At 72.3% G+C, this 113,239-nt stretch carries 100 protein-coding genes, 5 tRNA genes, 2 pseudogenes and 1 riboswitch (2 of these 108 cut by a window edge); of the genes and pseudogenes, 37 read left to right on the top strand and 70 right to left on the bottom strand.

Translation table 11 applies throughout. From position 1 onward, the window contains the following. Positions 1–82 carry the 5' end (the start) of a heme o synthase gene (locus tag ACQ3I4_RS02320; protein WP_430632719.1) on the bottom strand. Its footprint begins 902 nt before the window's first position, so the window shows 82 of its 984 coding nt (coding positions 1–82); the start codon lies at positions 80–82; the stop codon falls past the left edge of the window. A 316-nt stretch (positions 83–398) separates the two neighbouring features. On the opposite strand from ACQ3I4_RS02320, the gene tkt reads away from it, so the two are divergent. The 5 genes from tkt to ACQ3I4_RS02295 all read left to right on the top strand — a co-directional run bounded on the left by tkt (position 399) and on the right by ACQ3I4_RS02295 (position 7,897). After that, a complete protein-coding gene (gene tkt / locus ACQ3I4_RS02315) occupies positions 399–2,513 on the top strand; it encodes a transketolase (RefSeq protein ID WP_329860117.1) in 2,115 nt (704 codons plus the stop codon). 86 nt (positions 2,514–2,599) lie between these two features. After that, positions 2,600–3,727 (top strand): transaldolase, encoded by a 1,128-nt coding sequence (tal, locus tag ACQ3I4_RS02310; RefSeq protein WP_329860108.1) that lies wholly within the window; start codon positions 2,600–2,602, stop codon positions 3,725–3,727. Then, positions 3,724–5,349 (top strand): glucose-6-phosphate isomerase, encoded by a 1,626-nt coding sequence (locus ACQ3I4_RS02305; protein WP_329860106.1) that lies wholly within the window; start codon positions 3,724–3,726, stop codon positions 5,347–5,349. Before tal ends, ACQ3I4_RS02305 begins: the two co-directional genes overlap by 4 nt. A gap of 59 nt (positions 5,350–5,408) precedes the next feature. Next, positions 5,409–6,959 (top strand): glucose-6-phosphate dehydrogenase, encoded by a 1,551-nt coding sequence (zwf, locus tag ACQ3I4_RS02300; protein ID WP_329860105.1) that lies wholly within the window; start codon positions 5,409–5,411, stop codon positions 6,957–6,959. Beyond that, positions 6,956–7,897 carry a glucose-6-phosphate dehydrogenase assembly protein OpcA gene (locus tag ACQ3I4_RS02295; protein WP_329860103.1) on the top strand — a complete coding sequence of 314 codons (942 nt, stop codon included), beginning with the start codon at positions 6,956–6,958 and terminating at the stop codon, positions 7,895–7,897. The genes zwf and ACQ3I4_RS02295 overlap by 4 nt, the downstream gene beginning before the upstream one ends. 160 nt (positions 7,898–8,057) lie before the next feature. Here the strand turns inward: ACQ3I4_RS02295 and secG are convergent, their stop codons facing one another. From secG to ACQ3I4_RS02230, 13 genes are all read right to left on the bottom strand, one after another. After that, the gene (gene secG / locus ACQ3I4_RS02290) at positions 8,058–8,309 is read right to left on the bottom strand and encodes a preprotein translocase subunit SecG (RefSeq protein WP_329860102.1); all 252 of its coding nucleotides are present in this window, start codon (positions 8,307–8,309) and stop codon (positions 8,058–8,060) included. 32 nt (positions 8,310–8,341) lie between these two features. Further along, positions 8,342–9,157, bottom strand: a complete 816-nt coding sequence (tpiA, locus tag ACQ3I4_RS02285; RefSeq protein WP_329860101.1) for a triose-phosphate isomerase — start codon at positions 9,155–9,157, stop codon at positions 8,342–8,344. A gap of 2 nt (positions 9,158–9,159) precedes the next feature. Beyond that, positions 9,160–10,389, bottom strand: a complete 1,230-nt coding sequence (locus ACQ3I4_RS02280) for a phosphoglycerate kinase (protein WP_329860099.1) — start codon at positions 10,387–10,389, stop codon at positions 9,160–9,162. Between the two features lie 27 nt (positions 10,390–10,416). Further along, complete coding sequence (gap, locus tag ACQ3I4_RS02275; protein WP_329860097.1) at positions 10,417–11,427, bottom strand: type I glyceraldehyde-3-phosphate dehydrogenase; 1,011 nt, start codon at positions 11,425–11,427, stop codon at positions 10,417–10,419. Positions 11,428–11,678: 251 nt separating this feature from the next. Then, positions 11,679–12,308 carry a superoxide dismutase gene (locus ACQ3I4_RS02270; RefSeq protein ID WP_329860096.1) on the bottom strand — a complete coding sequence of 210 codons (630 nt, stop codon included), beginning with the start codon at positions 12,306–12,308 and terminating at the stop codon, positions 11,679–11,681. Between the two features lie 178 nt (positions 12,309–12,486). Continuing rightward, on the bottom strand, positions 12,487–13,467 hold the full coding sequence (gene whiA, locus ACQ3I4_RS02265) for a DNA-binding protein WhiA (protein WP_329860095.1): 981 nt from the start codon (positions 13,465–13,467) through the stop codon (positions 12,487–12,489). Further along, positions 13,458–14,519, bottom strand: coding sequence for a gluconeogenesis factor YvcK family protein (locus ACQ3I4_RS02260; RefSeq protein ID WP_329860094.1), 1,062 nt, complete (start codon positions 14,517–14,519; stop codon positions 13,458–13,460). The genes whiA and ACQ3I4_RS02260 overlap by 10 nt, the downstream gene beginning before the upstream one ends. A 2-nt stretch (positions 14,520–14,521) precedes the next feature. After that, the gene (rapZ, locus tag ACQ3I4_RS02255) at positions 14,522–15,415 is read right to left on the bottom strand and encodes an RNase adapter RapZ (protein ID WP_329860093.1); all 894 of its coding nucleotides are present in this window, start codon (positions 15,413–15,415) and stop codon (positions 14,522–14,524) included. 48 nt (positions 15,416–15,463) lie between these two features. Continuing rightward, positions 15,464–17,455: an excinuclease ABC subunit UvrC gene (gene uvrC / locus ACQ3I4_RS02250; RefSeq protein ID WP_329860091.1), complete on the bottom strand. Its 1,992-nt coding sequence runs from the start codon at positions 17,453–17,455 to the stop codon at positions 15,464–15,466. A 9-nt stretch (positions 17,456–17,464) separates the two neighbouring features. Continuing rightward, complete coding sequence (locus tag ACQ3I4_RS02245) at positions 17,465–18,133, bottom strand: lysophospholipid acyltransferase family protein (protein ID WP_329860090.1); 669 nt, start codon at positions 18,131–18,133, stop codon at positions 17,465–17,467. Then, the gene (locus ACQ3I4_RS02240) at positions 18,134–18,859 is read right to left on the bottom strand and encodes an HAD hydrolase-like protein (RefSeq protein WP_329860115.1); all 726 of its coding nucleotides are present in this window, start codon (positions 18,857–18,859) and stop codon (positions 18,134–18,136) included. A 76-nt stretch (positions 18,860–18,935) separates the two neighbouring features. After that, a complete protein-coding gene (gene uvrA / locus ACQ3I4_RS02235; RefSeq protein ID WP_329860114.1) occupies positions 18,936–21,809 on the bottom strand; it encodes an excinuclease ABC subunit UvrA in 2,874 nt (957 codons plus the stop codon). A gap of 94 nt (positions 21,810–21,903) precedes the next feature. Next, entirely contained in the window at positions 21,904–22,278 is a 375-nt protein-coding gene (locus ACQ3I4_RS02230) for a GntR family transcriptional regulator (RefSeq protein ID WP_329860089.1), read from the bottom strand. A gap of 86 nt (positions 22,279–22,364) precedes the next feature. Between ACQ3I4_RS02230 and ACQ3I4_RS02225 the strand changes: the two genes are divergently transcribed. Next, positions 22,365–23,045, top strand: a complete 681-nt coding sequence (locus ACQ3I4_RS02225; RefSeq protein ID WP_329860087.1) for an MBL fold metallo-hydrolase — start codon at positions 22,365–22,367, stop codon at positions 23,043–23,045. Between the two features lie 6 nt (positions 23,046–23,051). Here ACQ3I4_RS02225 and ACQ3I4_RS02220 read toward each other — a convergent pair whose 3' ends face one another. Further along, positions 23,052–23,855: a trans-aconitate 2-methyltransferase gene (locus ACQ3I4_RS02220; protein WP_329860086.1), complete on the bottom strand. Its 804-nt coding sequence runs from the start codon at positions 23,853–23,855 to the stop codon at positions 23,052–23,054. A 50-nt stretch (positions 23,856–23,905) separates the two neighbouring features. On the opposite strand from ACQ3I4_RS02220, the gene ACQ3I4_RS02215 reads away from it, so the two are divergent. Then, a complete protein-coding gene (locus tag ACQ3I4_RS02215) occupies positions 23,906–26,440 on the top strand; it encodes a DEAD/DEAH box helicase (protein WP_430632718.1) in 2,535 nt (844 codons plus the stop codon). Between the two features lie 6 nt (positions 26,441–26,446). On the opposite strand, the gene ACQ3I4_RS02210 is transcribed toward ACQ3I4_RS02215, so the two are convergent. Continuing rightward, entirely contained in the window at positions 26,447–28,033 is a 1,587-nt protein-coding gene (locus ACQ3I4_RS02210) for an AAA family ATPase (RefSeq protein ID WP_430632717.1), read from the bottom strand. Between the two features lie 54 nt (positions 28,034–28,087). Continuing rightward, entirely contained in the window at positions 28,088–28,987 is a 900-nt protein-coding gene (locus ACQ3I4_RS02205) for a metal-dependent hydrolase (protein ID WP_329860081.1), read from the bottom strand. A gap of 75 nt (positions 28,988–29,062) precedes the next feature. Between ACQ3I4_RS02205 and ACQ3I4_RS02200 the strand changes: the two genes are divergently transcribed. Continuing rightward, positions 29,063–30,394 carry an alpha/beta fold hydrolase gene (locus ACQ3I4_RS02200; protein ID WP_329860079.1) on the top strand — a complete coding sequence of 444 codons (1,332 nt, stop codon included), beginning with the start codon at positions 29,063–29,065 and terminating at the stop codon, positions 30,392–30,394. Here ACQ3I4_RS02200 and ACQ3I4_RS02195 read toward each other — a convergent pair. From ACQ3I4_RS02195 to uvrB, 3 genes are all read right to left on the bottom strand, one after another. Beyond that, positions 30,357–31,718, bottom strand: a complete 1,362-nt coding sequence (locus tag ACQ3I4_RS02195) for an MFS transporter (RefSeq protein ID WP_329860078.1) — start codon at positions 31,716–31,718, stop codon at positions 30,357–30,359. The two genes, ACQ3I4_RS02200 and ACQ3I4_RS02195, sit on opposite strands and share 38 nt — an antisense overlap. A 74-nt stretch (positions 31,719–31,792) precedes the next feature. After that, a complete protein-coding gene (locus tag ACQ3I4_RS02190; protein ID WP_329860077.1) occupies positions 31,793–32,827 on the bottom strand; it encodes a TerC family protein in 1,035 nt (344 codons plus the stop codon). 216 nt (positions 32,828–33,043) lie between these two features. Further along, entirely contained in the window at positions 33,044–35,149 is a 2,106-nt protein-coding gene (uvrB, locus tag ACQ3I4_RS02185) for an excinuclease ABC subunit UvrB (RefSeq protein ID WP_329860075.1), read from the bottom strand. 188 nt (positions 35,150–35,337) lie between these two features. On the opposite strand from uvrB, the gene ACQ3I4_RS02180 reads away from it, so the two are divergent. Both ACQ3I4_RS02180 and cls read left to right on the top strand, forming a co-directional pair. Then, positions 35,338–36,396, top strand: a complete 1,059-nt coding sequence (locus ACQ3I4_RS02180) for an AI-2E family transporter (protein ID WP_329860074.1) — start codon at positions 35,338–35,340, stop codon at positions 36,394–36,396. A 4-nt stretch (positions 36,397–36,400) separates the two neighbouring features. After that, on the top strand, positions 36,401–37,870 hold the full coding sequence (gene cls / locus ACQ3I4_RS02175; protein ID WP_430632716.1) for a cardiolipin synthase: 1,470 nt from the start codon (positions 36,401–36,403) through the stop codon (positions 37,868–37,870). Positions 37,871–37,874: 4 nt separating this feature from the next. Here the strand turns inward: cls and ACQ3I4_RS02170 are convergent, their stop codons facing one another. Beyond that, the gene (locus ACQ3I4_RS02170; RefSeq protein WP_329860071.1) at positions 37,875–38,198 is read right to left on the bottom strand and encodes a hypothetical protein; all 324 of its coding nucleotides are present in this window, start codon (positions 38,196–38,198) and stop codon (positions 37,875–37,877) included. Then, a complete protein-coding gene (gene coaE / locus ACQ3I4_RS02165) occupies positions 38,195–38,812 on the bottom strand; it encodes a dephospho-CoA kinase (RefSeq protein WP_329860070.1) in 618 nt (205 codons plus the stop codon). The genes ACQ3I4_RS02170 and coaE overlap by 4 nt, the downstream gene beginning before the upstream one ends. A 35-nt stretch (positions 38,813–38,847) precedes the next feature. On the opposite strand from coaE, the gene ACQ3I4_RS02160 reads away from it, so the two are divergent. The 3 genes and pseudogenes from ACQ3I4_RS02160 to ACQ3I4_RS02150 form a co-directional block, all read left to right on the top strand. Continuing rightward, the gene (locus ACQ3I4_RS02160) at positions 38,848–39,525 is read left to right on the top strand and encodes an IMPACT family protein (RefSeq protein ID WP_329860069.1); all 678 of its coding nucleotides are present in this window, start codon (positions 38,848–38,850) and stop codon (positions 39,523–39,525) included. Then, positions 39,522–40,676: a class I SAM-dependent methyltransferase gene (locus ACQ3I4_RS02155; RefSeq protein ID WP_329860067.1), complete on the top strand. Its 1,155-nt coding sequence runs from the start codon at positions 39,522–39,524 to the stop codon at positions 40,674–40,676. Before ACQ3I4_RS02160 ends, ACQ3I4_RS02155 begins: the two co-directional genes overlap by 4 nt. Next, positions 40,673–41,068, top strand: a pseudogene (locus ACQ3I4_RS02150) (ABC transporter permease); the annotation flags it as partial. The gene ACQ3I4_RS02155 and the pseudogene ACQ3I4_RS02150, both read left to right, overlap by 4 nt. Before the next feature lie 49 nt (positions 41,069–41,117). On the opposite strand, the gene ACQ3I4_RS02145 reads toward ACQ3I4_RS02150, so the two are convergent. The 4 genes from ACQ3I4_RS02145 to polA all read right to left on the bottom strand — a co-directional run bounded on the left by ACQ3I4_RS02145 (position 41,118) and on the right by polA (position 47,270). Then, the gene (locus tag ACQ3I4_RS02145; protein ID WP_329860066.1) at positions 41,118–41,480 is read right to left on the bottom strand and encodes a hypothetical protein; all 363 of its coding nucleotides are present in this window, start codon (positions 41,478–41,480) and stop codon (positions 41,118–41,120) included. A gap of 121 nt (positions 41,481–41,601) precedes the next feature. After that, complete coding sequence (gene rpsA, locus ACQ3I4_RS02140; RefSeq protein WP_329860064.1) at positions 41,602–43,068, bottom strand: 30S ribosomal protein S1; 1,467 nt, start codon at positions 43,066–43,068, stop codon at positions 41,602–41,604. A 202-nt stretch (positions 43,069–43,270) separates the two neighbouring features. Next, positions 43,271–44,593 (bottom strand): GNAT family N-acetyltransferase, encoded by a 1,323-nt coding sequence (locus tag ACQ3I4_RS02135; RefSeq protein WP_329860062.1) that lies wholly within the window; start codon positions 44,591–44,593, stop codon positions 43,271–43,273. 46 nt (positions 44,594–44,639) lie between these two features. Continuing rightward, positions 44,640–47,270: a DNA polymerase I gene (gene polA / locus ACQ3I4_RS02130; protein WP_329860112.1), complete on the bottom strand. Its 2,631-nt coding sequence runs from the start codon at positions 47,268–47,270 to the stop codon at positions 44,640–44,642. An 82-nt stretch (positions 47,271–47,352) separates the two neighbouring features. Between polA and ACQ3I4_RS02125 the strand changes: the two genes are divergently transcribed. Next, the gene (locus ACQ3I4_RS02125; protein ID WP_329860061.1) at positions 47,353–47,868 is read left to right on the top strand and encodes a hotdog fold thioesterase; all 516 of its coding nucleotides are present in this window, start codon (positions 47,353–47,355) and stop codon (positions 47,866–47,868) included. After that, a complete protein-coding gene (locus tag ACQ3I4_RS02120; protein WP_329860060.1) occupies positions 47,865–48,188 on the top strand; it encodes a hypothetical protein in 324 nt (107 codons plus the stop codon). The genes ACQ3I4_RS02125 and ACQ3I4_RS02120 overlap by 4 nt, the downstream gene beginning before the upstream one ends. Before the next feature lie 19 nt (positions 48,189–48,207). Here ACQ3I4_RS02120 and ACQ3I4_RS02115 read toward each other — a convergent pair whose 3' ends face one another. From ACQ3I4_RS02115 to ACQ3I4_RS02105, 3 genes are read right to left on the bottom strand one after another with little or no spacing between them, the layout of a single operon-like run. After that, a complete protein-coding gene (locus ACQ3I4_RS02115; RefSeq protein WP_329860059.1) occupies positions 48,208–48,762 on the bottom strand; it encodes a dihydrofolate reductase family protein in 555 nt (184 codons plus the stop codon). A gap of 39 nt (positions 48,763–48,801) precedes the next feature. Then, positions 48,802–49,029 (bottom strand): hypothetical protein, encoded by a 228-nt coding sequence (locus ACQ3I4_RS02110; protein WP_329860057.1) that lies wholly within the window; start codon positions 49,027–49,029, stop codon positions 48,802–48,804. Next, a complete protein-coding gene (locus ACQ3I4_RS02105) occupies positions 49,026–50,225 on the bottom strand; it encodes an inorganic phosphate transporter (RefSeq protein WP_329860111.1) in 1,200 nt (399 codons plus the stop codon). The genes ACQ3I4_RS02110 and ACQ3I4_RS02105 overlap by 4 nt, the downstream gene beginning before the upstream one ends. Before the next feature lie 147 nt (positions 50,226–50,372). Here ACQ3I4_RS02105 and ACQ3I4_RS02100 point away from each other — a divergent pair, with 147 nt between their 5' ends. Then, positions 50,373–50,996, top strand: a complete 624-nt coding sequence (locus ACQ3I4_RS02100; RefSeq protein ID WP_329860056.1) for an L-threonylcarbamoyladenylate synthase — start codon at positions 50,373–50,375, stop codon at positions 50,994–50,996. Positions 50,997–51,172: 176 nt separating this feature from the next. On the opposite strand, the gene ACQ3I4_RS02095 is transcribed toward ACQ3I4_RS02100, so the two are convergent. Further along, positions 51,173–51,257 (bottom strand) — tRNA-Leu (locus ACQ3I4_RS02095). A 163-nt stretch (positions 51,258–51,420) separates the two neighbouring features. On the opposite strand from ACQ3I4_RS02095, the gene ACQ3I4_RS02090 reads away from it, so the two are divergent. Next, positions 51,421–52,050: an ANTAR domain-containing response regulator gene (locus ACQ3I4_RS02090; RefSeq protein ID WP_430632715.1), complete on the top strand. Its 630-nt coding sequence runs from the start codon at positions 51,421–51,423 to the stop codon at positions 52,048–52,050. A gap of 87 nt (positions 52,051–52,137) precedes the next feature. Here the strand turns inward: ACQ3I4_RS02090 and pyk are convergent, their stop codons facing one another. The 10 genes from pyk to hisI all read right to left on the bottom strand — a co-directional run bounded on the left by pyk (position 52,138) and on the right by hisI (position 66,233). Then, the gene (gene pyk, locus ACQ3I4_RS02085) at positions 52,138–53,667 is read right to left on the bottom strand and encodes a pyruvate kinase (protein WP_329860053.1); all 1,530 of its coding nucleotides are present in this window, start codon (positions 53,665–53,667) and stop codon (positions 52,138–52,140) included. A gap of 59 nt (positions 53,668–53,726) precedes the next feature. Continuing rightward, a complete protein-coding gene (locus tag ACQ3I4_RS02080; RefSeq protein ID WP_329860051.1) occupies positions 53,727–55,184 on the bottom strand; it encodes a glutamate synthase subunit beta in 1,458 nt (485 codons plus the stop codon). Further along, positions 55,177–59,781: a glutamate synthase large subunit gene (gltB, locus tag ACQ3I4_RS02075; RefSeq protein WP_329860049.1), complete on the bottom strand. Its 4,605-nt coding sequence runs from the start codon at positions 59,779–59,781 to the stop codon at positions 55,177–55,179. Before gltB ends, ACQ3I4_RS02080 begins: the two co-directional genes overlap by 8 nt. A gap of 395 nt (positions 59,782–60,176) precedes the next feature. After that, on the bottom strand, positions 60,177–60,995 hold the full coding sequence (gene trpA, locus ACQ3I4_RS02070; RefSeq protein WP_329860048.1) for a tryptophan synthase subunit alpha: 819 nt from the start codon (positions 60,993–60,995) through the stop codon (positions 60,177–60,179). Positions 60,996–60,997: 2 nt separating this feature from the next. Beyond that, complete coding sequence (gene trpB / locus ACQ3I4_RS02065; protein WP_329860047.1) at positions 60,998–62,296, bottom strand: tryptophan synthase subunit beta; 1,299 nt, start codon at positions 62,294–62,296, stop codon at positions 60,998–61,000. A gap of 66 nt (positions 62,297–62,362) precedes the next feature. After that, positions 62,363–63,190 (bottom strand): indole-3-glycerol phosphate synthase TrpC, encoded by an 828-nt coding sequence (gene trpC, locus ACQ3I4_RS02060; RefSeq protein WP_329860046.1) that lies wholly within the window; start codon positions 63,188–63,190, stop codon positions 62,363–62,365. 2 nt (positions 63,191–63,192) lie between these two features. Then, positions 63,193–63,462, bottom strand: coding sequence for a DUF6704 family protein (locus ACQ3I4_RS02055; protein ID WP_329860045.1), 270 nt, complete (start codon positions 63,460–63,462; stop codon positions 63,193–63,195). A gap of 116 nt (positions 63,463–63,578) precedes the next feature. After that, positions 63,579–64,226: a Trp biosynthesis-associated membrane protein gene (locus ACQ3I4_RS02050; protein WP_329860043.1), complete on the bottom strand. Its 648-nt coding sequence runs from the start codon at positions 64,224–64,226 to the stop codon at positions 63,579–63,581. Next, positions 64,226–65,776: an anthranilate synthase component I gene (locus tag ACQ3I4_RS02045; protein ID WP_329860041.1), complete on the bottom strand. Its 1,551-nt coding sequence runs from the start codon at positions 65,774–65,776 to the stop codon at positions 64,226–64,228. Before ACQ3I4_RS02045 ends, ACQ3I4_RS02050 begins: the two co-directional genes overlap by 1 nt. 40 nt (positions 65,777–65,816) lie before the next feature. Then, a complete protein-coding gene (hisI, locus tag ACQ3I4_RS02040) occupies positions 65,817–66,233 on the bottom strand; it encodes a phosphoribosyl-AMP cyclohydrolase (RefSeq protein ID WP_329860039.1) in 417 nt (138 codons plus the stop codon). A gap of 95 nt (positions 66,234–66,328) precedes the next feature. Here hisI and ACQ3I4_RS02035 point away from each other — a divergent pair, with 95 nt between their 5' ends. Then, positions 66,329–66,970: a TIGR03085 family metal-binding protein gene (locus ACQ3I4_RS02035; protein WP_329860038.1), complete on the top strand. Its 642-nt coding sequence runs from the start codon at positions 66,329–66,331 to the stop codon at positions 66,968–66,970. A gap of 18 nt (positions 66,971–66,988) precedes the next feature. Here the strand turns inward: ACQ3I4_RS02035 and ACQ3I4_RS02030 are convergent, their stop codons facing one another. The 15 genes and pseudogenes from ACQ3I4_RS02030 to ACQ3I4_RS01960 all read right to left on the bottom strand — a co-directional run bounded on the left by ACQ3I4_RS02030 (position 66,989) and on the right by ACQ3I4_RS01960 (position 79,224). Beyond that, positions 66,989–67,192 carry a hypothetical protein gene (locus ACQ3I4_RS02030; protein WP_329860037.1) on the bottom strand — a complete coding sequence of 68 codons (204 nt, stop codon included), beginning with the start codon at positions 67,190–67,192 and terminating at the stop codon, positions 66,989–66,991. A 17-nt stretch (positions 67,193–67,209) separates the two neighbouring features. After that, positions 67,210–67,710, bottom strand: a pseudogene (locus ACQ3I4_RS02025) (GNAT family N-acetyltransferase, cg3035/Rv0428c family); the annotation flags it as partial. A gap of 22 nt (positions 67,711–67,732) precedes the next feature. Further along, positions 67,733–68,503 carry an imidazole glycerol phosphate synthase subunit HisF gene (gene hisF, locus ACQ3I4_RS02020; RefSeq protein ID WP_430632714.1) on the bottom strand — a complete coding sequence of 257 codons (771 nt, stop codon included), beginning with the start codon at positions 68,501–68,503 and terminating at the stop codon, positions 67,733–67,735. 7 nt (positions 68,504–68,510) lie between these two features. After that, entirely contained in the window at positions 68,511–69,359 is an 849-nt protein-coding gene (hisG, locus tag ACQ3I4_RS02015; RefSeq protein ID WP_329860034.1) for an ATP phosphoribosyltransferase, read from the bottom strand. A 58-nt stretch (positions 69,360–69,417) separates the two neighbouring features. After that, positions 69,418–69,681, bottom strand: a complete 264-nt coding sequence (locus ACQ3I4_RS02010) for a phosphoribosyl-ATP diphosphatase (protein WP_329860033.1) — start codon at positions 69,679–69,681, stop codon at positions 69,418–69,420. 63 nt (positions 69,682–69,744) lie between these two features. Further along, positions 69,745–70,227, bottom strand: a complete 483-nt coding sequence (gene ribH, locus ACQ3I4_RS02005) for a 6,7-dimethyl-8-ribityllumazine synthase (RefSeq protein ID WP_329860031.1) — start codon at positions 70,225–70,227, stop codon at positions 69,745–69,747. After that, complete coding sequence (ribB, locus tag ACQ3I4_RS02000) at positions 70,224–71,645, bottom strand: 3,4-dihydroxy-2-butanone-4-phosphate synthase (protein ID WP_430632713.1); 1,422 nt, start codon at positions 71,643–71,645, stop codon at positions 70,224–70,226. Before ribB ends, ribH begins: the two co-directional genes overlap by 4 nt. After that, positions 71,642–72,265, bottom strand: a complete 624-nt coding sequence (locus ACQ3I4_RS01995) for a riboflavin synthase (protein WP_329860029.1) — start codon at positions 72,263–72,265, stop codon at positions 71,642–71,644. Before ACQ3I4_RS01995 ends, ribB begins: the two co-directional genes overlap by 4 nt. Positions 72,266–72,275: 10 nt before the next feature. After that, positions 72,276–73,400 (bottom strand): bifunctional diaminohydroxyphosphoribosylaminopyrimidine deaminase/5-amino-6-(5-phosphoribosylamino)uracil reductase RibD, encoded by a 1,125-nt coding sequence (gene ribD, locus ACQ3I4_RS01990; protein WP_430632712.1) that lies wholly within the window; start codon positions 73,398–73,400, stop codon positions 72,276–72,278. Continuing rightward, positions 73,397–74,098, bottom strand: a complete 702-nt coding sequence (pnuC, locus tag ACQ3I4_RS01985; protein ID WP_430632711.1) for a nicotinamide riboside transporter PnuC — start codon at positions 74,096–74,098, stop codon at positions 73,397–73,399. The genes ribD and pnuC overlap by 4 nt, the downstream gene beginning before the upstream one ends. 88 nt (positions 74,099–74,186) lie before the next feature. Then, a riboswitch (FMN riboswitch) is annotated at positions 74,187–74,316 on the bottom strand. Positions 74,317–74,343: 27 nt separating this feature from the next. Then, entirely contained in the window at positions 74,344–75,009 is a 666-nt protein-coding gene (rpe, locus tag ACQ3I4_RS01980; RefSeq protein WP_329860025.1) for a ribulose-phosphate 3-epimerase, read from the bottom strand. Between the two features lie 10 nt (positions 75,010–75,019). Then, positions 75,020–76,552 carry an RsmB/NOP family class I SAM-dependent RNA methyltransferase gene (locus ACQ3I4_RS01975; protein ID WP_430632710.1) on the bottom strand — a complete coding sequence of 511 codons (1,533 nt, stop codon included), beginning with the start codon at positions 76,550–76,552 and terminating at the stop codon, positions 75,020–75,022. Continuing rightward, positions 76,549–77,517: a methionyl-tRNA formyltransferase gene (fmt, locus tag ACQ3I4_RS01970; RefSeq protein ID WP_430632709.1), complete on the bottom strand. Its 969-nt coding sequence runs from the start codon at positions 77,515–77,517 to the stop codon at positions 76,549–76,551. The genes ACQ3I4_RS01975 and fmt overlap by 4 nt, the downstream gene beginning before the upstream one ends. Next, the gene (gene def, locus ACQ3I4_RS01965; protein ID WP_430632708.1) at positions 77,514–78,083 is read right to left on the bottom strand and encodes a peptide deformylase; all 570 of its coding nucleotides are present in this window, start codon (positions 78,081–78,083) and stop codon (positions 77,514–77,516) included. Before def ends, fmt begins: the two co-directional genes overlap by 4 nt. A gap of 271 nt (positions 78,084–78,354) precedes the next feature. Beyond that, entirely contained in the window at positions 78,355–79,224 is an 870-nt protein-coding gene (locus ACQ3I4_RS01960) for a cytochrome (RefSeq protein ID WP_329860021.1), read from the bottom strand. A 199-nt stretch (positions 79,225–79,423) separates the two neighbouring features. Between ACQ3I4_RS01960 and ACQ3I4_RS01955 the strand changes: the two genes are divergently transcribed. From ACQ3I4_RS01955 to ACQ3I4_RS01935, 5 genes are all read left to right on the top strand, one after another. Further along, positions 79,424–79,497: transfer RNA gene (locus ACQ3I4_RS01955), tRNA-Gly, on the top strand. A 62-nt stretch (positions 79,498–79,559) separates the two neighbouring features. Further along, positions 79,560–79,630 (top strand) — tRNA-Cys (locus tag ACQ3I4_RS01950). A gap of 25 nt (positions 79,631–79,655) precedes the next feature. Further along, positions 79,656–79,727 (top strand) — tRNA-Val (locus ACQ3I4_RS01945). A gap of 77 nt (positions 79,728–79,804) precedes the next feature. Further along, positions 79,805–79,881, top strand: a tRNA-Gly gene (locus ACQ3I4_RS01940). 129 nt (positions 79,882–80,010) lie between these two features. After that, complete coding sequence (locus ACQ3I4_RS01935) at positions 80,011–80,241, top strand: antitoxin (protein WP_329860019.1); 231 nt, start codon at positions 80,011–80,013, stop codon at positions 80,239–80,241. Between the two features lie 113 nt (positions 80,242–80,354). On the opposite strand, the gene ACQ3I4_RS01930 is transcribed toward ACQ3I4_RS01935, so the two are convergent. After that, positions 80,355–80,918 (bottom strand): helix-turn-helix domain-containing protein, encoded by a 564-nt coding sequence (locus tag ACQ3I4_RS01930; protein WP_430632707.1) that lies wholly within the window; start codon positions 80,916–80,918, stop codon positions 80,355–80,357. A gap of 63 nt (positions 80,919–80,981) precedes the next feature. Here ACQ3I4_RS01930 and ACQ3I4_RS01925 point away from each other — a divergent pair, with 63 nt between their 5' ends. Then, positions 80,982–82,193: a benzoate/H(+) symporter BenE family transporter gene (locus ACQ3I4_RS01925; RefSeq protein ID WP_430632706.1), complete on the top strand. Its 1,212-nt coding sequence runs from the start codon at positions 80,982–80,984 to the stop codon at positions 82,191–82,193. On the opposite strand, the gene zapE is transcribed toward ACQ3I4_RS01925, so the two are convergent. Beyond that, the gene (gene zapE, locus ACQ3I4_RS01920) at positions 82,190–83,233 is read right to left on the bottom strand and encodes a cell division protein ZapE (RefSeq protein ID WP_329860015.1); all 1,044 of its coding nucleotides are present in this window, start codon (positions 83,231–83,233) and stop codon (positions 82,190–82,192) included. The genes ACQ3I4_RS01925 and zapE overlap by 4 nt on opposite strands. A gap of 161 nt (positions 83,234–83,394) precedes the next feature. Between zapE and ACQ3I4_RS01915 the strand changes: the two genes are divergently transcribed. Genes ACQ3I4_RS01915 through ybaK form a run of 3 tightly spaced genes read left to right on the top strand, consistent with a single transcriptional unit; the run spans position 83,395 to position 85,271 of the window. Beyond that, the gene (locus ACQ3I4_RS01915; RefSeq protein WP_329860014.1) at positions 83,395–84,303 is read left to right on the top strand and encodes a sulfurtransferase; all 909 of its coding nucleotides are present in this window, start codon (positions 83,395–83,397) and stop codon (positions 84,301–84,303) included. A 1-nt stretch (position 84,304) separates the two neighbouring features. Beyond that, positions 84,305–84,751, top strand: a complete 447-nt coding sequence (locus ACQ3I4_RS01910; protein WP_329860013.1) for a SufE family protein — start codon at positions 84,305–84,307, stop codon at positions 84,749–84,751. A gap of 7 nt (positions 84,752–84,758) precedes the next feature. Next, complete coding sequence (gene ybaK / locus ACQ3I4_RS01905) at positions 84,759–85,271, top strand: Cys-tRNA(Pro) deacylase (protein WP_329860012.1); 513 nt, start codon at positions 84,759–84,761, stop codon at positions 85,269–85,271. On the opposite strand, the gene ACQ3I4_RS01900 is transcribed toward ybaK, so the two are convergent. After that, positions 85,268–86,524, bottom strand: coding sequence for an alpha/beta hydrolase family protein (locus ACQ3I4_RS01900; protein ID WP_430632705.1), 1,257 nt, complete (start codon positions 86,522–86,524; stop codon positions 85,268–85,270). The two genes, ybaK and ACQ3I4_RS01900, sit on opposite strands and share 4 nt — an antisense overlap. 88 nt (positions 86,525–86,612) lie before the next feature. On the opposite strand from ACQ3I4_RS01900, the gene msrB reads away from it, so the two are divergent. The 9 genes from msrB to ACQ3I4_RS01855 all read left to right on the top strand — a co-directional run bounded on the left by msrB (position 86,613) and on the right by ACQ3I4_RS01855 (position 96,673). After that, a complete protein-coding gene (gene msrB, locus ACQ3I4_RS01895) occupies positions 86,613–87,053 on the top strand; it encodes a peptide-methionine (R)-S-oxide reductase MsrB (protein ID WP_329860010.1) in 441 nt (146 codons plus the stop codon). 263 nt (positions 87,054–87,316) lie between these two features. Further along, complete coding sequence (locus ACQ3I4_RS01890) at positions 87,317–88,708, top strand: DUF6421 family protein (RefSeq protein WP_329860009.1); 1,392 nt, start codon at positions 87,317–87,319, stop codon at positions 88,706–88,708. Positions 88,709–88,747: 39 nt separating this feature from the next. Continuing rightward, positions 88,748–89,500 carry an SDR family NAD(P)-dependent oxidoreductase gene (locus tag ACQ3I4_RS01885; protein ID WP_329860007.1) on the top strand — a complete coding sequence of 251 codons (753 nt, stop codon included), beginning with the start codon at positions 88,748–88,750 and terminating at the stop codon, positions 89,498–89,500. Between the two features lie 99 nt (positions 89,501–89,599). Beyond that, positions 89,600–90,655: a threonine aldolase family protein gene (locus ACQ3I4_RS01880; RefSeq protein WP_430632704.1), complete on the top strand. Its 1,056-nt coding sequence runs from the start codon at positions 89,600–89,602 to the stop codon at positions 90,653–90,655. Positions 90,656–90,719: 64 nt separating this feature from the next. Continuing rightward, positions 90,720–91,361: a DUF3000 domain-containing protein gene (locus ACQ3I4_RS01875; RefSeq protein ID WP_329860005.1), complete on the top strand. Its 642-nt coding sequence runs from the start codon at positions 90,720–90,722 to the stop codon at positions 91,359–91,361. A 22-nt stretch (positions 91,362–91,383) separates the two neighbouring features. Continuing rightward, positions 91,384–92,664 (top strand): HRDC domain-containing protein, encoded by a 1,281-nt coding sequence (locus tag ACQ3I4_RS01870; RefSeq protein WP_430632703.1) that lies wholly within the window; start codon positions 91,384–91,386, stop codon positions 92,662–92,664. A gap of 106 nt (positions 92,665–92,770) precedes the next feature. Continuing rightward, positions 92,771–94,012 carry a thiolase family protein gene (locus ACQ3I4_RS01865; RefSeq protein WP_329860002.1) on the top strand — a complete coding sequence of 414 codons (1,242 nt, stop codon included), beginning with the start codon at positions 92,771–92,773 and terminating at the stop codon, positions 94,010–94,012. Positions 94,013–94,016: 4 nt separating this feature from the next. Then, positions 94,017–96,143: a 3-hydroxyacyl-CoA dehydrogenase NAD-binding domain-containing protein gene (locus tag ACQ3I4_RS01860; protein ID WP_329860001.1), complete on the top strand. Its 2,127-nt coding sequence runs from the start codon at positions 94,017–94,019 to the stop codon at positions 96,141–96,143. Between the two features lie 92 nt (positions 96,144–96,235). Beyond that, a complete protein-coding gene (locus tag ACQ3I4_RS01855; RefSeq protein ID WP_329860000.1) occupies positions 96,236–96,673 on the top strand; it encodes a ubiquinol-cytochrome c reductase iron-sulfur subunit in 438 nt (145 codons plus the stop codon). On the opposite strand, the gene ACQ3I4_RS01850 is transcribed toward ACQ3I4_RS01855, so the two are convergent. The 6 genes from ACQ3I4_RS01850 to ACQ3I4_RS01825 form a co-directional block, all read right to left on the bottom strand. Next, positions 96,664–98,199 (bottom strand): ATP-binding cassette domain-containing protein, encoded by a 1,536-nt coding sequence (locus tag ACQ3I4_RS01850; RefSeq protein WP_430632702.1) that lies wholly within the window; start codon positions 98,197–98,199, stop codon positions 96,664–96,666. The genes ACQ3I4_RS01855 and ACQ3I4_RS01850 overlap by 10 nt on opposite strands. Then, on the bottom strand, positions 98,196–98,939 hold the full coding sequence (locus tag ACQ3I4_RS01845) for an energy-coupling factor transporter transmembrane component T family protein (RefSeq protein ID WP_430632701.1): 744 nt from the start codon (positions 98,937–98,939) through the stop codon (positions 98,196–98,198). Before ACQ3I4_RS01845 ends, ACQ3I4_RS01850 begins: the two co-directional genes overlap by 4 nt. An 11-nt stretch (positions 98,940–98,950) precedes the next feature. Continuing rightward, positions 98,951–99,757, bottom strand: a complete 807-nt coding sequence (locus ACQ3I4_RS01840) for an ECF transporter S component (RefSeq protein ID WP_329859997.1) — start codon at positions 99,755–99,757, stop codon at positions 98,951–98,953. Between the two features lie 98 nt (positions 99,758–99,855). Continuing rightward, the gene (locus tag ACQ3I4_RS01835) at positions 99,856–100,980 is read right to left on the bottom strand and encodes a nucleoside hydrolase (RefSeq protein WP_430632700.1); all 1,125 of its coding nucleotides are present in this window, start codon (positions 100,978–100,980) and stop codon (positions 99,856–99,858) included. Then, a complete protein-coding gene (locus ACQ3I4_RS01830) occupies positions 100,967–101,605 on the bottom strand; it encodes a hypothetical protein (protein ID WP_430632699.1) in 639 nt (212 codons plus the stop codon). The genes ACQ3I4_RS01835 and ACQ3I4_RS01830 overlap by 14 nt, the downstream gene beginning before the upstream one ends. A gap of 10 nt (positions 101,606–101,615) precedes the next feature. After that, the gene (locus ACQ3I4_RS01825; protein WP_329860110.1) at positions 101,616–102,590 is read right to left on the bottom strand and encodes an aldo/keto reductase; all 975 of its coding nucleotides are present in this window, start codon (positions 102,588–102,590) and stop codon (positions 101,616–101,618) included. 150 nt (positions 102,591–102,740) lie between these two features. Between ACQ3I4_RS01825 and argG the strand changes: the two genes are divergently transcribed. After that, positions 102,741–104,168: an argininosuccinate synthase gene (argG, locus tag ACQ3I4_RS01820; protein ID WP_430632698.1), complete on the top strand. Its 1,428-nt coding sequence runs from the start codon at positions 102,741–102,743 to the stop codon at positions 104,166–104,168. A 137-nt stretch (positions 104,169–104,305) separates the two neighbouring features. On the opposite strand, the gene ACQ3I4_RS01815 is transcribed toward argG, so the two are convergent. The 6 genes from ACQ3I4_RS01815 to ACQ3I4_RS01790 all read right to left on the bottom strand — a co-directional run. Then, the gene (locus ACQ3I4_RS01815) at positions 104,306–104,878 is read right to left on the bottom strand and encodes a hypothetical protein (protein ID WP_430632697.1); all 573 of its coding nucleotides are present in this window, start codon (positions 104,876–104,878) and stop codon (positions 104,306–104,308) included. 76 nt (positions 104,879–104,954) lie between these two features. Further along, entirely contained in the window at positions 104,955–105,551 is a 597-nt protein-coding gene (locus ACQ3I4_RS01810) for a DUF402 domain-containing protein (protein ID WP_430632696.1), read from the bottom strand. After that, on the bottom strand, positions 105,548–107,512 hold the full coding sequence (gene dxs, locus ACQ3I4_RS01805; protein ID WP_430632695.1) for a 1-deoxy-D-xylulose-5-phosphate synthase: 1,965 nt from the start codon (positions 107,510–107,512) through the stop codon (positions 105,548–105,550). The genes ACQ3I4_RS01810 and dxs overlap by 4 nt, the downstream gene beginning before the upstream one ends. A gap of 200 nt (positions 107,513–107,712) precedes the next feature. Continuing rightward, positions 107,713–110,418 (bottom strand): aconitate hydratase AcnA, encoded by a 2,706-nt coding sequence (gene acnA, locus ACQ3I4_RS01800; RefSeq protein WP_329859989.1) that lies wholly within the window; start codon positions 110,416–110,418, stop codon positions 107,713–107,715. 113 nt (positions 110,419–110,531) lie between these two features. Beyond that, entirely contained in the window at positions 110,532–111,965 is a 1,434-nt protein-coding gene (locus tag ACQ3I4_RS01795) for a class I SAM-dependent RNA methyltransferase (protein WP_430632694.1), read from the bottom strand. Then, positions 111,962–113,239, bottom strand: the 3' portion of a protein-coding gene (locus tag ACQ3I4_RS01790; protein WP_430632693.1) for an APC family permease. 798 nt of this gene lie beyond the right edge of the window; the window shows 1,278 of its 2,076 coding nt (coding positions 799–2,076); its start codon lies off the right edge, out of view; its stop codon occupies positions 111,962–111,964. Before ACQ3I4_RS01790 ends, ACQ3I4_RS01795 begins: the two co-directional genes overlap by 4 nt.

Genomic DNA, 113,239 nt, shown 5'->3' with positions numbered 1-113,239 from the left:
CAAAGGCACCGAGTGCCTCACCGGGTTGGCGGGATGCGCGCCCCACGGGCGCGGCATCGGTGGGGAGGGTGTTCACGGACATGCCACTCAGTTCTACGCGGGAAATGGACAGACACAGCCATCATACCCTTTTACAGGACGTAGAAATGGGCGTGTCCGCCCCGGGTGGGCGCATCGGGACCACCCTCCGCCCCGCCTGCCGGAGCGGGACCGCGCCGCGCCGCTCCGGCAGGCGGCGAAATATGGCGCCCCAAGCAGGACGACTGCGTCACAGTGGCGGTAGGGTGGAGAGGACGCGTCGGAGCCGAAGAAGCCGCCAGCACGGTACGAGGGCTGCCACAGTGCGCCCTGGGTCGGCCCGGCGCTTTCCCACGCCAGACCACAGAGAGGGACCCATCGTGGCGCCACAGTCAGAAGTTCTCGAATTGTCATGGACGAAGCTCGACGCGCGGGCGGTGGACACCATCCGCGTCCTCGCCGCCGATGCGGTCGAGAAGGTCGGCAGCGGACATCCGGGAACGGCGATGAGCCTGGCGCCCGCGGCGTACCTGATCTTCCAGAACCACCTGCGCCACGACCCGTCCGATCCCGAGTGGGTCGGCCGCGACCGGTTCGTCCTCTCCCCCGGGCACACCTCCCTGACCCTGTACCTGCAGCTGTTCCTCTCCGGCTACGGCCTCGAGATGGAGGACATCGCCGCGCTGCGCACATGGGGCGCGAAGACCCCGGGCCACCCGGAGTACGGCCACACGGCCGGCGTGGAGATCACCACGGGCCCGCTCGGCCAGGGCCTCGCCTCGGCCGTCGGCTTCGCCTACTCCCAGCGGCGCATGCGCGGCCTCCTGGATCCGGAGGCGGCGCCCGGTACGAGCCCGTTCGACCACACCGTGTGGGTCATCGCCTCCGACGGCGACCTCCAGGAAGGCGTCACCTCGGAGGCCTCGTCCCTCGCGGGCCACCAGCAGCTGGGCAACCTCGTGGTGGTCTACGACGAGAACCACATCTCCATCGAGGACGACACCGACGTGGCCTTCACCGAGGACGTGCTCAAGCGCTACGAGGCCTACGGCTGGCACACCCAGCGCGTGGACTGGACCGCAAGCGGCGAGTACGTGGAGGACGTCCACGCCCTCGACGCGGCCCTGCGGGCCGCCAAGGCCGAGACCGGCCGCCCGTCGATCATCTCCCTGCGCACGATCATCGGCTATCCCTCGCCGAAGAAGCAGAACACCGGCGGCATCCACGGCTCCAAGCTCGGCGCCGAGGAGCTCGCGGGACTCAAGTCCGTCCTGGGCTTCGATCCCGAACAGAGCTTCGCCATCGAGGACGACGTCCTGGCCCACGCACGCCAGGTCGTCGACCGCGGCCGTGCGACGCGCGCCGAGTGGGAAGAGGGCTTCGCCTCCTGGTCGGCCGCCAACCCCGAGGGCGCCGCCCTCCTGGAGCGCATCGAGGACCGCCGCCTCCCGGAGGGCTGGGAGTCCACGCTGCCCGTCTTCGAACCGGGCAAGGACGTTGCGACGCGGTCCGCCTCCGGCAAGGTCATCAACGCCATCGAGTCCGTGCTGCCCGAGCTCTGGGGCGGCTCCGCCGACCTCGCCGGCTCGAACAACACGACGATCGAATCCGCCGCGTCCTTCATCCCCGCCGAGCACTCGACGGACTCCTGGAGCGGCAACCCGTACGGGCGCGTCCTGCACTTCGGCATCCGCGAGCACGCCGCCGCGTCGATCGTGAACGGGATCGTGCTGTCCTCGAAGACCCGCGCGTTCTCCGGGACGTTCCTGATCTTCTCCGACTACCAGCGCCCCGCGATCCGACTCTCGGCGCTCATGGGCATCCCGTCGATCTACGTCTGGACCCACGACTCGATCGGCCTCGGCGAGGACGGCCCGACCCACCAGCCGGTCGAGCAGCTCGCCTCGCTGCGCGCGATCCCGAACCTCGACGTCGTCCGCCCGGCCGACGCCAACGAGACCGCATGGGCCTGGAAGACGGTCCTGGAGAACACGGCCAACCCGGCCGGCCTGGTCCTGACGCGGCAGAACCTGCCCGTGTTCGACCGCACCGCCCCGGGCTTCAAGGACGTCTCCGGAACCGCCCGCGGCGCCTACGTCCTGGCCGAGGCCCTGGACGCCGAGGGCCGGGAGACGACCCCCGACGTGCTCCTGCTCGGCACCGGCTCCGAGGTCCAGCTCGCCGTGGCCGCCCGCGAGGCGCTGGCCGCCGAGGGCGTCGCCGCCCGCGTTGTGTCCATCCCGTGCCTCGAGTGGTTCCACGCGCAGGACGCCGCCTACCAGGAGGAGGTCCTGCCGGCCTCCGTCAAGGCCCGCGTCTCCGTCGAGGCGGGCGTCGCCCAGGGCTGGCGCGAACTGGTCGGCGACGCCGGCCGGATCGTCTCCCTGGACCACTTCGGAGCCTCCGCGGACTACCAGCGCCTCTACACCGAGTTCGGCATCACCGCCGAGGCCGTCGCGGCCGCGGCCCGCGACTCGCTCGCCGCCGCACGCTGACCACGGGCCGGCCGGCCACCCGGCCCCGGGTGGCCGGCCGGCATCGTCTCACACACCACGTTCCCCTTTCTGGAAGGATCCACTCCATGAGCAACCCGAACACCCAGGCGCTGTCCGACGCGGGCGTCTCCATCTGGCTCGACGACCTCTCGCGCGAGCGCCTCGAGTCCGGCTCGCTGCGCACCCTGATCGAGTCCAAGAACGTCGTCGGCGTGACCACCAACCCGTCGATCTTCGCCGCGGCCCTCGCCGGTGGCGACGCCGCGTACGCCGAGCAGGTCTCCGAGCTCGCGGCCGCCGGTGCCGACGTGGAGACGGCCGTCTTCGAGATCACCACGACCGACGTCGCCCGTGCGTGCGACCTCTTCGCCCCCGTCGCCACCGCGAGCCACGGCGTCGACGGCCGCGTCTCGCTCGAGGTCGACCCGCGGCTGGCCGCCGACACCGCCGCCACCGCCGCCGAGGCCAAGAAGCTCCACGCCAAGGTGGGCCGGGACAACCTGCACATCAAGATCCCGGCGACCCTCGAGGGCCTCGAGGCCATCACGGCGACCCTCGCTGAGGGCATCAGCGTGAACGTGACGCTGATCTTCTCGCTTGAGCGCTACCGCGCCGTGATCAACGCGTTCATGTCCGGCCTCGAGCAGGCCCGCGAGAACGGTCACGACCTGGCCCGCATCCACTCCGTCGCCTCCTTCTTCGTCTCCCGCGTCGACGCGGAGATCGACAAGCGCCTCGACGCCCTCGGCACCGCGACCGCCCTGGAGCTCAAGGGCAAGGCCGGACTGGCCAACGCCCGCCTGGCCTACCAGGTCTACGAGGAGCTCTTCAGCTCCGAGCGCTGGAACGTCCTGGCGGCCGCGGGAGCTCGCCCCCAGCGCCCGCTCTGGGCCTCGACCGGCGTCAAGGACCCGGCCTACCCGGACACCCTCTACGTCACCGGTCTCGTCGCCCCGGGCGTCGTGAACACGATGCCGGAGAAGACCCTCGAGGCGACGGCCGACCACGGCCAGGTCTCGGGAGACACGGTCACCGGCACGTACTCCGAGGCCAACGCCGTGCTCGATGCCCTCGCCGCCCAGGGCATCGACTACAACGACGTCGTAGGCCTCCTCGAGGCCGAGGGCGTGCAGAAGTTCGAGGCCGCCTGGGCCGAGCTGCTCCAGGACGTGCAGTCGGCGCTCGACGCGGCGACCGCGAAGGCCCAGGCATGAGCACCCTCGGCTTCCAGGCCTCCGGCGCCGCCCTCGAGGCCATCGAACGCCACGTCCCGGCGCTCGTCGCCGACCGCGTCGCCTCCCGGATCGCGGCCAAGGACGCGACCCTGTGGGGCCCCGAGGCCGAGGCCGAGGCCTCGATCCGGCTCGGCTGGGTCGAGCTCGCCGAGACCTCGCGGCCGCTCGTGGAGCAGATCACCGCGCTGCGGGACGAGCTGCGCGCCGAGGGCGTGGACCGCGTCGTGCTCGCCGGCATGGGCGGCTCCTCGCTCGCGCCGGAGGTCATCGCGGCGACCGCGGGCGTCGAGCTGACGGTCCTGGACAGCACCGATCCGGAAATGGTCGGCCGTGCCCTCGCCGAGCGGATCGCGCAGACCGTCCTCGTGGTCTCCTCGAAGTCCGGCTCCACCGTGGAGACGGACTCGCAGCGCCGCGTGTTCGAGCAGGCGTTCACCGACGCCGGCCTCGACGCGGCGCGCCGCATCGTCGTCGTCACCGATCCTGGCTCGCCCCTCGACGGGACCTCCCGGGCGGCCGGCTACCGCGCCGTCTTCAACGCCGATCCGAACGTCGGCGGGCGCTACTCGGCGCTCACCGCCTTCGGGCTCGTGCCGACCGGCCTCGCCGGCGTGGACATCGCGGCGCTCCTGGACGAGGCCGAGGAGGCGGCGGAGTTCCTCGCGGACGACGACGAGGACAACATCGGCCTGGCGCTCGGTGCCGCCCTCGGCGGCACCACGCCGCTGCGGGACAAGATCGTCTTCACCGACGAGGGCTCCGGGATCCCCGGCTTCGCCGATTGGGCGGAGCAGCTGATCGCCGAGTCCACCGGCAAGCTCGGCACCGGGGTGCTCCCGGTCGTCGTCGAGTCGGGTGCGCCCGAGCTCGTGGAGCAGGCGGCGGACGTGCTCGTGGTCCGGTTGACGGCGGATTCCGACGACGACGCCGCGCCCCTGGGCGACGAGGTCCGGCTCTCGGGCTCCCTCGGAAGCCAGCTGCTCCTGTGGGAGTACGCGACGGTGGTCGCCGGCCGGCTGCTGGGGATCAACCCCTTCGACCAGCCGGACGTCGAGGCGGCCAAAACGGCCGCCCGCGGCCTGCTCGACGCGACGCCGGAGGCGGCTCCGGCCGCCCTCGTCGACGCCGCCATCGAGCTGCGGGCCACGGACGGGCTGCTCGACGGCGTGTCCGGGCTGGCCGGCGCGCTGGAGCGGCTCCTGGCGGCGCTGCCCGCCGACGGCTACCTCTCGGTCCAGGCCTACCTGGACCGGATCGGCCTGTCCGGCCTCGCCGCCGCGCGCCACGGCCTCGCCGCCGCCTCGGGGCGCCCGACGACGTTCGGCTGGGGACCGCGCTTCCTGCACTCGACGGGCCAGTACCACAAGGGCGGTCCGCGCCAGGGCGCCTACCTGCAGATCACGGCGGACTCCGACGTCGACCTGTCCATCCCGGAACGCCCGTTCACCTTCGGGGAGCTCATCGCGGCGCAGGCCGCCGGTGACGCCCAGGTCCTCGCCGACCTCGGCCGGCCGGTTCTGCGGCTGCACCTCACCGACCGCGAGGCCGGGACGGCGCAGCTGCTCGCGGCCGTCGCCGCCCTCGCCCCCTCGTCCCGCTAGCCGGGCCCGTCCGACGCCCAGGCGCCTCCGCGCCCGGGCGTCCCCATGGAAAGCAGCACATGAACGACTCCGCACGCAATCCCCTGCGTGACCGGCGCGACCGCCGGCTCAGCCGGATCGCCGGGCCCTCCGCGCTCGTGTTCTTCGGCGTCACGGGCGACCTCGCCCGCAAGAAGCTCATGCCCGCCGTCTACGACCTCGCCAACCGCGGCCTGCTCCCGCCGAGCTTCGCCGTCGTCGGCTTCGGCCGCCGCGGATGGTCGGCCGACGAGTTCGTCGCCGAGGTCAGGGAGTGGGTGCGCGCGAGCGCGCGCACGCCCTTCAACGAGACGGTGTGGGAGCAGCTCGCCGGCGGATTCCGCTTCATCACGGGCGGCTTCGACGACGACGAGGCGTTCATCCGGCTGCGCGAGACCCTCGACGAGCTCGAGCGCTCCCGGGGCACGCGCGGCAACCACGCCTTCTACCTCTCCATCCCCCCGAACTCGTTCGAGCAGGTGTGCGAGCAGCTCTCGCGCCACGGGCTCGCCGAGCGCGGCCAGGAGGGCGCGGGTGACGGCGCACCGTGGCGGCGCGTCGTCATCGAGAAGCCGTTCGGCCACGACCTGGCCTCCGCGCGCGAGCTCAACGCGATCGTCGAATCGGTCTTCCCGCCGGACGCCGTGTTCCGGATCGACCACTACCTCGGCAAGGAGACAGTGCAGAACCTCCTGGCGCTGCGCTTCGCGAACCAGTTGTTCGAGCCGCTGTGGAACGCCAACTACGTGGACCACGTGCAGATCACCATGGCCGAGGACATCGGCATCGGCGGCCGGGCCGGGTACTACGACGGCGTCGGCGCGGCCCGCGACGTGATCCAGAACCACCTGCTCCAGCTCCTGGCCCTCACGGCCATGGAGGAGCCCATTTCCTTCGACGCCGACCACCTGCGCGCCGAGAAGGAGAAGGTGCTCGCCGCGGTGCGCCTGCCGGAGGACCTCTCCACGCACTCGGCCCGCGGACAGTACACGGGCGGCTGGCAGGGCGGGGAGCAGGTCACGGGCTTCCTCGACGAGGAGGGCTTCAATCCCGCCTCCCGGACGGAGACCTACGCTGCGATCCGGCTCGACATCAACACGCGCCGCTGGGCCGGCGTGCCGTTCTACCTGCGCGCGGGCAAACGCCTGGGACGCCGGGTCACCGAGATCGCCGTGGTCTTCAAGCGCGCGCCGAACCTGCTCTTCCGGGACCACTCCGACGACGACTTCGGCCAGAACGCCGTCGTCATCCGCGTCCAGCCGGACGAGGGCGCGACCATCCGCTTCGGTTCCAAGGTGCCGGGGACGCAGATGGAGATCCGCGACGTCACGATGGACTTCGGCTACGGCCACTCCTTCACCGAGTCGAGCCCCGAGGCCTACGAGCGGCTGATCCTGGACGTCCTGCTCGGCGAGCCGCCGCTCTTCCCCCGCCACGAGGAGGTCGAGCTCTCCTGGAAGATCCTCGACCCCTTCGAGGAGCACTGGGCGGCGCTCGACGAGCAACCCGAACCGTACGCCCCGGGAAGCTGGGGCCCGCCGTCGGCGGATGAACTACTCGCGCGTGATGGAAGGACGTGGCGGCGCCCATGATCGTCGACCTGCCGGACACCACCACCTCCAAGGTGGCCAAGAAGCTCGTCAACCTGCGCGAGGCCGAGGGGGTCGTGGCGCTCAGCCGGGTGCTCACGCTCGTCGTCGTCACCCGCGCCGGATTCGAGGAGGAGGCCATCGAGGCGGCCAACCTCGCGAGCCGCGAACACCCCTGCCGCATCATCGTCGCCGTCGAGGGCGATCCCGGGGCCCCGACCGTCCTGAACGCCCAGCTGCGCGTCGGCGGGGACGCGGGCGCTTCGGAGGTCGTCGTCCTCTACGGCGAGGGCGAGATCGCCACCGCCGACGAGTCGCTCGTCGCCGGGCTCCTGCTCCCGGACGCCCCGATCGTGGCCTGGTGGCCGCACGGCGTGCCCGCCAAGGCCTCGGGCACGGACATCGGCCGGATCGCCCACCGCCGCATCACCGACTCCGGGAGCGAGGCCGATCCACGGCAGGCGCTCTTCACGATCTCGGAGGGCTACGTGGCCGGGGACACCGACCTCGCGTGGACGCGCCTGACGCTGTGGCGCGCGCAGCTCGCCGCGGTCCTGGACCAGCTCGATCCCGCGGAGCTGACCTCGATCACGGTCAAGGGCGCGGCCGACTCCCCCAGCACGGTCCTCCTCGCGGCGTGGCTCACCCTGGCCCTCGGGATCCCGGTGACCATCGCCTCCGCGCCGGAGGCCACGGGGCTGCGCAGCGTGCGCTTCACGCGCCTCGACGGCGACGTGGTGCTGACGCGCCCGCACGACCACGTGGCCGAGCTCTACCAGCCGGGCCAGCAGGTGCAGCGGATCTCGCTGCCGCGCCGGCCACTGTCCGAGTGCCTCGCCGAGGAGCTGCGCCGGCTGGACCCCGACGAGGTCTTCGGCGAGGTCGTCCGCGAGGGGCTCTTCAAGACGAACCTGCGCAGCGTCACGGCCAGCGACCGCTGAGCGCGCCCGGGCACCCCGGCCCCACCGGCCGGGGTCCCCGGCCCGTTCCCGGCGACTCCCGTCCCGGCCGGCGCGCCAGGCAGGACAAGGGCCGCACGCCAGAAGGGCCGCGCTCCCCCTGCGGGGTGCGCGGCCCTTCCTCGTGGTCGGCCGGGTCCTGTCAGGACTCCAGCGAGAAGCGCATGATGAGTCCGAGCGCGATGATCACGGCGCCCCAGACGAGCCCCATGACGACGGTGAGCCGGTTCAGGTTGCGCTCGGCCACCCCGGAGGACCCCAGGTTCGTGGTGACGCCGCCGCCGAACATGTCGGACATGCCGCCGCCGCGACCCTTGTGCAGGAGGATCAGGAGGGCAAGCAGGAGGCTGGTGATGCCAAGCAGCACCTGCAGGACGATCTTGAGTGCTTCCACTACGGCCTTTCGGTCAAGTCCGGCACCGCCGGCTAGTCGGTCACCAGGTGGTGCTCGAACCTGACAATGTTAGCAAATTCCGCCGGGTCCAGGCTGGCACCGCCGACGAGCAGCCCGTCGACGTCGCGTCCACGCAGGATGGCCGCGGCGTTGGCGGCCTTGACCGATCCCCCGTAGAGCAGGCGCGTGGCCCCGGCCGTCTCCTCGCCGAACAGTCCGGCGAGTTCCGCGCGCAGGGCGGCGCACATCTCCTGGGCGTCCTCCGGGCCCGCGACCTCGCCCGTGCCGATGGCCCAGACGGGCTCGTAGGCGATGACGAGGTCCTTGAGCTGGGCGGCGTCGAAGCCCTCCAGCGCGGCGCGCACCTGGGCGAGCGTGTGCTCGACGTGCGTTCCGGCGCGGCGGACCTCGAGGCCCTCGCCGACGCACAGCACGGGCGCGAGGCCGTGCCGCAGCGCGGCCCCGACCTTGCTGCGCAGCAGCTCGTCGGACTCGCCGTGGATCGTGCGCCGCTCGCTGTGGCCGACGAGGACGTACCGGCAGCCCAGCTTGGCCAGGAACTGGCCGGAGACGTCGCCCGTGTACGCGCCGGAGTCGTGCGGCGAGAGGTCCTGGCCACCGTAGACGACCGGCAGGTCGTCGCCCGCGACAAGGGTCTGTACGCCGCGCAGGTCGGTGAACGGCGGGAAGACGGAGACCTCGACGCGGTCGAAGTCGTGCTTGGCGTCGTCCAGCGTCCAGGCCAGCTTCTGCAGGAGGGTGATGCCCTGGACGTGGTCCATGTTCATCTTCCAGTTGCCGGCGATCAGCGGGCGCCGGTCGAAGGCGCCGTTGGTGCTCGAGGTCATGTCTACTTGCCTTCCAAAGCGGTCAGTCCGGGCAGTTCCTTGCCTTCGAGGTACTCGAGGCTCGCGCCGCCGCCCGTGGAGATGTGGCCGAAGTCGTCCTCGTGGAAACCCAGCGTGCGCACGGCGGCCGCGGAGTCGCCGCCGCCAACGACGCTGAACGCCTCGGAGTCGGCGAGGGCCTGGGCGACGCCCCGCGTGCCTCCCGCGAACGCCTCGATCTCGAACACGCCCATGGGGCCGTTCCAGAAGACCGTGTTGGCGGAGCGGATGTAGCTGCCGAACTGCTCGGCGGAGGCCGGCCCGATGTCGAGGCCGAGCCCGCCGGCGCCGAAGCGTCCGGACTCGAGGGCGGTGGCCGGAAGGACCTCGTGCTCGGCGTCCGCGCCGAACCTGTCCGCCACGACGATGTCGGTGGGCAGGATGATGTCGCAACCGAGCTCCTGCGCTCGCGAGAGGTAGCCGCGCACGGTGTCGAGCTGGTCCTCCTCGAGCAGGCTCTTGCCGACCTCGTGGCCCTGGGCCTTGAGGAAGGTGAAGGCCATGCCCCCGCCGATGAGCAGGTGGTCGGCGCGGCCCAGGAGGTTGTCGATGACCGCGAGCTTGTCGGAGACCTTGGATCCGCCGAGGACGACGACGTAGGGCCGCTTGGGCGCCTCGGTGAGGGTCTTCAGGACCTCGACCTCGGTGCGGACCAGCTCGCCCTGGTAGGCGGGCAGCACGGCGGCGATGTCGTAGACGGACGCGTGCTTGCGGTGCACGGCGCCGAACGCGTCGTCGACGTACGCCCCGCCCTCGCCCGTCAGCGACTTGAGCTCGGCCGCGAAGGCGGCGCGCTCTGCGTCGTCCTTGCTCGTCTCGCGGGGATCGAAGCGGACGTTCTCGAGGACCAGGACGGAGCCGTCCTCCAGGGCGGCGGCACGGGCACGGGCGTCCTCGCCGACGACGTCGGCCGCCGTCTGGACCGGGAAGTCCGCGAGCTCGCGGAGCCGGTCCGCGGCCGGTGCGATCGAGTAGGCCGGATCCGGGGCGCCCTTCGGGCGTCCGAGGTGGGCCATGACGACGACGCGGGCACCCGCGTCGACGAGGGTGGACAGGACGGGAAGCGACGCGCGGACGCGGCCGTCGTCGGTGACGGTGGAACCGTCGAGCGGCACGTTCAGGTCGCTCCGGACCAGAACGTGCCGCCCGCGGACACCATCGGCGATGAGCTCGTCGAGAGTGTGGGAAGTCATGGCTTCAGGCTAACCGAATCCCCGGTGCTAGCCGAGCTTCCCGCCGACATACTGCGCCAGGTCGACGAGGCGGGAGCTGTAGCCCCACTCGTTGTCGTACCAGGCCAGGACCTTGACGGTGCTGCCGATGACCTTGGTCAGCGGCGCATCGAAGATCGCCGAGGCCGGATCGGTCGTGATGTCGGTGGAGACGAGCGGGTCCTCCGAGTACTTCAGCAGTCCCTTGAGCGGGCCCTCCTCGGAGGCCTTCTTGAAGGCGGCGTTGATCTCCTCGACCGTGGCCTCGCGGGCCAGGGTGACCGTCAGGTCGGTCGCGGAGCCGGTGGGAACCGGGACGCGCATGGCGTAGCCGTCGAGCTTGCCCTTGAGCTCCGGCAGGACGAGGCCGATCGCCTTGGCGGCGCCGGTGGAGGTCGGCACCATGTTCAGGGCCGCGGCGCGGGCACGGCGCGGGTCGCTGTGCGGGGCGTCCTGGAGGTTCTGGTCCGCCGTGTAGGCGTGGATGGTGGTCATCAGGCCGTCGACGATCCCGAACTGGTCGTTGAGGACCTTCGCCACGGGGCCGAGGCAATTGGTGGTGCACGAGGCGTTGGAGATGATGTGGTGCGTCGCCGGATCGTACTTCTCGTGGTTCACGCCCATGACGATCGTGATGTCCTCGTGCTTCGCCGGGGCGGAGATGACGACCTTCTTGGCACCCGCCTGCAGGTGCTTCTCGGCGTCCTCGGCCTTCGTGAAGAAGCCGGTCGACTCGATCACGACGTCGACGCCGAGCTCGCCCCAGCCGAGGTTGGCCGGGTCCTTCTGGGACAGGACCTTGATGCGGCGTTCGCCGACGACGAGGTAGGCGCCGTCCACGGAGACCTCTTCGGGGAAGCGGCCCAGGACGGAGTCGAACTTGAGCAGGTTGGCGAGGTCGTTGATCTTGCCGAGGTCGTTGACGGCGACGATCTCCAGGGTGGTGTCCTGGGCGAGGGCGGCCCGCAGGAAGTTGCGTCCGATACGTCCGAAGCCGTTGATGCCTACACGGGTAGTCACTTGATGATTCTCCTTGCCGGAATGGTGCCCACCGCGGACCCCGGAAAGGGAGGTGCACCGCGGAGTGGCCTGTTCAAAAAAGAGGACACTCCGTTGTGCCGCCAGCGTGCTGCTGGCCGGAATCCACGGGCTCCCGGTCCGGGGATGGCCGGGCGCGGGGCCCGTGGATTCCGTTGCCAACATCCTACGTCATGTGACGCGTTGATGTGACATGAGTTACTGCCTGATGGCCGTCTTGTGACGGCCGACGGCTACTTGCCGGGAACGATCAGGGCCGAGGCGCCGGCGCGGGCGGCCTCGAAGCGGCGGGCGACATCCGCCCAGTTCACGATGTTCCAGAACGCCTTGACGTAGTCGGCCTTGACGTTGACGTAGTCGAGGTAGAAGGCGTGCTCCCACATGTCGAGCATGAGCAGCGGGGTCGTGCCGACCGGGACGTTGCCCTGCTGGTCGTAGAGCTGCTCGATGACGAGGTTGCCGCCGAGGCCCTCGAAGGACAGGAGCGCCCAGCCCGAGCCCTGCAGGCTCAGCGCCGCGTTGGTGAAGTGCGCACGGAAGGCGTCGAAGGAGCCGAACGCGTCGTCGATCGCCGCGGCCAGCTCGCCTTCCGGCTTGTCGCCGCCCTCGGGAGAGAGGTTCTCCCAGAAGATCGAGTGGTTGGTGTGGCCACCGAGGTGGAAGGCCAGGTCCTTGGACAGCTTCGGGATGTTGCCGAACTCGCCCTTCTCGCGGGCCTCGGCCAGCTGCTCGAGGGCGGTGTTGGCGCCGGCGACGTAGGTGGCGTGGTGCTTGCTGTGGTGCAGCTCCATGATCCGTGCGGAAATGTGCGGCTCCAGCGCTGCGTAGTCGTACGACAGCTCCGGGAGGGTGTACTTGGACATGTGTTCCTCCATTCGTCGTGCACTCCGCTCGGAGTGCCTTCCTGGTCGTGCTTCCCGCGCCTCTCGGCGGCGGAAACTCTTCCTGGACGCGGCGGCGCGGGGCGCCGGGCGGTCCAGGGTCAACACTAGTGCTTTGCCGGTTTCCGTGCCCGGGCGCCCGTCATCCAGCGCCGCGCGCCTAGTTGTCCAGCATGTCAGCCGTAACGCTGTCCTCGGTGCCGGGTATTCCCAGCTCGGCGGCCCGCTTGTCCGCCATGGCCAGGAGCCGGCGGATCCGGCCGGCGATCGCGTCCTTGGTCATCGGCGGATCGGCGAGCCGGCCGAGCTCGTCGAGGCTCGCCTGCTTGTGCGCCACGCGGAGCGCTCCGGCGTACTGGAGGTGGTCGGGGACGTCGTCGCCCAGGATCTCCAGGGCGCGCTCGACCCGGGCGCCGGCGGCGACGGCGGCCTGCGCGGAGCGGCGGAGGTTGGCGTCGTCGAAGTTCGCCAATCGGTTGGCGGTCGCGCGGACCTCCTTGCGCATCCTGCGCTCCTCCCACACCATGAGGGCGTCGTGCGCCCCCATGCGGGTCAGGAGGACGGCGATGCTGTCGCCATCGCGGATCACGACGCGGTCGACGCCGCGCACCTCGCGCGCCTTGGCCGTGATGCCGAGACGGCGGGCCGCGCCGACGAGCGCGAGCGCTGCCTCCGGCCCCGGACACGTGACCTCGAGGGCGGAGGAGCGGCCCGGCTCGGTGAGCGAGCCGTGCGCGAGGAAGGCGCCGCGCCAGACGGCCTCGGCGTCCGCCGTCGAACCGTTGACGATGACCGAGGGCAGCCCGCGGACCGGGCGGCCGCGGCCGTCGAGCAGGCCGGTCTGCCGGGCGAGGGACTCGCCCTCGCGGACCACGCGGACGACGTAGCGGTTGCCGCGCCGGAGGGCGCCCCCGGAGACGACGATGATCTCCGAGGAATGGCCGTAGACCTCGGCGATCGCCTGCCGCAGCCGCCGCGCTGTCGCGGCGAGGTCGACCTCGGCCTCGATCACGATCCGGCCGGAAATGATGTGGAGCCCGCCCGCGAAGCGCAAGGTCGCGGAGACCTCCGCCTTCCGCTCCGAGGACTTCTTGACCTCCAGACGGGACAGCTCCTCCTTGACCGAGGCTGTCAGTGCCATCTCTCGTTTTCCTCACTGCCGTTGTGGTGGGGCCCGAAGGACGTGAAGACGTCCTGGTAGGCGGTCGCGAGCCGCAGAGGCTCGTGGACGGAGCTGCCCGGCCCCTGGGCCACTCTACCGAAGAAGCACCGCGCCCCGAGCCGCCGGGCCGCCTCCTCGAAGGCCCCGACGTCCTCGATCGACGACGGGTCGGCGACCACTGCGTCGATGCGCAGCTCCGGGGCGTAGCGGGAGACGACCCGCAAGTGGTCGGCCGCCGACATGCCCGCGGTCTCCTGCGTGCGTGTGGCGAGGTTCATGGTCAGCAGGCGCCGTGCCGGAGTCGATTCGAGGGCCTGGCGCATCTGGGGCAGGAGGAGGTGCGGCAGGACCGAGGTGTACCAGGATCCCGGCCCGAGCACGACCCAGTCCGCCAGCTCGATGGCCTCGAGGGCCTCGGGGCAGGCGGGGGCGTCCTCGGGGGCGAGCTCGACGTTGGAGACCATGCTCGAGTGCCCGGCGGCGGCCAGCTTGGCCTGGCCGACGATCCGCCGGCGGACGAGCGAGTCCCCGTCGCCCGTCGAGAGGACCTCGCCCGAGATGGTCAACGGCACGGTGCTCATGGGAAGCACCTGTCCGCGGGCCCCCAGCAGGGCGCCGGCCCAGCGCAGGCCGGCCACCGTGTCCCCGAGCAGTTCCCACAGCGTGACGATCAGGAGGTTGCCGAGCGCGTGCCCGTCGAGGGACGCGGCCGAGCCCTCCCGGGACGTGAAGCGGTGCTGCATGACGTCGCGCCAGGTCCTGCCCCAGTCGGTGTCGTCGCACAGCGCGGCGAGGGCCATCCGCAGGTCCCCCGGCGGCAGCACGTCCAACTCGCCGCGCAGGCGGCCGGAGGATCCGCCGTCGTCCGCGACCGTGACGATCGCGGTCAGCTCGGTCGCGAGGCGGCGCAGCGCGGCGAGGGAGGCCGAGAGGCCGTGGCCGCCGCCGAGCGCCGCGACGCGCACGGCGGCCTCCGCCCCCTGCTGGTTGCGGGGCGGGACGAGGGGCAGCTGCCCCGTGAGGAACGTCATCGCTACTCCCGGCCCAGGTCGCGGTGGTTGACGGTCACGGTGATGCCGGGCAGCTGTCCCAGGCGCCGGGCGATCTCCTCGCTGACGGCGACGGAGCGGTGCTTGCCCCCCGTGCATCCGATCGCGATGGTGCCATAGTGCTTGTTCTCGCGGCGGTACCCCTCGAGCACCGGCTCGAGCGCGGAGAGGTAGCGCTCGATGAACTCCGAGGCGCCCTGGGCCGCGAGCACGTAGTCGCGGACCACGGCTTCCTGGCCCGTGTGGGGCCGCAGTTCCGGGACCCAATGCGGGTTGGGGATGAAGCGCACGTCGGCGACGTAGTTGGCGTCGGAGGGCAGCCCGTACTTGAAGCCGAAGCTCATGACGTTGAGCCGCAGCACCACGGGTCCGGACTCCGAGAACAGCTCGGTGATCGCGGTCGCGAGGGCGTGGACGTTCATCGGCGTCGTGTCGACGACGAGCTCGGCGCGGTCCTTGAGCTCGCGGAGGACCTCGCGCTCCGCGGCGATGCCGTCGAGGATCCGGCCGTCGCCCTGGAGGGGGTGGGGACGGCGGCCCTGCTCGAAGCGGCGGACGAGGAGGTCGTCGCTCGCGTCGAGGAAGAGCACGCGGTACTGGATCCCGGCAGCGCGCAACTGCGCCAGGTTGTCCCGGAGCTCCGGGAAGAGGGACTTGCTGCGCACGTCCATGACGACGGCGAGCTTCGGGATCGAACCGGGCATCCGCGCCACGAGCTCGGTCAGGGTGCCGAGCAGCTGCGGCGGCAGGTTCTCGACGACGTACCACCCGTGGTCCTCGAGCGCGTGCGCCGCCGTGGTCCGCCCCGCCCCCGACATGCCGGTGACGATGAGGAGTTCCGATTCCGCGGGCTTCACTGGTGCCAACTCGCTGCTCATGCGTCCTAGTCTGTCACGCCCGGGGCCGCGCCGCCCGCCGTGGGCGGTTCAGTCGAGCAGCTCCCCCGTGGCCGTGTTGACCCGCTGCGCGCCGTCCCCCGCGTCCGTCTCCTCCGGACCGGAGTCCTGGGACGGAACGGCGAGGGCGGTGGCAAGGTTCCGGGCGAGTGCGGGCCCGATCCCGGGCACCGCGAGGAAGTCCTCCTCCGCCGCGGCGCGCATCTTCTTGAGCGAGCCGAAGTGCTTCAGGAGGGCCTGACGCTTCGCCGGTCCGAGGCCGGGGACCTGGTCCAGGAGCGAGGCCGTCATCGAGGCGGAGCGCTTCTGGCGGTGGAAGGTGATCGCGAAGCGGTGGGCCTCGTCGCGGATCCGCTGGAGCAGGTACAGCCCGTCCGAGGCGCGCGGCAGCACGACGGGGAACTCGTCGTCGGGGAGCCACAGCTCCTCCAGGCGCTTGGCGAGCCCGACGACGGGGATGTCGTCGATTCCCAGGGCTTCGAGCGCCCGCACGGCCGCGTCGACCTGGGGCGGTCCGCCGTCGACCACCACGAGCGAGGGCGGGTACGCGAAGCGGCGCGGCGTCCGCCGGCCCTCCGCGGCGGCGTCGATCTCCCCGCTGACGGCCGGGACGAGCGACTGCTGGTCCTCGAGGTAGTGGCGGAAGCGGCGGGTGATGACGTCGAACATCGATGCGGTGTCGTCCCGGGCCGCGTCGCCCGTGATGGCGAACTTGCGGTAGTCCGACTTCTTCGGCAGCCCGTCCTCCACGACGACCATCGAGGCCACGACGTTGGTTCCCTGGACGTGCGAGATGTCGTAGCACTCGATCCGCAGGAGCGGGACCGCCAGGCCCAGGGCCTCCTGCAGCTCCTGGAGGGCGGCGCTGCGGGTGCTGATGTCACCGGCCCGCCGTGACTTGTGCAGGCGCAGCGCCTGCTCGGCGTTCTCCCGGACCGTGTCCAGGAGCGCGGCCTTCTCGCCGCGGCGCGGCACCCGCAGGCCGACGACCGCGCCGCGCAGGCCGCGCAGCCAGGCCGCGACCCGCTCCGGGTCCTCGGGCAGGACGGGGACGAGGACCTCCCGCGGCAGCCGGTCGCCGCCCCGGTCCTCTCCGTAGACCTGCTGCAGCAGGTGCTCGACGAAGTCCTCCGGCGTCGTGTCCTCCACCTTCTCCACGACCCAGCCGCGCTGGCCCCGGATGCGCCCGTTCCGGACGTGGAAGACCTGGACCGCCGCCTCGAGCTCGTCCTCGGCGACGGCGAAGACGTCGGCGTCGGTGTCCTCGGACAAGACGACGGCGTTGCGCTCGAAGACGCGCTTGAGCGCGGCGATGTCGTCCCGCAGCATCGCGGCGCGCTCGTACTCGAGGGCCCCGACCGCCGCGGCCATGTCCCGCTCCAGGTCGCGGATGAAACGCGTGCCCTCGCCGCCCATGAACCGGCACAGGTCCTCCGCCAGGGCCCGGTGGTCCTCGGGGCTGATGCGGCCCACGCACGGTGCGGCGCACTTGTCGATGTAGCCGAGCAGGCACGGCCGGCCCGACTGCTGGGCCCGCTTGAGGACCCCGGGGCTGCACGTCCGGACGGGGAAGACCCGCAGCAGCGTATCGAGCGTCTCGCGGATCGCCTTGGCGGGATAGAAGGGCCCGAAGTACTTGACGTCCTTGCGGCGGTCTCCGCGCATGACCTGCGCCCGGGGGAACTTCTCCCCCAGCGTCACCGCGAGGTACGGGTAGGACTTGTCGTCCCGGAACATGATGTTGAACCGGGGCGAGAACTCCTTGATCCAGGTGTACTCGAGCTGCAGCGCCTCGAGCTCGCTGCCGACCACGGTCCACTCCACGCTTGAGGCGGTGTGCACCATGGCGTGGGTCTTCGGAGTGAGTCCCGCGGGATGGGCGAAGTAGGAGACGAGCCGCTGGCGCAGGCTCTTGGCCTTGCCGACGTAGACCACGCGGCCGCGGGGGTCGCGGAAGCGGTACACGCCCGGCGCCGTGGGGATGTCCCCCGTGCGCGGCCGGTAGCTGCTGGGATCGGCCATGCCCCTACGCTACTCCGCCGCGGGAGCCTGGTTGTAGCCGTCGCAGCGCTCCTGGCCGGTCAGCGCGGCGATGGCGTCCACGATCCGGTCCGTGGCCTGGCGGCGCGCGGGCAGGGGGTGCTTGGGCCCGGTGTGTTCGAAGCGCAGCGGCTCGCCGACGCTCAGGGTGAAGTGGCGCGGGACGATCCGGTTCTTGTCCGGCGGCTGTAGCCGCTCGGTGCCGATCAGGCCCACGGGGACGACGGGGGCCCCCGTCGACAGGGCCAGCCAGCCGACGCCGGTCCGCCCGCGGTAGAGCCGCCCGTCGCGCGAGCGCGTGCCCTCGGGGTAGATGCCGACCCCGCCGTCGGCGGAGAGGATCTCCACGAGCGAGTCCAGTGCGGCGACGGACGCCGCCTGTTCGCCGCGCTGGACAGGGATGGACCCGACGGACTCGAAGAACGCCTTCATGGCCCGGCCCTTGAGCCCCGGGGTCGTGAAGTACTCGGCCTTGGCGAAGAACGCGACCGGCCGGGGCATGAGCGCCTGGATGATGATGCTGTCGAGGAAGGACAAGTGGTTGGCCGCCACGATGAACGGCCCCTCGGCGGGGATGTGCTCGAGTCCCGTCACGGTCGGGCGGCAGGTGGCGTTGATGACCCCGCGGAAGCCCGCGCGGACGCCGTCGTACACGGCCATCTAGGAGGCACCGCCGTCCGTGCCGGTGGCGCTCCCGGGCGCGCTGCCCGCCCCGGCCCACGGCCCCAGGTCCGCGAGGAGCCCGGCGAGCCCGTCGGTGTCGTCGGCGACGGCGTCGGCTCCGGCCTCCGCGAGCTCGCCGTCCAGGGCGAAGCCCCACGAGACGCCGATGCAGGGGATGCCGTTGGCATGGGCGCCCTCGACGTCGAAGCTCCGGTCCCCCACCATGACGGCGTGCGCGGGATCGGCCCCGAGCGTCTGCAGGGCCGCGGCCACGAGGGGCGCCTTGCCGTGCCCGGCGTGGGATGTCTCCTCGAGGTCCGTCCCGTGGACGGAGTCGACGGCGTCGAGCAGGCCCTGGACCTCGAGCAGGCGCAGGGCGATCGGCTCGGGCTTGGACGTGGCCACGGCCAGCGCCGTCCCCTCGGCGCGGAGACGGGACAGGAGTCCGCGCAGTCCCGGGTAGACGCGGCTCGCCGCCATGCCCCGGGCGGCGTACTCGGCGCGGTAGTCCGCGATGACCTCGGGGAGCAGGGCGTCAGTCATGCCGGGCAGGGCCAGCAGGCTCTCGGCCAGCGGCGGGCCGACCATCGCGTCGAGTCGCTCGCGCCCCGGGTCGGCGATCCCGTTGCGCCTCAGGGCGTGGAGGATGCCGCCGGTGATGGCACCGGCCGGGTCGACGAGCGTGCCGTCGAGGTCGAAGAGCACGGCGCGGGCGGGAATCATCACCGGGTCATTCTGCCATGGATGGGCCCGCGGTCCGGTGGTCCATGCCGGACACGGCATACGACGCCGGTCCCGGCTAGCGTCCGGCGGGGGCCAGGAGCTCGGCCAGGAAGCGCCCCGTGTGGCTGTCCGTGGACCGGGCGACCTTTTCCGGCGTCCCCTCCGCGATGACCATGCCGCCGCCGGAGCCCCCCTCCGGCCCGAGGTCGATGACCCAGTCCGCGCTTTTGATCACGTCGAGGTTGTGCTCGATCGTGATGACCGTGTTCCCCTTCTCCACGAGGCTCTGCAGCACGAGCAGGAGCTTGCGGATGTCCTCGAAGTGCAATCCCGTGGTCGGCTCGTCCAGGACGTAGATGCTCCTTCCATTGGAGCGCTTCTGCAGCTCGGCGGCGAGCTTGACGCGCTGCGCCTCGCCGCCGGAAAGGGTCGTCGCCGGCTGGCCGAGCCGGACGTAGCCCAGGCCGACGTCGACGAGCGTGTTCAGGTGCCGGGCGATCGGAGTGAAGGCGGCGAAGAACTCCGCGGCCTCTTCAATGGGCATGTCGAGGACGTCGGCGATGGTCTTGCCCTTGTAGTGGACCTCGAGCGTCTCGCGGTTGTAGCGGGCGCCGTGGCAGACCTCGCACGGGACGTAGACGTCGGGCAGGAAGTTCATCTCGATCTTCAGCGTGCCGTCACCCGTGCAGGCCTCGCAGCGGCCGCCCTTGACGTTGAACGAGAAGCGTCCCGGCTGGTAGCCGCGCACCTTGGCCTCGTTGGTCTCCGCGAAGAGCTTGCGCACGTGGTCGAACACGCCCGTGTAGGTCGCGGGGTTCGAGCGCGGCGTGCGTCCGATGGGGCTCTGGTCCACGTGGATCACCTTGTCCAGGTGCTCCAGGCCCTCGACGCGCGTGTGCCGCCCCGCGACCTGCTTGGCGCCGTTGAGCTTGTTGGCCATGACCTTGTAGAGGATGTCGTTGACGAGCGTGGACTTCCCCGAGCCGCTCACGCCGGTGACGGCCGTGAGGACGCCGAGCGGGAAGTTCACCTTGACGTCCCGCAGGTTGTTCTCGCGCGCCCCGACGACGGTGATCTGGCGCTTGCGGTCCACCGGGCGGCGGGCCGCTGGCAGCTCGATGGACTTGCGGCCGGAGAGGTAGGCACCCGTGAGCGACTCGCCGTTCTCCAGAAGTCCCGCGAGCGGCCCGGAATGCACGACGTGTCCGCCGTGTTCGCCGGCGCCGGGTCCGATGTCGACGATCCAGTCCGCCTCGTGGATGGTGTCCTCGTCGTGTTCGACGACGATGAGCGTGTTCCCGAGGTCGCGCAGCCGGCTGAGCGTCTCGATGAGGCGGCGGTTGTCCCGCTGGTGCAGGCCGATGGACGGCTCGTCCAGGACGTAGAGGACGCCGACGAGGCCGGAGCCGATCTGCGTAGCGAGGCGGATGCGCTGGGCCTCGCCGCCGGAGAGCGTGCCCGCGGCTCGCTCGAGGTTGAGGTACTCGAGGCCCACGTCGAGCAGGAAGGACAGGCGCGCCTGGATCTCCTTGAGGACCTGTTGCGCGATCTGCCGCTCCCGGCCCGTCAGCTCGAGCCCGTGCAGGAAGTCCGCGCAGTCGCGCAGCGGCATCGCGGCCACCTCGGCGATGGAGCGCCCGTTGATGAGCACGGACAGCGAGGCGGGATTCAGGCGGGCGCCGTTGCACTCGGGGCACGGGATCTGCCGCATGTACTCCTCGTAGCGGTCGCGCGCGTTCTCCGACTCGGTTTCCTGGTGCTTGCGGTGGATGTACTGGACGACGCCCTCGAAGCCCGTACTGTACTTGCGCTCGCGGCCGAAGCGGTTGCGGTACTGCACCACGACCTTGTGGTCCTTGCCGTGCAGCACGGCCGTCCGCACCGAGGCCGGAAGCCTGCCCCACGCCGTGTCCATCGAGAAGCCGAGCTCGTGGGCGAGGCCCTCGAGGAGGCGGTTCCAGTATTCGGTGGTCGCGGTCCCGAGCGACCAGGGGGCGATCGCCCCGTCACGCAGCGACGTCGAGGGATCGGGGACGACGAGCTCCTCATCGACCTCGAGCCGCGTGCCGATGCCGGTGCAGGCGGGGCACGCGCCGAAGGGGTTGTTGAAGGAGAAGGAGCGCGGCTCGATCTCGTCGATCGCGAGCGGGTGCTCGTTGGGGCACGCGAGGTGCTCGGAGAACGCCCGGACACGGGCGTCGTCCTGGGCGTCGAGGTCCACGAAGTCGGCCAGGACGCGGCCCTCGGCCAGGCCCAGCGCGGTCTCCACCGAGTCGGTGAGGCGCTGCCGGATGCCCTCCTTGATCACGAGGCGGTCCACCACGACCTCGATGGTGTGCTTGAACTGCTTGCCGAGCTTCGGCGGGTCGCTGAGCTGGACGGTCTCCCCGTCGACGCGGGCCCTCGAGTAGCCCTTTGCCGCGAGCTCCTTGAACAGGTCGACGAACTCGCCCTTGCGGCCGCGGACGACGGGGGCCAGGACCTGGAAGCGCGTCCCGTCCTCGAGCTCGAGGAGCTGGTCGACGATCTGCTGCGGCGTCTGCCGGGCGACGACCTCGCCGCAGACCGGGCAGTGGGGACGCCCGACGCGCGCCCAGAGCAGGCGCATGTAGTCGTAGATCTCGGTGATGGTGCCCACGGTGGAGCGGGGGTTCTTGCTCGTCGACTTCTGGTCGATGGAGACGGCGGGCGAGAGCCCCTCGATGAAGTCGACGTCGGGCTTGTCCACCTGGCCGAGGAACTGGCGGGCGTAGGCGGAGAGCGACTCGACGTAGCGCCGCTGTCCCTCGGCGAAGATCGTGTCGAAGGCGAGGGAGGACTTCCCGGAACCGGACAGTCCGGTGAACACGATCATCGAGTCGCGCGGCAGGTCCAGGTCGACGTTGCGCAGGTTGTGCTCGCGCGCGCCCTTGACGATCAGCCGCGACTGGTCGGGGCGCGCCGGAAGCAGCTCGCCGTCGAGGGTGGGGTCCTGGAGTTCGGTCTGGGAAGGAATAGCCACGTTCACATGGTAGTCGAAAGTGTCTTCGAAAGCTCGTTCGAACCTAGCGCGCCTCGAAGGCCGCCCGCACGTACGCGAGCGCCCGCTCCGGATCGACGCCCCACTGGCGGGCGAGGGCGGCGAACTCCGCGGCCGCGTCGGCCAGGGGCCCCGCCCCGTCGTCGTCCCCGGCCTGGACGAGGGTGCCGTTGCGCCCCCGGGTCCTCACGACGCCCAGGGCCTCGAGCTCGCGGTAGGAGCGCGCGACCGTGTTCACTGCGACGCCCAGCCGTCCGGCGAGCGCGCGGACCGAGGGAAGCCGGGTTCCGGCGACGAGGCGGCCGTCCCGGACGGCGGCGATGACCTGCTGACGGATCTGCTCGTACGGGTGCGCTCCCCCGGGCTGGAGGTCGACCACGTCGTCGAGGACGTCGTCCATGTCGTGTCCCTTCGTCGGGGGCCCGCGGCGGCCGGGCCCGCATCCAGCGTAGCCGCGCGGGGCGGCGGCGCCGCTACGCTGGGGCCATGAGCGAGAACACCGGTTCCCCGACCCTGCTGCATTCCCTGCGCGACGTCGTCGTCCGCCGCTTGGCGGTCGGCGCGATGGACAACAACTGCTATCTCCTGACGCATCGCCGCACCGGCGCCCAGGTCCTGGTCGACGCCGCCGCCGACGCGCCGGCGCTGCTCGGCCTGCTCCGCGAGGGTGCCGCGGATGCCGAGGGGGACGCGGGCCTGGCACTCATCGTGACGACCCACCGGCACGCCGACCACATCGGGGCGCTGGCCGCGCTCGCGGAGGCCACGGGGGCCCGGCTTGCCGCGGGGAGCGGGGACGCCGAGGCGATCGAGATGGCCACCGGCGTGCGGATCGACGTCCGGCTGGACCACGGAGACGTGGGCCGCTTCGACGGCTTCGAGCTCACGGCCGTCCACCTGCGGGGGCACACTCCCGGCTCCGTCGCCCTCGTCTACGAGGATCCCGCCGGGCCGGCGCACCTCTTCACGGGCGATTCGCTGTTCCCCGGAGGCGTCGGTAACACCCAGCAGGACCCCGAGCGCTTCGCGTCCCTCCTGGCCGATGTCTCGGAACGTCTCTTCGGCGCCTATCCCGACGACTCCCTCGTCCATCCGGGGCACGGCCGCGGCACGACGCTGGGGGCGGAGCGTCCGCACGTGCCGGAATGGGCGGCCCGCGGCTGGTGACGCCTCCTAGCGCTTGCGCCCCGTGAAGAAGATCCGCCGGAACGGGAAGACGGTGTACGTCGTCCCGTCGGGCGCCGTGCGGGGCGGGTAGGCGTCGCGCAGCAGGGCCGCGTACTCGGCCTCGAACTCCTCGGTCTGCCTTGCGTCCAGCCGGGCGAGGACCGGGCGCAGGCCCGTCCCGCGCACCCATTCCAGGACGGGATCGGCCCCGGGCAGCAGCTGCTGGTAGCCCGTCTCCCACACGTCCGCCTCGAAGCCCGCGTCGACGAGGAGCCGTACGTAGTCGGCCGGTTCCCCCACCGGGTCGGCGCGCAGGACGGAGCCGAGCACGGGATCCCAGCGCGGGCTCGACGCGAGGCGGCGCATCAGCGCGTGGGACGGCGCCCCGAAGTTTCCGGGGACCTGGGCGGCGAACCAGGCGCCCGGGCGGAGGGCGTCGAGCCACCGTTCAACGAGCCGGGCGTGGTCCGGGATCCACTGCAGCATGGCGTTGCTGACGAGGACGTCGACGTCCTCGTCCGGAATCCACGAGGCGGCATCGGCGAGCGCGAAGCCCAGCCGGCCCGAGGCGAGGTCGGGGCTGGACGCGTGCCGGGCCAGCGCCTCGCGGATCATCTCCGGCGAGGAGTCCAGCCCCTCGACGCGGGCGCCGGGCCAGCGGGCTGCGAGCGAGGCCGTGAGCGGGCCGGGGCCGCAGCCGAGGTCGACGACGTGCGCCGGCGCCTCGGCCCGCACGCGTGCGGTGAGCTCGTGGAAGGGGCGGTCGCGGTGGTCGGCGAAGCGCTCGTACTGTGCTGGGTCCCAGGTCATGCCTCCAGCGTAGGCGGGGCCGCTCCGCCCGGCAGTAGGCTGGGGAGACCATGACTCTCACCGCGCTGCTGCCCTCCGATCCCCCACGCGGGACGACCCCCGACTCCACCTATGCCGCCTTTGCCTCCTGGGTCTCCGACCGCGGGATCGGCCTGTACCCGGCACAGGACGAGGCCGTCATGGAGCTCGTCCAGGGGCACAACGTCGTCCTCGCGACGCCCACGGGCTCGGGTAAGTCGCTCGTGGCCGTCGCCGCGCACTTCCACTCGCTCGCCCGCGGCGAGGTCAGCTTCTACACGGCCCCCATCAAGGCCCTCGTCTCGGAGAAGTTCTTCGCCCTCTGCGAGATCTTCGGGCCGGAGAACGTCGGGATGGTCACGGGCGACTCCTCGGTCAACGCCGACGCCCCCGTGATCTGCTGCACGGCCGAGATCCTCGCGAACATCGCGCTGCGGGAAGGCGCCGACGCGGACGTCGGAACGGTCGTCATGGACGAGTTCCACTTCTACTCCGACCCCCAGCGCGGCTGGGCGTGGCAGGTGCCGCTCCTCGAGCTGCCGCAGGCCCAGTTCCTGCTCATGTCCGCGACGCTGGGCGACGTCACGCGCTTCGAGGACGAGCTCACCCTGCGCACGGGACGCCCCACCGTCACGGTGGCCCACGCGGAACGCCCGATCCCGCTGCACTACTACTACTCCGAGGACCCCGTCCAGGAGTCCCTGCAGGAACTGCTCTCCACGCGGCAGTCGCCCGTCTACGTCGTGCATTTCAGCCAGCTGGAGGCCATCGAGCGGGCGCAGAACCTCACGAGCATCAACGTCTGCACCCGCGAGGAGAAGGACCGGATCGCCGAGCTCATCGCCGGGTTCCGCTTCAGCGCCGGGTTCGGCAAGACGCTCAACCGGCTCGTGCGGCACGGCATCGGCGTCCACCACGCCGGGATGCTGCCCAAGTACCGGCGCCTCGTCGAGCAGCTGGCCCAGGCGGGCCTGCTCAAGGTCATCTGCGGCACGGATACCCTCGGCGTGGGCATCAACGTGCCGATCCGCACGGTGATGCTCACGGCCCTGTCCAAGTACGACGGAACCCGTACTCGTCCCCTGAATGCCCGCGAGTTCCACCAGATCGCCGGACGGGCCGGGCGCGCCGGGTTCGACACGGCCGGAACGGTCGTGGTCCAGGCCCCCGAGTTCGCGATCGAGAACAAGAAGGCCATGGACAAGGCCGTCGCAAAATTCGGCGACGACCAGCGCAAGCTGCGCCAGGTCGTGAAGAAGAAGCCCCCGCAGGGCTTCGTCTCCTGGAGCGAGAAGACCTTCGACAAGATGGTCGCCTCCACGCCGGAGCCCCTGCAGTCGAGCTTCCAGGTCACGCATTCGATGCTGCTGAACCTGCTCGAGCGGCCCGGCGACTCCTTTGCGGCGGCACGCCGGCTCCTGACGGAGAACCACGAGCCACCCGCACGCCAGCGCGCCCTGCTGCGCCGCGCCCTGGGCATCCTGCGCGAGCTGCTCGCGACCGGCGTCGTCGAGCGCACCCGGGAACCCGACGAGCACGGGAACCGGCTGCGCCTCACGGTCCACCTGCAGCAGAACTTCGCCCTCAACCAGCCGCTCTCCCCGTTCGCGATGGCGAGCCTCGAGCTCCTGGACCGGGACTCGCCGTCGTACGCCCTCGACGTCGTCTCCGTCATCGAGGCGACCCTGGAAAAGCCGCGCCAGGTCCTCGCCGCGCAGGAGAAGAAGGCCCGGGGCGAGGCCGTCGCGGCGATGAAGGCCGACGGCGTGGAATACGAGGCCCGCATGGCCGCCCTCGACGAGGTCTCCTACGCCAAGCCCCTCGAAGAGCTGCTCGAGGCGGCGTTCGAGACCTACCGCCAGGGCGCCCCGTGGCTCGGGGACTTCGAGCTCGCGCCGAAGTCCGTGGTGCGGGACATGTACGAACGCGCGATGTCGTTCGGCGAGTACATCCAGTTCTACTCGCTCGCCCGGTCGGAGGGCATCCTGCTGCGCTACCTCACCGACGCCTACAAGGCGCTGCGCCAGACCGTACCGCAGGACGCGCTGCGCGAGGACCTCGAGGACCTGGTCGCGTGGCTCGGCGAGCTCGTGCGGCAGACCGACTCGAGCCTCCTCGACGAATGGGAGGAGCTCGCCTCCGGTGCAGGGCCCCGCGACGCCTCCGAGGAGATCGTTCCGCCGGTCCCTGAACGGCTCACCTCGAACGAGCGGGCCTTCCGCGTCATGGTGCGCAACGAGATGTTCCGCCGCGTGCAGCTCTTCGCCGACGAGCAGGACCGCGCCCTCGGCGAGCTCGACGGCCAGCACGGCTTCGACGCCGACGCGTGGGCCGACGCGATGGACGCCTACTTCGACGAGCACGAGGACATCGACGACGGTCCCGCCGCCCGGGGGCCGCAGCTGCTCGTCATCACGCCGGAGCCCACGCGGTGGAAGGTCCGCCAGATCTTCAAGGATCCGGCGGGCCACCTCGACTGGGGCATCGACGCGGTGGTCGACCTCGCCGCCTCGGACGAGGCCGGAGCGGCGGTCGTCACCGTGGTCGGCGTCGGGCGGCTCGACTAGCGCGGCTCAGTCCCCGTCGACGGGGCCGGCGGCCGCATCCCGTGCGTCCGGTTCGTCCCAGCCGACGTCGAGCGACGAGGCGTGGGCGCCGGGGCCGAACACCTGCCCGGTGCCGGGCGCCTGGGCGAACCATCCGAACGATCCCTGCGCGGGTCCTGCGACGAAGCCGAAGTCCACGCCCTCGTCGCCTCCCGGACCGGCGTCCGGCGCCGTCCCGGGCGGGACGCCCGATCCGTCGCCGCCGAGCAGGCTGCGGGTCAGCGCGGCGCCGTCGGCCATGAGCTCCTCGACCGCCCCGGCCAGGTGCCGGCCCTCGACCTGCGTCCCGGCGAGCGCCGCGGCGAGCACCGCCCGCCGCACGAGCTCCTTGGCGAACGACGCCGTGGTGCCCTCCGTCCGCCCGGCCGCCGCGTCGAGGACCGCGTCGTCGAGGTCCAGGCCGTCGGCGTAGAGCGCCAGCAGGGCACGGCGCTGCTCCCTCTCCGGCCGCGGGATCTCCACGGCCAGGTCGACCCGGCCAGGTCGCTGCGCGAGCGCCCGCTCCAGCAGGTCGACCCGGTTCGTGGTCAGCACGAATGCGACGTCCGCGTCCGGATCGAGCCCGTCCATGGCCTCGAGGACCTCGAAGAGCAGCGGCTGCGCACCGGGAAGGTGTCCGCGGTCCCCTGCGACGAGGTCGCAGTCCTCCAGCACGACGACGGCGGGCTGCAGCGCACGGGCGAGCCGGGCCGCCTCCGAGACGAGGGCGAGTGAACCGCCCGAGAGCAGCACCGCCGTCGTCCCCCGGGCCCGCCCCAGGAGGTAGCGGACGGTGTGCGTCTTGCCGGTTCCCGGCGGCCCGTAGAGCAGGACCCCGCGCTTGAGGTGCTGCCCGGCCGCGAGCAGGGCCCCACGGTGCGCTCCGAGGTCGACGACGTGGCGTTCGATCCTCTCCAGCACGCCCGCGGGCAGGACGACGTCGGACGCCTCCAGCTCCGGCCGGCGGTGGAAGGTCACGCCGCCCGTCGTCGCCTCGAACTCGTTCGCCGTGAAGGAGACGACGTGGCCCTGGTAGATGCTGTGGCGGCGCAAGTGGCCGCGGACCTCCCCGATGAAGCCGTCGACGGCCCCCGCGTCGGGGCCGATGACCTCGAGGGACGTCGCGCCGCGCCCGAACTGCGGATTGGCCGCCCGGAGCAGGACGGCCAGGGGAACGGCGCCGCGGTGGAACAAGTGCACGCCGAAGGAGACCACGCGCTCCTGCTCGTCGGGCCCGATGGCGACCGAACGGTACTCGGGCTCCGCCAGGGGCAGCTGGAACCCACGGCGTTGCACGAGCATGTCCTGCAGGGCCAGGTGGTGCCGCTCCGGACCGCCGACGCCGATCAGCCGGGCTCCACCGCCGCAGAGGACGCCCAGGGCGCGGGCCACGTCGGCGAGGCGGTGCGCGGGATGCTCCTCGGTGACCACCGGCAGGGCGGAGGCGTCTGCGCCGAGGTGCTTGTCGAGGGCGTCGCCCAGCTGCGGGCCGGTGTGCTCCGCCTGACGGGCCGCGTGGGCGGCGTCGGACAGCTCGGCGAAGTGGCGCAGGAAGTCGTCCAATGGGGTCCCCATGGCTGGACTCTAGCAGCCACCCGGCGGTGGGGCCGGGCCCGGGCCGGCCCGGGTTCAGCGCGGGAGCGGAACGGGGAGCCCGGCGAGCGCGGCGGGGCCGAGCAGCAGCGCCGCCGCCGAGGCGCCCGTCCCCGCGAGTGCGTAGGCGGCGACCGGGACGGCGAGCATCCACTCGCGCCGGGATCCCGTGCTGCCCAGCAACGGCACGGCCAGGTTGCCGTTGGGCCGCCAGAGGCGGCCCAGCAGCGGCACGCGGGACACGGCCCGCGGTCGGCGCAGGCGCAGCGGCCAGAGGATGTTGCAGCCGCCGGTCGTCAGGAGGTCGCCCGCCACGTGCGCCGCGGCGCCGAGCACGACGGCGGCGACGAACCACCGCTGGTCCTCCGGTCCCGCGAGCCCCACGAAGGCCCCGGCGGCGACCCCGAGCACCCACGGTGTGCGCCGCATCGTATCGGGGATGAAGCGCAGGGCCTTCGCCGCGAGGGAGACGAGCAGCACGGCGGCGAGCCCGGCCCCCGGGTAGACGGTCCCGAGGTCCACGCCCCCGACCCGCCCGGCCTCCCAGGCCCAGAGGCCCGTGAGCCAGGCCAGGACGGCGAGCACCACGAGTCCGACCGCCGAGTGGGTGCCCTGCCGGTGTCCTCCGGCGACGCGGCCGAGGCGCGCGCACAGCCAGCGGGACACGGGAGGAAGGGCCTGGGCGATCGAGGCGTGGCGGTGGTCGGCGTCGGGCAGCAGGGCCGCCCCCGCGCAGACGAGCAGCCCGGCGAGGAAGCCGGCGGGCTCCGCGGCGATGAGTCCCAGCCCCACCGTGATCGTCTCCGGCAGCCGGGCCCCCGTGACGGCCTGCCACGGGGCGTCGAGCCACGCGGCGGAGCCCAGGGGGATCTCGACCCGGCTCGCGACGGCGGTCCACGCGGCCGCCCCGCAGACGGCGTGGTTGCCTCCCATCATGGCGGCGCTCCTCCCCCGTGGCACGGTGTCCGGCGCCGGGGATCCGGCGGCCTTCCACCCTATACGCTGGGTTTCATGAGCCAGCGCACCACGCCCCACCGGATCGCCGCAGTCCACGAGTTCCGCGGGATGCGGACCACCGAGCACTACTTCGAGGTCCCGCTGGACCACGACGATCCGGACGGTGGGCAGCTGACGCTCTTCGCCCGCGAGGTCTCCTCGACGGAACACGCGGATCCCGGGCGGCTGCCGTGGCTGCTCTTCCTCCAGGGTGGTCCGGGCGGCAAGGGGCCCCGGGTCTCGACGCTCGGCGGCTGGCTCGAGGAGGCCTGCAAGGAGTTCAGGGTCCTGCTGCTGGACCAGCGCGGCACGGGACTCAGCTCCCCCGCAACGCGGCAGACGCTGCCCCTGCGCGGGGATCCCGCCGCGCAGGCGGCCTACCTGGCGCGCTTCCGGGCCGACGCGATCGTGCGCGACGCCGAGCTGCTGCGCGGCCTGCTCGCCGACGGGCCGTGGACGACGTTCGGGCAGAGCTATGGCGGCTTCTGCACCCTCAGCTACCTGTCCCTGGCGCCGGGGGGCCTCGCCGGCTGCCTCGTCGCGGGCGGGCTGCCGCCCCTGGCCGGCGGCCCGGACCTCGTCTACCGGGCCACCTACGCGCGCATGTCCGCCCGCAACGCCGAGTACTTCGCGGCCTATCCGGAGGACCGGGCGATGCTGGACCGGATCCTCGCGCACGTCGACCGGGTCGAGGAGCAGCTGCCGGACGGGCGCCCGGTGCGGAGGCACACCGTGCAGATGCTGGGGCAGTTCCTCGGCGGCAACACGCGCGTCGACCAGCTCCACCACGTGCTCGAGGGAGCCCTCGTGCGCACGCGCGGCGGGGAATCGCTCTCCGACGCGTTCCTCGAGGCGCTGCAGGGGCAGGCCTCGCGCTACTCCAACCCCCTCTACGCGCTGATGCACGAGTCGATCTACGGCCAGGGCGGGCCGACGGCGTGGTCTGCCGCCCGAGTGCTGGAGGAGTTCCCCGACTTCGCGCCGGACGCAGCGAGCCCGCTCTTGACCGGCGAGATGGTCTACCCCTGGTACTTCGAGGAGGATCCGGCGTTGCGCCCGCTCGAGCAGGTCGCCGCCCTCCTGGCCGGCCACGGGGACTGGCCGGCGCTCTACGACCCCGAGCGCCTCGCCCGGAACACGGTGCCCGTCGCGGCCGTGGTCTACGCGGACGACGTCTACGTCGACCGTGAGCTGAGCCTGGAGACGGCGGCGGCCGTGCGCGGCCTGCGCGTCTGGGAGACGGACGAGTTCCACCACGACGGGATCGCGGACGACGGCGCGGCGGTGTTCTCCCGCCTGCTCGGCATGATCAGGCCGCAGGAACCCGCCGGGGACGCCCCGTCCTGAGGGACGCCGCGCACCAGAGCGCGACGCCGGCCGCGACGGCGAGGGCGGCGAGGTTCAGTCCCGTGAACCCCACCCAGGCGAGGACGACGCCGGATCCGGCGGCTCCCAGCGCGCCCGCCGCGCCCATGAGCGTGTCCGAGAGCCCCTGGACCAGGACCCGGCGTCGTCCGTCCACGCTTTCGGCGAGGAACGCGGACGCGGCGACGACCGCCATCGACCACCCCAGCCCCAGGAGCACGAGCCCCGCGGCGACCGCCAGGTGGCTCTCCCGTCCGAGCCCGGCCGTCACGAGCGCCGCGGCCAGCACGCACTGGGCCGCGAGCATCGTCCGACGGCGCCCGAGCCGGTCCGCCATCCACCCCATGACCGGGGACAAGGCATACATGCCCGCGATGTGCAGCGAAATCGTGAAGCCGATCAGGACCAGCGTGTCCGGGGAGGCAGCGTGGCCGGCATGCCCGGCGGGTTCCGCGAGTTCCCTGAGGTGCACGGGCGTCATCGCCATGACGGACACCATGACGAGGTGGGCGCCGACGACCGTGGCGATGCCGAGCCGCGCCGCGGGCGAGTCCCGGACGGCGCGGACCCCGTCGCGCAGCGAGGGCCGGCCCGGTGCCGCCGCGGGGAAGGCGGGAACGCCCTCCGGGCCCCCTGCCGCGGATCCCCCGCGACCGGCGTCGGCCGGGATCTCCGCTCCGAACGCGAGCGGGTCGGGGCGGAGGCCGATCTGGAGGACGACGGCGGCGGCCAGCAGCCCTGCGAGCGAGAACAGGAAGGGCCCGCTGAGCGGAGGCAGTCCGAGCGAGGCGCCCCACGCGCTGCCCGGTCCGATGAGGTTGGGCCCGGCGACCGCCCCGACGGTGATCGACCAGACGACGAGGCCCACGTCGCGGCCCCGCGTCGCGTCGTCGGCGAGGTCGGTCGCCGCGAACCTCGCCTGGAGGTTCGCCGCGGCACCGACGCCGAGCAGGAGGGAGCCCGCCAGCAGGGCGGCGAAGCTGCCGAGGAGCGGAGCGGCCGCCATGGCCACGGCGCCGGCCGCGGCGAGCAGCAGGCCGGCCGACAGCGCCGTCCTGCGTCCGCGGCGCGCGGCGAGGCCGGCGAGCGGCAGGGCGGCGAGCGCGCCGGCCACGGAGATGGCCGTCGTGCTGGCCCCCGCGAAGGCGTTGCTGCCGGTCAGCTCGACCGCCATGAGGGATCCGATCGCGAGCCCCGCGCCGTTGCCGATCCCGCTGAAGAGCTGCGCCGCGGCGAGCGTGGCGACCACCCGCCGCTGCACGGCCTGACGCCGGGCGCCGGGCGCCGTCGTTGCGTGTTCTGCCACCCGCCCAGCGTAGCAATGGCCCCCGCGGAGGCGGGGGCCATGGCCGGTGGGAGGGCGCGGCGCGCGCCGGGCGCCTACTCGGCGTCGCTGCGGACGCTCTCGATGTCCTTCTGCAGCCGGGCGTCCATCGCGGCGCGGCGGCCCGCCGGGCTCACGAGCGAGGCCACGGTCGCGACGACGATCGTCCCGAGGATCACGCCGAGGGACAGCGGGGTGCCGATGACGGGGACCCACTCGATGTGCTGGCCGCCGTTGATGAACGGGAGCTCGTTCTCGTGCATCGCGTGGAAGATGAGCTTGACGCCGATGAAGGCCAGGATGACCGAGAGTCCGTGCTTGAGGTACACGAGGCGGTCCATGAGTCCGCCGAGCAGGAAGTAGAGCTGGCGCAGGCCCATGAGCGCGAAGATGTTCGCGGTGAAGACGATGAAGGCGCTCTGGGTCAGGCCGAAGATGGCCGGGATGGAGTCGACCGCGAAGAGCAGGTCGGTCATGCCGATCGTGATGAAGACGAGGACCATGGGCGTGAACACGCGGCGGCCGTCGACGGTCGTGCGCAGCTTGTTGCCGTCGTAGTGCTCGCTCACCGGGAGCTTCCTGGTCAGGCGCGCGATCAGGCCGGACTCCGAGCCCTCCTCCTCGTCCTCGCCCGAATCGGTGGCCTGCTTCCAGGCGGTCCACAGCAGGAAGACGCCGAAGAGGTAGAAGACCCAGCTGAAGTGCTCGATCACGGTCGCGCCGACCATGATGAAGATGCCGCGGAGGATCAGCGCGATGATGATGCCGAACATCAGCACCTCCTGCTGGTACTTCCGGGGCACGGAGAAGCGGGCCATGATGATGATGAAGACGAACAGGTTGTCGACGCTGAGGCTGTATTCGGTGACCCAGCCGGCCACGAATTCCTGGCCGTAGTCCGGGCCGGCCTGCCAGAACAGCAGGCCCGCGAAGCACAAGGCGAGGGTGACGTAGAAGCCGACCCACAGGCCGGCCTCCTTCATGGAGGGCTCGTGGGGGCGCTTGACGACGTAGAGCAGGTCGAAAAGCAGGATGAGGCCCAGGACGGCGAACGAGATCGCCTGGAACTGGACGGAAAGCTGGTCTGACACGGACGGCCTTTCGACGGCGCGCTGGCGCCGGTAGAGGGTACGGATGTGGGCCGCAAGTCTCTCCGCCGCCCGGTCCACCGGGTCCGGCCACTGTGCCCGGCGGGTCGTCGTCGACCCGCGTGCTGACGTCCACAGTGTTCGGGATACTCCCCTACGCTCGGATCAGTGTAGCCGAAGCGGGCCCGCCGGCACGCCGGCGGGCGTCACACGACGCGGCTAGGCGTGGCCGGCCTTCTGCATCTGCCGCAGCTCCTTCTTGAGTTCCCCGACCTCGTCGCGCAGCCGGGCCGCGAGCTCGAACTGGAGCTCGGCGGCCGCCCCGTGCATCTGCTCCGTGAGCTGGGTGATGAGGTCCACGAGGTCCTCGGCCGGGACGGCCGCGAGCCCGTCGCGGCGCACCACGGACTCGGCCTTGGCGGTCTGGCTCCCGCTCGTGCGCCGGGCGCCCTTGGCCAGCCGCTGGTTGTTCAGGAGCTCCTGCGTGTCCGCGTCCTCGCGGGCCAGCTGGTCCGTGATGTCGGCGATCTTCTTGCGCAGCGGCTGCGGGTCGATCCCGCGCTCGGCGTTGTAGGCCTGCTGGATGGCCCGGCGCCGGTTCGTCTCGTCGATCGCGGTGGCCATCGAGTCGGTGATCCGGTCCGCGTACATGTGCACCTGCCCGGAGACGTTGCGGGCCGCGCGCCCGATGGTCTGGATGAGCGAGGTCCCGGAGCGCAGGAAGCCCTCCTTGTCCGCGTCGAGGATCGCCACGAGCGAGACCTCCGGCAGGTCCAGCCCCTCGCGCAGGAGGTTGATGCCGACGAGGACGTCGAACGTCCCGAGGCGCAGCTCGCGCAGGAGCTCGACGCGGCGCAGGGTGTCGACGTCGGAGTGCAGGTACTCGACCTTGACGCCGTGCTCGGTGAGGTAGCCCGTCAGGTCCTCCGCCATGCGCTTGGTCAGCGTCGTGACGAGGACGCGCTCGTCGCGCTCCACGCGTACCCGGATCTCGTCGAGCAGGTCGTCGATCTGTCCCTTCGTCGGCTTGACCACGATCTCCGGGTCGACCAGGCCGGTGGGGCGGATGATCTGCTGCACGACGCCGTCGGATTTGCCGAGCTCGTACTTGCCCGGCGTCGCGGAAAGGTAGACGGTCTGGCCGATGCGCTCGAGGAACTCGTCCCACTTGAGCGGCCGGTTGTCCATGGCCGAGGGGAGCCGGAAGCCGTGCTCGACGAGCGTGCGCTTGCGCGACATGTCGCCCTCGTACATCGCGCCGATCTGCGGGATCGTGACGTGGGACTCGTCGACGACGAGCATGAAGTCGTCCGGGAAGTAGTCCAGGAGGCAGTGCGGCGCCGTGCCGGCGCCGCGGCCGTCGATGTGGCGCGAGTAGTTCTCGATGCCGTTGCAGAAGCCCATCTGCTGCATCATCTCGAGGTCGTAGGTGGTGCGCATGCGCAGCCGCTGGGCCTCGACGAGCTTGTTCTGCCCCTCGAGCTCGTTCAACCGCCCGCGCAGCTCGTCCTCGATGTCGGTGATGGCCCGGTTCATCCGCTCCGGCCCGGCGACGTAGTGGCTCGCGGGGAAGACGTACATCTCCTCCTCCTCGCGGATCACGTCCCCGGTCAGGGGGTGCAGCGTGTGGATCTGCTCGATCTCGTCCCCGAAGAACTCGATCCGCAGCGCCTGCTCCTCGTACATCGGGATGATCTCCACCGTGTCCCCGCGCACGCGGAACGTCCCGCGGTGGAAGTCGGTGTCGTTGCGGGCGTACTGCATCGAGACGAACTTCCGCAGCAGCTCGTCCCGGTTCAGCTCCATCCCCTTGCGCAGCGTCACCATGCCGGCGACGTATTCCTCCGGCGTGCCGAGCCCGTAGATGCAGGACACGGTCGCGACCACGACGACGTCGCGGCGCGTCAGCAGCGCGTTGGTGGCCGAGTGCCGCAGCCGTTCGACCTCCTCGTTGATGGAGGAGTCCTTCTCGATGAAGGTGTCCGTCTGCGGGACGTAGGCCTCCGGCTGGTAGTAGTCGTAGTAGGAGACGAAGTACTCGACCGCGTTGTTGGGCAGCAGCTCGCGGAACTCGTTCGCCAGCTGCGCGGCCAGGGTCTTGTTCTGCACCATGACGAGCGTCGGCCGCTGGACCTGTTCGATCAGCCAGGCCGTCGTGGCCGACTTGCCCGTTCCGGTCGCACCCAGCAGCACGACGTCCTTCTCGCCGCCGTTGATCCGCTCGGCCAGCTCGCGGATCGCCTGCGGCTGGTCGCCGGCGGGCTGGTAGTCGCTGATGACCTCGAAGGGGGCGACGACGCGGTTGATCTGCTGGGCCAGGCTCATGGATCTAGGCTACGCCCCCGCCGCTTCGAACGCATCTTCGATCATGGCACGGGTCGCCCACCGGGCCCCGTGCGGACCGTCCGGGCGGACGACGGCGGGGCGCCGCCGTCGTGCCCCTGCCGCCCCGGGCGCAACCCGACCTAGACTGGCGTCAACCGGCCGCTGCGCCGGACGAGGGAGGCGGCGCCATGAAGTTCCTTGAAACGAGCGGACGGGGCGGCCCGTACCGGCTCGGGTTCGTCGCGACGCTGGGCGTCCTGACCGCGCTGGCCCTCGGCGCCGCCGTGATCACGCTGAAGTTCGCCCTGACGCTGATCTTCGTCGCGTTCTTCGTCTCGCTCGGCCTCGACCCGCTCGTGCGCTGGCTCGAGCGCCGCAAGCTCTCCCGCACCGGGGCGGTGCTGGCCGTGATGCTCGGGTTCGTCCTCATCGTGGCACTGCTGCTGCGCATCGTGGTGCCGATCCTCGTGGAGCAGGGGACCTCGCTCATCGCGCTCCTCCCCCAGGGCTTCGGGGCGATCGCGGGGCAGGCCTGGTTCGTGGAACTCAACGCCGGGCTCGGCGACGCCTTGACGCCGCTGCTCGAATGGCTCGAACGCGCCTCGACGGACCCGGAGGTCTGGCTCGCCATCGGCGGCGGCGCGCTGCAGGTCGGCATCAACGTGGTCAACGCCGGATTCGCGGTCCTGTTCGTGGTGGTGCTGACACTGTACTTCGTCGCCGGCATGGAGTCGATCAAGTCCAGCTTCTACGCCCTCGTCCCGGCCTCGCGGCGCGAGGAGGTCGCCGAGATCTCCGAGACCATCGCGGAATCTGTGGGCAAGTACCTCAGCGGAATGGCCGTGCTGGCGGCCCTGAACGCCGTCTTCACCTTCACCCTCCTGAGCATCGTCGGCGTCCGCTATGCCGCCGTCCTCGCCGTCCTCGCCTTTCCCATCACGCTCATCCCGCTCGTCGGCAGCGTCATCAGCACGACGCTCATCACGATCGTCTCGCTCTTCACCTCGCCGGGGGCCGCGCTCGTCGTGCTCCTCGTGATGCTCGTGTACATGCAGGTCGAGGCCTACGTCCTGACGCCGCGGATCGTCGGCAAGGCCATCAGCATCCCCGGCTCCCTCGTCCTGATCGGCGCCATGGTCGGCGGGACGCTGCTCGGGCTGCTCGGCGCCCTCATCGCGTGCCCGACGACGGCCTCGATCCTGCTGATCCTGAAGAAGGTCGTCATCCCGGCCCAGAACGCGAGGTAGGGCCGTGGCCGAGTGGTGGGACACCGTCGACCTCCTCGCGCTGCTGGCGCTTGTGCTGCACCTGCTGCTGGGCAGCGCCGCCGCCGTCTACGTCTCGGCCAACCGCCGCCCCTCCGCGGCGATCGCCTGGGTCATGGCCATCATCTTCATCCCGTTCCTCGGGACCCTCGCCTACGGCCTCGTCGGCCGCAACACCCTCCCCCGGCACCGTCGCGAGAAGCAGGAAGAGGTCAACGCCCTGGTCCTCGAACGAACCGAGGGCCTGTCACTGGCCAGCCACCGCGACGAATGGCCCGCCTGGCTCGGTTCGGCCGCGGCACTGAGCCTGAACCTGGGCGCCCTGCCCATGGTCGGCGGCAACCGGGCCGTGCTCCTGGACGACTACGAGGCCGTGTTCGCCGCGGTCGCCCGGGACGTCGACGGCGCCCGCACGCAGGTCCACGTCGAGTTCTACATCCTGGTCCGCGACGGCTCCACGCAGGTGCTCTTCGACGCCCTCGCCCGGGCCGCCGCGCGCGGCGTGGCCGTACGCGTGCTGTCCGACCACCTCGCGGGCCTGATGTACCCCGGCCGGCGGGACACCGAGGAGTTCCTGCGCGCCGCGGGCATCCAGTGGCATCCCATGCTGCCGTTCAGGCCGCTGAGGGGCGATTGGCAGCGGCCCGACCTGCGCAACCACCGCAAGCTCGTCGTCGTGGACGGGCGGATCGGGTACACGGGCTCGCAGAACGCGATCGACGCCGGGTACCACAAGAAGCCGGCCCGCGACGGAGGCCGTTTGTCGTGGCACGAGCTCATGGTGCGGCTCGAGGGTCCCGTGGTCCGCGAGCTCGACGCCGTGTTCGTCACCGATTGGTACAGCGAGACCGGCACGCTCCTGCCCCTCGACACGAGCCCCGTGGTCCTCTCCGGCGAGGCCGCCGACCTGGACGCGCAGATCCTGCCGAGCGGGCCGTCGTTCCCGCAGGAGAACAACCTCAAGCTCTACGCCCTGCTGATCCACCAGGCACGGCACCGGGTCGGCATCACGAGCCCCTACTTCGTCCCCGAGGAGTCGATCCTGCTGGCCATCCTGACGGCCGCGGCCCGGGGCGTCGAGGTGGAGCTCTTCGTCTCGGAGATCGGCGACCAGGCCCTGGTGCACCACGCCCAGCGTTCGTACTACGAGGCGCTGTTGCGGGCCGGCGTGAGGATCCACCTCTACCGCGCCCCGCAGGTCCTCCACGCCAAGCACTTCACGATCGACGACGACGTGGCCGTGATCGGCTCGAGCAACATGGACATCCGGTCCTTCAGCCTCAACATGGAGGTCTCGGTCATGCTCCACGGGCGGGGACTCGTGGACGATGTCCGGCGGATCCAGGACGGCTATCGCGCGGCGAGCCGGGAGCTCGTGCTCGGGGACTGGCTCCAACGCCCGCTGGGCCAGAAGGTCCGCGACAACCTCGCGCGCCTGACGTCCTCGCTCCAGTAGCCGCTCAGCGGCGCCGGCCGCGCCCCTTGGCGCCGAAGAGCGGCGAGCGGTCGAGGCGGCCCAGGATCGCGAACGCCATCTGCTGCGTGAACAGGATGCTGCCGGCGAGGGCCAGGAGCAGTCCGGCCAGGGACAGCCATCCGGGGACGAGCACGCGCCAGCTCCACGGCGCCGTGCCCGTCGTGAACTCGGCCCGGCCGCCGGCCACGAGCCACAGCAGCAGCGCCACGCCGAGGCACGCACCCATGCCCCAGAAGCAGGCCTTGGCCCACCACAGCAGCCGGCCGAACTCGAAGGGGTGCTGTCCGGCGTCCCGCCCGGCGCTCACGGGGCGGCCGTCCGGGCCGCGGCGAGGGGGGCGATCCGTTCGTCCCACAGGACGTCGACGGCCGTCCGCAGCTCGTCGAGCGTCCCCGCGTTCTCCAGCACGACGTCGGCCGCGGCCGCGCGCTCCTCGTCTCCGGCCTGCGCGGCGATCCGGGCGCGGGCGTCCTCCGGTGCCATGCCGCGGTCCTCCGCCATGCGCCGCAGGCGCTCGTCGAGGGGCGCCTGCACGGTGACGACGAGGTCGAAGCGTCCCGCCTGCCCGGTCTCGACGAGCAGCGGGATGTCCTGCACCACGACGGCGCGGGGCCCGGCCGCCGCCGCGCGCCGTGCGCTCTCGGCCCGGACGAGCGGGTGGACGATCCCGTTGAGCCGTTCGCGGGCCTCGGGCGCGGAGAAGACGAGCGCCCCGAGCGCCGCCCGGTCCAGCGAGCCGTCGCGGCCCAGCACGTCGGGTCCAAAGGCCGCCACGACGGCGTCGAGGCCCGGGGTCCCCGGTTCCACGACCTCCCGGGCGATCCGGTCCGCGTCGACCAGGACGGCGCCGCGTTCCACGAGCCGCCGGGCCACGGCCGATTTTCCGGAGGCGATCCCGCCCGTCAGTCCAATGCTCAGCACGGAGCCAGTCTACGGGCCCGCACTAGACTGGTCCGGTGACGGACGGCGAGGGCAGGGCGACGGAGTACACCACCGTGGACGGCGAGCACCTTCACGAGCTGGAGGTCAAGCGGTCCCGCTTCCTGGCGTACCTGCGCCGCACGGAGGACGAGGAGCAGGCCCGGGCGTTCGTCGCCGAGCTGCGCCGCGCCCACCACGACGCGCGCCACCACTGCAGCGCGTTCGTCCTGGGCCCGGACCGCCGCGTGCAGCGCAGCAACGACGACGGCGAGCCCTCCGGCACGGCGGGCGCCCCGATGCTCGAGGCCCTGCTCAAGCGGGAGACGGCGGAGGACGAGGCCGCGCTGAGCGATGTGACGGCTGTCGTCGTGCGCTATTTCGGCGGGGTCCTGCTCGGGGCCGGCGGCCTCGTGCGCGCGTATTCTGCGGCCGTGTCCTCCGCGTTGGACACCGCCCCGCTGCTGCGCCGGCGGCGGATGCGGCTCTTCGGCATCGACGCGCCCCACGCCGCCGCGGGACGGCTCGAGAACGAGCTGCGCGCCGCCGGCGTCCAGGTCCTCGGCACCGACTACGCTCCGGCGGCGGCGAGGCTGCGGGTGGCCCTGCCGGATGCCGCGGGGGCCGGTGGGGACTTCGACGCGCGGCTCGCCGCCCTCACGGCCGGTACGACCCGGGCCGATGGGCTCGGGACCGCCTGGGTGGACCTCGCGTGAGCGGCGCAGCCCCGTTCGACCCCTCGTTCCTGCGCCGCTGGCCGGACATCGAGGCGCCCGAGCTGCAGGCCCACGACGCCGCCGACCGGCTCCTCCTCGGCGCCGCGGCGGAGCGGGGACTGCCGGGACCCGGAGGGCTCGTCGTCGTCAACGACCACTACGGGGCGCTCACCCTCGGAGCCGCGGCGCTCGGCGCGGCCGGGGTGCGCGTGCACCAGGACGGCCTCTCGGGGGAACGCGCCCTCGAGGAAAATGCGGGCCGTGCCGGGGCGCCCGCCGCGGACTTCGCCGTCCTCGGCCTAGGACCGGAGCTGTTCGCGGGCGCCCGGCTGGTCCTGCTGCAACTACCCCGCTCGCTCGACGCCCTCGACGAGGTCGCGGGGCTCGCCGCGGAGCACGGCGATCAGGACCTGGTGCTCCTCGCGGGCGGGCGCGTGAAGCACATGAACCTGGCGATGAACGACGTCCTCGGCCGCCACTTCGGTTCGGTCTCGGCGGGCCTGGCCCGGCAGAAGGCGCGAGTGCTGACCGCCACGTCCCCGTGCTCCGCCGCGGAGTGCCCTGCGTCGCGCTTTCCCCTCGAGGCGCAGTACGACGCCGGACTGTCGGCTCCCCTGCGGATCCTCGCCCGGGGCGGGACGTTCGGGGGCCCGCGGCTCGACCCCGGGACCCGGTTCCTCCTCCCGCGGCTGGCGGAGGCGCGTCCTGCCGCGACGGCGGTCGACCTCGGGTGCGGCAACGGCACGATCGCGGCCTTCCTGGCGTTGTCGCGGCCCGGGCTGCGGGTCAGGGCGTCGGACCAGTCGGCCTCCGCCGTGTCGTCGACGGCAGCGACGGCCGAGGCCAACGGGGTCGCGGACCGGATCGACGTGGTCCGCGACGACGCCTTGTCCTCCCTCCCCGACGCCTCGCAGGAGCTCGTGGTCCTGAATCCGCCGTTCCACGTCGGCAATGCCGTGCACGCCGGGATCGCCCTCAAGCTCATCGCGGACGCGGGACGGGTCCTCGCCCCGGGCGGCGAACTGTGGTGCGTCTGGAACTCGCATCTGCGCTACCGGCCGCAGCTCGAGCGGCTCGTGGGACCGACGCGCCAGGTCGACCGCAACCCGAAGTTCACGATCACGGTCTCGACGCGTCCGGACCGCCCGTGAACAGCGGCTCGACGCTGCTCGGGACGGGACCCGCGCTCTGGATCGTCCTCGCGGTCCTCGTGGCCGTGGCGGCCGCGGTCTCCCGCGGCGTCCTCGCTCTGAGGGCGCGCGACGTCGTCTCGGCGTGCCTCCGGGCGGTCCTCCAGCTCGCCGTGGTCGCCCTGCTGATCTCCCGGCTCGGGACGTCCACGCCGCTGGCCGCCGCGTTCCTGCTCCTGATGCTCGCCGCGGGCGTGCTGCCGTGGGAGCCGCTCGCGCGCGTTGCCGTCGTCGGCCAGCTGATCGGCGGGAGCATGACGGCGGCCAACCTAGCCGGGCGGAGGATGAATGCCGAGCTCGGCGCGCGGAGGGGGGAAGTGGAGGCCGCGCTGGCCCTGGGCCTGGTTCCGCGGGCGGCCTGGAGGTCGCCGGGAGACTCCCACAGGCCGGCCCGTCCTCGGCTCAGGATGGACGCAGCCGACGGTCCGTGTCCGGCCAGGCCAGGAGGGTCCGCGGCGTCGGTGCCAGGGCCTTGGTGGCGAGCGCATCGGCCACCGCGATCCCGTCCGTCGAGACCTCGAGCACGGCGACGTGTCCGGCGACGTCACCGTCCTCGTCGAGGAGCAGCCACGTCGCGCCGACCTCGACGATGCCGCGCTCCACGAGCAGTTCCTCGGCCGTGGCGAGGTCTGCCGGGACGCCGACGGCATGCCCCAGCAGGCTCCGGGCCTGCACGCGCTCGTAACCCGGATCGAGCGGCTCCAGGTATCCGACCGTTTCCCGGTCGCCGGGCCGCGTCACGGCCATCCATCCGTCCGGCAGCATGCCGTCCTCCTGATCGGGGTCCCATGGGGCAGGGGCCCGAAGGCCGCCTGAGATTAAACGCCGGAGGCGGATCCCTTGCGGGACCCGCCTCCGGTGGGTGTCGCTATGAAGCGGACAGCGGCTAGTTGCCGGTCAGCTTCTCACGCAGGGCGGCCAGGGCCTCGTCGGAAGCCAGGGTGCCCGCGTCGGAGGCCGGGGCCTCCGAGGAGTAGCTCGTGGCGGCCGAGTCGGAGCTCGTGTCGCCGGCGGTGGCGTCGTCCGCGAGGTGCTGGGCGACCTGCTTCTTGTGGGCCTCCCAGCGGGCCTGGGCGTCGGCGTACTGCTGCTCCCAGGCGGCGCGCTGCGTCTCGAAGCCCTCGAGCCACTCGTTGGTCTCCGGGTCGAAGCCCTCCGGGTACTTGTAGTTCCCGGCCTCGTCGTACTCGGCGGCCATGCCGTAGAGCGCCGGGTCGAACTCGGTGCCCTCCGGGTCGACGCCGTCGTTGGCCTGCTTCAGCGACAGGCTGATGCGGCGGCGCTCCAGGTCGATGTCGATGACCTTGACGAAGAGCTCGTCGCCCACGGAGACGACCTGCTCGGCCAGCTCGACGTGGCGCACGGCCAGCTCGGAGATGTGCACGAGGCCCTCGATGCCGTCCTCGACGCGCACGAACGCGCCGAACGGAACGAGCTTGGTGACCTTGCCCGGCACGACCTGGCCCAGGGCGTGGGTGCGGGCGAACGTCTGCCACGGGTCTTCCTGCGTCGCCTTGAGCGAGAGGGAGACACGCTCGCGGTCCAGATCCACCTCGAGGACCTCGACGGTGACTTCCTGGCCCACCTCGACGACCTCGGACGGGTGGTCGATGTGCTTCCAGGACAGCTCGGAGACGTGCACGAGGCCGTCGACGCCGCCAAGGTCCACGAACGCACCGAAGTTGACGATCGAGGAGACGACGCCCGGGCGGACCTGGCCCTTCTCGAGCTTGTTGAGGAACGTGGAGCGGACCTCGGACTGGGTCTGCTCGAGCCACGCACGGCGGGACAGGACCACGTTGTTGCGGTTCTTGTCCAGCTCGATGATCTTCGCCTCGATCTGCTGGCCGATGTACGGGGCCAGGTCGCGGACGCGGCGCATCTCGACGAGCGAGGCCGGGAGGAAGCCGCGGAGGCCGATGTCCAGGATCAGGCCGCCCTTGACCACCTCGATGACGGTGCCGGTGACCACGCCATCCTCTTCCTTGATCTTCTCGATGTCGCCCCAGGCGCGCTCGTACTGCGCGCGCTTCTTGGACAGGATCAGGCGGCCTTCCTTGTCCTCCTTGGTGAGGACGAGGGCCTCGACGTTGTCGCCGACGGCGACGACGTCACCGGGGTCGACGTCGTGCTTGATGGAAAGCTCGCGGGAAGGAATGACACCCTCGGTCTTGTAACCGATGTCGAGCAGGACTTCGTCGCGGTCGACCTTGACGACGGTGCCCTCGACGAGATCGCCATCGTTGAAGTACTTGATGGTGGCGTCGACGGCAGCGAGGAAGTCTTCAGAGGTACCGATGTCGTTGATGGCGACCTGCGGGGTACCGGTCTTCTCGTTGGAGGTGATGGTCATGTAGTAGGGGCTCCGATGTGGATAGTCTTGGGTCAGTCGGTCAGCCGGAAGTCCCGGCAGTTTCCGAAATGGGTCTAGCTGGTCACGGATCCGGCGCACGACGGCGCGCAGGACACGCCCCTCCAGTCTAGTGCCGGCCTTCTACCCGGTCAAAAGCCGCGCGTGTCGCCCCCGCGGGCCGGCAGAGGGCGTGGATCCGCCGTCAGAACCCCGTGATGCAAGAGGGGCGGGCCGCCGTGCGGAAGAGGGCGTCCACCTTGGACAGCGCCCCGGACGAGGCCGCCTCCACCCGCCCCGCGGCCGCGAGCAGCTCGGCCCGGACTCCGCCCAGGTAGAGCGAACCAAGGGCATCGACTCCCAGGACGGCGTCGACGTCGTCGTGCTCCCCGAGCCGCCCGACGCGCGCCCTCCCGCCGGAGACCTCGATCCGGTAGCTTCCGGCCGCGTGCCCCAAGGCGTCGGTGATCCGCACGGCGGCGGCGCCGTCGTCCTCCCAGCCCCGGGCCTCGAGGGCCGCGACGGGATCGAGGACCCGGACCCACAAGTGGTCCTCGGCGCCCTTGACGGCGTGGACGCGGGAGTCGGAGAGCGCCCAGGGCAGGACGTCCTCCTCGGGCGCCGCGTGGTACTGGATCCGCTGGACCAGGTCCAGGGAGCCGAGGTAGCGCCACAGCTCCCGGCGGGCCGCGTCGTCGATCGCGACGAGGTCCACGATCTTGACCGTGTAGGGCTCCTCCCAGCCCGAGAAGGCGTAGGCCACGTATCCGTCGGCCGTTCCCGCGGCGTCGTAGTGCACGGCCGTGCGCAGGGAACGGTCCGCTTCCGGCTTGCCGTCGCTCCAGCGGGCCGTCACGCGCTCGATGTAGGAGCGCTGGCGGTCGACCGATCCGCGGTGCCGGGCATGGAAGCCGGCGAAGACGTCCCGCGCCGTCTCCTCGATCACCGACGGGTCCAGGACCTCGACACGGCCCGCGGGGGGCGATGTGATGCCGAATCGTTCCGTCACGTCGACCTCGACGTGGCGGAGCGTCGTGGCGGCCCCGAACCCGAAGCGGCCGTAGATCGTGGCCTCCGACGCCGTCAGGAGGGCGAGCGGCAGGCCCCGCCGCGCGGCGGATGCGAGGTCATCCGTCATCATGCGGCGCAGGATGCCGCGCCGCCGGTGGGTCGGGCGAACGGTCACGGCGGTGATCTGGTGCGCGTCCAGCAGCCGTCCCGCGCCGACGTTGACCGTGTGCGTCATGGTCGCGTAGCTCGCGACCGGCACGGCCGGGTCCCACGGCCCGGGCCGCTCCCCGTCGTCGTAGACGCCCGTGATCTCGCGCCCGTCGGCGCGGTGCGCCTCGACGAAGGCCTTCAGGTGGTCCTCCTCGGGGCGCGGTTCGTGGAAGCCGAGGCGCACGGCCTCGAACCAGCCGCGCGTGCGGGGATCCGGCGCGCCGTCGACGAGCGCGGAGGCGAAGCGCTCGATCCGGAACGGGAAGGCGGCCTGCTCGGCGGCTACGCCGCCCTGGTGATGGCTCATGAGCGACGAGCCTACCCGAGCAGGAGGCGCACGCACGCAGTCCGGATCAGTGTCCTGCGGCCTGCCAGCTCGTGCCGGTGCCGACATGGACGTCGAGGGGCACGGACAGCTCGGCCGCGTGTCCCATCCGCGAGCGCACGAGCGCCTCGAGCGCCTCGAGCTCCCCCGGGGCGACCTCGAAGACGAGTTCGTCGTGGATCTGGAGCAGCATCCGCGACGCGAGGCCCTCCTCCTTGAGTCCGGCGTCGATGCCCAGCATGGCCCGCTTGATGATGTCCGCGGCCGAGCCCTGGATCGGCGCGTTCAGCGCGACGCGCTCGGCGATGTCCCGCAGCTGGCGGTTGTCGCTCGCGAGGTCCGGCAGGTAGCGCCGGCGCCCCTCGATCGTCTCGGTGTAGCCGTCGATCCGGGCCTGGTCGACGACGGAACGCAAGTAGTCACGGACCGCGCCGAAGCGCGTGAAGTACTGCTTCATGAGGTTGCGGGCCTCGTCCACCGGGATGTTCAGCTGCTTCGAGAGGCCGAACGAGCTCAGGCCGTACGCGAGCCCGTACGACATCGCCTTGACCTTGGAGCGCATCTCGGAGCTCACGTCCTCGGGGGCCACGCCGAAGACCTCCGAGCCGACGAATCGGTGCAGGTCCTCGCCGTCCTTGAAGGCCTGGATGAGCGCCTCGTCGCCGGAGAGGTGGGCCATGATGCGCATCTCGATCTGCGAGTAGTCCGCCGTGAGGAGCGTCTCGAATCCCCCGCCCACCACGAAGACCTCGCGGATGCGGCGTCCCTCCTCCGAGCGCACGGGGATGTTCTGCAGGTTCGGGTTCAGCGAGGACAGGCGCCCCGTGGCCGCGACCGTCTGCGCGTACGTCGTGTGGATCCTGCCGTCGGCGGAGACGGCCTTGCGCAGGCCCTCCACGGTCTGGCGGAGCTTGCTCGCGTCCCGATAGGCCATGAGGGAGGCCAGGAACGGGTGCTGCGTCTTGGCCAGGAGGTCCTGCAGCGATTCCGCGTCCGTCGTGTAGCCGGTCTTGATCTTCTTGGTCTTGGGCAGGCCCAGCTCCTCGAAGAGCACGACCTGCAGCTGCTTGGGCGAACCCAGGTTGACCTCGTGCCCGATCGCCGCGTAGGCCTCCTGGGTTGCCGTGTCGATGGTGCGCGTGAAGTCCTCGAGCAGGCCGTCGAGCCGGTCCCCGTCGATCGCGACGCCCGTGCGCTCCATGTGGGCCAGGACCACGGACAGCGGCAGCTCCAGCTCCCCGAGCAGGTGGTTGGCCCCGCGCTCGAGGACCTGCCCGGCCAGGTAGGTGCTCAGGCGGCGCACGATGAACGCCGCGCGGGCCGCGGGGGCCGAGGCCCCGGCGTCGTCCAGGTCCAGGGCGAGCTGGTCCGAGGACTCCTCCGCGGCCGGCGCGAGCGTGAGACGCAGGTGGTACTGCGCGATGTCGCCCAGCTCGTGGCTGCGCCGGTCCGGCTGGATGAGGTAGGCGGAGATCATGGTGTCGTCCACGACGCCGCCCAGCTCCAGGCCGCGGTCGAGCAGCAGCTTGAAGGCCGCCTTGAAGTCGTGCACGGCCTTCTTGTGGTCGGGCGAGGCGAGGACGACCGCGAGCTCCCGCTCGGCCTCCTCGTCCAGCCCCGCGAGGTCCACGTAGGCGGTGACGCCCTCCGCGGCGAACGCGATGCCGACCGCCTCGGCGGCCCCTCCGGCTGCCGCCGTCGCGAGGTGGACGCCGAGGAGCTGGGCGCCGTGCTGCCCGAACCAGGCGCGGACCGCGTCGGCGTCGCCGAGGAGCTCGGCGGCGGGGACGTCCTCCTCCTCGCCCGCCTCGGGGGCCTCGTCGCCGAAGAGGTCGAACAGGCGCTTGCGCAGCGTGTTGAACTGGAGGGCGTCGAAGAGCTCCTCGACGGCCTCGCGGTTGGGGTGCTCGAGCTCGAGCGCCTCGAGCGTCACGGGCAGCTCCAGGTCCCGCAGCAGGTGGTTGAGCCGGCGGTTGCGCTTGACGTTCTCGAGGTTCTCCCGCAGATTGTCCCCGACCTTGCCCTTGATGGCGTCGATGTTCTCGAGGATGCCTTCGAGCCCGCCGTACTGGTTGATCCACTTCGCCGCGGTCTTGGGGCCGACGCCGGGGACGCCCGGGAGGTTGTCCGCCGTCTCGCCGACGAGCGCGGCGAGGTCCGAGTACCGGTCCGGGCCGACGAAGTACTTCTCCTCCACGGCCGCGGCGTCCATCGGGGGGATGTCCGAGACGCCCTTCTTCGGGTAGAGCACCGTGGTCTTCCCGGTGATGAGCTGGAACGCGTCCCGGTCGCCGGAGACCACGAGCACGTCCCAGCCCTGGCCCTCGCCGGTCGCCGAGAGCGTGGCGATGATGTCGTCGGCCTCGTAGCCGTCGAGGGTGATGGAGGGGATGTTCATGGCCTCCATGACCTTCTGGATCAGCTCGATCTGGCCGTGGAACTCCTCCGGGGTCTTGTTGCGCCCGGCCTTGTACTCCGTGTATTCCTCGGAGCGGAACGTCGGCGTGTCCAGGTCGAACGCGACCGCCACGTGCGTCGGCTCGCGCTGCTCGATCATCTTGATGAGCATCGACACGAAGCCGTACACCGCGTTGGTGTGCTGGCCGGTGTCGGTGGCGAAGTTCTCCGCGGGCAGCGCGTAGAAGGCGCGGAAGGCCATGGAATGGCCGTCGATGACCAGGAGGCGGTTCGTCGGGGCGGGGGTTTTGCTTGCTGGGCTCACGGGTGCAAGCCTAGTTCCCATGGGCGACATTGACACTTCAGGCAACACCGCGGCGGCCACCCCGCCACCGGCCGACCCCTATGCCGGAGAGCTGCGAGAGCACGGCGTCCCGGACGCGGCCCGGGGCGTGTTCGGCGCGCACGGGGTGGGATCCCTCGTGCGCAAGCTCGGGATCGTCTTCACCGAGATGGGGGTGGACCGCGTCTGCGCCACGATGCCCGTCGAGGGCAACCAGCAGGTGGCGGGGATCCTGCACGGAGGGGCCAGCGCCGCGCTCGCCGAGACGCTCGGCTCCGTCGCGGCCGGGGTCTTCGCCGCGGGGCTCGACGGGGATCCGGTGATGCCCGTCGGAGTGGACCTGAACGCCACGCACCACCGTCCCGGGATCTCGGGACTCGTGCACGGCGTCTGCACGCCGATCAAGCTCGGCCGCCGCGCGACCTCGCACGAGATCGTCATCAGCGACGACGCCGGCGAGCGGGTCTGCACCGCCCGCATCACCAACATGCTCGTCCCCCGTCCCACGGGACGATGAGCGGGGACCCGGGAACCGGGAGCGTCGCGGCCGCCGTCCGGCTCTTCCGCGACAGCGCGCCGCGCCGGATCCTCATCCACGGGACCACGGGCAGCGGAAAGTCGACGCTCGCCCTCGAGCTCGGGGCCGTGCTCGGACTTCCCGTGCACCTCGTGGACGAGGAGTTCGGCTGGCTCCCCGACTGGCAGCCCCGGCCGGTGGACGAGCAGCGCCGGATGGTCTTCGCCGCGGCGTCCGCGCCCTGGCGGCAGCCGATCCGGGCGGGCGGGTCGTCGTCTTCCGCTGGCCGCGCGAGACGCGGGCCCGGCTCCGCGCCCTGAGGGAGGACGGATTCGCCGTTCAGCCGCCCAGGAGCGGTCCGGCGACGTCGTAGCGCGTCTCCCGGACGCCGTCGTCGTACTCCTTGACGAGGGTCGGGGCGAGCTTCAACTGACCGCGCATCGCCAGGAGCGGCCGCCCGCCGCCGAGCGCGACGGGCATCGTGAACAGGATGACCTCGTCGAGCAGGGCCGCGTCGGCGAACTGCCCCGCGATGGAGCCCCCGCCCATCATCCAGACGTCCTTCTCCCCCGCGTCCTCCCGAATGTCGCCCACCCACTCGTGGACGTCGCCGCGGATGAAGGTGAGGTCCGCGCCGGGCGTGGCCGGGAGCTCGCGGTGCGTGAAGACCCAGGTCGGGATCCCCGTGTACGGCCACTCGCCCGGGGCGTTGGCCAGCAGCCAGGCGTAGGTCTCCCCGCCCATGACGATGCTTCCGACCTCCGCCATGAACTCCTCGGTGGCCCCTTCGAGGCCGGCCGTGTCGTCGAAGCGGAGGAGCCAGTCCAGGGAGTTCCGCTCATCGGCGATGTAGCCGTCCGCCGAGGCCGCCACGTAGTACCTGATGCGCGTCATGGCTCCATGGTAGGCCGCGGCGCCGCCCGGCGCAGGGGTTCAGCTGCCGCCGAGCGCGGGGATGATCAGGTAGATGCCGAAGAGCACCACGGCGAGGCACAACGCGAAGCACCCGTACGCGCCGGCGCGGGCCGGGACGGCGGTGCGCCCGCCGTCGTCCGCGACGGCCATGAGGCGCACGCCGAAGGAATACAGGCCCACGAGGACCAGGGCCGAGAGCCAGGTCGTTCCCGCGACGATGAGGAACGCGTCCCAGTGGATGGTCACTTGGCTGCCTCCTTCGCGGCGCGCGCGAGGCGCCGACGGTGCTTCTTGCTGGGGATCGCGACGGCGGCGCCCGCCTCGTCGACGTCGCTGATGGCGTTGTGGTGGCCGACGACGTTGCGCCGGGACAGGATCCACATGGCCAGCAGCGCGCCGACGCCGATCGCCGTGACGGCCACGAGCCCGCCGACGCCCCAGTGGGCCATGAGGGCGGCGGCGGCGCCCACGGCCGCCGCGCAGGGCAGCGTGAAGAGCCAGCCGACGGCGATGCGGCCGGCGGTGCCCCAGCGGACCTCCGCACCCTTGCGGCCGAGGCCCGAGCCGATCACGGAGCCGGACGCGACCTGCGTGGTCGAGAGGGCGAAGCCGAGGTGCGAGGACGCCAGGATCGCGGCGGCCGTGCTGGACTCGGCGGCGAAGCCCTGGGCGGGCTTGACCTCGGTCAGCCCCGAGCCCATGGTGCGGATGATGCGCCAACCGCCGGCGTACGTGCCGAGGGCGATCGCGAGGGCGCACGAGGCGACGACCCAGAACACGGGGCCGCTGCCCGCCGCCTGGAAGCCGCCCGCGATGAGGGCCAGCGTGATGACGCCCATCGTCTTCTGCGCGTCGTTGGTGCCGTGGGCGAGTGCGACGAGCGATGAGGAGAAGATCTGGCCGTAGCGGAAGCCGCCGCGCTTCGGGGAGGACACGCCGCTCGGGCGGCGCGTGAGAGCGTAGGCCAGGCGTGTGCAGAGGAAGGCCGAGGTGCCCGCGATGACGGGGGCGAGGACTGCGGGCAGCAGGACCTTGGACATCAGGACGCCGTAGTCGATCGCCCCGAGGCCGGCGCCGACCACGGCCGCGCCGATGAGCCCGCCGAAGAGGGCGTGGGAGGAGCTCGACGGCAGGCCCAGGAGCCACGTCATCACGTTCCACAGCACGGCGCCCATGAGGCCCGCGTAGATCATCTCGGGGGAGATCTGGATGCCGCCCTCACCTTCGCGGATGAGCCCGCCGGAGATGGTCTTCGCGACCTCCGTCGACAGGAACGCCCCGATGAGGTTGAGCACCGCTGCGAGGGCGACGGCGGCCTTCGGCTTGATCGCGCCCGTGGCGATGGGCGTGGCCATCGCGTTGGCCGTGTCGTGGAAGCCGTTGGTGAAGTCGAAGAACAGGGCGAGCGCGATGACGAGGACGACGATGAGCGTCAGGTCCATCTGGAAACGGATCAGAACGGGGGCGGCCCACGCATTGTTCATGAAGAGTTCATGGCATGTACATCTCGGGCCGGGTTACATCCTAGGGACAAGGTCATCGGCATCCAACCGCGTGCGCGATCGGCCGCCGCGACGTACGCTCGGGACATGGCACGATTCGTTGAAGTCCACCCCGAGGACCCGCAGCCGCGCGCGGTCTCCCAGCTCGGGGCGATGCTCCGCGACGGCGGCCTCATCGCCTACCCCACGGACTCCTGCTACGCGCTGGGGGCCCAGTTGGGCAACCGCGAGGCCCTGGACCGCATCCGCTCCATCCGCCAGCTCAACGACAAGCACCACTTCACGCTCGTCTGCCGGGACTTCGCACAGCTGGGACAGTTCGTCCACATCGACAACCGCGTCTTCCGCAGCATCAAGGCGGCGACGCCCGGCAGCTACACGTTCATCCTGCCCGCGACTCCGGAGGTCCCGCGCCGGCTCATGCACCCGAAGAAGAAGACGGTCGGCGTGCGGATGCCGGACCACCGCGTGGTGCGGGCCCTCCTCGACGAGCTCGGCGAGCCCATCCTCTCCAGCACGCTGCTCCTGCCGGGCGACGAGGCGCCCCCGACGGACGGCTGGGAGATCAAGGAACGGCTGGACCACCTCGTGGATGCCGTCGTCGACTCGGGCGAGTGCGGGACGGAGCCGACGACGGTCGTGGACTTCTCGAGCGGCGTCGCCGAGGTCGTCCGCGTCGGCCAGGGGGATCCCTCGCGCTTCGAGGACTGAGTCGTCAGGCCGACCGAGTGACCGTCACGCTCCCGGATGGGCGCGATGGCTGGCGCTTCTTCCCAGGTCCCGGCCCGCACGCCTTCGGGAACGCGGCGTGTCGCGCCGACACGCCGCGTCAAGGCGGCAGGACCTGGGAACTCGTCCAAGCGCCCCCGATGTCACTGGGGATCGCATGGTGCCCGAGGTGGGACTCGAACCCACACGCCTTTCGGCGCCGCATTTTGAGTGCGGTGCGTCTGCCAATTCCGCCACTCGGGCCACTGCCCCACCGCCCGGAGCCGGATTCCGGGCCACTGGGGGCTTTCGGCAAGATCACGGACACGGGGTGCGGTAAACAACTCTACATGCCGATAGGCTTGGGTCAGAATCCCCGACAGCACAAGGCCCGCGGAGCGTTCCCGGGCGCCAAGGAGCATGCCGCATGTCCGAAGAAACGACGCAGCCCACCACCCCCACCCCTCCCGCATCCCAGGCCCCCGCACCGGCCCGCCGCGTCGTCGTGGCCGAGGACGAGACCCTCATCCGCCTCGACATCGTCGAGATCCTCCAGGGCGAGGGATACGAAGTCGTCGCCGAGGCCGACAACGGCCAGAAGGCCGTCGACCTGGTCCGCGAGCACCGCCCCGACCTGGTCCTGATGGACGTCAAGATGCCCGTCATGGACGGGATCACCGCGGCCGAGGCCATCGTGAAGGAGCGCATCGCCCCCGTGGTCCTGCTCACGGCGTTCAGCCAGAAGGAGCTCGTCGAGCGGGCCCGCGAGGCCGGGGCGATGGCCTATGTCGTCAAGCCCTTTACCCCGAACGACCTGGTCCCGGCCATCGAGATCGCGATGTCCCGGCACGAGGAGATCATCGCGCTCGAGAAGGAGGTCGGCAACCTCCAGGAGCAGTTCGAGACCCGCAAGCTCGTCGAGCGGGCCAAGAGCGTCCTGACGACGAAGATGGGGCTGAGCGAGCCCGAGGCGTTCCGCTGGATCCAGAAGACGTCGATGGACCGGCGCCTGAGCATGCGCGAGGTCGCCGAGACCATCATCGCGCAGGTCAAGTAGCACGCCGCGGGCTCCGCGCCCGCGACACGAGGAAGGCCCCCGGCGTTCGCCGGGGGTCTTCCTCGTGTCGGCCCGGAGGCCGCGCGGCTAGTCCTCGCCGCGCATGCGGGCGATCATGTCGCCAAGCGCCTGCTCCTTGGTCCGCCACGGGCCGATCTTCTCGCGCTCGGGCGTGGCCTGGCCGTTGAGCAGCTGGCCGGCGTCCGCGACGTCGCCGACGCGGTGCACGCGCAGCGAGTTCGTCGATCCCGCCTGCCCGGGAGGCGAGCCGGCCGCGATGCAGACGAGGTCGTTCACCTGGGCCAGGCCGTCGCGCTGGAGCGCGTCGTCGACCTGGGCGGTCATCTTGTCCGTGTGGTCGGCGAAGTCGACGAGCCGCGGCTGGACGCCCCAGATCAGGGTCATGATGTTGTAGGTGTGCTTGAGCGGCGTGAAGCCGAGAACGGGCTGCTGCGGGCGCAGGCGGGACAGGCGCCGGGCCGAGTCGCCGGACTGGGTGAACGCGACGATGAACTTGGCATCGAGCTGGGTCGCGATCTCCACGGCCGCACGGGTGATCGCCCCGCCACGCGTCCTGGGCTTCGTGCCCAGCGGCGGGATCCGGTCCAGGCCGTGGTCCTCCGTCGCCTCGATGATGCGGGCCATCGTCTCGATCGTCTGGATCGGGTAGGCGCCGACGCTCGTCTCGCCGGAGAGCATGACCGCGTCGGCGCCGTCGAGGACGGCGTTGGCGCAGTCGCTCGCCTCGGCGCGCGTCGGGGTGGGGCTCTCGATCATGGATTCGAGCACCTGGGTCGCCACGATGACCGGCTTCGCCCAACGGCGGGCCAGCTCGACGGCGCGCTTCTGGACGAGCGGGACCTCCTCGAGCGGGAGCTCGACCCCGAGGTCCCCGCGGGCCACCATGATGGCGTCGAACGCGTCGATGATCTCCTCGAGCGCGTCCACGGCCTGCGGCTTCTCGACCTTGGCGATGACGGGCAGGCGGAGCCCCTCCTCGTCCATGATCTCGTGGACGCGGTCGATGTCGGCGGCGTTGCGCACGAACGAGAGGGCCACCATGTCGACGCCGGCGCGGATGGCCCAGCGGAGGTCCTCCTCGTCCTTGTCGCTCAGCGCGGGGACGTTCACGGCCACGCCCGGGAGGTTGATGCCCTTGTTGTTGGACACCTCTCCCCCGACGACGACCTCAGTGACGACCTTGACGTCGTCGACCTCCACGGCGCGCAGGACCACGCGGCCGTCGTTGACGAGCAGCCGGTCACCCGGCTGGACATCCTGGGGAAGGCCCTTGAACGTGGTGGAGCAGATGTCCTTGGTACCCGGGATGTCCTCGATGGTGATCGTGAACTCGTCGCCGGCCGCCAGCAGGTGCGGGCCGTCCTGGAACCGGCCCAGCCGGATCTTGGGGCCCTGCAGGTCGGCGAACACGCCGACCGGCCGGCCGAGCTCCTCGGAGGCCTGGCGGACATTGGCCAGGTTCTCCGCATGGGTCGAGTACTCGCCGTGGCTCATGTTGAGCCGGGCGACGTCGACACCCGCCTTCAGTGCCTGAAGGGTCAGCTCGTAGGTGCCGATCGCCGGTCCGAACGTCGCAACAATCTTGGCGCGTCTCATTTTCCTCAGCCTCTCCGCTTTACTTCGTCAGGTGCCGGGGGCGCCATGCGGCGCCCCCGTCAGAGCATGCTGATGGACTGGTCGGTCGGCGCCACGGGAGCGGGGAGCCGGGTGTCGCCCATCAGGTACTTGTCCACCGCCGCGGCGCACGCGCGCCCTTCGGCAATGGCCCACACGATCAGCGACTGTCCGCGGCCGGCGTCGCCGGCGACGAACACGCCGGGCGTGTTGGTCATGTAGTAACCGTCACGGGCGACGTTGCCCCGGTCGTCAAACTCGGTGCCGGCCTGTTCGCCGAGCCCCGCGGGCTCGGGCCCGGTGAAACCGAGGGCCAGGAGGACGAGGTCGGCGGGAATGGTCCGTTCGGTACCGGCCTTCGGGAGCCGCTTGCCGTCCACGAACTCGGTCTCCGCGACCGTGATCCCGGTCACTCGACCGTCCTCGCCAACAAACTCTACCGTAGACGCGAGGTAAGTGCGCTCACCGCCCTCCTCATGGGCGCTCGCGACCTCGAAAAGGGTCGGGAACATCGGCCACGGCTGGTGGCCGGGGCGCTCGGTCGGCGGCTGCTTGCCGATGGCGAGCGTCGTCACCGAGGCCGCCTGATGGCGGTGGGCGGTGCCGATGCAGTCGGCGCCGGTGTCGCCGCCGCCGAGGATGACCACGTGCTTGCCGCGGGCGTCGATCTGCCCGGGCACCTCCTCGCCGGCCACGACGCGATTGGCCTGGACGAGGTACTCCATGGCGAAGTGGACGCCGTCGAGCTCCCGCCCGGCGATCGGCAGGTCGCGGGGCACGCTCGCCCCGGTCGCCACCACGACGGCGTCGTAGCGCCGGCGCAGCTGGTCCCAGGAGATGTCCTTGCCGAGCTCCACGTTGGTCCGGAAGCGCGTCCCCTCGGCCGCCATCTGGGCCAGGCGGCGGTCCAGGACGGACTTCTCCATCTTGAAGTCCGGGATCCCGTAGCGCAGCAGGCCGCCGATCGCGTCGTCCCGTTCGTAGACCGCCACGGTGTGCCCCGCGCGGGTCAGCTGCTGGGCGGCGGCCAGGCCCGCGGGTCCGGAGCCGACGACGGCGATCGTCTGGTCGGTGTGCCGCTGGGGCAGCACCGGGACCACGACCCCGTCGTCGAACGCCTGATCGGCGATCGAGACCTCGACCTGCTTGATCGTCACGGCGGGCTGGTTGATGCCCAGCACGCACGAGGACTCGCACGGCGCCGGGCACAGGCGCCCCGTGAACTCGGGGAAGTTGTTCGTCGCGTGCAGCCGCTCGCTCGCCTGGTCCATGCGGCCCCGCCAGACGAGGTCGTTCCACTCGGGGATGAGGTTCCCGAGCGGACAGCCCTGGTGGCAGAACGGAACGCCGCAGTCCATGCAGCGCCCGGCCTGGGCGTTCAGGGTTCCGGCTTCCTGGCGCTCGTAGACCTCCTTCCAGTCCATGATCCGCACCGGCACGGGCCGGCGGGGCTGGGTCTGGCGTTCGCGTACCTTCAAGAATCCACGCGGATCAGCCACGGGTTGCCTCCAAAATCCGGTTCCAGACGGCCTCGCCGTCGGGATCGAGTCCTTCCGCCTCCGCGGCGGCCCGTGCCTGGAGCACGGCCGCGTAGTCGCGGGGCATGACCTGGGTGATGCGCGCGACGGTGTCCTGGAAGTCGAGCAGGAGCGTCGCGGCGAGCGTCGATCCCGTCTCCTCGGCGTGCTGCGAGAGCAGCCGCCGCACCGTCTCCACGTCCTCGCCCGGCACGGGCTGCAGCGTGAGCTCGCCGGCGTCGAGGGCCTGCTTGTTCACGAGCGCGCGGTCCAGGTCGAGCACGTAGGCGGTGCCGCCGGACATGCCGGCACCGAAGTTGCGCCCGGTGGTGCCGAGCACCAGCACCGTGCCGCCCGTCATGTACTCGCAGCCGTGGTCGCCGATCCCCTCGGCGACGGCGGTCGCGCCGGAGTTGCGGACCATGAACCGCTCCCCCACGATCCCGCGCAGGAACAGCTCGCCGCTCGTGGCGCCGTAGCCGATCACGTTGCCGGCGATGACGTTGCGCTCGGCGACGAAGGTGCTCGCCCGGTCCGGGCGGACCACGACGCGTCCTCCCGAGAGGCCCTTGCCGACGTAGTCGTTGGCGTCGCCGAACAGACGCAGCGTGATGCCGGCCGGCAGGAAGGCGCCGAGCGACTGGCCGGCCTCGCCCGAGAGGGTGACGTCGATCGTGTCGGTCGCGAGGACCTCCGTGCCGAAGCGCCGGGTGACCTCGTGGCCGAGCATGGTGCCCACGGAGCGGTCGGTGTTCACGACGTCGAGGCTGATCCGCACCGGCTGGCGCCGCTCGAGCGCGTCGGCGCTGAGCTCGATGAGCTGGTTGTCGAAGTGCAGGTCCAGCTCGTGGTTCTGGCCCGTCAGGTTCCGCACGGGCGAGGAATCGTCCTCGTAGCCCGACAGGATGGGCTCCAGGTCCAGCCCCTCCGTCTTCCAGTGGTCGACGGCGGCGCGGCGGTCCAGCAGCTCGGAGTGGCCGATGGCCTCCTCGATGCTGCGGAATCCGAGCTCGGCGAGGATCTCCCGGACCTCCTCGGCAAGGAACTCGAAGAAGTTCACCACGAACTCCGGCTTGCCCGTGAACCGCTTGCGCAGCTCCGGGTTCTGCGTCGCGACGCCCACGGGACACGTGTCCAGGTGGCAGACGCGCATCATGATGCAGCCGGAGACGACGAGCGGCGCCGTGGCGAAGCCGTACTCCTCGGCGCCGAGGAGCGCCGCGATGACGACGTCCCGCCCGGTCTTGAGCTGGCCGTCGACCTGGACGACGACGCGGTCGCGCAGCCCGTTCAGGCGCAGCGTCTGCTGGGTCTCGGCGAGGCCGAGCTCCCACGGGGCGCCGGCGTGCTTGAGCGAGTTCAGCGGGGAGGCGCCGGTTCCGCCGTCGTGCCCCGAGACGAGGACGACGTCGGCCTTGGCCTTGGTCACGCCGGCCGCCACGGTGCCGATCCCGACCTCGGAGACGAGCTTGACGTGGACGCGGGCGCGGGGGTTGGAGCGCTTGGCGTCGTAGATCAGCTGGGCGAGGTCCTCGATCGAGTAGATGTCGTGGTGCGGCGGCGGCGAGATGAGGCCGACGCCGGGCGTCGAGTGCCGGGTCCGGGCCACCCACGGGTAGACCTTCTGGCTCATGAGCTGGCCGCCCTCGCCGGGCTTGGCGCCTTGGGCCATCTTGAGCTGGATGTCGTCTGCGTTCGTGAGGTAGAGGCTCGTGACGCCGAAGCGGCCGGAGGCGATCTGCTTGACCGCCGAGCGCCGCTCGGGATCCAGGAGCCGCTCGACGTCCTCGCCGCCCTCGCCCGTGTTCGACTTGCCGCCGAGGCGGTTCATCGCGATCGCGAGCGTCTCGTGGGCCTCCTGGGAGATCGAGCCGTAGCTCATCGCGCCGGTGGAGAAGCGCTTGACGATGGCCGAGACGGGCTCGACCTCGTCCAGCGGGACGGGCGCGCGGAGCCCGGACTTGAAGCCCAGCAGGCCGCGGAGCGTCATGAGGTCCCGCGCCTGGTCGTCGATGCCGCGGGTGTAGGCCTTGAAGATGTCATAGCGGCGCTCGCGCGTGGCGTGCTGCAGCCGGAAGACCGTCTCCGGGTTGAACAGGTGCGGCGGGCCCTCGCGCCGCCACTGGTACTCGCCGCCGATGTCCAGGATGCGGTGTGGTTCGTCGTTGCCGTCGCCGGGGTAGGCGCCGGCATGGCGTTCGGCCGCCTCCTTCGCGACGACGTCGAGGCCGACGCCGCCCATCTGGGACATGGTGCCCGTGAAGTACTGGTCGACGAGCTGCTGGGACAGGCCGAGGGCCTCGAAGGTCTGCGCGCCGCAGTAGGAGGAGACGGTGGAGATGCCCATCTTGGACATGATCTTCAACACGCCCTTGCCGAGCCCCTTGATGAGGTTGTACTGCGCCTGCGGGGCCGTGACCCCGCCGAGCTCGCCGTTGTTCGCCATCTCCTCGACGGTCTCGAGGGCCAGGTACGGGTTGATCGCCGAGGCCCCGTAGCCGACGAGGACCGCCACGTGGTGGACCTCGCGCACGTCGCCGGCCTCGACGACGAGCGAGGTCTTGGTGCGGTTGGCGCTCTTGAGCAGGTGGTGGTGCACGGCGCTCGTGAGCAGAAGCGACGGGATGGGCGCCCACTGGGCGTTCGAGTCGCGGTCGGAGAGGACGACGTACTGGACTCCCCGGTTGATCGCGGCCGAGACCTTCTCGCAGATCTCCTGCAGGCGGGCCTTCAGCTCGGCCTCACCGCCGGCGGGGCGGTAGAGGCCCCGCACCTTCAGGGCGGCCTTGGCGCCGTCCGGCGTGCGGATGTTGGCGATCTTCGCGAGCTCGTCGTTGGTGATCACCGGGAAGTCCAGGGACACGTGGCGCGTCTTGACCTGCCCCGGGTCCAGGAGGTTCCCGTCGGGGCCGATCGAGGTCTTCATGCTCGTCACGAGCTCCTCGCGGATCGCGTCCAGGGGCGGGTTGGTCACTTGGGCGAACGATTGCGTGAAGTAGTCGAAGAGCAGCCGCGGGCGCTTCGAGAGCACCGCGATCGGCGTGTCCGAACCCATGGCTCCGAGCGGCTCGGCGCCCGTGCGGGCCATCGGGTTCAGGAGGATGCGCAGCTCCTCCTCGGTGTAGCCGAACGTCTTCTGGCGCAGCTGCACGGAGGAGGAGTTGTGTACGACGTGCTCGCGCTCGGGCAGGTCGGCGAGGTCGATGAGGTTTTCGCGCACCCACGCTTCCCAGGGCCGGGAGCGGGCGATGTCGGCCTTGATCTCGCTGTCTTCGACGATCCGGCCGGCTTCGGTGTCGACGAGGAACATCTTGCCCGGGGAGACGCGGCCCTTGCGGACGATCTTCTCCGGGGCGATCTCGACGACGCCGACCTCCGAGGCGAGGACGACGAGGCCGTCGTCGGTGACCCAGTAGCGGGCCGGGCGCAGGCCGTTGCGGTCCAGGACCGCGCCGACGAGCCGGCCGTCGGTGAAGGACACGGCCGCCGGCCCGTCCCACGGCTCCATGAGCATGGAGTGGTACTGGTAGAACGCCCGCCGCGCGGGGTCCATGGAGTCCTGGTTCTCCCAGGCCTCCGGGATCATCATCATGACCGCGTGCGTGATGGGCCGGCCCGAGAGCATGAGCAGCTCGGCGACCTCGTCGAAGGAGGCGGAATCGGAGGCCCCGGGCGTGCAGATCGGGAAGAGCTCCTCGGGCACCTCGCCCAGGATGTCCCCCGCGAGCTGGGACTGCCGGGCGCGCATCCAGTTGCGGTTGCCCTTGACCGTGTTGATCTCGCCGTTGTGGGCGATGGTCCGGAAGGGCTGCGCGAGCGGCCAGGACGGGAACGTGTTCGTGGAGAAGCGGGAGTGCACGATCCCGAGGCGGGTCTTGAAGCGGGCATCGGACAGGTCGGGGTAGAACGGCTCCAGCTGGGCCGTGGTCAGCATCCCCTTGTAGACGATGGTGCGCGAGGACAGCGACGGGAAGTAGACGCCGTGCTTGTTCTGGGCGCGCTTGCGCAGGCGGAAGGCACGGGCGTCGAGGTCGGTGGCCGCGGAGTCGGCCGGGGCGACGAAGAGCTGGACGAAGCGGGGCATGCAGGCCCGGGCCATGGCTCCGACGATGGAGGCCTCGACGGGGACCTCGCGCCAGCCGAGGACCGTCAGGCCCTCCTGGCCGGCCAGGTCCTCGATGCCTTCGCGGGCGGACGCCTCGATCGAGGGCTCGTCGGGCAGGAAGGCCGTGCCGACGGCGTACGCGCCGGCCTCGGGCAGGGTGAAGTCGACGACGGCGCGGAAGAACTCGTCGGGGATCTGGGTGAGCAGTCCGGCCCCATCGCCGGTGCCCTCGTCCGCACCGACGGCGCCGCGGTGCTCCAGGTTGCGCAGGGCGGTCAGCGCGGCGTCGACGATGTCGTGGCCGGGTTCCTTGCGCAGGGTCGCGATGACGGCGAGGCCGCACGCGTCCTTCTCGTTCTCGGGGTGGTAGAGGCCCGAGGCCTCCGGGATGTTCGCAAACCGGGTGAATGGCGAGACCGGGGCCCCGCCTAGAGTGCGCGAGGCGCTGTACTGGTTCCCTGTGTTGTGGTTCATGGTGTCCTTTCTCCGTGGGAAGCAGGTCGACCGCTGGTGCGGTGCACAGTGTTCGGAGGGGACTGCATTGGCCCCGGGGGCCGACGGCGGCCGTGGTGGCCGGCCGGACCCTGATGAGTCGGGAGGGGGGCGATGTCGGGCATCGCGCCGCCGTCCCGGCCGCGGTGGGCCGCCAGATGGTGGGGCGGTGTTCCACGAAACGGAAACCCACGTCGTTGTGGTGGCCGGCGCCCAGGCAGGTTGCCGCGGTACCGGCTTCTCCGGCGGAGGGGCGCCCCGAGGTGCTCGGGCGACCGCTCTACCGAAGTAGGGAGAGATTAGCATCCGCGGAGCGGCGCTCCCCAGACCGCGCCGGATTTTTACGGGCGTCCGCGGCCCTGCCGGGCACCGGGATCTCAGGCCACGGCGCGGCCGCTGAGCTCGGCGGTCAGGCGTGCGACGGCGTCGACTCCCCCGTCACGGAGGGCGGCCACGAGCGCGGTCCCGACGATGACCCCGTCGGCGTATGCGCCGATCTCGCGCACGTGCGCGGCGGCGGAGACGCCGAGCCCGACGCACGCCCGCTCGGCACCGGCGGCATGTGCGGCCTCGACGACGGCCTCGGCGGCGCTCGAGACGCTGTCCCGCGCGCCGGTCACGCCCATGATGGAGACGCAGTAGACAAACCCGCGGCTCGCCTCGACGGTGGCCTTCATGCGCTCCGGCGTGGAACTGGGCGCCACGAGGAACACGCGGTCCAGTCCGTAGCGGTCCGAGGCCTCGAACCATTCGGCGGCCTCATCGGGAATCAGGTCGGGCGTGATGAGCCCGGCGCCCCCGGCCTCGGCGAGGCGGCGGGAGAACTCGTCCACGCCGAGCCGGAGGACGGGGTTCCAGTAGGTCATCACGAGCACGGCCGCGTCGCAGCGGGAGGTGATGCCCCGGACGATCTCGAAGACCTGGGCGACGCGGAAGCCGTCCGCGAGGGCCTGGACGGTGGCCGCCTGGATGACGTGCCCGTCCATGACGGGATCGGAATAGGGGATCCCGATCTCAATCACGTCGGCACCGTTCTCGGCCATCGCGACGGCGGCGTCGATCGTGGTCTGCACGTCCGGGAAACCGGCCGGGAGGTAGCAGATCAGCGCCGGTCGGCCAGCGGCCCTGGCCCGTTCGATCGCGGCCGCGGACTTGCTGGCGTGCGTGGCCGGCGCGGGGAGGATGGAGTCCGTCATGGCTAGGCCTGCCCTTCGGCGTTCTCGATGAGGTTGAACCATTCGGCCGCCGTGCCGACGTCCTTGTCCCCGCGCCCCGAGAGGTTCACGAGGACGACGACGTCGCCCGGGTCCGCCGCGGACCCGGCCGCCCGGCGGCCCACCTTCAGCGCTCCGGCCAGGGCGTGGGCGGACTCGATCGCGGGGATGATCCCCTCGGTGCGGCACAGCAGGCTGAAGGCCTCCATGGCCTCCGTGTCGGTGATGGGCTCGTACTTCACCCGGCCGATGTCGTGGAGGTAGGAGTGCTCGGGCCCGACGCCGGGGTAGTCGAGCCCGGCCGAGATCGAATGGGATTCGATGGTCTGGCCGTCCTCGTCCTGCATGAGGTAGCTCCGCGCCCCGTGCAGCACGCCGGGCCGGCCGAGCGTGATGGTCGCCGCGTGGCGGCCCGTGTCGACGCCGTCGCCTCCGGCCTCGAAGCCGTACAGCTCGACGGAGGGGTCGTCGAGGAACCCGTGGAAGATGCCGATCGCGTTCGAGCCTCCGCCGATGCAGGCGCAGACGGCGTCCGGGAGCCGGCCCGTCTGGGCCAGGACCTGCTCGCGGGCCTCGTCCCCGATGACCTCGTGGAAGTACCGCACGAGCGCCGGGAACGGGTGCGCACCCGCGGCCGTGCCCAGGAGGTAGTGCGTCGTGTCGACGTTGGTGACCCAGTCCCGCAGCGCCTCGTTGATGGCGTCCTTGAGGGTCTGGGACCCCGCGGTCACGGGGACCACCGAGGCCCCGAGGAGCTGCATGCGGGCGACGTTCAGGGCCTGTCGGCGCGTGTCCTCCGCGCCCATGTACACCACGCACTCGAGGCCCAGGAGGGCGGCGGCCGTGGCGCTGGCCACGCCGTGCTGGCCGGCGCCCGTCTCGGCGATGATGCGGGTCTTGCCCATGCGCTTGGCCAGGAGGGCCTGGCCGAGGACGTTGTTGATCTTGTGGCTGCCGGTGTGGTTCAGGTCCTCCCGCTTGAGGAAGACGCGCACTCCGCCCGCATGCGCGGAGAAGCGCTTGGCCTCGGTCAGCAGCGACGGGCGCCCGGAGTAGTTCTTGTTGAGCTCGCGCACCTGCTCGATGAACTCCGGATCGGCCTTGGCCTTCTCGAAGGTGTCCTGGAGCTCGTCGAGCGCGGCGATGAGCGACTCGGGCATCCACCGGCCGCCGTAGTCGCCGAAGTACGGGCCGGGCGCGTGGCGCAGCCCGGGCCCGGCGAGGAACGCCTCCGCGTCCGGTGCGGGGCCGTCTCCCGCGGGCTGTTCTGCGCTGTGGCTCATGGTGGCCGTCCTTCGTCTCGGTGGTGCTGGGGCTGCGGGCTCCGGTCCGCTCAGGACCGGTTCCGCTCAGGCTGTTCGGGCGGGGCGCGCCGCGGTCCCGGCTGCGATGAACGCCGCGACGGCTTCGCGCGGCTCCCGGTCCTTGACCAGGGCCTCGCCGACCAGGACGGCGTCGGCCCCCTGGGCGGCATAGCCGGCGACGTCGGCGGCGTCGCGGACGCCGGACTCGGCGACGATCACGGCCTCGGACGGGATCGAGGCGGCGAGCCGGGCGAAGGTGGAGCGGTCGACGTCGAGGGTCTTGAGGTTGCGCACGTTGACGCCGATGATCCTGGCGCCGGCGGCGACGGCCCGCTGGACCTCCTCCTCGGTGTGGGTCTCGACGAGGGCCTCCATCCCGAGCGTCCGGGCGAGGTCCAGGAGGCGGGCCAGCCCGGCGTCGTCGAGGGCGGCGACGATGAGCAGGACGAGGTCGGCCCCGTGGGCGCGCGCTTCCCAGACCTGGTACTCGTCGACGATGAAGTCCTTGCGCAGCAGCGGCGTGACGACGGCGGCCCGCACGGCATCGAAGTCGGCGAGTGATCCGCCGAAGCGCCGTTCCTCGGTGAGGACGGAGATGACGGAGGCGCCGCCCGCCGCATAGTCGGCCGCGAGCACGGCGGGTTCGGGGATGTCGGCGAGCGCGCCCTTGGACGGGCTCTTGCGCTTGACCTCGGCGACGACCCTCAGCCTGTTGTCCCGTTCGGCGGGCGATCCGCCGCCGAGGGCCGCGTAGGCATCGTGGGCCGCGGGTGCGTCGAGGGCGCGCTGCTTCAGCTCCTCGAGCGCGATCTCCGCACGGCGGCGCTCGAGATCTTCACGGACACCCTCGATGATCTGATCGAGGACGCTCACGCCTAGTGTCCGTTGTTCTTGGACTTGCTGCCGCCGACGCCGTAGCCGGCCTTCTTCAGCACGCCGCCGAGGACGAGTCCCACGGGGATGAGGGCGACGCCGACGGCGAGCACCGGGATCAGGGTCAGGGCGAAACCGAGGCAGGCGATGACGCTGCCGACCATCATGACGCCCACGGTGGCCCATGCGGCGACGCTGTTGCCGTGGCCGACCGGTTCGGCGTGCATCGGATCGACGCCTTCGGGGGTCTGGACGGTGGCGTTCGTGGCCATGGCTCTGGTACTCCTCATCGCAGTGCTGGCGGGGCGCTGCCCCGGTGGATCGTGATCCATTCTGCCATGGAGCGGCGGGGACGCGGGCCATGTTGCGCCCGTGGAAGGGCCCCGGATCAGCGGGTCGGGTCCTCGCCCCGGGAGAGGCTGTCCCATCCGTCGATCTCGTCCAACGGTGCCGGTGCGGACCGGCCGCCCGGCTCGGCCGCCTGCGGGCCGTCGACGGCGTCCCCGGAACCGGTACCGGCCGGAACGGCGGCAGCGGCCGGGTCGTACTTGCGATCGGCGTTCCAGTGCCGGCCCACGACGACGAGGGCGACGGCGGCCGCCAGGACGCAGGCCCCTGCCACGGCGACGAGGACGGGCCACGCCGTCACCGCGTAGTCCCCGGGAACGGTGGCGGTGCCCGCCGCCTCGCCGACGACCCCCGCGGCGGCGCGCCGCGGATCGGCGAAGACGGTCGCCGCCGAGGCGGCGATGCCGATCCCGGCGACGGCCAGGAGCACGGCGATGACGATCCGGGCGACGCGGCCGGCAATCGCCGCGGCGACCGCCCCGGCGAGGGAGACCACCGCGAGGGCGGCGACAGCGGCAGCCGCCGAGGAACCCGGGACGTCGATGGGCGCGCGGACCACGGAACCCGCGGCGGGGAGGACCTGGATCCAGGTCTGCGTGGTCCCGGCGAGCGCGAGGCCCGCCCCGGCGATGGCGGCGAGGACGACGCCGCGGCGGCCCGGGCGGCGCCGGACGCCCTCGGCGGGCATCACGCCTCCTGCCGGGCCGCGGCCATGGTCCCGGCCGCCCAGACGGCGCGCAGCGGTGCCGCGGTCTTGTTCACGCTCTCCTGGGCCTCGGCGTCGAGCTGGGAGTCCGCCACGATCCCGCCCCCGGCCTGGACATAGGCCCGGCCGTCCTTGAGCAGGGCCGAGCGGATGGCGATCGCCAGGTCCATGTCCCCCGCGAAATCGAGGTAGCCGACCACGCCGCCGTAGATGCCCCTCCGGTGGGGTTCCATCTCGTCCAGCAGGCGCAGGGCGCGGGGCTTCGGCGCGCCGGACAGGGTCCCGGCCGGGAAGGTCGCGGCCAGGACGTCGTAGGCCGTGGCGTCCTCGGCGAGGTGCCCGACGACATTGGAGACGAGGTGCATGATGTGGCTGAAGCGCTCGACCTCCATGAACTGGCTCACCTCGACGGTCCCGGGGACGCAGACCTTGGACAGGTCGTTGCGGGAGAGGTCGACGAGCATGAGGTGCTCGGCCCGCTCCTTCTCGTCCTCCAGGAGGTCCTTCTCGAGCAGGACATCGGCCTCGAAGTCGCCCCCGCGGGGCCGCGACCCCGCGATCGGGTGCGTGACGACCTGGCGGCCGTCCACGGTCACGAGCGCCTCCGGCGAGGAGCCGACGATCGCGTAGGGGCGGCCGTCGTGGTCCTGCAGGTTGTAGAGGTACATGTAGGGGCTCGGATTCGTGGTGCGCAGGATCCGGTACACGTCCAGCGGGGAGGCGCCCGTCTCCAGCTCGAAGCGGCGCGAGACGACGACCTGGAAGACGTCGCCGTCCACGATCGCCTCCTTGCCGCGCAGGATGGCGGCCCGGTAGCCGTCCTCGTCCCAGCTGTGCGTGACGGAGTCCATGAGTTCCTGCGTGGGCACGTCGGTCCCGGAGAACGCGGCCAGATGGGCCCCGCGCGGGGCGCCGAGCTGCTCCAGCATGGCCTCGAGGCGCTCGACGGCGTGCGCGTAGGCCGCGTCGACACCCGTCGCCGCGCCGTCGTGGTTGATCGCGTTGGCGATGAGGGTCACGGTCCCGTCCGTGTTGTCGTGCACAGCCATGTCCCCGACGAGGTTCATGGCGAGCTCGGGCAGGCCCAGGTCGTCCAGCGGGGGGCTCGGCAGCTTCTCCCAATAGCGCACGCAGTCCCAGCCGATGAAGCCCACCATGCCGGAGGTCAGCGGCGGCAGGCCGGGCAGGGGTTCCGTCTTGAGGAAGGCGACCGTGTCCCGCAGGACGTCCACGACGCTGCCCCCTGTCGGGATGCCCGCGGGAGTCTCGCCGATCCAGTGCGCCCTGCCGTCCCGCGTCGTCAGCGTGGCCGGCGAATCGACGCCGATGAACGAGTGGCGGCTCCACACGCCGCCCGCCGCGGCGCTCTCCATGAGGAAGGTGCCGGGACGGCCCTGCGCGAGGCGGTTGTAGATCGCGATGGGCGTCAGCTCGTCGGCCAGGACGCGCAGCGTCACGGGGATCACGCGGCGGCCGGGGGCCAGGGCGCGGAACTCGTCGAGGGTGGGTCCTACGACCCCAAGCTGGTGCATGCTGTGGCGCTCTCCGTGGTGCGGTTGCAGGTGGTTCTGGTCAGTGGTCCGTGGGGTGCCCGGCGACGGCGGCGAGTCCCCGCCCGTCGAAGCACGTGCGCGTGCCCGTGTGGCAGGCCGCCCCGATCTGCTCCACCTGGACCAGGAGGGCGTCGCCGTCGCAGTCCAGCGCGGCGCTCCGGACGAACTGCACGTGGCCCGAGGTGTCCCCCTTGCGCCAGTACTCGCGGCGCGAGCGGGACCAGAACGTGACGCGGCCCTCGGTCAGCGTGCGGCGCAGCGCCTCCTCGTCCATCCATCCGAGCATCAGCACCTCGCCGGTGCCGTGCTGCTGGATGATGGCGGCGACAAGCCCGTCGCCGTCCTTCTTCAGGCGCGCCGCGACGCCGGGATCGAGCCGTCCGGCGGCGGTGGATTCGGGGGCCTCGCGGCCGGGGGTGGCTGGGTTGTGCGACATCGCAGCCAGTCTAGACGCTCGGGCGGCCACGCCACGCAGTGGATGACGGCTTCATGGTCTCCGAAAGGCCGCCGCTCCGTGCTAGTTTCACAGTGATGAGATTCGTACCGCCTTCTCGCGAAGTCCTGGCCGAGGTCCTGCTGGCAGCGGGGCCCCAAGCACCGACGCTTTGCACCGGCTGGCAGGTACGGCACCTCGCGGCGCACCTCGTGCTCCGCGAACACCATCCCCTCGCCGCGGGGATCGGCCTCGACGCCCTCCGTCCCCGCATGGAGCGCCTCCTGGCCCGCTGGTCCGACGCCGCCGCCGAGCCGGAAGGGCTGGCCCGGCTCGTCTCCCGCTTCCGCCGGGGGCCCTCGCGGCTGCACCCGCTGCGCGTGCCCGCGCTGGACCACGCCGCGAACCTCGTCGAGTACTTCGTGCACACGGAAGACGTCCGCCGCGCCTCCGACCGCTGGGCGCCGCGCGTCCTGGACACCGAGTACTCCGAGGAGCTGTGGCGCGCGCTCGTGCGCAGCTCGGCCCTGCTCTACCGCGGCGTCGACGTCGGCATCATCCTGGTCCGTCCCGACGGCCAGCGCCACGTCGTGAGGAAGGCCGCGACGTCCGTCGCGATCACGGGCGAGCCGCAGGAGCTGCTGATGCACGCCCACGGCCGGCGCGGACACGCCCTCGTGACCTTCGAGGGCTCCCCCGACGCCGTCGCGCTGCTCTCGAGCGCCGAGCTCGGCAGCTGAGAGCGGACCCGCCCGCGGCTAGAGGGATCGCGTGAGGTAGTAGTAGCTCGAGACGGTCGTGAATCCCAGCGCGTGGTAGAGGACGATCGCCCCCACGTTGGACTCCCGGACCTGCAGCCAGACGCCGTCCAGCCCGCGCGCCGAGGCCTCGCCGAGCAGCGCTTCCAGGACCCCCGGCGGGCCAGGCCCTGTCGGCGCGCGTCCGGGCGCGTCACGAGGCAATAGATCCCGCCGTGCCCGTCGACGACGGCCATGCGGGCGATCGCCTGAATGCGCCCCTCGATCCGCACGGCCGCATAGACGGCCGGCGCCCCGGTCAGGATGCGCGTCGAGACGGTCTGCGCGTCTTCCTCCTGCGGGCCCTCCTGGGCCCAGAAGAGCTCGAGCCATTCGGCGTCGGGCGCATCGGACAACCCGATCTCCGGCTCCGCGCTCCGGTCGCCGAAGCGGGCCAGGTCGTGGGCGTCCATGAACTGCACGAGCGTCGGCGAGCCGGCCGTGTAACCGCGGTGGACGAGGAAGTCCACGAGCCCTTCCGGGCGTGCGGCCGGGCTGATCTGGAACACGGGGTCGAGCCACCGTTCGGCGCAGCGCCGCTCGACCTCCGCCACCGCGGCCTCGAGGTCGCCCGGCTCACCCGCCGGCAGGACGGAGTTGGCTCGCTGCGTGACCCCGGCGGAGAAGCGCAGGGTCCAGCCCTCCACCCGGCCGCGTTCGACGGCGGGCCAGCCGGCATCCATCAACCCATCGAGGTAGGCGGGTTCAACGAACAGGGAAACCAGCCTCCTCGATGGCCTGCTTGACGCGGGCGATCATGTCCACGGGACCGAAGTGGAAGATCGACGCGGCGAGCACGGCGTCGGCCCCCGCGGCGATGGCCGACGGGAAGTGTTCCGGTCCGCCGGCACCGCCCGAGGCGATGAGCGGCACGGTGACAGCGGCGCGCACGGCCCGGATCATCTCCAGGTCGAAGCCCTGCTTGGTCCCGTCGGCGTCGATCGAGTTCAACAGGATCTCGCCCACGCCGCGCGCGGCCGCGTCGCGCGCCCAGGCCACGGCGTCGATCCCCGTTCCCGTGCGCCCGCCGTGGGTCGTGACCTCGAATCCGGAGGGGCACCCCGCATCCTGCGTGCGGCGGGCGTCGAGGGACAGGACGAGCACCTGGGAGCCGAAGCGCTCGGTGATCTCGTTGATCACCTCGGGACGCGCCACGGCGGCGGTGTTGATGGAGGCCTTGTCCGCGCCGGCGCGCAGCAAGCGGTCGACGTCGTCCACCGTGCGTACCCCGCCCCCGACGGTCAGGGGGATGAAGACCTCCTCGGCCGTGTGGCCGACGACGTCGAACGTCGTCTCGCGGTTGCCGGAGGAGGCCGTGACGTCCAGGAACGTCAGCTCGTCGGCACCGGCGGCGTTGTAGCGCTTGGCCAGCTCCACGGGGTCGCCCGCATCGCGCAGGCCCTCGAAGTTGACGCCCTTGACGACCCGGCCGGCATCGACGTCCAGGCAGGGAATGACTCGGATGGCTACGCTCACGGGGACCTCAGATGCGGATGGCGTGGATGTTGGTGACCAGGATGGCCCGGGCTCCCAGATCGTAGAGCTCGTCCATGATGTTGTTGGTCTGGTTCTTCTTGACCATGGCCCGCACGGCGACCCATTCGGAGTCCTGCAGCGGCGAGACGGTCGGTGATTCGAGGCCCGGCGTCAGGCGGCAGGCCTCGTCGGCGAGCTCCTTGCGGATGTCGTAGTCCAGCATCACGTAGCGGCGGGCCACGAGCACGCCCGTGAGGCGGCGCTTGAGCACGTCGAGCCCGGACGGGTTCTCCCCGGTCCGGCCGATCAGCACGGCCTCGGAGTGCAGGATCGGTTCCCCGAAGGTCTCCATCCCGGCCGCCTTGAGCGTGTTGCCCGTCTCGACGACGTCGGCGATCGCGTCGGCCACGCCGAGGCGGACCGAGGACTCCACGGCGCCGTCGAGGCGGACGACCTTGGCGTCGATGCCCTGCCGGGCGAGGTACCCGCGCAGGAGCCCGTCATAGCTCGTGGCGATCCGCCGGCCGGAGAGCTCGGCCGCCTGGCCGAAGTCCCCGACGGGCCCCGCGAAGCGGAAGGTCGAGGCGCCGAGACCGAGGGGCAGGATCTCCTCGGCGTCTCCATTGACCTCGGCGTCGAGGAAGAGGTCGCGGCCGGTGATGCCGACGTCCAGGATGCCCCGTCCGACGTACACCGCGATGTCGCGCGGCCGCAGGTAGAAGAACTCCACGTCGTTGTCGGGATCCACCATCACGAGCTCGCGGTTGTCACGGCGCTGGCGGTATCCCGCCTCGCTCAGCATCGCGGAGGCGGCTTCGGACAGGGCGCCCTTGTTGGGCACGGCAACTCGCAGCATGCGGGGACTTCCTTCGGTGCTCAGTGGCGGATTCGGCCGGGCGGGGACGGGCCCGCGGTCACAAGTGGCGGTAGACGTCCTGGAGGGAGAGCCCCTTCGCCAGCATCAGGACCTGCAGGTGGTACAGGAGCTGGGAGATCTCCTCGGCGGCGGCCTCGTCCGACTCGTATTCGGCGGCCATCCAGACCTCCGCGGCCTCCTCCACGACCTTCTTGCCGATCCCATGGATGCCCGAGTCCAGTTCCGCGACGGTGCGGGATCCCGCGGGACGGGAGGCGGCCTTCTCGGCCAGTTCGGCAAACAGGGAATCAAAGCTCTTCACGCCTCAAGGGTAGCGGCTGCCCGTGCCGCCCCCGTCACCGGGGGCGGCAATGTGACAGGCGGCTCACCGTCCGGCGAGCACCGCCGCGGTCGTGAGCGCCGCCGCCATGGCCTCGTGGCCCTTGTCCTCGTGCGAGCCGGGCAGTCCGGCGCGGTCGATCGCCTGCTCCTCCGTGTCGCACGTCAGGACGCCGAAGCCGACCGGGGTTCCGGTGCGCACCGAGACCTCGGTGAGCCCCGCCGTCGCACCCTGGCAGACGAACTCGAAGTGCGGCGTGCCGCCGCGGATCACGACCCCGAGGGCGACGACGGCGTCGTAGCCGTGCGCAAGGCGCGCCGCCGCGACCGGCAGCTCGAACGTGCCCGGAACGCGCACGACGTCCGGCGCGGCGATCCCGGCCTCCTCGGCCGCGCGCAGGGCGCCGGCGACGAGCCCGTCCATCACCTCCTGGTGCCAGCTGGCCGCGACGACGACGGCGCGCAGCCCCGCCCGCCCGGCCGCCGCCAGCGACTCGGTCTCGATCTGCGGTGCTCCGTGTCCGCTCATGCTGCTCCTCCTGTGGTGGTGGTCGACGTACTCGCGTGGTTGCGCGTGCCGGCCCGGACGGCGTCCGGTGCCGCGCCGGTACCGCCGAAGACGGCCTCGGCGATCTGGTGGCTCATGCGTTCCTGCTTGGTGCGCAGATAGCGCGTGTTCTCCGGGCGGGCCGGGATGTGCGGCTGCACGGTGCCGGCGACGTGGATGCCGGCCTCCTCGAGCCACCGGGTCTTCAGCGGGTTGTTGGTCATGAGCCGGATCCGTTCCAGGCCCAGCGAATGCAGGATCGCGGCCGCCGCGTCGTAGCGCCTCGCGTCCACGGGCAGCCCGAGCTGCTCATTGGCCTCGACGGTGTCGGCGCCGCCGTCCTGCAGCGCGTAGGCGCGGATCTTGTTGGCGAGCCCGATCCCCCGGCCCTCGTGGCCGCGCAGGTAGACGATCGTCCCGCCCCCGCGGGCCACGGCCTCGAGGGCCGCGTCGAGCTGCTCCCCGCAATCGCAGCGATAGGAGCCGAAGACGTCCCCCGTGAGGCATTCGGAGTGGATCCGCACGAGCGGCGCCGTCACCGGGCCCGCTCCCCCGCGGCGTTCCGCAGGCCCTTCCAGGTCGGTCCCGGCGTCGTCCGCGTCCCCGTCCGTGGCCCCGGAACCCGGCGCGCTGAAGGTCAGGTGCTCGTCGCCCGTCGCGCGCTCCGTCCAGGCCCGGACGGAGAAGACGCCGAACGGGGTGGGCACCGAGACCTCGGGTCCGCCCACGACGGCGGCGGCATCCGGCACGCTCGCGGCCTCCGCTCCCCCGGCCGAGAGGTAGGCGGCGAGGTCCTCGATGCTGACGAGCGGCAGCTCCCACGCGTCGGCGAAGCGCCGCAGCGCGGGCAGGCGCATCATGTCCCCGTCGTCGTGGACGATCTCGGCGATGACCCCGACGGGCGCGACGCCCGCGAGCCGGCACAGGTCCACCGAGGCCTCGGTATGCCCGCGGCGGGCCAGCACGCCGCCGTCGACGGCCCGCAGCGGGAAGAGGTGCCCCGGGCGCGTGATGTCGCCGGGGCCCGAGGCGGGATCGGCCAGGACGCGCACGGTCGTGGCCCGGTCGGCGGCGCTGATGCCCGTCGTGACGCCCGCGGCGGCATCGCACGAGACGGTGTAGGCGGTGCCCTTGGCGTCCTGGTTGACCTCGACCATCGGCGGCAGGCCGAGCCGGTCCGCCTCCGCCGACGGCAACGGGACGCAGACGACTCCGGAGGTATGCCGGATGGTCCAGCCCATCAGTTCCGGGGTCGCGAAGGCCGCCGCGAAGATGATGTCGCCCTCGTTCTCGCGGTCCTCGTCGTCCACGACGACGACGGCTCGGCCAGCCGCGATCGCCGCAATGGCGTCCTCGACCGGGTCCAGCCGCACGGGTCCGCCCGGCTGCCGCGCGCTCACGCCCCCTCCTGCGTCCAGAAGGCGGCGAGCCGCTCGGCGTACTTGGCGAGGACGTCGACCTCGAGGTTCACGGCGTCACCGGGGCGGCGGCGGCCCAGGACCGTCTCGCGCAGGGTCGTGGGGATGAGCCCGACCTCGAACCACTGTTCCGCTTCCGTGGCCGGGGAGACCTCGGCGACCGTGAGGGACACGCCGTCGACGGCGACCGATCCCTTGCGGGCGACGTACCGGGCCAGCTCGCGGGGCACGGAGAAGCGCAGCCGCTCCCAGTTGCCCCGGTCCTCGCGTTCCAGGAGGGCGCCGGTCCCGTCGACGTGGCCCTGGACGACGTGCCCGTCGAGCCGGCCGCCGGCGGGAACGCAGCGCTCGAGGTTCACCTCGTCGCCGGGAGCGAGCCGCCCCGTGGTCGTGTGGGCGAGCGTCTCGCCCATGACGTCGATGTCGATCCGGTCGCCGTCGATCGCGGTCGCCGTGAGGCAGACGCCGTTGACGGCGATGGAGCCCCCGAGCCCGAGGTCGTGGGCGTGGCCCGGCGCGTCGAGGACCAGGACGACGGCGTCGCCCGCCGCGGGGCGGATCTCGTGGATGCGGCCGGTGCCGCTGATGATTCCGGTGAACATGCTGCCCTTCCTAGCCGGCGTCCGCCGCGCCCTGCGCGCGGGGTTCCGGGGTCGTGGTGGTCGTGTGGTTCCCCGCGGGGGCGGGGAGGAGGTGGAGGACGACGTCGGTGCCGAGCCGCTGCACGGCGGCTCCCCCGGCGTCGTCGGGGAGGAAGCGGAGGGCCGCGTCGAGGGTGTCGACGCCGAGCGGTCCGACGGCGCCGCGCCCGGCCCCGAGCAGGAGGGGCGCCTGGTAGGCCCACACCTCGTCGACGAGTCCGGCGGCGAGGAACGCCGTGGCGATCGCTGCTCCGCCCTCGATGAGCACGTGGCCGTGCCCGCGGGAGCCGAGCTCGGCGAGGACCTCGCGGGGATCGTGGGTGGCCAGTTGCAGCCAGTGGCCGTCCCCGCGCACCGCGGCCCGGGCGGGGACGGGACGGCGCCCCATGACGACGCGCAGCGGCTGGTGCTCGGCGTCCCGCCCGTCGGGGGTGCGGGCCGTGAGCCGCGGGTCGTCGGCGAGGACGGTGCCGGTCCCGGCGACGATCGCGTCGACGCGGCCGCGGAGGGCGTGGGAGTGGGCCCGGGAGGCGCTTCCCGTGATCCACTGGCTCGAGCCGTCGGCGGCCGCGATGCGCCCGTCGAGGGTCTGGGCCAGGTGAAGGCTCGTGAACGGACGACCCTCCCGGCGGGCCGCGAACCACCGGCGGTTGAGCTCGCGGGCGGCCGCGGCCCAGGCGGGGTCCAGCCGGGCGCCGTTGACGGCCTCGATGCCCCGCGCCCGCAGCGCCGCGGCACCGCCGGCGGCCTCCGCCGTCGGATCGGCGACGGCGTAGACGACGCGGCCGATCCCGGACTCGGCGATCGCGGTCGAGCACGGACCCGTGCGCCCCGTGTGATTGCAGGGTTCGAGGGTGACGAGCATCGTGGCCTCCGCCGCTGCGGCGGGCCCGAGGCGGCCCAGCCGGGTGAGCGCGTCGGCCTCGGCGTGGGGTGTCCCCGCGCCGCGGTGGTGCCCGGTGGCGAGGACGGTCCCCGCCCCGTCGAGGACGACGGCCCCCACGAGCGGGTTCGCCCCGCGCACGCCGCGGGCCGCCTCGTCGAGGGCGAGCTGGAACGCGGAGGCCGGCACGGCGGCGCCGGCTGCGGCGCTCACGGGATCCTCTTCAGGGTCGGATCCGGCAGGGCCGTCTCGACGCCCGGCTTGGCGCGGTCCTTGGCCCGCCACCAGACGAAGAAGCCGACGAGCGTGAAGCCGCCGTAGAAGAGGTACATCACCGCGCTCGCGTAGTAGCCGGCGCTGAACAGCAGGGGGACCCCGACGACGTCGACCGCGACCCAGACGAGCCAGAACTCGACCCAGCCCTTGGCCATCCCGTAGGTGGCCAGGAGGGAGCCGACGAACGTCCAGGCGTCGGCCCATACCGGCTCGTAGGAGCCGAGGATGCGGAAGAGCGGCGTGATGGCGACGGTCCCGACGAGGAGCGCGAGGACGAGGCCGGTGCGTTCGCGCGCCGTGGCCCATCGCGGCACGATCGCGGTTCCGCTGCCGCCCCGGCTCTCGCGCCAGCGCTTCCAGCCGTAGACCGAGACGGCGATGAACATGATCTGGCGGCCGGCCTGGCCGAGCAGGTTCGCCGTCTGGACGGAGTCGAAGATGCTGCCGAGGAAGACGGTGAGCAACAGCACGTTGCCGACGATTCCGACGGGCCAAGCCCAGACCTTGCGGCGCATCCCGCCGAGGGCGCTGGCCAGGCCGAAGGCGTTGCCGACCACCTCGCGGACCAGCAGGGCGCTGGCGCCGACGGGGATGTAGGCGTTGAAGAGTTCAGTGAGCCACCGCAGGGATTCCATCGTTCCTCCTTCGGGCCGCGGCGGCTCCGGGGGTACGACAGGTGCGGGCGGGTGGACGGCGCAGGACGCCGGCCAGCCGCTCGGGCTGTACGTGCTTCTCCCATCCAGACTTTAACTGTCGGTGCCGGAATTCCACCGGCTCAACCGGGGCGCCTGGGGCGCCACGGGTCGCGGACTATGACCGCCGGTTCGGACTTTCACCGACCCCGGAGCACGTTGAGTTGTTGTTGACGATTACACCATACTCAGGGCCGCGCCGCATCGGCGGTGTTGCGCAGCGTAACAACGGCCTCGGCGGCGTCCGGCGCCCCGTAGACGCTCGACCCGGCGACGAAGACGTCGGCCCCGGCCTCGGCGGCCCGGCGGATCGTGTCGGTGGTGATGCCGCCGTCGACCTGGAGGGCCAGCTGGAGCCCCGCACCGTCGATCGCCCGGCGGGCCCGCCGGATCTTCGGCACGACGACCTCGAGGAAGGCCTGCCCGCCGAAGCCGGGTTCCACCGTCATGAGCAGGAGCATGTCCAGTTCCGGCAAGAGGTCCAGGTAGGGCTCGACGGGCGTGGCGGGGCGCAGGGCCATCGCGGCCCGGGCCCCGCGGGCGCGCAGCTCCCGGGCGAGCCGCACGGGCGCGTTGGACGCCTCCGCGTGGAAGGTGACGGAGGCCGCGCCGGCGTCGGCGTAGCCGGGGGCCCAGCGGTCGACGTCCTCGATCATCAGGTGGACATCGAGCGGGAGGGCCGAGACCGCCTGCAGCCGCTCGACGACGGGCAGGCCGAGCGTCAGGTTCGGGACGAAGTGGTTGTCCATGACGTCGACGTGGACCGCGTCGGCGGTGTGGATCCGCGTCAGCTCGGCCTCGAGGTTGGCGAAGTCGGCGGACAGGATGCTCGGATGGATGCGGCAGCTGCTCATGGGTCCCAGCCTAGGCATCGAGGGTGAAGAGCGCGAAGAACATGGCGTCGGTGCCGTTCACGTGCGGCCACAACTGCACGGTGGACCCGTCCGGGGCGCCGTCGGGTCCGGGCCGTCCCGCGGGCCGGGCGGCGGCGGACCCGGCGCGCCCGTCGAGGGCCCCCGCGTCCACGGCTGCGCCGGAGTCGAGCAGGCGCAGCCCGGCGTGGCGGGCCAACGCGTCGTCGACGACCGCGACGGTCTCCGCGGCGTGCGGCGAGCACGTGACGTAGGCGAGCACGCCGCCGGGGCGCAGGGCCGCGACGGCGGCGTCGAGCAGGCCGCCCTGCAGGGCCGTGAGCTCGGGCAGGTCCCCGGGGCTCTTCCGCCAGCGGGACTCGGGGCGGCGGCGCAGGGCTCCGAGCCCGCTGCAGGGGGCGTCCACCATGATCCGGTCGAATCGTTCGTCGGCCGGGATGCCGGCGTAGCGCCGGCCGTCGCCCTCGACGACGGCCCAGGCCGTGCGCGGCACGGCGGCGAGCGCCTGGCGGACCAGCTCCGCGCGGTGCGGCGCGGGCTCGTTGGCCGTCAGCTCCGCGCCCCGCTGGTGCGCGAGCGCGGCCAGGAGCGCCGCCTTGCCCCCGGGGCCCGCGCAGAGGTCGAGCCAGTCCGTGTCCCGTCCCTCGATCGGCGCGGCGGCGAGGGCCCGGGCGACGAGCTGGGAGCCGGCGTCCTGGACCCGTGTGGTTCCGCGCCGGACGTCGGCCATGCCGTGCAGGTCACCGCCCGCGTACGTGGCCGAACCGGCCACGAGACGGCCGGGCTCGGCACCCTGGGCCAGGGCCTCGTCGAGGCTTCCGATCCCGGGCAGCGCCACGAGGTTCACGAGCGGCGCGGCATTGTCCGCCTCGAGCAGCGCGGTCGCCTCGGCGGCGTCGCGGCCGTGGGCGGCGAGGGCCTGGCGGAGTGCGCGGACGATCCATGCCGGGTGGCTGTGCTCGATGCCGTCCCGCTCGGTCTGGTCCTGGACGCCAGCGAGCAGCTCGGCGGTCCAGTCGGCACGCTCGCGGGCCGCGACCTTGCGCAGGACGGCGTTGACGAGGCCGCTCGGCCCGGCGCCGATCTCCGCCCGGGCCAGTGCGACCGTCTCGTCGAGCGCGGCGTGGACGGGCACGCGCATGGCCAGGACCTGGTGGGCGCCGAGCCGCAGCACGTCGAGGACGGCGGCGTCGAGCCGGTCCAGCGGGCGGTCGACGCAGCGGGCGAGGACGGCGTCGTAGAACCCGCGGCCGCGCAGGGTCCCGTACGCGAGCTCGGTGGCGAACCCGGCGTCACGGCCGGCCAGCCGGTGGGCGCGGAGGCGGGACGGGAGGACGAGGTTGGCGTAGGCGTCGTCGGCGGCGACGGCGCGGAGGACCTCGAACGCCGCGAGCCGCGCCGGGTCGGCGGTGCGCTTGCGCTGGGAGGGTGCCTGCGTGCTGAAGCGGCGGGGTCCGGATCCGCCGCGGTGGCGTTCCCTGCCCCTCTCGTTGCGGCGGTCTCCGCCGCCCGTGGCGTGGCTCATCCCAGGTACGTCCTCTCGGCCGGGTCGGCATGCGGGGTTGCGTCGGGGGCCGGCAGGCCGCGGGCCCAGTCCGCTGCGGGCATCATCTTGCGCCCGGCCGGCTGGACGGTCTCGAGCTCGAGGGGGTGCGAGCCGGTGCCCACGAAGACGCGGGGTCGCTTTCCGGGAAGGACGACGACGCCTCCGGGCCGCGGCGTCCCGGCCTCCGGCGGCACGGGGCCGCTCGCGCGCAGCGGGCCGAGCTTGAGTCGCTGGCCGTCGAGCTCGGTCCAGGCCCCCGGCTCGGGCGTGGTCCCGTTGATCCGGCGGCGGATGGCCAGGGCCGGCTGGGCCCAGTCGACCCGCCCGTCCTCGATCCCGAGCTTGGGCGCGAGGCTCGGTTCGCCGGCTTGCGGCACGGCCTCGAGGCGTCCTGCGGCGATGCCGGCCACGGTCTGGGCGAGGAGCTCGGCGCCGCTGAACGAGAGGGCCTCGAGGAGCTCGCCGGAGGTCGTGCCGGGGTCGACGGGCTGGGTGACGGTGCCGAACACGGGGCCCGTGTCGAGGCCCTCCTCGAGCTGGAACGTGGCCGCTCCCGTGATCTCGTCGCCGTGGATGACGGCGTGCTGCACGGGCGCCGCGCCGCGCCAGCGGGGCAGGAGCGAGAAGTGGAGGTTGATCCAGCCGTGCTCCGGGATGCCGAGGGCCTCCCGCGGCACGAGGCCGCCGTAGGCGACGATGGCGGCAAGCTCGGGCCGCACGGCGCGCACGGCGTCCCGGACCGTTGCGTCGATGCGGCGGGCGTGGATGAGCGGCAGCCCCAGCTCGGTGGCGCAGGCGGCCACGGGCGAGGGGGTCAGCGTGCGCTTGCGGCCGGTCGGCGCGTCCGGCCGGGTCAGGACGGCGGCGACGTCGTGTCCGTCCTCGACGAGCCGGCGCAGCGAGGGGACGGCGACGGCGGGCGTTCCCGCGAAGAGGATCCTCACGCCGTCGTCCCGGAGCCCGGGCCGAAGCTGGAGCCGAGCGACCTGGCGCGCTCCGCCACGGTGGCCGCGGCCACGCCGTTGAAGCCGCTCGTGCGGATCCGGCGCAAGGCGTCCTTCTTGTCCCCGCCCGTCAGCCGGTCGATGTAGAGACGGCCGTCGAGGTGGTCGGTCTCGTGCTGCAGGCAGCGGGCCAGGAGCCCCTCTCCCTCCACCACGACCGGTGCTCCGTCGACATCCACTCCGGTGACCCGCGCCCAGCGGCGGCGCGGCGTCGTATAGCCGAGCCCGGGGACGGACAGGCAGCCCTCGCCGCCGGGCTCCTGCAGTTCATCGGAGACCTCGAGGACGGGGTTGACGACGTAGCCGCGCTCCTCGCCGATCCTGTAGGTGAAGACGCGCAGGGCCACGCCGATCTGCGGGGCCGCGAGGCCGGCGCCGTCGACGTCGTCCATGGTCTCGAGCATGTCGCCGACGAGCCGGGCGAGACCGGGACCGAACTCGGTCACCTCTTCCGCGGGGGTGCGCAGGACGGGATCGCCGACGATCCGGATGCCGAGGACTGCCATGGGCCGGTCCCCCTTTCCGCCGGGCGGCGTGTACCGGCGCCGGCAAGGTGCTGTGGATGCAAGGTGCTGCGGTTGCGGTGGCCTGCGCCCGCACCATGCCGGCAAGGCCGACGGTGCACGGCAGGCGGGGCGCCCGCGGTGCGCCGCCACGTCGGGCGGCGGGCATGGGCGCCCAGACCAGTCTACGCGGGCGGGCGTCCGCCACGGACGGACCAGGGCAACCGGACCGGGCGGCCACGGCCCTCGTTCCCGGGCGTCCACCACGGACGAATCAGGGTCCGGCGACGGCCGCCTCCCGAACGGGCGGCGGCGGACCGATGGGCCGCAGGGCCGTCCCGGCGTCGTCGGCCTTCATGGTGTTCTCCCACACGGCGCGCAGGGCCCAGAACTTGCTCCAATGGGCGGGCAGGACCTGCGGGCTCGCCATCATCGGCTGCACTTCCGTCTCGCCCACGGCGACCCCCAGCAGGAGGGGGTCTTCCCCGTACTTCCATTCCTCCCACGTCCCCTCGGCGGCGTCGACGACCATCTCCTCGGCCTTCAGGCCGGCGACGAGCTGCATCACGACCTTGGCGTCGAGCGGCTTGACCCGGCCGTCGCGCCCCGTCCCCTTCGTCTTGTAGTCCACGAGGCACAAGCGGCCGCCGATCCGGGCGACGAGGTCCAGGGTCCCCGCGTAGCCGACGGTGTGGTTCCACACGGTGACCTCGGCGGCGAGCGGGACCACCTGGTACGCGTCCCACCAGTCGTCGAAGCGCGAGGCGAACGCGCCCTCGCCGTGCTCCTCGAGGAGCGCCCGGGCGTCCGCGGCCGTGTGCGGGCGGCCCAGGGCGCGCAGGGCGACCTGTTCGCAGTACGCATGGACGCGGTCCCCGCGGGCGGCCGCCGCGTTGCGGAAGACCTCGGCGGCCTTGGAGGCATCCCGGGCGATCGCCTTGAGCTGGGCCGGCTTGCCGAGCGCCCCGGCGAGGCGCCCGTCGCCCACGGCCGCCGTCGCCGCCATGTGCCCGATCCAGCCGTCGAGGCCGGCACCCTGCTGGGAGATCACGGTCGTGATCGACGGAACCTCGGGCAATCCACCGATCCTGCGGGCATACATCCGCCCGTAGTCGGTCTGCTGGGCAAGCGCTGGTGTGGTCATGGCATCGATTCTGGCATGCGCTCCCGACGCTTCGGATCCCGTCTCCGGTGCCGCTGCGACGACCTCCCGTGGAGTCCCGCCACGCCCTCGGAATCCCCGATTTGGACGAACGGCGAATCGTCGTATAGAGTTTTTACTCGTTGGAAAGCACCGGAACGGAGCGGGATGAAGATCCCCCACCGCGAGGGAAATCCTTCGTGCGGACATAGCTCAGCTGGCTAGAGCGCCACCTTGCCAAGGTGGAGGTCGCGGGTTCGAATCCCGTTGTCCGCTCGCAATCACTGTAATGACCGATCCGTCGGTCACGCCAGGTGCGGGACACCGTTCCAGGACATGGTGGGGTGGCCGAGTGGCTAGGCAGCGGCCTGCAAAGCCGTCCACGCGGGTTCGAATCCCGTCCCCACCTCGCTTACAGTAGTTGCACCCCCTAGGGGCGATTGGCGCAGCGGTAGCGCGCTTCCCTGACACGGAAGAGGTCACTGGTTCGATCCCAGTATCGCCCACGAAGAATCTCCGCCTTGGCGGGGATTCTTTTGTGTGGGGCCTCCGGCAGCAGCCGGGCCGGGCGCCACGCGGTCGCGCGGACATAGCTCAGCTGGCTAGAGCGCCACCTTGCCAAGGTGGAGGTCGCGGGTTCGAATCCCGTTGTCCGCTCCAACACGACGCCTCGGGCGCCTCCCCTCTCCCAGGGGAGGCGCCCGAGGCGTTTACGGGGCTCCACCGCTGGCCTAGGATGTGCAGCAGACGGGAGCGGCACCGGCTCCCCCGGGTGGAAGGAGGTGGCACTTGTCGGTATTCGACGGGCTCAAGGGCAAGGCCGGAGAACTCAAGGACAAGGCCGGTTCCCTCGCGGAAGACGGCGCGGAGAAGCTCCGTGGGGCCGTGGAGGGCATCGGGGACTTCGTCGACGAGAAGACCGGCGGAAAATACGCCGAGCAGGTGGACAACCTGCAGGATTCCGCCCGGGATCTGCTCGACAAGGTCTCGGGAAGCGACGGCGAGACGCCGGCTTCCTAGACCGCGGCGGGGTCCGCAGTCCACGACCCCGGCCCGCCCCACAGCACGCCACGACGGGTGCCGGACTCGCCGCCAGGCGGCGACCGGCACCCGTTGCCGTGCCCGGACCGCCGTCAGCCTCCGCCTTCCGCGGCCGCCGCGTCGGCCCGCGCGGGATTGACGATGGTCAGCACCCCCTCCGCCCCCTCCTCGCTGGCATAGGCGTGCGGCACATCGCTGCCCCACGTCCAGGACTCGCCGGGACGGAGGGAGCGTCCGGCACCAACACGCCCGACGACGGCGTCCCCGCGGACGAGGAACAAGTGCTCGACGACGCCGGGCCCATGCCCCGGCGACTCGCGGCGGCCGGGCCGGATCGCGAGATGGTAGGACTCGACGACCGTGCCGTCGGGAAGCGTCCGGACGTCCAGCAGCGTCGCGTCGACCGTGCGCCCCGGGACGTGGGGCGCACGCTCCGATCCGGCGACGAAGGACGCGAGCGGAACGCCGAGGGCGCCGGCCAAGGCGTAGAGCGTCTCGAGCGTCGGGTTCCGGGCGCCCTGCTCCAGTTCGGAGAGCGTCCCCTTGCCGATGCCCGCCGCCGCGGCCAGGCGCGACAGGCTCCAGCCGTGGCCCTCCCGAACGGAGCGGATTCGTCCGCCGACGTGCGCCAACCGCGGGTCGCTTGTCTGGGTCATACCGGCAGACTACAGTGGCAGCACGTTCCGTAAACAGAACACACGGCGTCCTGAAGGAGTCCCATGGCCCTGTCCCGAGCCCGCGGAGCGCACGCGGCGGACCGCGATCCGGGGCGGGGTCGGCTCGTTCAACCCCTCGGCGCCGGACTCGTCACCGCGCTCGTCGGGTTCAGCTCGTCCTTCGCCGTCGTGCTCGCCGGCCTGCGGGCCGTCGGCGCGACACCGGGCCAGGCCGCCTCCGGCCTGCTGGCCCTCACGCTGTCCTTCGGCGTCATCACGATCCTCCTAGCCGTGACCACGCGGCAGCCGATCACGCTCGCGTGGTCCACGCCCGGGGCCGCGCTGCTGGCGGCCGCCGGAGGCCTCGGCCTCGGATGGGACGAGGCCGTCGGCGGCTTCCTGGCCTGTGCCGGACTCATCGCCCTGACAGGAGCCGTCCCCGCCCTCGGCCGGCTCGTCGGCTCGATTCCCGTCCCCCTGGCCCAGGCCATGCTCGCCGGGGTCCTCTTCGAGCTCTGCCTGGCCCCCGTGCACGCACTCGCCGACGTGCCCCTGCTGGCCGCCCCCGTCGTCCTCGCCTGGCTCGCCATGATGCGCTGGGCACCGCGCTGGGCGGTGCCCGTCGCCATGGCGGTGACGCTCGCCGTCGTCCTCGCCGGCCCCGCCGCCGGCGCGCTCCCCGACGCCGGCGGTCTCGTACCACGCCTCGAGTTCACCGCGCCGGCCTTCAGCGCCGCCTCGTTCGCGGGCATCGCCGTGCCCCTGTTCATCGTCACCATGGCGTCGCAGAACGTCCCCGGCGTCGCCGTCCTGACGGGCCTCGGATACCGGCCACCGTGGTCCGCCACCATGCTCGCCACGGGCACCGGATCCGCCGCGGCCGCCCTCTTCGGCGGCCACGCCGTCAACCTCGCCGCGATCTCGGCGGCCCTCGCCGCCGGGGAGGAAGCCGGGCCCGAGAGGAACCGCCGCTGGATCGCCGCGGCCTCGGCCGGCGGCTTCTACCTCCTCCTCGGGCTGGGGTCGGCGGCCGTCGCCGCCGTCGCCACGGCCGCGCCTCCGGGACTGCTCGCGGCCGCCGCGGGGCTCGCCCTCCTGGGCACCCTCGGGTCCGCGGCATCCTCCGCCCTCGCGGATCCGCGGCACCGGCTGGGCGCCCTCACGACGTTCCTCGTCACGGCCTCGGGCCTCGCCGTGGCCGGGATCGGCGCGGCGTTCTGGGGACTGCTGGCCGGACTCGCGGTCCGGCTGCTCCTGGAGCGGCGTGACGCCTAGACCAGGGCCTCGCCCTTCTGTCCCTCCCGGGCCAGCGCGGTGAGGCGCGAGACCGCACGGAAGTACTTCTTCATGTAGCCTCCGGCCATCATCTCCGGCGTGAAGAGCTCGCTGAACGGCACGCCGCTGGCCACGATCGGCACGTCCTTGTCATAGAGGCGGTCGGCGAGGACCACGAAGCGCAGCGCGAGCGCCTGCTCGGTGATCGTGTGCACGTCGCGCAGCACGAGGACGTCGATCCCGTCGATGAGCTGGCGGTAGCGGCTCGGGTGCACCGTCGCGAGGTGCTTCACGAGCGCCGGGAAGTCGTCCACGGCGAGCGTCGAGCCCTCGTAGCGCGCGCTCGCGTGCTCCAGCAGTTCCGCGTCCGGCAGCGGGTCCGGGGCCTGGGGCAGGCCGCGGTGGCGGAAGTCCTCGCCGTCGATCCGGACCACGTCGAACTGGTCCGCGAGGACCTGGATCTCGCGCTGGAAGTCCACGGCGGCGAAGCGCCCCTCGCCGAGGGAACCCGGCAGCGTGTTGGACGTCGCCACGAGCTTCACGCCGGCGTCGGACAGCTCGCGCATCAGCCGCGACATCAGGACGGTGTCCCCCGGATCGTCGAGCTCGAACTCGTCGATGCAGACCAGCCGGTAGCCGCTCAGCACGTCGACCGTCTTGCGGAAGGACAGGGCGCCCACGAGGTTCGTGTACTCCACGAACGTGCCGAACGCCTTCGGCCCCGGCACGGCGTGCCACAAGGACGCGAGCAGGTGGGTCTTGCCCACACCGAAGCCGCCGTCGAGGTAGATGCCGGCCTTCTCCGGCTTCCCCCTGCCGCCGAACAGCCGCGAGAAGAGCCCGCCGCCCCCGGAGGAGGAGATCCTCTCCGCGAAGGCCCGCAGCCGCTGCACCGCCTCGGCCTGCGAGGGCTGCGCGGGATCCGGGCGGTAGCTGTCGAAGGAGACCTCGCCGAAGCGGTAGGACGGGTGGAAGCCGTCCAGCAGCTCCTCGGCTGAGACGTGCGGAGTCCTGTCGGTCAGGTGCTCGATCGTGGCCACGGGCTCGGGGGTCCTCACGGTGTCGGGGGCGGGGGCGCACGGGTGGCGCCACGGCCACTTTACGCCGCGCGCGCACCGGGGCGCATCCGGCGTGACGCCCCGCTCGCCGCGCCGATAGGCTGGAGCCAGCACACCGACCGCCGACCGAAGCGAGGATCACCGTGGCCATCGCCGCAGACCCGAATCCCCAGTTCTCCGACTACGCCCGGCCGGAGAGGCTCGTCTCCACCGAATGGCTCGCCGAGCGGCTCGGGACCGAGGGGCTCGTCGTCGTCGAATCCGACGAGGACATCCTGCTCTACGAGACCGGCCACATCCCCGGCGCGGTCAAGGTCGACTGGCACACGGAGCTCAACGACGCCGTGACGCGCGACTACATCGACGGCGCCGCGTTCGCCGCGCTGATGTCCGCCAAGGGCATCTCCCGCGACTCGACCGTCGTGGTCTACGGCGACAAGAGCAACTGGTGGGCCGCCTACGCCCTGTGGGTCTTCACCCTCTTCGGCCACGAGGACGTCCGGCTCCTCAATGGCGGGCGCGACAAGTGGATCGCCGAGGGCCGCGGGCTCACGCGCGAGAAGCCGCAGCCCGCGGCGACGGAGTACCCCGTCGTCGAACGCGACGACACGACGGTGCGCGCCTTCCTGCCCGACGTCCTGGACCACTTCGGCAAGCCCCTCGTCGACGTCCGCTCCCCGGAGGAGTATTCGGGCGAGAGGACCCACATGCCCGCCTATCCGGAGGAGGGTGCGCTGCGCGGAGGACACATTCCGACGGCGGCGTCGGTTCCGTGGGCCCGAGCGGCCGCCGAGGACGGGACGTTCAAGGGACGCGCCGCCCTCGAGGAGATCTACCTCGGAGACGCGGGGCTGGCACCGGGCGACGACGTCGTGGCCTACTGCCGGATCGGCGAGCGGTCCAGCCACACCTGGTTCGTCCTCAAGCACCTCCTGGGCTTCGAGAACGTGCGCAACTACGACGGATCCTGGACCGAGTGGGGCAACGCCGTGCGCGTCCCGATCGCGACGGGTACCGAGCCGGGCGAGGCGCCCTCCGGACGGAAGGCCTGACATGGCCGAACCGACCCTGCCCGAGACGCTGTCCGGGATCGTCGAGGACTTCGGGGCCCTGAGCGAACAGGAACGGCTCGAGCTGCTGCTCGAATTCTCTGATGCGCTGCCCGAGCTCCCCGAACGCCTGGCCTCGCACCCCGAGCTGCTGGAGCAGGTCGTGGAGTGCCAGTCGCCCCTGTTCCTGACGCTGGAGGTCTCCCCCGGCCCCGAACACACCGTGGAGCTCTTCTTCTCGGCGCCCCGCGAGGCCCCGACGACGCGCGGCTTCGCGGGCGTGCTGCACGAGGGCCTCAACGGCCTGCCGGCCGACGAGCTGCTGGCCGTCCCGGACGACATGCCGCATCAGCTCGGGCTCACCCGCGCCGTCACTCCCCTGCGGATGCGCGGGATGACGGCCATGCTGGGCCGGATCAAGCGGCAGGTCCGCGAGCGGATCGCCGCCTAGGCACCGCATGGCCGGGCGGAACAGGAAGCACGCAGCGCCGGGCACCCCCGCGACCTCGGTCCTCGAGGCAGCCGGGATCGCCTTCGCCGTCCACCAGTACGACCACGATCCGCGCGCGGCCTCGTTCGGGCTCGAGGCCGCCGAGGCCCTCGGCGTGGAACCGGGCCGCGTCTACAAGACGCTGCTCGTGACGACGGGACGGCCGGGCCGGGCGGCCCTCGCCGTCGCGATCGTGCCCGTCGACCGCAGCCTCGACCTGAAGGCCATGGCGTCGGCGGTGGGCGTCAAGCACGTGGAGATGGCCGATCCGGCCCTCGCCGAGCGCCGCACCGGATACGTCGTCGGAGGCATCTCGCCGCTCGGGCAGCGCCACCCGTCCCCCACGGTCGTCGACGAGTCGGCGTTCGGGCACGGGACCGTGTTCGTCTCCGGCGGGCGGCGCGGCCTCGACCTCGAACTCGCGCCCGAGCGGCTGCGTGCCCTGCTCGGTGCAGCGCGGGCCCCGATCGCCTCGGGCTAGGACCCGGCGGCGGCCTCCGCGCGGGGGCGGCCCGGATGGGGCGCGTCCAGCACGGAGCCGAGCCAGGAGACGACGGTCGAGTGCCAGCGCTCCGGGTCCACGTTCCATTCGCGCGTGTGGCCCGCCTGGGTGAAGCGTTCGAACGTGACCATGGACGGGTTGAGTTCCGCCAGCGCGGCCGAAGGCCCCACGGGCACGAAGTCGTCGTCCTCGCTGTGCAGGATCAGCGTCTGCAGCCGCAGCTGCTCGGGCTTGGCCACCCAGTTCAGGTCCTTGAGGTTCACGGGCGAGGCCAGGCCCGTCGCCCAGCGGCCGGCCTTGTTGGAGAGGAGCCACTGGCCCAGGCGGCCCGCGGACTCGGGGATCCGGTTGACCCGCGCGTGGTGGGCCAGCACGTCCATCCAGTTCACGACCGGCCCGTCGAGGACCAGCGCCTGCAGACGCCGCCGGTGGCGGGACTTGTCGGCGAGCTGCAGGCAGATCGCCCCGCCCATGGACCAGCCGAAGAGGACGATGTCCCGGGCGCCCCGGGACACGGCGAAGTCGATGGCGTGGTCGACGTCCTCCCATTCGGTGCTCCCGAGGCCGTAGCGCTGGTCACCGGCGTCTGGCGCGAGGCCGTCGTTGCGGTAGGACACGAGGAGCGATGTCATGCCGAGCTCCCGGGCCGTGGGAATGGCGCGGATCCCCTCGGTGCGGGAGGCCCCGCGGCCGTGGACCATCACGGCCCATGTCCCGGCACGGTGGGTTCCGGGCACGAGCCAGGCGGGTGCCACGCCGCCCTCGACCTGGACCTCGACGTCATCCGCGTCCGCCCCGATCTCCGCGGGGGTGGGATAGACGACGCCGGACCACCAGCCCCGCACGGCGGCCCGCAGCTCGCCGGCGTAGACGTGCTCGACCTCGCGCGAGACGGTCCCCTCGGCGGGGACGAAGGACAGGACGCGACCGATGCGGGCGTGGCCCGCCCCGCCGTCGAAATACAGGGAGTAGCTGCCCGGCGCCGTCGTCTCGGCGTTCGCGGGCAGGATCACCTCGTCGCCGTCGACCCCCCGGACGACGGCGAGGATCGCGATGTCCTCCACGCGGGGCTTGGGCGTGACGACCTGGCGCGCGAAGTAGCCGGCGAGCGCCGAGACGCTCGCGGCGAAGACCGAGCCGGCCACCGCCCCGACGCCGGCACCGAGCAGTCCCCAGCGCACCATGGGTCCCGTCGGGCGGGCCGGGAGGGCGTTGCGTGCTTCGTGGCTCATGGCCCCATCATTCCAAGTCGGTCACCGCTCGGCCAGTTGCCGCGCGGGGGCCGGGAATCCCGGGCCGCTCCTGCGCGTTGAACCCGTCATGCGCGAGAACACCCCCGGCCAGCCATCCACCCCCGACGGCCCGAGAGTCGTCAAGAGCGACGCGGAGTGGCGGCGCGAGCTCACTCCGGCCGAGTACCAGGTCCTGCGCCGTGCCGGCACGGAGCGCCCCTTTACGGGCGAGTACTGGGACAGCCACGAGGAGGGCGTCTATGCGTGCCGCGCCTGCGGAGCCGAGTTGTTCACGAGCTCTGAGAAGTTCGACGCGCACTGCGGGTGGCCCTCGTTCTGGGCGCCGCTCGCCGAGGGCTCCGTCCGCTACCTCCGCGACGGAACGCTTGGCATGGAGCGGATCGAGGTCCGCTGCGCGGCCTGCGATTCCCATCTCGGGCATGTCTTCGAGGGCGAGGGATACGGAACGCCGACCGACCAGCGCTACTGCATCAACTCCGTCTCCCTGAAGCTCCGCCCGGCCCCCTGACCGGGCCCCGGCCGGCGGGCCGGGAGGCTCCGCGGCCGCACCCGCCCGCCCGGCGCCAATGGACACTCCTTCGACCACCGCCGCCCCTGTCGCTGGGGACGCGGCGCGTGCTTCCAAGCATTAGCATCACTTGGCCTTGAAAGCTATTCGCACCAGCGCTCCTGTCCGATGCCTAGGCTGGAGGGACCATGGCGGACGCCCACCGGGCCGCCGTTCCCTCCGCCGGCGACGCGCCGGCCGTCACACCGGAAAGAGGTGCAGCGATGACGCAGCCCACCCTCAGCCCCCAACCCCTCGACGCCGCGGATCTCGTGGCCTCGCAGGCGTGGCTCTCGCTCAAGGCCGCCGCGACGGAACTCCAGCGGCTGCAGGTCAAGGACGGTTCCGTCCCCGAGGCCGAGGACCACGCCCGGGCCGCCGGCCTCGTCGCCTCCATCACCGCGGCCGTGCGGGAGCTGGCCCCTCAGTTCCCGCACGATGCCGAGTACCTCGAACTGCTCGTCGCCGACCTCGAGGCCTGGTCCGCGGGCGGATTCGGCGTGCCGGACTTCCTCGACTCGCTCGTCGCCTTCCAGCCGCAGCTGCACCGCGTCGACGGTCTGCGCCACCTCGTGGTCTTCCCCATGTACACGCAGAACGGCTCCACCAACCGCTTCGTCGAGGCCGTCCTGGTCGAGGTCATCTGGCCCGACTTCATCGCGGGCCTCGAGGCCGGCGGCTACTCGAACGCGCTCTTCGTCCCGTTGCGCTTCCTGGACTTCACGCCGGGCTACGACACGAACTCGGCCGTGCTCTTCCCCGAGTCCGTCGCGCTGCGCGAGACCCCGAGCTTCACGTGGGGCGCGATCTTCCAGGACCGCGAGGCGGCCCGCTACCGCCGCGTGGTCCGGGCCGCGGCCGGCATCACGAACCTCGAGCTCCCCGATGACGCCGCCGAGCTGCTCACGGACCAGGCCCTCGCCGAACGCACGTTCGTCATGTGGGACCTCATCCACGACCGCACGCACATGCGCGGCGACCTGCCGTTCGACCCGTTCATGATCAAGCAGCGCATGCCGTTCTTCCTCTACTCGCTCGAGGAGCTGCGCTGCGACCTCACGGCGTTCCGCGAGTCGGTGCGGATCGAGCAGGACGCCGCTGCGGATCCCGTCGCCCGCCAGCACGCGAAGCTCGTCCAGTACGCCGTGATCTTCGACCGCATCTTCCGCTTTGCCATCACGGGTTCCCGCGTGCGCAACTACGACGGCCTCGGCGGCCAGCTGCTCTTCGCCTGGATGCACCAGCACCACGTCCTGCACTGGACCGACACCAAGCTCACGATCGACTGGGACCAGGTCCCCGCCGTCGTCAGCGCCCTCGGCGACGCGATCGACGAGCTGTACTGGCGCTCGATCGACCGCCCGAAGCTCGCCCACTGGCTCGCCGCGTACGAGCTCGTCTCGGCGACCGTGACGCCGCACCCGGCCTCGACGTGGGCGAAGGGCCCCGACGCCCTGCCGCTGACCGCCCCGCTGCGGGAGGTGACGGACCAGGTCATGGACGACGAGTTCCCGCTGTCCATGTTCTACGAGGCGCTGTCCAAGAAGATGAAGCCCGTGATCGAATCGACCGTGGGCATCACCGGTGCCCCGGCCGGCGGCGCGGACGCGGCCTGAGCCGCGCGCGGTCGTCGCCGAGCCCCTAGACTGGCCCCCATGAGCTTCAGCGCAACGGAGTCCCGGCCCCTGGCCGGGGCCCTCTATCTGGTCGCCGGGGCCACGAGCGCCTCCGGAACCGCCGCCGCGCGCGCCCTGGACGACGCCGGTGCCACGGTCCTCGCGGCGGGCACCGATGCGGGGCGGCTGGAGGGGCGGGTGCCGTTTGCCGCGGGCCGCTACGTGGCCGACCTCGCCGATCCGGACGCCGTGGCCGGGCTCGCCCGCCGCATCCACGAGGAGCACGGGCGGCTCGACGGCCTGGTCCACCTCGTGGGCGGCTGGCGCGGCGGCCGCGGGCTCGCCGGGCAGTCCGACGAGGACTGGGAGTTCCTGCTGACCCACGTCGTCACGACGCTGCGGAACACCTCCCGCGCGTTCTACGAGGACCTCGCCGACTCCGCACGGGGGCGGCTCGTGATCGTCTCGGCCTCCGCCGTCGAACACCCCACCGCCTCCGGCGCCAACTACGTCGCCGCCAAGGCCGCGGCCGAGGCGTGGGTGCGCGCCGTGGCGGCGGGCTTCCGCGCGGCCCAGTCGGGGCGCCGGCAGGATCCCGTGCCGCAGCGCTCGGCCGCCGTCGTCCTCGCCATCAAGGCGTTCACCGACGCCGCCGCGCGCGCCGCCGAGCCGGAGAAGTCCTTCGCCGGCTTCACGGACGTCGAGGACTTCGGCCGCGAGCTCGTCCGCGTGGCCTCCGGCGACGCGGACGGGCTCAACGGCGCGCGGATCGACCTGACCGCGGCCCGCTGAACCCCGGGACGCCGGCCGCCATCCCCTGAGCCCCGCGGCACGCGGCCCGTCCCCCGGGCCCGCGCCGCACCCCCCACCACCTACGACCCCAGGAGCCACGTGAACCAGCCCCTGCACGACCGCGCCGTCCGCGGATTCGCCTCCGACAACTACTCGGGCGTGCACCCCGAGGTCCTCGAGGCCCTCGCGGCCGCCAACGGCGGGCACCAGACCGCCTACGGCGAGGACGATTACACCGAGCACCTCTCCCACGTGGTCCTGAACCACTTCGGCCCCGCGGCCGAGGTGTTCCCCGTCTTCAACGGCACCGGGGCGAACGTCACGGCCCTGCAGTCGCTGCTGCCGCGCTGGGGCGCCGTGGTCTGCGCCCGGACGGCCCACATCAACGTGGACGAGAACGGCGCCCCCGAGCGCATCGGCGGCATGAAGCTGCTCGCCGTGCCCGCCCCGGACGGCAAGCTCACCCCCGAGCTGATCGACCGCGAGGCCTGGGGCTGGGGCGACGAGCACCGGGCCCAGCCGCTCGCCGTGTCCATCACCCAGTCGACCGAGCTCGGAACCCTCTACACCGTGCGCGAGATCAAGGCCATCACGAAACACGCCCACTCCCTGGGAATGAAGGTCCACATGGACGGCGCCCGGCTTTCCAACGCCGCGGCCGCCCTCGGCCTGCCCCTGCGCGCCTTCACCCGGGACGCCGGGATCGACATCCTCAGCCTGGGCGGGACCAAGAACGGGCTGATGTTCGGCGAGGCCGTCGTCGTCCTCGATCCCGAGGCCGCCCACGGACTGAAGTACCTGCGCAAGATGAACATGCAGCTCGCCTCGAAGATGCGCTTCACCTCCGCGCAGCTCGTGGCGCTCTACGGCGGGGACCTGTGGCTGCGCTCGGCCTCCCACGCGAACGCCATGGCCGCCCGGCTGCGCGCCGCCGTCGATGCCCTCGAGGGTGTGGAGGCGACGCAGCCGACCCAGTCCAACGCCGTCTTCGCGCGGCTGTCGAACGCCGTGGCCGACCGCCTGCGGGAGCGCTTCCGCTTCTACGATTGGGACCGCGGAGCGGGCGAGGTGCGCTGGATGTGCTCGTTCGACACGAGCGAGGAGGACATCGACGCGTTCGCCGCGGCGCTGCGCGAGGAGCTCTCCGCCGGCTGAGTCCCCGGTGCGGCCCCGGCGTGCCTCGGACGCGCCGGGGCCGGGCCGCCCTAAAATCGGGGGTGTGACCGCACTTGGCGACCTGGCTTCGGTTCCACCGGACTTCCTGACGGCGCTCTCCGCCCTGCGCCGGGCCGAGTGCCGCCCGGAGATGCGGCTCGAGGAGATCCCCGCACCCGCCCGGCTGGCGCCGTTCGCCGTCGCCCTCTCCGCCGACGTCGTCGAGGCCGGACGGCCGGCCGTCCGCCTCCACGGCCCGGCCGCCGCCGCCCTCCACGCCGCCGACACGGTGGACGAGGAGCTCGCCACGGGCCGGTTCATCCTCCTCCACGACCCCGCCGGCTCCCCCGTCTGGAACGGCACCTTCCGGATCGTCACCTACATCCGCGCCCAGCTGGAGGCGGACATGGGCAACGACGAGATGCTGGGCTCGGTCGCGTGGACCTGGCTCGCGGAGGCGCTCGAGGAGCATGCGGCCCCGCACGTCAACGCCGGGGGGACCGCGACCCGCGTGCTCTCGGAGAGCTTCGGCACGCTCGCCGGACGCGAGGGGACGATCGACATCGAGCTGCGCGCCTCCTGGACGCCGCTCGACGCGGACGTCACCGCGCACCTCGAGGCCTGGGGCGACATGGTGTGCACGTTCGCCGGGCTGCCCCCGCTGCCGCCCGGCGTCGCGGCCCTGCCCCACCGACGTCGTTCGTGAAGGCACTAGAATCGTCTGCATCATGACCGCAGCCGACGCCGCCACCAGCGCCCCCGAGCAGGACGAGCTGTCCTCCGCCACCCAGGATCCGGGATCCTCCGACGCCGGGGCGGTGCCCCTGACGGAGCCGCGCGACGGCGTGCCGCTCGTGATCTCCACGGAGTCTGGCCTGCGCCGCGCCGCGCAGGCCATCGCCGCCGGACACGGGCCCGCCGCCGTGGACGCCGAGCGGGCCTCGGGGTTCCGCTACGGCCAACGCGCCTTCCTCGTGCAGATCCGCCGGGAGGGGGCCGGGACCTGGCTCATCGACCCCGAGCCGTTCGGGGACCTGGCCGTCCTGGGCGACGCGCTCTCCGGCGTCGAATGGATCCTCCATGCCTCGACGCAGGACCTCCCGTGCCTCGCCGAGCTCGGAATGCACCCGGACCGGCTCTTCGACACCGAGCTCGCCGCCCGCCTGGCGGGCCTGCCGCGCGTGGGCCTCGGCGCCGTCGTCGAATCCCTCCTGGGCCTCTCGCTCGCCAAGGAGCACTCCGCCGCCGACTGGTCCAAGCGCCCGCTTCCGGAGCCGTGGCTGCGCTACGCCGCGCTCGACGTCGAGGTCCTCGTGGAACTGCGCGCGGAACTCGTCGCGCTCCTCGAACGCGACGGCAAGCTCGCCTACGCCGAGCAGGAGTTCGAGGCCATCCGCACGGCACCACCCGCGCCGCCGCGCACCGATCCGTGGCGGCGCACCTCGGGCCTGCATACCCTGCGCGACCGGCGCCAGCTCGCCGCCGTCAGGGCCCTCTGGCACGAACGCGAATCACTCGCCGAGAACCGGGACGTCGCCCCGGGCCGGCTCATCCCGGACGCGGCGCTCGTCGCCGCGGCGAAGGCCATGCCGACGACCGTTCCCGCGCTGCTGAAGACCCCGGGCTTCCATGGCCGGGCCGCGGGCAAGGAGGCACCGCGGTGGCTCCGGGCACTGCAGGAGGCCCGCGCCGCGCAGGACCTGCCGCCCCTGCACCTGCCGTCCAACGCCCCGCCGCCACCGCGCACGTGGGCCGACAAGGACCCGGACGCGGCGGCCCGCCTCAATACCGCCCGCCCGCGCCTGCAGCGCACGGCCGAGCAGCTGGACATGCCCGTCGAGAACCTGCTGACCCCCGACTTCCTGCGCCGGATCGCCTGGCGGCCGCCGACCCCGATCGAGCCGGACTCGATCGCGGAAGCCCTCGCCAGCCTCGGCGCCCGGCCCTGGCAGGTGGAGATCGCGGCCCCGGTCCTGACCGTGGCCTTCCTCGACCCGGACCCGCTCTGACAGGATCGGTGGGACGGCACCCCGCGCCATTGTTGCATCCCAAGTTACCGGCCAGTAACGTATGGGGTGGATCACACCCGTCCCACCCTTCCGTAAGGAGCACCCGGTGAACCCCACCCCCACCCGCCCCCTCGGCCGCGGCCGCGCGGTCCGCGACGTCGTCTTCGTCGACGGCGTGCGCACCCCGTTCGGCAAGGCCGGAGAGAAGGGCATCTACCACGGAACGCGCGCCGACGACCTCGTGGTGAAGTGCCTGCGCGAGCTCATGCGCCGCCATCCCTCGCTCCCGCCCGAGCGGATCGACGACGTGGCGATCGCGGCGACGACGCAGAGCGGGGACCAGGGACTGACCATCGGCCGCACCGCCGCGCTGCTGGCGGGCCTGCCCCACACCGTTCCCGGCTACGCGATCGACCGCATGTGCGCCGGCGCCATGACCGCCGTGACGAGCACCGCCGGATCGATCGCCTTCGGCGCCTACGACGTCGCGATCGCCGGCGGCGTCGAGCACATGGGCAACCACCCGATGGGCGCCGGCGCCGATCCCAACCCGCGCTTCCTCTCCGAGCGGATCGTCGATCCCGCCGCCCTGAACATGGGCAACACGGCCGAGAACCTCCACGACCGCTTCCCGGCCGTCACCAAGGAGCGGGCCGACCGCTACGCCGTCGCCAGCCAGGCCAAGCTCGCCGCCGCCTACGAGGCCGGCAGCATCCAGCCCGACCTCGTGCCCACCGCGGCCCGCCGCCCCGGCGAGGGGTGGACGGTCCACACGCGCGACGAGCCGCCGCGCCCCGGCACCACCGAGGCCGACCTGGCCGGGCTGAAGACCCCCTTCCGCGCCCACGGACGCGTCACGGCGGGCAACGCCGCCGGCCTGAACGACGGCGCGACCGCCGCCCTCCTGGCCTCCTCCGGGGCAGCGGAGGAGCTGGGCCTGCCCGTGCGGATGCGGCTCGTGTCCTACGCCTTCGCCGGCGTCGAGCCGCAGGTCATGGGGATCGGGCCGGTGCCCTCCACCGAGAAGGCGCTCGCCCAGGCGGGCCTGGCCATCGACGACATCGGCCTGTTCGAGGTCAACGAGGCCTTCGCCGTCCAGGTCCTGTCCTTCCTGGACCACTTCGGGATCGCCGACGACGACCCGCGCGTGAACCGCTACGGCGGCGCCATCGCGGTCGGCCACCCGCTCGCCTCCTCCGGGGTGCGCCTCATGACCCAGCTGGCGCGGCAGTTCGAGCAGGACCCCTCGGTGCGCTACGGCCTGACCACGATGTGCATCGGCCTCGGCATGGGCGGCACCGTGATCTGGGAGAACCCGCACCACGCAGACTACGGAAAGGACGCCTAGGACCATGGCACACGATTCCTTCGCACGCTTCGAACCGCTCACCGCACTGGTTCCGAACGAGGTCGTCACGAACGCCCTCGTCGCCGACGTCCCGCTGCCCGGCGGCCGCACCCTCGCGCTGATTACGCTCGACAACGGACTGGACCACACCAAGCCGACGACGCTCGGCCCGCGGACCCTGATCGGCCTCGGGCAGACGCTCCTGGAGCAGCGGGATCGCGCCGCGGCCGGAGGGATCCACGCCCTCGCCGTGACGGGCAAGCCGTACTTCCTCGTCGCGGGCGCGGACCTGTCCGCCGTCAAGGGGCTGCGCACCGCCGAGCAGGGGCGCCTCATGGCCGAGCTGGGCCACGCGGCCTACGACCTCCTGGCGGACCTCGGCGTCCCGACCTTCGCCTTCATCAACGGGATGGCCCTCGGCGGCGGGCTCGAGATCGCCCTCGCGGCGAACTACCGCACCGTCTCCACGGGCGCCCAGGGGCTGGGGCTGCCGGAAGCCTTCATCGGGCTCGTCCCGGGCTGGGGCGGCGTCTACCGCCTGCCCCGCCTGATCGGCCCCGAGGCCGCGCTGAAGGTGATGATCGAGAACCCGCTGAACAACAACCGCACGCTCGGCGGAGCGCAGGCGTTCGAGCTGGGGATCGCCGATGCCGCGTTCGCCCCGGCCGACTTCCTCGAGCAGTCGGTGGCCTGGGCAGCGTCCGTGGTCGACGGGGCCGAGCCCGAGCGCCGCCACGCCGTCGACCCGGCGGACCCGGAGACCGCGGCCCGCTGGACCGCGGCCGCCGCCACGGCGCGCGCGTTCGTCGAGGCCAAGACCTCCAACGCCGCACCGGCACCCGCCAAGGTCCTCGACGTCTTCGAGGCGGGGCTGACGGCGACCCAGCCGGAGTCGGCCCGCCTCGAGTGCGACGCCCTGACGGAACTCATGCAGACCCCGCAGTTCCATGACACGGTCTACGCGTTCCTGGACCTGGTTCAGAAGCGCTCCAAGCGACCCGCCGGCGCCCCGGACGCGAAGCTGGCGCGGCCCGTGGCCAAGATCGGCGTCGTCGGTGCCGGCCTCATGGCCGGACAGTTCGCCCTGCTCTTCGCCAAGTCGCTCAAGGTGCCCGTCGTGATCACGGACATCGACCAGGAACGCGTGGACCGCGGACTCGCCTACATCCACGGCGAGATCGACAAGCTCGCGGCGAAGAAGCGGCTCTCGCCCGACGCCGCCAACCGCACGCGTGCCCTCGTGACCGGTTCCGTGGACAAGTCGGCCTTCGCCGACGCGGACCTGGTCATCGAGGCCGTGTTCGAGGAGCTCGAGGTCAAGAAGAAGGTCTTCGCCGAGGTCGAGCAGGTCGTCTCCCCCGAGTGCATCCTCGCGACCAACACCTCCTCGCTCTCGGTGACGAAGATGGCCCAGGACCTGCGCCACCCCGGACGCGTCGTCGGCTTCCACTTCTTCAACCCCGTCGCCGTGATGCCGCTCATCGAGATCGTCAAGGCGCCGCACACCACGGACGAGGTGCTCGCCACGGCGTTCGCGCTCGCCAAGAACCTGAAGAAGACGGCCGTCCTGGTCCAGGACTCCGCGGCGTTCGTCGTCAACCGGATCCTCCTGCGCCTCATGGGCGAGGTGTCCAACGCCTTCGACGACGGCACGCCCGCGGAGGTCGCGGACACGGCCCTGAAGCCGATGGGGCTGCCGATGAGCCCCTTCACGCTGCTCGCGATGGTCGGGATCCCCGTGGCCCAGCACGTCATGGAGTCCCTCCACGACGCGTTCGGCGACCGCTTCCGGGTCTCCGCGAACCAGCAGGCGCTCATCGACAACGGCGTCAAGGGCCTGTGGGAGAAGCAGGAGGACGGCAGCGTGCGGATTCCGGAGGAGACGCTCGCCCTGCTCTCCTTCGGCGACTCGCCGAGCACCGCCGAGGAGCTGCTGGTCCGCACGCAGGACGCGTTGGCGCAGGAGATCGGCCTGATGCTCGAAGAGGGCGTGGTCGAGGGCCCGGAGGACATCGACCTCTGCATGATCCTCGGCGCGGGATGGCCCATGCACCTGGGCGGCATCACCCCGTACCTGGACCGGGTCGGCGCGTCGCAGCGCGTCAACGGGCGTCCGTTCCACGCCGGCTAGGACCACTCGCGCCGGTGCCCCGGGGCCCGGCACAGGAGACCCACAGCCGGGTCCCCTGTGCCGGGCCCCGCGTGCGTCCTACGATGGTGCCCATGACGCGCACCGAGACACCCCGCCCCGCCCGCCGCACCGTCCTCGGCACCTCGGTGGCCGCCGGGGGCGCGGCCTTCCTCGCGGCCTGCGGCTCCGCCTCGCCCGCCGAGGTCCCCTCGGCGCCGGCCGGGGGCGGGGCCGAGGGCACGCAGGCCGCCACGCTGTCCGAGCTTCCCGAGGGCGCCTCGCTTTCCGTCCAGGTCGAGGGCCGCGCCTACCTGCTCTACCGGCCGGACGCCGAGACGGTCCTCGCGTACCGCGCCGTCTGCACGCATGCGGGCTGCGAGGTGCTCACGGGCGAGACGCAGTTCGAGTGCCCGTGCCACGGCTCGCGCTTCGCCCACGCCGACGGCGCGGTCACGGGCGGACCGGCGAACCGTCCCCTCGAGCGCTTCGCGGCCGCCATCGACGGCGACGACGTCCTGATCTACCTGTAGTCCCGGAGATCCCCGGGGGCGGTGCCCGGGCCGGGCGCCCGGAGCGCCTCCTGCCGATCCGCGGTGCGCGCCGCGAACTCCGCGTCGTGGGTCGTGAACACGATCGCGGCTCCCCGTCCGGCGGCCGCCGCGAGCGCGTCCTCGAGCCGGTCGCGGGCGTCGGCGTCGAGGTCGCTCGTCGGCTCGTCCAGCAACAGCACGCCGGGTTTCCGCACGAGGACGGTCGCCAGGGCCGCGAGCCGGCGCTTCGCCGCGGGCAGTTCCCACGGGTGGGTCCGGGCGTCGTCGCGCAGGCCGAGCTGCTCCAGGATCTCGGCGGTCTCCGCCCCGGCCCGCGGCCCGCGCAGCCCGAACCGGACCTCGCGCTCCACCGTCCGTTCGAAGAGCTGGTCCGCGGGATGCTGCAGGGCCAGCCCGAGCCGCCGCGCCGTCTCCGCCGGCCGGCCCGGACGGATGGGCGCCCCGTCGACGAGCACGGTTCCCGCGGCAGGTGGCAGCAGGCCGGCGATCGTGGCCAGCACGGTCGTCTTGCCCGCGCCGTTGGCGCCGGTGAGCGCGAGCCGCTCCCCCGGGCCCAGCTCGAGATCGAGCCCGCGGACGGCGACGGGGCCGCCGTCGGGAGCGGCCGCCAGTCCGATGAGCTTCAACCGCGGAAGGGAGTGCGCGGAACGGGATCGGGCGCCGCCGGATGCGGAGTCCGACGCCGGGTCCGCACCGCCGGCGGTGGACGGGACCTCCGGCGCGCGGTGCGTCCGTGCATCGGCTCGGGCCGACGGAGACCCTTCGACGCGGGCCGCGTCCGGCGCCGTGGCCGCCTCGCGCCGCAGCGTCCCCGAGCCGAGCCGGAGGACGGCGTCGGCACCGGAGGCGGCACCGGCGTCGTCTTCCAGGCCGTTGCCCAGCAGCACGACTCCCGTGCCGCGCGCCCGCAGGCGGGCCAGGGCGGCGGCGAGCACGCGGCGGGCGGCGGAGTCGAGGCCGGCGAAGGGCTCGTCGAGGACCAGGACCGGGGTCCGGACGGCGACGAGCGCGGCGAGCGCGGCGAGGCGCTGCTGCCCGCCGGAGAGGGCGAAGGGATCGGCGGCCAGCAGGGCGTCGAGGCCCAGCCCACCGGCCGCCTCCCCGACGCGGCGCTGCATCGTGGCGCGCTCCATGCCCCGCTGTTCCAGGGCGAAGGCGATCTCCTCGGCGACCGTGGCCCGCGCGGCGGAGAAGAGGGTCCGCGCGTCCTGCGGCAGCAGCCCGACGTGGCGGCCCCACGCGGCGCGGTCCGGGAGGGCGCCGTCTCCCGGGTGGAAGGCGAGGCGCTGGCCGGCGAGGCGGACCCGCGCGTCGAGGGCGTCCCCGCCGTGCGGGAGGAGCCCGGCGAGCAGGCTCCCGAGCAGCGACTTCCCGGACCCCGAGGTCCCGTGGACGACCGTGAGCGAGCCGGGCGCGACCTCGACGATGCATCCCGACAGGACGGGACCGGCTGCGGCGGCCGGGGCGTAGGAGTCCAGCTCGTAGCGCAGGAGCGGTTCCGTCACGGCAGCGCTCCCCCACCGGCGATCAGGACGACGGCGAGGACCGCGCCGGCCGCGGGCGCGATCCGGCGGGCGAGGCGCTGGCGCCGCGAGTCGGCGACCTCGCGGTAGCGGACCACCGCCCCGGACGCGGGGAAGCCGCGGGCCGCGAGGTGCCCGGAGCGCAAGGCGGCGTCCTGCACGGTCGCCACGACCAGCGGAACGGCCCGGAGCCGGACGGCGCGCAGCCACCCCGCCGGGCCGCGGCCGCCGGCGCCGCGCAGCGCCTGGGCGCGCCCGATGGCCCGGGAGCGGCCGGCCAGTTGCGGGCCCAGGCCGAACGCCGCTCCGACGATGTAGCCGAGCTGTGCTGGCACGCCGGCGGCGTCGATCGCCGCCACGAGATCGTGGCGATCGACCGCGAGGGCGGCAAGTGTTCCCACCGCGACGAGGACCGCCGCGCGCAGGCCCAGCCCGAGCGCGGTATCGAGTCCCCCGGCCGTGATCCGCAGCGGTCCCACCTCCCACAGGGCCGCGGCGCCGGAGCGGTCCACGAGGGCGTGGATCATCAGCTGCGAAGCCCACAACGGTACGAGGACGGCCGCGCAGGCCGCCGCGAAACGGCGCAGCCGGCCCGTGCGTACCGCTGCGACGGCGCACGCGAGGACCGTCGCGGCCGCGGCCCAGCGCGAGCCGCTCGCGATGACGACGACGGCGGTCGTGGCGGCGAAGGACGCCGTCGTGAACGGATGCAGCCGGGCCACGGGAGATCCGCTCAGGGGTCCCGGCGGGCCGCGGGCGAGCGGAATCCGCGCAGCAGCCGCGGCGGAAGGGCCGCGACCAGGAGGGCGACGGCGAGGAAGACGACGGCCTTGTCCCCGGGGTCGGAGATCAGCGCCTGCTTCGTCACGGCGGAGAGCAGGCCGTCGCCCATGGAGCGGAAGGCCGCGACGAGCGCGCCCGTGCCGACGCCCGACGTCCCGCCGAAGACGAACGCGGCGACCGGCGCCGAGACGACGCCCGCCACGACGCCCGTCGCGAGGCCGGCCACGGGTGCCAGGTAGACGCGGCGGACCAGGCCCCAGCGGGCGGCGGTGCCGGCGAGGAAGCCGATGAGCCCGGCGCCGGCCGCGAACGGCAGGACGGTCGGGTTGAAGAGCGACCAGATGAGCGTCCCCATCAGGCCCGTCGCCGCCCCGGCCCGGCGCCCGGCGAGGAAGCCGACCAGGACGGTCCCGATCGAGTCCAGGTAGAGGGGCAGCATGACGGAGCCGACGAACTGTCCGAGCACGATGTTCAGGGCCAGGGCGGCCGGGATCAGCACCACGGCCTCCGTGGGCAGCTCGGGCAGCACGGCCGCGAGCAGGAGGAGGGCGGCGGCCAGGTAGCCGGCGAACGCGCCGAGCGCCGCGGCCTCGCCGAGACCCCCCGCGACGGCGTCCGGCCGGGTCGCCAGCAGGACGATGTAGGTGCCGGCCAGGACGGCGAGGCCCGCCGCCCCGAGGATCGTGGAGCGCCGGGAGGGACCGCGGGAACCGGGGGCGGCCAGCAGGGACGGCGGGGCGGACGGGGACGTGGACATAGGCTCTCCTGCCACACGCGGCGGCGCAGGGCGCGTCAGGCGTGCTGGATGGGGTGTGCGGGGTGCGGGCCTATGTCACCTCGACCCGGTTCAGCATCCTATCCGATCCGCGATCGATCCGGCCGGGTCCCGTCGATCCGGCGGGCGAGGAGCCCGAGGCGGCGGACCGCATCGGCGAAGCCCGCCTCCGGGTCATTCCACTCGACGACGTGGGCGTGGGGCGCCCGGCCCCAGAGCCCGCGGAAGTCGGCCACGGTGGTGCCGAGCAGGAGGCTGGACTCCGTTTCCACGTCGACGGCGGCCGGACGGGTCCGGTAGGCCATGGTGCCCGCCGCGACGCCGGCGGCGAAGAGGTCGTGGACGTGGGCGATGTAGCCCTGGTCGTAGTCGCGGTGGAACTCGAAGTAGAAGCGCAGCGCGTCGGACAGGTGTCTCACGAGCGGGTTCGCAGCGCGGCTGGGCAGCCCGTCCGGCTGACCGTCGGCGACGTGTTCGGGTTCCGGGCACCCGGCCTCGCGGGCCAGCTCGGCGAGGAAGGCGGGGCGCATCTCGAAGCGTTCCGTGGCGTCGAGCGGGCAGAGCACGGGCAGGCGGTCCGGGTCCAGGCCCTCCTCGGCCGCACGGGCATAGGCCGCATGGACCTCGCGCGCCGCGTGCGGGTCCACGTGGGTGTTCCACTCGGCCGTCGGGGTCGTGTTGCCCTGGTGGTAGAACGCGCCTCCCATGATCACGACGCGCTTGAAGAGCCACGGGAGCCGGGGCTCGGCGCGCAGGGCGAGGGCGAAGTTGGTCAGGGGCCCCGTCAGCAGGGCCGTGAGCCGCCCTGGTTCGGCGCGGGCGGCCTCGACCCACCGTGCGACGGCGTCGCCCGGAACCGCGCCGGGACCCGCCTGCGGGGGCGGCACGGGATCCAGGACGGCGTGCCCGAGGCCCTGCGGGCCGTGGGTCTCCGGCGTCGTCACGAGGCGGAGCTGCAGGGGCGTCTCGGCGCCGGTCAGGACCGGGACGCCGGCCCGGCCGCAGAGCGCGAGCAGGGCCCGGTTGTTGGCGGCGACCTGGGCCGTGCCGACGTTGCCGGGCGAGCTCGTCACGGCGACGAGGTCCACGTGGGGGCACGCGGCGAGGTAGGCGAGCGCCAGGGCGTCGTCGATCCCCGTGTCGTTGTCCATGAGGATCCGCACGGGCTCCGGGCCCGCCCCCGGCGCGGCGTCAGCTTCCCGCATGGCGTCCCGTCGCCGTGAGGAACTCGATGGCGGCGTCGTCGAGGTCCTCGAGGCTCGCCCAGGCGGCGTCGCTCGGCGCGCCCGCGACCGGCACGGACACGGCGCCCTGCCAATCACTCGCCACCATCTCGCCGGCGCGGACCCAGTGCCTGGCGGCCGTGCGGCCGGCCTGGATCCTCTCCACGGCCCGCGCCCCGTCGAGCCCGAGCCCGTCGACGGCGACCGAGGTCCGGCGTGGCGCGGAGGGAGCCGCGCGGAGCACCGCGGAAACGGGATCGCCGCCGGGGACGTCGTCGGCCAGCTGCACGTAGGGCAGCTCCGCGGCGCCGCCCGCCACGAAGCGGCGCACCAGCAGGAACTCTCCGTAGCCGGGCATCGACTCCGGGCCGAAGCCGCCGCCCGTCCGGTCCAACAGCACGGGACCGGTCGTGCCGGGGGCGTGGAAGCGGCTGAGCTGCCACGAGCCGTCGTCGTCGAGGCGGATGCGCGAGACGGCCAGGTAGAGCTCGGGTGGGCGGCCGAACGCGATCCGGGTTGTCAGGACGCCGGCCTCGAGGCTCCGGCGCAGCGCGCCGACGCGCCCCGAGGGCTCGTGAAAGGCCTCCCAGCGCTCGAACGGCTCCATCTCCGGCGGCCTAGAAGAGGGCGACGCGGGGCACGCGCGGGAACAGGGCGTCGAGGGCCTCCAGGTCGGCGGCGGACGGCGTCCACGACGCCGCCAACGCGTTCTCGCGCACCTGCTCCGGGCGGGTCGCGCCCGCGATGACGCTCGAGACCGCGGGCTGGGCGGCGAGCCACGAGAAGGCCACCTGCACCTCGCTCAGTCCCCGCTCGCGCGAGAACTCCCCGAAGGCGCGCAGCTGCTCGAAGTCCGCCTTCTCGAGCAGGTTCTGCCGCGAGTGCGTCAGCCGGGAGCCCTCGGGTGCCGCGCCGTGGGAGTACTTGCCCGTCAACAGGCCGTTGGCCAGCGGGAAGTAGGGCAGGACGCCCAGCCCGTAGGCCTCCGCCGCGGGAACCACCTCGAGCTCGGCCCGGCGGTCCAGGAGGTTGTAGTGGTTCTGGCTCGAGATGAAGCGCGTGCCCCCGGTCATCCGGGCGGTGAACTCGGCCTCGGCGATCTGCCATCCGGCCCGGTTCGAATGTCCGACGTAGCGGACCTTGCCGGCGCGGACCGCGTCGTCGAGGGCGGCGAGCGTCTCGTCGATGGGCGTGAGCGGATCCGGGGTGTGGAACTGGTAGAGGTCGATGTAGTCGGTCCCGAGCCGGCGCAGCGAGGCCTCGATCGCCGTCGTGATGTAGCGGCGCGAACCCCGGGCGCCGAAGTCGCGCCCGTTGGCGCCGCCGGCATCCATCCCGAACTTCGTGGCCACGACGACGTCGGAGCGGCGCGTGCCGAGCGCCCGTCCCAGCCGTTCCTCCGAGAGCCCGGGCACCCGGCCGTAGGTGTCGGCCGTGTCGAAGAGGGTCACCCCGGCGTCGACGGCGGCGTGGACGACGGCGTCCGTGCCCTCCTGCGACTCGGTGGCCGTCCCGCTGCGGCCCAGGTTGTTGCAGCCGAGCCCGACGACGGACACCACGAGTCCCGAGTCCCCGAGGCGGCGGTAGTTCATCTGGTCCTGTTCCATGGCGTCCTTTCGGGCAGGCCGCGGCTGCGGCGCGTGCGGGGCATGTGTCCTCGATTCTTGCACGCGTGCTTCACATGCGCGCTCCCGGGTGTTCCCGGTTCCCCTTTTGGGCGCGGAAGCCATAGCGTAGGAGGCATGTCAAAGGTCCTCACTTCACTTCCCGTCGGCGAACGCGTCGGCATTGCCTTCTCCGGCGGCCTCGACACCTCGGTGGCCGTGGCCTGGATGCGCGACAAGGGCGCCGTCCCCTACACCTACACGGGCGACCTGGGCCAGTACGACGAGCCCGACATCGACGCCGTGCCGGGCCGCGCCCTGGACTACGGGGCCGAGGCCTCGCGGCTCGTCGACTGCAAGCCCGGCCTCGTCGAGGAGGGCCTCGTGGCCCTCGCCTGCGGCGCCTTCCACATCCGCTCCGCGGGCCGCGCCTACTTCAACACCACTCCCCTGGGCCGCGCCGTCACCGGCACGCTCCTCGTCCGGGCGATGCGCGAGGACGGCGTGGACATCTGGGGCGACGGCTCCACCTACAAGGGCAACGACATCGAGCGCTTCTACCGCTACGGCCTCATGGCCAATCCGCGGCTGCGCATCTACAAGCCGTGGCTCGACCCCGACTTCGTGACCGAGCTCGGCGGCCGCCAGGAGATGAGCGAGTGGCTCCAGGCCCACGGCTTCCCGTACCGGGACTCCGCTGAGAAGGCCTACTCCACGGACGCCAACATCTGGGGCGCCACGCACGAGGCCAAGACGCTCGAGCACCTGGACACCTCGCTCGAGACGGTCGAGCCGATCATGGGCGTGCGCTTCTGGGACGAGTCCGTTCAGATCGCCACGGAGGACGTCGCGATCGCCTTCGAGCAGGGCCGCCCGGTCTCCATCAACGGCGCCACGTTCGAGTCCGATGTCGCCCTCGTCAACGAGGCCAACGTCATCGGCGGCCGCCACGGCCTGGGCATGAGCGACCAGATCGAGAACCGCATCATCGAGGCCAAGAGCCGCGGCATCTACGAGGCGCCCGGCATGGCGCTGCTGCACATCGCCTACGAGCGCCTGCTCAACGCGATCCACAACGAGGACACCGTGGCCACCTACCACGAGCAGGGCCGCCGCCTGGGCCGGCTCATGTACGAGGGCCGCTGGCTGGACCCGCAGGCGCTGATGCTGCGCGAGTCCATCCAGCGCTGGGTCGGCTCGGCCGTGACGGGCACCGTGGTGCTGCGCCTGCGCCGCGGCGAGGACTACACACTCCTGGACACCTCGGGCCCCGCGCTGAGCTACCACCCGGACAAGCTCTCCATGGAGCGCGTCGGCGACGCCGCGTTCGGCCCCCTGGACCGCATCGGACAGCTGACCATGCGCAACCTCGACATCGCCGACTCCCGCCAGCGCCTGGAGCAGTACGCCGGCCAGGGCCTCGTGGGCGGGGCCACAGCCGAGCTCGTGGGCCAGCTGGAAGCCGGAGGCGCGGAGGAGATCGCCGTCAAGGACGGAGCCGGAGAGGGCGCCTCGGCGTTCGAGCGGGCCATCGAGGCCGCGGCGTTCGACTCCGGAACCGACTGACGCCGTCGTCCCGCCCTCCCGAGGGCGCGGCGCGACGCACGGAGGCCCGGCCTCTTTGAGGGGGGCCGGGCCTCCGTGCGTCTGTCTCCGGGCGTCCTGCCGGCCCGTCCGGAGGTGTGGCCCCGGCGGGTGACCGCTTAGTCGAGCGTGAAGGGCGCCTTGCCGGGCGCGGGGTGCTTCTGGCGCAGCGTCCCGATCCCGCCCTGCCCGCCGACGGCGATGGAGAGCTTGCGGAAATCGAGGTCGGCCTCCCGCAGGCACGTCTTGATCGCCGCGACGGCCTTGCCCGGCTCCGGGCTGAGGATGCGCACGTTGAGCTTCCAGGGCGCCAGGTCCCAGGACTCGACCGTGCCGAGTCCGCGCCACGCGAGGTGGCCGGAGAGCAGGTCCACGGCCTTCTCGCGCAGGTACTCGTCCCGCTGCGTCCCGTCCCTGCTCTTGAGGGCATACTGCGCCACGACCCAGTACTGCTCGGCCGCGGGGATCTCGGCGAAGCCGTCCTCGGCGCACTGCTCGGCGAACGCCGACATCAGCTGCGCGCCCGCGGCGGGGTCGACGTCGTCGACGTCCTTGACGGTGGACTGGTGGCCGACCTTGCCGTGGTTGACCACGAACTGGCCGAGCTCGGCATCGGTGTAGGGCTCGTACCAGGCCTCGCGGAACTCGAGCTCGCCCTTCTCGTCCCGGCGGTAGGTGCGGATGATGGCCATGGTGCTCCTTGGGTGGCTGGATCGGCGGGGCCGATGGGTCGGGTGCGGCGGTGGTGCCGGGCGGGAGGTCGGTGGGTCAGGAGCGGGCGGTGGCCGCTCGGTCGAGCCGGCGGCCGGCGGCGAACCACTGCCCCGCCGTGTCCTGGTCGAATGGGGCGCGCCGCGCCCCGACGTCGTCCAGGAGCGACTCGGCGGAGGCCCGCATGCGCCGCACGAGCTCCTCCGGGTAGCCGTACCGCCCGGCATGCTCGGTGAACTCGTCCTCGTCGTCGAGGTAGAGGCCCCGCTCGGCGGAGTCGACGACGTCGAGGTCCATGTCGATCGAGTTCGCCTCCCATCCCGCGGGGCGCAGCGGCCGCCAGCCCAAGGACGTGGAGACGTCGATGTAGAGCCGGACGCCGCCCGGGTGGTCCTCGTCGTAGAACGTCGCGACCCAGTCGCCGCCGCGCGGGAACAGGCAGACCGCGTCGGACTCGGCATGGAAGGCCAGCCCGGGGCGGGCCACGAACGAGCCGGCCGGCTGGAAGACCCAGTCGCCGTGTCGATCCGCGCCGAGGTACCGCCCGGGGACCACCCAGTGCGCCCCGCCGTCGTACTTCCACGCACGGGCCGCGACGAGGTCGCCCGGAACGGCGCCCTCGGGGTGCGGCAGGAGGCCCTCGGGGACGCTCACAGCTGCGGGATCTGTCCGGTGGGCAGGTCCTGGCCGGGCAGCGGCCGCGCGAACGGGACCTTGGTGCCGAGGACCTGCGCGAGCGTGTCCTGGGCGATCCGTTGCGCCGTGACGCCGACGCGTTCGAGCACCTGGCCCCGGGAGCCGTGCTGGAGGAACTCCGTCGGCAGGCCCACCTCGTTCAGGGCCGTGTCGACGCCGGCGGCGCGCATCTCCTGGCGGATGCGGGAGCCGATGCCGCCGGCCTTCACGCCGTCCTCGATGCAGACCACGATCCGGTGGCGCGCCGCGAGCCCGACGACGGAGCGCGGCACGGGCAGCACCCAGCGCGGGTCCACCACGGTGGAGCCGATGCCCTGCGAGGAGAGGCGTTCGGCGACGTCGAGGGCCATCGGGGCCATGGATCCGACCGCGACGATGAGCACGTCCGGATCCCCGGATCCGTGGCGGGCGAGGACGTCGACGCCGTCGTGGAGGCGCTCGAGGGCCTCGATCTGGCCGCCGACCGTGCCCTTCGAAAAGCGCAGCACGGTGGGGGCGTCGGACACGGCGACGGCCTCGCGCAGCTCCTCGCGCAGGCGCGTGGCGTCGCGCGGGGCCGCGAGGTGCAGGCCGGGGACGATCTGCAGGAGGGCCATGTCCCACATGCCGTGGTGGCTCGGCCCGTCCGGCCCGGTCACGCCCGCCCGGTCCAGGACGAGCGTCACGCCCGCGCGGTGCAGGGCCACGTCCATGAGCAGCTGGTCGAATCCCCGGTTCAGGAAGGTCGCGTAGATGGCGACGACGGGGTGCAGGCCGCCGAACGCCATGCCGGCCGCGGAGGTGATGGCGTGCTGCTCGGCGATGCCGACGTCGTACACGCGCTCCGGGTGCCGCTCGGCGAACTCCTGCAGGCCCACCGGGATCAGCATGGCCCCGGTCAGGCCCACGATGTCCTCGCGCTCGTCGGCGATCGCGGCGATCTCCTCGCCGAACACGCTCGTCCACGAGCGGGCCCCGGGACGCTCGACGGCCTGGCCGGTCTCCGGGTCGATCACGCCGACGGCGTGGAACTGGTCCTCCTCGTGCGCGCGGGCCGGGGCGTAGCCGCGCCCCTTCTCCGTCAGGGCGTGCACGATGACGGGCCCCTCGTAGTCGCGGGCCATCTGGAGGGCCTCCTCGACCGCCTCGAGGTCGTGGCCGTCGATGGGTCCGATGTACTTCATGCCGAGGTCCTCGAAGAGGCCCTGCGGCGCCCACCAGTCCTTGATGCCCTTCTTCGTGGCGTGGAGGGACTTGTACGCGAAGCGGCCCACGGGACCGCCGTCCTGCAGGCGCGCCTTCCACCAGTCGAGGGTGCCCTCGTAGACGCGGTGCGTGCGCACCTTGTCCAGGGTCTGCCGCAGCCCGGCGAGCTGGTCGGCGAGGCCGCCGATGGTCGGCGCGTAGGAGCGGCCGTTGTCGTTGACGACGATGACGACCTTGCGCTTCTTGTCCGCGGCGATGTTGTTCACGGCCTCCCAGGCCATGCCGCCCGTCAGCGCGCCGTCGCCGACGACCGCGACGACGTAGCGCCCGTCCTCGCCCCGCAGGCGGTAGGCACGGGAGATCCCGTCGGCCCAGGACAGAGAGCTGGAGGCGTGGGAGGACTCGACGATGTCGTGCACGGACTCGGAGCGGTCGGGGTAGCCGGCCAGGCCGCCTTCCTGGCGCAGCGTGGAGAAGTCCTGCCGGCCCGTGAGGAGCTTGTGCACATAGGACTGGTGGCCGGTGTCGAAGACGACGGAGTCGGTCGGCGAGTCGAAGACGCGGTGCAGGGCGATCGTGAGCTCCACGACGCCCAGGTTCGGCCCCAGGTGGCCGCCCGTGCGGGCGACGTTGGCGATGAGGAAGCCGCGGATCTCCGCGGCCAGTTCCTCCAGCTGCCCGGGCTCCAGCGCGCGCAGGTCGCGGGGCTCGCCGATGGATTCGAGCAGGGACACGAAGCCGTTCCTTTCGCCGGGGCAGGTACCGCCCCATCCTACCGGCCAGCCTGCCCCGTCCGGTCCCGGAATCGGGGCGAGCCGGGCGCGTGGCCGCGGATCCGGCGTCGTCCCCTCCACAGGCGCCGGGGAACGCCGCAGGACGGGCCCCCTCGAGGGGGACCCGCCCTGCGGCTGACCGGCCGGTCCGGGCAGTCCGCCTAGCTGGCCGAGATCTGGCGCAGCACGTACTGCAGGATACCGCCGTTGCGGTAGTAGTCCGCCTCGCCGGGGGTGTCGATGCGCAGCACGGCGTCGAAGGACTTGGTGGTGCCGTCCTCGGCCGTCGCGGTGACCGTGAGCGTCTTCGGCGTCGTGCCGTTGTTCAGCTCGGTCACGCCGGCGACGGAGTAGCTCTCCGTGCCGTCCAGGCCCAGGGTCGCGGCGGACTCGCCGGCCGGGAACTGGAGCGGCAGGACGCCCATGCCGATGAGGTTGGAGCGGTGGATGCGCTCGTAGCTCTCGGCGATCACGGCCTTGACACCCAGGAGCGCGGTGCCCTTGGCTGCCCAGTCGCGCGAGGATCCGGAGCCGTACTCCTTGCCCGCGATGACCACGAGCGGGGTGCCCGCGGCGGCGTAGTTCTGCGCGGCGTCGTACACGTAGGCCTGCGGTCCGCCGTCCTGCGTGAAGTCGCGGGTGAAGCCGCCCTCGACTCCGTCCAGGATCTGGTTGCGGATGCGGATGTTCGCGAACGTGCCTCGGATCATCACCTCGTGGTTGCCACGGCGGGAGCCGTAGGAGTTGAAGTCCTTGCGGTCCACGCCGTTGGCCAGCAGGTACTGCCCCGCCGGGGTGTCCGACTTGAACGAGCCGGCCGGGGAGATGTGGTCCGTCGTGACCGAATCGCCGAGCTTGAGCAGCACGCGCGCGCCGTCGATGTCCTTGACCGGATCCGGCTGTGCCTTCATGCCCTCGAAGTACGGGGGCTTCCGGACGTAGGTCGAGTCCTCCGCCCAGGCGAACGTGTCGCCGGCCGGGGTGTCGAGTGCCTTCCAGCGCTCGTCGCCGTCGAAGACGCCCTCGTAGCCCTTGGCGAACATCTCCTTGTCGATCGAGGAGTCGATGACCTGCTGGACCTCGACCGGGTTCGGCCAGATGTCCTTGAGGAACACGTCGTTGCCGGCCTCGTCCTGGCCGAGCGCGTCGGTGTCGAAGTCGAAGTCCATCGTGCCGGCCAGCGCGTAGGCGATGACGAGCGGCGGGGACGCCAGGTAGTTCATCTTGACGTCCGGGTTGATGCGGCCCTCGAAGTTGCGGTTTCCGGAGAGGACGGCGGTCGCGGCGAGGTCGTTGGCCTGGATGGCCTCCGAGATCTCCGGCTCCAGCGGGCCGGAATTGCCGATGCACGTGGCGCAGCCGTAGCCGACGATGTAGAAACCGAGCTTCTCCAGATACGGGGTCAGGCCGGACTTCTCGTAGTAGTCGGTGACGACCTTCGAGCCCGGGGCCACGGAGGTCTTGACCCACGGCTTCGAGGTCAGGCCCTTGTCCACGGCGTTGCGCGCGAGCAGAGCCGCGGCGAGCATCACGGAAGGGTTGGACGTGTTGGTGCAGGAGGTGATCGACGCGATGGACACGAGTCCGTGGTCGATCGTGAAGGAGCGTCCGTCGGCGGTGGAGACGTCCACGGCCTTCGACGGGCGGCCCACGCCCAGCGCGTCGGCGTCGCCGGCGGCGTAGTTGTGGATGTCCTTGCGGAACTGCTCCTTGGCGTCGGTGAGCTGGATGCGGTCCTGCGGACGCTTCGGGCCGGCGATCGAGGGGACCACGGTGGACAGGTCCAGCTCGAGGAACTCGGAGAAGCGCAGCTCGCGGCTCGGATCGTGCCAGAGGCCCTGTTCCTTGGTGTAGGCCTCGACGAGCGCGACCTCTTCGTCCGTGCGGCCCGTCAGGCGCAGGTAGTCCAGGGTCACGTCGTCGATGGGGAACATCGCGGCGGTCGAGCCGAACTCCGGGCTCATGTTGCCGATGGTGGCGCGGTTGGCGAGCGGCACCTGGGCGACACCGTCGCCGTAGAACTCGACGAACTTGCCGACGACGCCGTGCTGGCGCAGCATCTCGGTGATGGTCAGCACCACATCGGTGGCGGTGGCGCCGGCCGGGATGGAGCCGGAGAGCTTGAAGCCCACGACGCGCGGGATGAGCATGGAGACGGGCTGGCCGAGCATGGCCGCCTCGGCCTCGATGCCGCCGACGCCCCAGCCGAGCACGCCCAGGCCGTTGACCATGGTGGTGTGCGAGTCGGTGCCGACGCAAGTGTCCGGGTAGGCGCGGACCGCGCCGTCGACCTCTCGGGTCATGACGGTGCGCGCGAGGTACTCGATGTTGACCTGGTGGACGATTCCGGTGCCCGGGGGCACGACCTTGAAGTCGTCGAACGCCGTCTGGCCCCACCGCAGGAACTGGTACCGCTCGCCGTTGCGCTGGTACTCGATCTCCATGTTGCGCTCGAGGGCGCCGGAGTTGCCGAAGGCGTCGATCTGCACGGAGTGGTCGATGACCATCTCGGCCGGGGCCAGCGGGTTCACGCGCTTCGGGTCTCCGCCGAGGTCCTTCACGGCCTCGCGCATGGTCGCCAGGTCGACGACGCAGGGCACGCCGGTGAAGTCCTGCATGATGACGCGGGCCGGGGTGAACTGGATCTCGGTGTCCGGCTCGGCGTTCGCGTCCCACTGGGCCAGGGCCCGCACGTGGTCCGCGGTGATGTTGGCACCGTCTTCGGTGCGCAGCAGGTTCTCCAGCAGGACCTTGAGGCTGTACGGAAGGCTCTCGGAGCCTTCAACGGCCTTCAGCCGGAAAATTTCATACTCGGTGCCATCGACGTCCAATACGCCCTTGGCCCCAAAACTGTCCACAGTACTCACGGGGACTCCTCTCGCCAGACTTTCATCTTTGTTGCACACGTAACCCCCGTGCCAGTAAGGACTGCCTAACAGCAGACGGGGATCGCGGGAAATACGGCAGAGCTGGACCCAGTCTAGCCGTTGTGTGACGCCGGCCCCGGGCCCGACGGCACGAGCAGCCCCACGGTCTCGAGGTGGTGGGTGTTGGGGTAGAGGTCCAGGACGCGCACCGAGGCGAGCCGGTAGCCGCGGCGCGCGAAGTCGGCGACGTCGCGGGCGAAGGACGCGGGGTCGCAGGAGACGTAGGCGATCCTCGCCGGCGCCGCTTCGGCGATCTGCCGCACCACGGCCTTGCCGGCACCCGTGCGCGGGGGATCCAGGACGACGCCGGAGAACCGCTTCCCGTCCCGGCCCGCCTCGGCGGCGGCGGGGCGCAGGAGCCGCTCGACCCGGCCCTGCCGGACCCTCGCCTGGGGCAGCTCGTGGGCGTTGCGCCGCGCGTCCCGGCTCGTGCCCGGCGCGCCCTCGATGGAATACACGAGGCCTTCGGGTCCGACGGCGGCGGCGAGCGGCAGCGTGAAGAGCCCCGCCCCCGCGTAGAGGTCCGCGACCGCGTCGCCCGGGGACGGCGCGATCAGGCCGGTGACGGCCTCGACGAGGACGTCGGGGGCCCGCCGGTGGATCTGCCAGAAGCCCTCCCCCGTGACCCGGTACGCATGCCCGGCCGCCTCCTCGGCGACCCACGTCCGCCCGGCCAGGCGGCGCAGGCTGCCCTTCCCGTCGGCGGCGGACCCGGCGGCCTGCGTGGCTGCCGCGACGGAGACGCCGTCGGGCAGCCGGCGCGCGGCGCGCTCGGCGGAACCGGCGGGCGCGTCCGGCGCCGCGATCAGCAGGACGAGGACCCCGCCGCCGGCGGCCGGGGCGGCGATCTCGACGCGCGCGATGCCGGGCAGCGGGACGTCCCACGGCTTCAGGGAGCGGATCGCGTCCGTGGCCAGGGGCATGTCCTTCACCGGGACGAGCACGTCCGAGTGGTGGGCGTTCATGGCCAGCCGTCCGGCCGCGTCGACGCTGAACGCCGCGCGCGTCCGCCAGCCGAGCCCGAGCGGATGCTCGCCGTCGACGGCCTCGACGCCGGCGAAGCCCACGGCGTCGGCGTCCATGCCGCCGAGGCGGTGCAGCTGCTCGGCGAAGACCTCGCCCTTCAGCGCCCGCTGCCGGGAGAGCCCGATGTGCCCGAACTCGGCCCCGCCGACGGGCAGCGTCCCGCGTTCTGCGGCCCGCAGCGCGTCGGCCTCGGCCCACGGGTGCGGGCGCCGGTCGGGCGAGGCCTCGAGGACCTCGACGGCGTCCGCCCGCCAGAAGCGCGCCGACGCGTCGTCCGCCCGCAGGCGCGCCCGGACCAGTTCCCCGGGCAGGGAGTGGCGCATGAACACGACCCGCCCTTCGTGCCGCGCCACGAAGTGGCCTCCGTGCGCGGGCGCGCCGACGCGCAGCTCGACCACGGCGCCGCCGGCGGCGTCCGCGCGGGACGCGGCGGAGGGGTCCTCGGGTGCGGGGTGGTTCATCGTGGTCCCTCCTGGGCGGGGCCCGGGGTCGTGTCCGGCGTCGTACCGGAGGTGGTGTCCGTCGTCGTGCCCGGCACCTGACGGGGCGCGGTGGCTCCGGGCTGCTCGAAGAGCGCCCTCCCGTGCGTGGACTCGGAGAGCTGCCAGGGAACGCTCGCCACGACGACCCCGGGTTCGAAGTGCAGGCGGGTCTTGATCCGCAGCGCCGTCTGGTTGTGCACGAGCTGTTCCCACCAGCGTCCCACGACGTACTCGGGGATGTAGACCACCACGAGGTCGCGCGGCGAGTCCCGCTTGATGCCCTTGATGTAGTCGATGATGGGCGCGGCCGTCTCCCGGTACGGGGAGGCGAGCACCGTGAGCGGCACGGGCAGCCCGAGCCGCTCCCACTCGGCGAGCGTCCGGGCCGTCTTCTCCCCGTCGATGTCCACGATCACGGCGTCGAGCTTCGAGGGCCGCCCGGCCCGGGCGAAGGCGAGGGCGCGCAGCACGGGCTTGCGCAGCGTGGAGACCAGGATGAGCGCGTGCACGCGGGCGGGCAGGGCGCGGACGGGGTCGGTGTCCTCGATCGCCAGCTCGCGGTCCACGGCCTCGTAGTGGCGGTGGATCGAGTACATGACGAGGTAGAGGGCCACGATGCCGAGCACCGCGAGCCACGCGCCGAAGATGAACTTGGTGGCCAGGACGACGACGAGCACCGCGGCGGTCAGCACGAAGCCGACGAGGTTCAGCAGGCGCGAGCGGGCGATCCGCTGCCGCACGCGCCGGTCGGCGGTCGCGGCGAGCTGGCGCGACCAGTGCCTGACCATGCCGAGCTGGCTCAAGGTGAAGGAGACGAACACGCCGACGACGTAGAGCTGGATCAGGGTCGCGACGTGGGCGTCGAAGAGCAGCACGAGCACGAGGGCCGCGATGCCGAGTGCGAGGATGCCGTTGCTGAAGCCCAGGCGGTCGCCTCGCGTGCGCAGCTGGCGGGGCAGGTAGCCGTCGGCGGCGAGGTGGGAAGCGAGCGCCGGGAAGGAGCGGAACGCCGTGTGCCCGGCCATCCACAGCACGCCCGCCGTGAGCGCGAGGATGGCGTAGAACCCCGGACTATGCGGGCCGAACACGGCGTGGGCGAGCTGACCGACGACCGGGGCCTGGACGTAGTCGGCGGGGATGGGACCGCCGTCCAGGAGCAGGTTCGCCTGCGGGTCCTCGACGACGTGGACGCCCGTGAAGCGGGCCAGGAACATGGTGCCCAGGGTCAGCGCCGTGGCGATGACCCCGAGCCA

The sequence above is a fragment of the Zafaria sp. Z1313 genome, assembly GCF_050563205.1.
In the GTDB taxonomy this organism is placed as follows: domain Bacteria; phylum Actinomycetota; class Actinomycetes; order Actinomycetales; family Micrococcaceae; genus JAZDCJ01.
This window is presented reverse-complemented; position numbering and strand designations above follow the sequence as displayed.

Coding starts and splice junctions, on each gene's coding strand:
- tal (WP_329860108.1), top strand. CDS start 2,600: ATGAGCAACCCGAACACCCAGGCGCTGTCCGACGCGGGCGTCTCCATC.
- ACQ3I4_RS02305 (WP_329860106.1), top strand. CDS start 3,724: ATGAGCACCCTCGGCTTCCAGGCCTCCGGCGCCGCCCTCGAGGCCATC.
- zwf (WP_329860105.1), top strand. CDS start 5,409: ATGAACGACTCCGCACGCAATCCCCTGCGTGACCGGCGCGACCGCCGG.
- ACQ3I4_RS02295 (WP_329860103.1), top strand. CDS start 6,956: ATGATCGTCGACCTGCCGGACACCACCACCTCCAAGGTGGCCAAGAAG.
- tpiA (WP_329860101.1), bottom strand. CDS start 9,157: ATGACCTCGAGCACCAACGGCGCCTTCGACCGGCGCCCGCTGATCGCC.
- ACQ3I4_RS02280 (WP_329860099.1), bottom strand. CDS start 10,389: ATGACTTCCCACACTCTCGACGAGCTCATCGCCGATGGTGTCCGCGGG.
- ACQ3I4_RS02270 (WP_329860096.1), bottom strand. CDS start 12,308: ATGTCCAAGTACACCCTCCCGGAGCTGTCGTACGACTACGCAGCGCTG.
- whiA (WP_329860095.1), bottom strand. CDS start 13,467: ATGGCACTGACAGCCTCGGTCAAGGAGGAGCTGTCCCGTCTGGAGGTC.
- ACQ3I4_RS02260 (WP_329860094.1), bottom strand. CDS start 14,519: ATGACGTTCCTCACGGGGCAGCTGCCCCTCGTCCCGCCCCGCAACCAG.
- rapZ (WP_329860093.1), bottom strand. CDS start 15,415: ATGAGCAGCGAGTTGGCACCAGTGAAGCCCGCGGAATCGGAACTCCTC.
- uvrC (WP_329860091.1), bottom strand. CDS start 17,455: ATGGCCGATCCCAGCAGCTACCGGCCGCGCACGGGGGACATCCCCACG.
- ACQ3I4_RS02245 (WP_329860090.1), bottom strand. CDS start 18,133: ATGGCCGTGTACGACGGCGTCCGCGCGGGCTTCCGCGGGGTCATCAAC.
- ACQ3I4_RS02240 (WP_329860115.1), bottom strand. CDS start 18,859: ATGATTCCCGCCCGCGCCGTGCTCTTCGACCTCGACGGCACGCTCGTC.
- ACQ3I4_RS02230 (WP_329860089.1), bottom strand. CDS start 22,278: ATGGACGACGTCCTCGACGACGTGGTCGACCTCCAGCCCGGGGGAGCG.
- ACQ3I4_RS02225 (WP_329860087.1), top strand. CDS start 22,365: ATGAGCGAGAACACCGGTTCCCCGACCCTGCTGCATTCCCTGCGCGAC.
- ACQ3I4_RS02220 (WP_329860086.1), bottom strand. CDS start 23,855: ATGACCTGGGACCCAGCACAGTACGAGCGCTTCGCCGACCACCGCGAC.
- ACQ3I4_RS02215 (WP_430632718.1), top strand. CDS start 23,906: ATGACTCTCACCGCGCTGCTGCCCTCCGATCCCCCACGCGGGACGACC.
- ACQ3I4_RS02210 (WP_430632717.1), bottom strand. CDS start 28,033: ATGGGGACCCCATTGGACGACTTCCTGCGCCACTTCGCCGAGCTGTCC.
- ACQ3I4_RS02205 (WP_329860081.1), bottom strand. CDS start 28,987: ATGATGGGAGGCAACCACGCCGTCTGCGGGGCGGCCGCGTGGACCGCC.
- ACQ3I4_RS02200 (WP_329860079.1), top strand. CDS start 29,063: ATGAGCCAGCGCACCACGCCCCACCGGATCGCCGCAGTCCACGAGTTC.
- uvrB (WP_329860075.1), bottom strand. CDS start 35,149: ATGAGCCTGGCCCAGCAGATCAACCGCGTCGTCGCCCCCTTCGAGGTC.
- ACQ3I4_RS02180 (WP_329860074.1), top strand. CDS start 35,338: ATGAAGTTCCTTGAAACGAGCGGACGGGGCGGCCCGTACCGGCTCGGG.
- ACQ3I4_RS02145 (WP_329860066.1), bottom strand. CDS start 41,480: ATGCTGCCGGACGGATGGATGGCCGTGACGCGGCCCGGCGACCGGGAA.
- rpsA (WP_329860064.1), bottom strand. CDS start 43,068: ATGACCATCACCTCCAACGAGAAGACCGGTACCCCGCAGGTCGCCATC.
- ACQ3I4_RS02135 (WP_329860062.1), bottom strand. CDS start 44,593: ATGAGCCATCACCAGGGCGGCGTAGCCGCCGAGCAGGCCGCCTTCCCG.
- polA (WP_329860112.1), bottom strand. CDS start 47,270: ATGGCCTTCCGCGCCTTCTACGCGCTGCCCGCGGAGAACTTCGCCACC.
- ACQ3I4_RS02125 (WP_329860061.1), top strand. CDS start 47,353: ATGGGCGACATTGACACTTCAGGCAACACCGCGGCGGCCACCCCGCCA.
- ACQ3I4_RS02120 (WP_329860060.1), top strand. CDS start 47,865: ATGAGCGGGGACCCGGGAACCGGGAGCGTCGCGGCCGCCGTCCGGCTC.
- ACQ3I4_RS02115 (WP_329860059.1), bottom strand. CDS start 48,762: ATGACGCGCATCAGGTACTACGTGGCGGCCTCGGCGGACGGCTACATC.
- ACQ3I4_RS02105 (WP_329860111.1), bottom strand. CDS start 50,225: ATGGACCTGACGCTCATCGTCGTCCTCGTCATCGCGCTCGCCCTGTTC.
- ACQ3I4_RS02100 (WP_329860056.1), top strand. CDS start 50,373: ATGGCACGATTCGTTGAAGTCCACCCCGAGGACCCGCAGCCGCGCGCG.
- ACQ3I4_RS02090 (WP_430632715.1), top strand. CDS start 51,421: ATGTCCGAAGAAACGACGCAGCCCACCACCCCCACCCCTCCCGCATCC.
- pyk (WP_329860053.1), bottom strand. CDS start 53,667: ATGAGACGCGCCAAGATTGTTGCGACGTTCGGACCGGCGATCGGCACC.
- gltB (WP_329860049.1), bottom strand. CDS start 59,781: ATGAACCACAACACAGGGAACCAGTACAGCGCCTCGCGCACTCTAGGC.
- trpA (WP_329860048.1), bottom strand. CDS start 60,995: ATGACGGACTCCATCCTCCCCGCGCCGGCCACGCACGCCAGCAAGTCC.
- trpB (WP_329860047.1), bottom strand. CDS start 62,296: ATGAGCCACAGCGCAGAACAGCCCGCGGGAGACGGCCCCGCACCGGAC.
- ACQ3I4_RS02055 (WP_329860045.1), bottom strand. CDS start 63,462: ATGGCCACGAACGCCACCGTCCAGACCCCCGAAGGCGTCGATCCGATG.
- ACQ3I4_RS02050 (WP_329860043.1), bottom strand. CDS start 64,226: ATGCCCGCCGAGGGCGTCCGGCGCCGCCCGGGCCGCCGCGGCGTCGTC.
- ACQ3I4_RS02045 (WP_329860041.1), bottom strand. CDS start 65,776: ATGCACCAGCTTGGGGTCGTAGGACCCACCCTCGACGAGTTCCGCGCC.
- hisI (WP_329860039.1), bottom strand. CDS start 66,233: ATGTCGCACAACCCAGCCACCCCCGGCCGCGAGGCCCCCGAATCCACC.
- ACQ3I4_RS02035 (WP_329860038.1), top strand. CDS start 66,329: ATGAGATTCGTACCGCCTTCTCGCGAAGTCCTGGCCGAGGTCCTGCTG.
- hisG (WP_329860034.1), bottom strand. CDS start 69,359: ATGCTGCGAGTTGCCGTGCCCAACAAGGGCGCCCTGTCCGAAGCCGCC.
- ribH (WP_329860031.1), bottom strand. CDS start 70,227: ATGAGCGGACACGGAGCACCGCAGATCGAGACCGAGTCGCTGGCGGCG.
- ACQ3I4_RS01995 (WP_329860029.1), bottom strand. CDS start 72,265: ATGTTCACCGGAATCATCAGCGGCACCGGCCGCATCCACGAGATCCGC.
- pnuC (WP_430632711.1), bottom strand. CDS start 74,098: ATGGAATCCCTGCGGTGGCTCACTGAACTCTTCAACGCCTACATCCCC.
- rpe (WP_329860025.1), bottom strand. CDS start 75,009: ATGAGCAGCTGCCGCATCCATCCGAGCATCCTGTCCGCCGACTTCGCC.
- ACQ3I4_RS01975 (WP_430632710.1), bottom strand. CDS start 76,552: ATGAGCCACGCCACGGGCGGCGGAGACCGCCGCAACGAGAGGGGCAGG.
- def (WP_430632708.1), bottom strand. CDS start 78,083: ATGGCAGTCCTCGGCATCCGGATCGTCGGCGATCCCGTCCTGCGCACC.
- ACQ3I4_RS01960 (WP_329860021.1), bottom strand. CDS start 79,224: ATGACCACACCAGCGCTTGCCCAGCAGACCGACTACGGGCGGATGTAT.
- ACQ3I4_RS01930 (WP_430632707.1), bottom strand. CDS start 80,918: ATGACCCAGACAAGCGACCCGCGGTTGGCGCACGTCGGCGGACGAATC.
- ACQ3I4_RS01925 (WP_430632706.1), top strand. CDS start 80,982: ATGGCCCTGTCCCGAGCCCGCGGAGCGCACGCGGCGGACCGCGATCCG.
- ACQ3I4_RS01910 (WP_329860013.1), top strand. CDS start 84,305: ATGGCCGAACCGACCCTGCCCGAGACGCTGTCCGGGATCGTCGAGGAC.
- ybaK (WP_329860012.1), top strand. CDS start 84,759: ATGGCCGGGCGGAACAGGAAGCACGCAGCGCCGGGCACCCCCGCGACC.
- ACQ3I4_RS01900 (WP_430632705.1), bottom strand. CDS start 86,524: ATGAGCCACGAAGCACGCAACGCCCTCCCGGCCCGCCCGACGGGACCC.
- msrB (WP_329860010.1), top strand. CDS start 86,613: ATGCGCGAGAACACCCCCGGCCAGCCATCCACCCCCGACGGCCCGAGA.
- ACQ3I4_RS01890 (WP_329860009.1), top strand. CDS start 87,317: ATGACGCAGCCCACCCTCAGCCCCCAACCCCTCGACGCCGCGGATCTC.
- ACQ3I4_RS01885 (WP_329860007.1), top strand. CDS start 88,748: ATGAGCTTCAGCGCAACGGAGTCCCGGCCCCTGGCCGGGGCCCTCTAT.
- ACQ3I4_RS01870 (WP_430632703.1), top strand. CDS start 91,384: ATGACCGCAGCCGACGCCGCCACCAGCGCCCCCGAGCAGGACGAGCTG.
- ACQ3I4_RS01860 (WP_329860001.1), top strand. CDS start 94,017: ATGGCACACGATTCCTTCGCACGCTTCGAACCGCTCACCGCACTGGTT.
- ACQ3I4_RS01855 (WP_329860000.1), top strand. CDS start 96,236: ATGACGCGCACCGAGACACCCCGCCCCGCCCGCCGCACCGTCCTCGGC.
- ACQ3I4_RS01840 (WP_329859997.1), bottom strand. CDS start 99,757: ATGTCCACGTCCCCGTCCGCCCCGCCGTCCCTGCTGGCCGCCCCCGGT.
- ACQ3I4_RS01835 (WP_430632700.1), bottom strand. CDS start 100,980: ATGCGGGAAGCTGACGCCGCGCCGGGGGCGGGCCCGGAGCCCGTGCGG.
- ACQ3I4_RS01830 (WP_430632699.1), bottom strand. CDS start 101,605: ATGGAGCCGTTCGAGCGCTGGGAGGCCTTTCACGAGCCCTCGGGGCGC.
- ACQ3I4_RS01825 (WP_329860110.1), bottom strand. CDS start 102,590: ATGAACTACCGCCGCCTCGGGGACTCGGGACTCGTGGTGTCCGTCGTC.
- argG (WP_430632698.1), top strand. CDS start 102,741: ATGTCAAAGGTCCTCACTTCACTTCCCGTCGGCGAACGCGTCGGCATT.
- ACQ3I4_RS01815 (WP_430632697.1), bottom strand. CDS start 104,878: ATGGCCATCATCCGCACCTACCGCCGGGACGAGAAGGGCGAGCTCGAG.
- ACQ3I4_RS01795 (WP_430632694.1), bottom strand. CDS start 111,965: ATGAACCACCCCGCACCCGAGGACCCCTCCGCCGCGTCCCGCGCGGAC.